96 protein-coding genes and 2 pseudogenes (2 of these 98 cut by a window edge) are annotated in these 115,343 nt (G+C 62.3%); 44 read left to right on the top strand and 54 right to left on the bottom strand.

The features are described 5' to 3' along the window. The 5 genes from OU993_RS16570 to OU993_RS16590 all read right to left on the bottom strand — a co-directional run. On the bottom strand, positions 1 to 4 hold the 5' portion of the coding sequence (locus OU993_RS16570) for an ABC transporter substrate-binding protein (protein WP_268159244.1). The gene continues 1,283 nt to the left of window position 1, outside the view; 4 of the gene's 1,287 nt are visible here — the first part of the coding sequence; it begins with the start codon at positions 2 to 4; the stop codon falls past the left edge of the window. Positions 5 to 84: 80 nt separating this feature from the next. Next, a complete protein-coding gene (locus OU993_RS16575) occupies positions 85 to 1,161 on the bottom strand; it encodes a branched-chain amino acid ABC transporter permease (protein ID WP_268159246.1) in 1,077 nt (358 codons plus the stop codon). Positions 1,162 to 1,165: 4 nt separating this feature from the next. Then, the gene (locus OU993_RS16580; protein ID WP_268159248.1) at positions 1,166 to 2,152 is read right to left on the bottom strand and encodes a branched-chain amino acid ABC transporter permease; all 987 of its coding nucleotides are present in this window, start codon (positions 2,150 to 2,152) and stop codon (positions 1,166 to 1,168) included. A gap of 42 nt (positions 2,153 to 2,194) precedes the next feature. Then, on the bottom strand, positions 2,195 to 2,989 hold the full coding sequence (locus OU993_RS16585; protein ID WP_268159699.1) for an ABC transporter ATP-binding protein: 795 nt from the start codon (positions 2,987 to 2,989) through the stop codon (positions 2,195 to 2,197). Positions 2,990 to 3,018: 29 nt separating this feature from the next. Beyond that, complete coding sequence (locus OU993_RS16590; protein ID WP_268159250.1) at positions 3,019 to 4,986, bottom strand: AMP-binding protein; 1,968 nt, start codon at positions 4,984 to 4,986, stop codon at positions 3,019 to 3,021. 193 nt (positions 4,987 to 5,179) lie between these two features. Between OU993_RS16590 and OU993_RS16595 the strand changes: the two genes are divergently transcribed. The 4 genes from OU993_RS16595 (at position 5,180) to OU993_RS16610 (ending at position 11,153) form a co-directional block, all read left to right on the top strand. Further along, the gene (locus tag OU993_RS16595) at positions 5,180 to 7,102 is read left to right on the top strand and encodes a PAS-domain containing protein (protein ID WP_268159252.1); all 1,923 of its coding nucleotides are present in this window, start codon (positions 5,180 to 5,182) and stop codon (positions 7,100 to 7,102) included. After that, positions 7,099 to 7,803 carry a response regulator transcription factor gene (locus tag OU993_RS16600; protein WP_268159254.1) on the top strand — a complete coding sequence of 235 codons (705 nt, stop codon included), beginning with the start codon at positions 7,099 to 7,101 and terminating at the stop codon, positions 7,801 to 7,803. The genes OU993_RS16595 and OU993_RS16600 overlap by 4 nt, the downstream gene beginning before the upstream one ends. A gap of 163 nt (positions 7,804 to 7,966) precedes the next feature. After that, the gene (locus OU993_RS16605) at positions 7,967 to 8,968 is read left to right on the top strand and encodes a TAXI family TRAP transporter solute-binding subunit (protein ID WP_268159255.1); all 1,002 of its coding nucleotides are present in this window, start codon (positions 7,967 to 7,969) and stop codon (positions 8,966 to 8,968) included. Positions 8,969 to 9,062: 94 nt separating this feature from the next. Beyond that, positions 9,063 to 11,153 carry a TRAP transporter permease gene (locus tag OU993_RS16610; RefSeq protein ID WP_268159257.1) on the top strand — a complete coding sequence of 697 codons (2,091 nt, stop codon included), beginning with the start codon at positions 9,063 to 9,065 and terminating at the stop codon, positions 11,151 to 11,153. 63 nt (positions 11,154 to 11,216) lie between these two features. Here the strand turns inward: OU993_RS16610 and OU993_RS16615 are convergent, their stop codons facing one another. Together OU993_RS16615 and OU993_RS16620 are read right to left on the bottom strand one after the other, a co-directional pair. Then, entirely contained in the window at positions 11,217 to 12,899 is a 1,683-nt protein-coding gene (locus OU993_RS16615; protein WP_268159258.1) for a sensor histidine kinase, read from the bottom strand. A gap of 131 nt (positions 12,900 to 13,030) precedes the next feature. Continuing rightward, on the bottom strand, positions 13,031 to 14,890 hold the full coding sequence (locus OU993_RS16620) for an alpha/beta fold hydrolase (protein ID WP_268159260.1): 1,860 nt from the start codon (positions 14,888 to 14,890) through the stop codon (positions 13,031 to 13,033). 233 nt (positions 14,891 to 15,123) lie between these two features. Here OU993_RS16620 and OU993_RS16625 point away from each other — a divergent pair, with 233 nt between their 5' ends. Then, positions 15,124 to 15,639 carry a cytochrome b gene (locus tag OU993_RS16625; protein ID WP_268159262.1) on the top strand — a complete coding sequence of 172 codons (516 nt, stop codon included), beginning with the start codon at positions 15,124 to 15,126 and terminating at the stop codon, positions 15,637 to 15,639. A 14-nt stretch (positions 15,640 to 15,653) separates the two neighbouring features. Next, complete coding sequence (locus tag OU993_RS16630; protein WP_268159264.1) at positions 15,654 to 16,490, top strand: RibD family protein; 837 nt, start codon at positions 15,654 to 15,656, stop codon at positions 16,488 to 16,490. On the opposite strand, the gene OU993_RS16635 is transcribed toward OU993_RS16630, so the two are convergent. The 4 genes from OU993_RS16635 to OU993_RS16650 are packed head-to-tail and all read right to left on the bottom strand — an operon-like array spanning position 16,422 to position 19,584. Continuing rightward, positions 16,422 to 17,213, bottom strand: coding sequence for a class I SAM-dependent methyltransferase (locus tag OU993_RS16635; protein WP_268159266.1), 792 nt, complete (start codon positions 17,211 to 17,213; stop codon positions 16,422 to 16,424). The two genes, OU993_RS16630 and OU993_RS16635, sit on opposite strands and share 69 nt — an antisense overlap. Further along, entirely contained in the window at positions 17,210 to 18,253 is a 1,044-nt protein-coding gene (locus OU993_RS16640) for a glycosyltransferase family 4 protein (RefSeq protein WP_268159268.1), read from the bottom strand. The genes OU993_RS16635 and OU993_RS16640 overlap by 4 nt, the downstream gene beginning before the upstream one ends. Continuing rightward, positions 18,250 to 18,648 carry a 6-pyruvoyl trahydropterin synthase family protein gene (locus tag OU993_RS16645; RefSeq protein ID WP_268159270.1) on the bottom strand — a complete coding sequence of 133 codons (399 nt, stop codon included), beginning with the start codon at positions 18,646 to 18,648 and terminating at the stop codon, positions 18,250 to 18,252. Before OU993_RS16645 ends, OU993_RS16640 begins: the two co-directional genes overlap by 4 nt. Positions 18,649 to 18,666: 18 nt before the next feature. Beyond that, entirely contained in the window at positions 18,667 to 19,584 is a 918-nt protein-coding gene (locus tag OU993_RS16650; RefSeq protein WP_268159272.1) for a zinc-dependent alcohol dehydrogenase, read from the bottom strand. A gap of 244 nt (positions 19,585 to 19,828) precedes the next feature. On the opposite strand from OU993_RS16650, the gene ribA reads away from it, so the two are divergent. From ribA to OU993_RS16665, 3 genes are read left to right on the top strand one after another with little or no spacing between them, the layout of a single operon-like run. Further along, the gene (ribA, locus tag OU993_RS16655; protein ID WP_268159274.1) at positions 19,829 to 20,935 is read left to right on the top strand and encodes a GTP cyclohydrolase II RibA; all 1,107 of its coding nucleotides are present in this window, start codon (positions 19,829 to 19,831) and stop codon (positions 20,933 to 20,935) included. An 18-nt stretch (positions 20,936 to 20,953) separates the two neighbouring features. Further along, positions 20,954 to 21,745, top strand: a complete 792-nt coding sequence (locus OU993_RS16660) for a CDP-alcohol phosphatidyltransferase family protein (RefSeq protein ID WP_268159276.1) — start codon at positions 20,954 to 20,956, stop codon at positions 21,743 to 21,745. After that, a complete protein-coding gene (locus OU993_RS16665; protein WP_268159278.1) occupies positions 21,742 to 22,488 on the top strand; it encodes an FkbM family methyltransferase in 747 nt (248 codons plus the stop codon). The genes OU993_RS16660 and OU993_RS16665 overlap by 4 nt, the downstream gene beginning before the upstream one ends. On the opposite strand, the gene OU993_RS16670 is transcribed toward OU993_RS16665, so the two are convergent. Beyond that, on the bottom strand, positions 22,467 to 23,387 hold the full coding sequence (locus tag OU993_RS16670) for a lysylphosphatidylglycerol synthase transmembrane domain-containing protein (RefSeq protein WP_268159280.1): 921 nt from the start codon (positions 23,385 to 23,387) through the stop codon (positions 22,467 to 22,469). The genes OU993_RS16665 and OU993_RS16670 overlap by 22 nt on opposite strands. 61 nt (positions 23,388 to 23,448) lie before the next feature. On the opposite strand from OU993_RS16670, the gene OU993_RS16675 reads away from it, so the two are divergent. Then, positions 23,449 to 25,101 (top strand): sulfatase, encoded by a 1,653-nt coding sequence (locus OU993_RS16675; RefSeq protein WP_268159282.1) that lies wholly within the window; start codon positions 23,449 to 23,451, stop codon positions 25,099 to 25,101. 7 nt (positions 25,102 to 25,108) lie between these two features. Here OU993_RS16675 and OU993_RS16680 read toward each other — a convergent pair whose 3' ends face one another. Then, positions 25,109 to 26,005, bottom strand: coding sequence for a TIM barrel protein (locus OU993_RS16680; protein WP_268159284.1), 897 nt, complete (start codon positions 26,003 to 26,005; stop codon positions 25,109 to 25,111). A 235-nt stretch (positions 26,006 to 26,240) separates the two neighbouring features. Between OU993_RS16680 and OU993_RS16685 the strand changes: the two genes are divergently transcribed. The 5 genes and pseudogenes from OU993_RS16685 to OU993_RS16705 all read left to right on the top strand — a co-directional run bounded on the left by OU993_RS16685 (position 26,241) and on the right by OU993_RS16705 (position 33,538). Continuing rightward, the gene (locus OU993_RS16685; RefSeq protein WP_268159286.1) at positions 26,241 to 27,074 is read left to right on the top strand and encodes an MBL fold metallo-hydrolase; all 834 of its coding nucleotides are present in this window, start codon (positions 26,241 to 26,243) and stop codon (positions 27,072 to 27,074) included. A 140-nt stretch (positions 27,075 to 27,214) separates the two neighbouring features. After that, complete coding sequence (locus OU993_RS16690) at positions 27,215 to 28,951, top strand: adenylate/guanylate cyclase domain-containing protein (RefSeq protein WP_268159288.1); 1,737 nt, start codon at positions 27,215 to 27,217, stop codon at positions 28,949 to 28,951. Positions 28,952 to 28,986: 35 nt separating this feature from the next. Next, positions 28,987 to 30,162, top strand: a complete 1,176-nt coding sequence (locus tag OU993_RS16695; RefSeq protein WP_268159290.1) for a DUF3095 domain-containing protein — start codon at positions 28,987 to 28,989, stop codon at positions 30,160 to 30,162. Between the two features lie 162 nt (positions 30,163 to 30,324). Next, positions 30,325 to 33,043, top strand: a pseudogene (locus tag OU993_RS16700) (ABC transporter transmembrane domain-containing protein). Between the two features lie 30 nt (positions 33,044 to 33,073). After that, entirely contained in the window at positions 33,074 to 33,538 is a 465-nt protein-coding gene (locus tag OU993_RS16705; protein ID WP_268159701.1) for a cyclic nucleotide-binding domain-containing protein, read from the top strand. A 121-nt stretch (positions 33,539 to 33,659) separates the two neighbouring features. Here OU993_RS16705 and katG read toward each other — a convergent pair whose 3' ends face one another. Beyond that, positions 33,660 to 35,879, bottom strand: a complete 2,220-nt coding sequence (gene katG / locus OU993_RS16710; RefSeq protein WP_268159292.1) for a catalase/peroxidase HPI — start codon at positions 35,877 to 35,879, stop codon at positions 33,660 to 33,662. Between the two features lie 210 nt (positions 35,880 to 36,089). Here katG and OU993_RS16715 point away from each other — a divergent pair, with 210 nt between their 5' ends. Continuing rightward, a complete protein-coding gene (locus tag OU993_RS16715; RefSeq protein WP_268159703.1) occupies positions 36,090 to 37,061 on the top strand; it encodes a LysR substrate-binding domain-containing protein in 972 nt (323 codons plus the stop codon). Positions 37,062 to 37,071: 10 nt separating this feature from the next. On the opposite strand, the gene OU993_RS16720 is transcribed toward OU993_RS16715, so the two are convergent. The 13 genes from OU993_RS16720 to OU993_RS16780 form a co-directional block, all read right to left on the bottom strand. Next, a complete protein-coding gene (locus tag OU993_RS16720) occupies positions 37,072 to 37,602 on the bottom strand; it encodes a DUF992 domain-containing protein (protein WP_268159294.1) in 531 nt (176 codons plus the stop codon). Positions 37,603 to 37,831: 229 nt separating this feature from the next. Beyond that, positions 37,832 to 39,139, bottom strand: a complete 1,308-nt coding sequence (gene glnT, locus OU993_RS16725) for a type III glutamate--ammonia ligase (RefSeq protein WP_268159296.1) — start codon at positions 39,137 to 39,139, stop codon at positions 37,832 to 37,834. Between the two features lie 84 nt (positions 39,140 to 39,223). Then, on the bottom strand, positions 39,224 to 40,552 hold the full coding sequence (locus OU993_RS16730; protein ID WP_268159297.1) for an FMN-binding glutamate synthase family protein: 1,329 nt from the start codon (positions 40,550 to 40,552) through the stop codon (positions 39,224 to 39,226). Between the two features lie 14 nt (positions 40,553 to 40,566). After that, positions 40,567 to 41,253 (bottom strand): GXGXG domain-containing protein, encoded by a 687-nt coding sequence (locus OU993_RS16735; RefSeq protein WP_268159299.1) that lies wholly within the window; start codon positions 41,251 to 41,253, stop codon positions 40,567 to 40,569. A gap of 1 nt (position 41,254) precedes the next feature. Then, positions 41,255 to 42,160, bottom strand: coding sequence for a class II glutamine amidotransferase (locus tag OU993_RS16740; protein ID WP_268159301.1), 906 nt, complete (start codon positions 42,158 to 42,160; stop codon positions 41,255 to 41,257). A gap of 89 nt (positions 42,161 to 42,249) precedes the next feature. Further along, a complete protein-coding gene (locus OU993_RS16745) occupies positions 42,250 to 42,906 on the bottom strand; it encodes a helix-turn-helix domain-containing protein (RefSeq protein WP_268159302.1) in 657 nt (218 codons plus the stop codon). 90 nt (positions 42,907 to 42,996) lie between these two features. Beyond that, on the bottom strand, positions 42,997 to 43,977 hold the full coding sequence (gene mmsB / locus OU993_RS16750) for a 3-hydroxyisobutyrate dehydrogenase (RefSeq protein WP_268159705.1): 981 nt from the start codon (positions 43,975 to 43,977) through the stop codon (positions 42,997 to 42,999). Next, complete coding sequence (locus OU993_RS16755; RefSeq protein WP_268159303.1) at positions 43,902 to 45,497, bottom strand: GMC family oxidoreductase; 1,596 nt, start codon at positions 45,495 to 45,497, stop codon at positions 43,902 to 43,904. The genes mmsB and OU993_RS16755 overlap by 76 nt, the downstream gene beginning before the upstream one ends. A gap of 116 nt (positions 45,498 to 45,613) precedes the next feature. Beyond that, positions 45,614 to 46,594, bottom strand: coding sequence for a branched-chain amino acid ABC transporter permease (locus OU993_RS16760; protein WP_442792991.1), 981 nt, complete (start codon positions 46,592 to 46,594; stop codon positions 45,614 to 45,616). Between the two features lie 32 nt (positions 46,595 to 46,626). Further along, the gene (locus OU993_RS16765) at positions 46,627 to 47,514 is read right to left on the bottom strand and encodes a branched-chain amino acid ABC transporter permease (RefSeq protein ID WP_268159307.1); all 888 of its coding nucleotides are present in this window, start codon (positions 47,512 to 47,514) and stop codon (positions 46,627 to 46,629) included. Positions 47,515 to 47,518: 4 nt separating this feature from the next. Next, positions 47,519 to 48,217: an ABC transporter ATP-binding protein gene (locus OU993_RS16770; RefSeq protein ID WP_215565669.1), complete on the bottom strand. Its 699-nt coding sequence runs from the start codon at positions 48,215 to 48,217 to the stop codon at positions 47,519 to 47,521. A gap of 1 nt (position 48,218) precedes the next feature. Next, positions 48,219 to 49,001 carry an ABC transporter ATP-binding protein gene (locus OU993_RS16775; protein ID WP_268159312.1) on the bottom strand — a complete coding sequence of 261 codons (783 nt, stop codon included), beginning with the start codon at positions 48,999 to 49,001 and terminating at the stop codon, positions 48,219 to 48,221. A 15-nt stretch (positions 49,002 to 49,016) separates the two neighbouring features. Beyond that, positions 49,017 to 50,219 (bottom strand): ABC transporter substrate-binding protein, encoded by a 1,203-nt coding sequence (locus OU993_RS16780; RefSeq protein WP_268159313.1) that lies wholly within the window; start codon positions 50,217 to 50,219, stop codon positions 49,017 to 49,019. 175 nt (positions 50,220 to 50,394) lie between these two features. On the opposite strand from OU993_RS16780, the pseudogene OU993_RS16785 reads away from it, so the two are divergent. Continuing rightward, a pseudogene (locus OU993_RS16785) lies at positions 50,395 to 51,320 on the top strand (LysR family transcriptional regulator). Here OU993_RS16785 and OU993_RS16790 read toward each other — a convergent pair. The 5 genes from OU993_RS16790 to OU993_RS16810 form a co-directional block, all read right to left on the bottom strand. Continuing rightward, positions 51,293 to 51,658, bottom strand: coding sequence for a DUF779 domain-containing protein (locus tag OU993_RS16790; protein ID WP_268159314.1), 366 nt, complete (start codon positions 51,656 to 51,658; stop codon positions 51,293 to 51,295). The pseudogene OU993_RS16785 and the gene OU993_RS16790 overlap by 28 nt on opposite strands. Positions 51,659 to 51,733: 75 nt before the next feature. Next, positions 51,734 to 53,248, bottom strand: coding sequence for an aldehyde dehydrogenase (gene adh, locus OU993_RS16795; RefSeq protein ID WP_268159316.1), 1,515 nt, complete (start codon positions 53,246 to 53,248; stop codon positions 51,734 to 51,736). Positions 53,249 to 53,383: 135 nt separating this feature from the next. Then, complete coding sequence (locus OU993_RS16800) at positions 53,384 to 54,340, bottom strand: helix-turn-helix domain-containing protein (RefSeq protein ID WP_268159318.1); 957 nt, start codon at positions 54,338 to 54,340, stop codon at positions 53,384 to 53,386. Between the two features lie 129 nt (positions 54,341 to 54,469). Beyond that, the gene (locus OU993_RS16805; RefSeq protein ID WP_268159320.1) at positions 54,470 to 56,887 is read right to left on the bottom strand and encodes a YbcC family protein; all 2,418 of its coding nucleotides are present in this window, start codon (positions 56,885 to 56,887) and stop codon (positions 54,470 to 54,472) included. 4 nt (positions 56,888 to 56,891) lie between these two features. After that, the gene (locus tag OU993_RS16810) at positions 56,892 to 58,460 is read right to left on the bottom strand and encodes a proton-conducting transporter transmembrane domain-containing protein (protein ID WP_268159322.1); all 1,569 of its coding nucleotides are present in this window, start codon (positions 58,458 to 58,460) and stop codon (positions 56,892 to 56,894) included. Positions 58,461 to 58,559: 99 nt separating this feature from the next. On the opposite strand from OU993_RS16810, the gene OU993_RS16815 reads away from it, so the two are divergent. Continuing rightward, a complete protein-coding gene (locus tag OU993_RS16815) occupies positions 58,560 to 59,456 on the top strand; it encodes a LysR family transcriptional regulator (RefSeq protein ID WP_268159323.1) in 897 nt (298 codons plus the stop codon). Between the two features lie 179 nt (positions 59,457 to 59,635). Here the strand turns inward: OU993_RS16815 and OU993_RS16820 are convergent, their stop codons facing one another. The 5 genes from OU993_RS16820 to OU993_RS16840 form a co-directional block, all read right to left on the bottom strand. Beyond that, positions 59,636 to 60,487, bottom strand: coding sequence for a dipeptide ABC transporter ATP-binding protein (locus OU993_RS16820; RefSeq protein ID WP_268159325.1), 852 nt, complete (start codon positions 60,485 to 60,487; stop codon positions 59,636 to 59,638). After that, on the bottom strand, positions 60,484 to 61,335 hold the full coding sequence (locus tag OU993_RS16825) for an ABC transporter ATP-binding protein (RefSeq protein WP_268159327.1): 852 nt from the start codon (positions 61,333 to 61,335) through the stop codon (positions 60,484 to 60,486). Before OU993_RS16825 ends, OU993_RS16820 begins: the two co-directional genes overlap by 4 nt. Before the next feature lie 2 nt (positions 61,336 to 61,337). Next, positions 61,338 to 62,246: an ABC transporter permease subunit gene (locus tag OU993_RS16830; RefSeq protein ID WP_268159329.1), complete on the bottom strand. Its 909-nt coding sequence runs from the start codon at positions 62,244 to 62,246 to the stop codon at positions 61,338 to 61,340. Positions 62,247 to 62,261: 15 nt separating this feature from the next. Then, entirely contained in the window at positions 62,262 to 63,266 is a 1,005-nt protein-coding gene (locus OU993_RS16835) for an ABC transporter permease subunit (protein ID WP_268159331.1), read from the bottom strand. A gap of 159 nt (positions 63,267 to 63,425) precedes the next feature. After that, complete coding sequence (locus OU993_RS16840; protein WP_268159333.1) at positions 63,426 to 65,021, bottom strand: ABC transporter substrate-binding protein; 1,596 nt, start codon at positions 65,019 to 65,021, stop codon at positions 63,426 to 63,428. Positions 65,022 to 65,556: 535 nt separating this feature from the next. Here OU993_RS16840 and OU993_RS16845 point away from each other — a divergent pair. Beyond that, positions 65,557 to 66,063, top strand: coding sequence for a cupin (locus tag OU993_RS16845; RefSeq protein WP_268159335.1), 507 nt, complete (start codon positions 65,557 to 65,559; stop codon positions 66,061 to 66,063). A 263-nt stretch (positions 66,064 to 66,326) separates the two neighbouring features. Here OU993_RS16845 and OU993_RS16850 read toward each other — a convergent pair whose 3' ends face one another. Both OU993_RS16850 and OU993_RS16855 read right to left on the bottom strand, forming a co-directional pair. Continuing rightward, on the bottom strand, positions 66,327 to 66,752 hold the full coding sequence (locus OU993_RS16850; protein ID WP_268159336.1) for an ArsR/SmtB family transcription factor: 426 nt from the start codon (positions 66,750 to 66,752) through the stop codon (positions 66,327 to 66,329). Beyond that, entirely contained in the window at positions 66,749 to 67,396 is a 648-nt protein-coding gene (locus OU993_RS16855) for a peroxiredoxin (protein ID WP_268159338.1), read from the bottom strand. The genes OU993_RS16850 and OU993_RS16855 overlap by 4 nt, the downstream gene beginning before the upstream one ends. A 124-nt stretch (positions 67,397 to 67,520) precedes the next feature. Here OU993_RS16855 and OU993_RS16860 point away from each other — a divergent pair, with 124 nt between their 5' ends. Next, on the top strand, positions 67,521 to 68,447 hold the full coding sequence (locus OU993_RS16860; RefSeq protein WP_268159340.1) for an MBL fold metallo-hydrolase: 927 nt from the start codon (positions 67,521 to 67,523) through the stop codon (positions 68,445 to 68,447). An 18-nt stretch (positions 68,448 to 68,465) separates the two neighbouring features. Beyond that, positions 68,466 to 69,257, top strand: coding sequence for a sulfite exporter TauE/SafE family protein (locus OU993_RS16865; protein WP_268159342.1), 792 nt, complete (start codon positions 68,466 to 68,468; stop codon positions 69,255 to 69,257). A 16-nt stretch (positions 69,258 to 69,273) separates the two neighbouring features. Here OU993_RS16865 and OU993_RS16870 read toward each other — a convergent pair whose 3' ends face one another. Then, a complete protein-coding gene (locus tag OU993_RS16870; protein ID WP_268159344.1) occupies positions 69,274 to 69,747 on the bottom strand; it encodes an RrF2 family transcriptional regulator in 474 nt (157 codons plus the stop codon). Between the two features lie 186 nt (positions 69,748 to 69,933). Here OU993_RS16870 and cydD point away from each other — a divergent pair, with 186 nt between their 5' ends. The 5 genes from cydD to cydX all read left to right on the top strand — a co-directional run bounded on the left by cydD (position 69,934) and on the right by cydX (position 76,251). Further along, positions 69,934 to 71,550 carry a thiol reductant ABC exporter subunit CydD gene (gene cydD, locus OU993_RS16875; protein WP_268159346.1) on the top strand — a complete coding sequence of 539 codons (1,617 nt, stop codon included), beginning with the start codon at positions 69,934 to 69,936 and terminating at the stop codon, positions 71,548 to 71,550. Beyond that, complete coding sequence (gene cydC, locus OU993_RS16880) at positions 71,547 to 73,205, top strand: thiol reductant ABC exporter subunit CydC (RefSeq protein ID WP_268159348.1); 1,659 nt, start codon at positions 71,547 to 71,549, stop codon at positions 73,203 to 73,205. Before cydD ends, cydC begins: the two co-directional genes overlap by 4 nt. Before the next feature lie 125 nt (positions 73,206 to 73,330). Continuing rightward, complete coding sequence (locus tag OU993_RS16885; RefSeq protein WP_268159349.1) at positions 73,331 to 74,944, top strand: cytochrome ubiquinol oxidase subunit I; 1,614 nt, start codon at positions 73,331 to 73,333, stop codon at positions 74,942 to 74,944. A gap of 5 nt (positions 74,945 to 74,949) precedes the next feature. Continuing rightward, a complete protein-coding gene (gene cydB / locus OU993_RS16890; protein WP_268159351.1) occupies positions 74,950 to 76,113 on the top strand; it encodes a cytochrome d ubiquinol oxidase subunit II in 1,164 nt (387 codons plus the stop codon). Between the two features lie 21 nt (positions 76,114 to 76,134). Further along, positions 76,135 to 76,251 carry a cytochrome bd-I oxidase subunit CydX gene (cydX, locus tag OU993_RS16895; RefSeq protein WP_268159353.1) on the top strand — a complete coding sequence of 39 codons (117 nt, stop codon included), beginning with the start codon at positions 76,135 to 76,137 and terminating at the stop codon, positions 76,249 to 76,251. A gap of 82 nt (positions 76,252 to 76,333) precedes the next feature. On the opposite strand, the gene OU993_RS16900 is transcribed toward cydX, so the two are convergent. Continuing rightward, the gene (locus OU993_RS16900) at positions 76,334 to 78,355 is read right to left on the bottom strand and encodes a methyl-accepting chemotaxis protein (protein ID WP_268159355.1); all 2,022 of its coding nucleotides are present in this window, start codon (positions 78,353 to 78,355) and stop codon (positions 76,334 to 76,336) included. A 132-nt stretch (positions 78,356 to 78,487) separates the two neighbouring features. Continuing rightward, complete coding sequence (locus OU993_RS16905; RefSeq protein WP_268159357.1) at positions 78,488 to 79,543, bottom strand: LacI family DNA-binding transcriptional regulator; 1,056 nt, start codon at positions 79,541 to 79,543, stop codon at positions 78,488 to 78,490. A gap of 118 nt (positions 79,544 to 79,661) precedes the next feature. Here OU993_RS16905 and bglB point away from each other — a divergent pair, with 118 nt between their 5' ends. From bglB to OU993_RS16940, 7 genes are all read left to right on the top strand, one after another. Continuing rightward, entirely contained in the window at positions 79,662 to 80,762 is a 1,101-nt protein-coding gene (gene bglB / locus OU993_RS16910; RefSeq protein WP_268159358.1) for a beta-galactosidase BglB, read from the top strand. After that, the gene (gene kduI, locus OU993_RS16915; RefSeq protein WP_268159360.1) at positions 80,759 to 81,595 is read left to right on the top strand and encodes a 5-dehydro-4-deoxy-D-glucuronate isomerase; all 837 of its coding nucleotides are present in this window, start codon (positions 80,759 to 80,761) and stop codon (positions 81,593 to 81,595) included. Before bglB ends, kduI begins: the two co-directional genes overlap by 4 nt. Continuing rightward, a complete protein-coding gene (locus OU993_RS16920) occupies positions 81,592 to 84,066 on the top strand; it encodes a hypothetical protein (RefSeq protein ID WP_268159362.1) in 2,475 nt (824 codons plus the stop codon). The genes kduI and OU993_RS16920 overlap by 4 nt, the downstream gene beginning before the upstream one ends. 48 nt (positions 84,067 to 84,114) lie before the next feature. After that, positions 84,115 to 85,377, top strand: coding sequence for an ABC transporter substrate-binding protein (locus OU993_RS16925; RefSeq protein WP_268159365.1), 1,263 nt, complete (start codon positions 84,115 to 84,117; stop codon positions 85,375 to 85,377). Positions 85,378 to 85,569: 192 nt separating this feature from the next. After that, positions 85,570 to 86,523 carry a carbohydrate ABC transporter permease gene (locus tag OU993_RS16930; RefSeq protein ID WP_268159708.1) on the top strand — a complete coding sequence of 318 codons (954 nt, stop codon included), beginning with the start codon at positions 85,570 to 85,572 and terminating at the stop codon, positions 86,521 to 86,523. Beyond that, a complete protein-coding gene (locus OU993_RS16935) occupies positions 86,523 to 87,575 on the top strand; it encodes a carbohydrate ABC transporter permease (RefSeq protein WP_268159366.1) in 1,053 nt (350 codons plus the stop codon). The genes OU993_RS16930 and OU993_RS16935 overlap by 1 nt, the downstream gene beginning before the upstream one ends. A 9-nt stretch (positions 87,576 to 87,584) precedes the next feature. Continuing rightward, entirely contained in the window at positions 87,585 to 88,682 is a 1,098-nt protein-coding gene (locus OU993_RS16940; protein ID WP_268159368.1) for an ABC transporter ATP-binding protein, read from the top strand. A 28-nt stretch (positions 88,683 to 88,710) separates the two neighbouring features. Here the strand turns inward: OU993_RS16940 and OU993_RS16945 are convergent, their stop codons facing one another. Continuing rightward, positions 88,711 to 89,724, bottom strand: coding sequence for a helix-turn-helix domain-containing protein (locus tag OU993_RS16945; protein WP_268159370.1), 1,014 nt, complete (start codon positions 89,722 to 89,724; stop codon positions 88,711 to 88,713). Between the two features lie 203 nt (positions 89,725 to 89,927). Between OU993_RS16945 and OU993_RS16950 the strand changes: the two genes are divergently transcribed. Both OU993_RS16950 and OU993_RS16955 read left to right on the top strand, forming a co-directional pair. Next, the gene (locus OU993_RS16950; protein ID WP_268159373.1) at positions 89,928 to 91,088 is read left to right on the top strand and encodes a tetratricopeptide repeat protein; all 1,161 of its coding nucleotides are present in this window, start codon (positions 89,928 to 89,930) and stop codon (positions 91,086 to 91,088) included. A gap of 39 nt (positions 91,089 to 91,127) precedes the next feature. Beyond that, entirely contained in the window at positions 91,128 to 91,754 is a 627-nt protein-coding gene (locus OU993_RS16955) for a hypothetical protein (RefSeq protein ID WP_268159375.1), read from the top strand. A gap of 148 nt (positions 91,755 to 91,902) precedes the next feature. Here OU993_RS16955 and OU993_RS16960 read toward each other — a convergent pair whose 3' ends face one another. The 5 genes from OU993_RS16960 to OU993_RS16980 all read right to left on the bottom strand — a co-directional run bounded on the left by OU993_RS16960 (position 91,903) and on the right by OU993_RS16980 (position 97,350). Then, entirely contained in the window at positions 91,903 to 93,057 is a 1,155-nt protein-coding gene (locus OU993_RS16960) for a mandelate racemase/muconate lactonizing enzyme family protein (RefSeq protein ID WP_268159377.1), read from the bottom strand. A gap of 40 nt (positions 93,058 to 93,097) precedes the next feature. After that, on the bottom strand, positions 93,098 to 94,171 hold the full coding sequence (locus OU993_RS16965; RefSeq protein ID WP_268159379.1) for an ABC transporter ATP-binding protein: 1,074 nt from the start codon (positions 94,169 to 94,171) through the stop codon (positions 93,098 to 93,100). A 13-nt stretch (positions 94,172 to 94,184) separates the two neighbouring features. Beyond that, positions 94,185 to 95,033, bottom strand: a complete 849-nt coding sequence (locus OU993_RS16970; RefSeq protein WP_268159381.1) for a carbohydrate ABC transporter permease — start codon at positions 95,031 to 95,033, stop codon at positions 94,185 to 94,187. Then, entirely contained in the window at positions 95,026 to 95,961 is a 936-nt protein-coding gene (locus OU993_RS16975) for a carbohydrate ABC transporter permease (RefSeq protein ID WP_268159383.1), read from the bottom strand. The genes OU993_RS16970 and OU993_RS16975 overlap by 8 nt, the downstream gene beginning before the upstream one ends. Before the next feature lie 84 nt (positions 95,962 to 96,045). Further along, positions 96,046 to 97,350, bottom strand: coding sequence for an ABC transporter substrate-binding protein (locus OU993_RS16980; protein WP_268159385.1), 1,305 nt, complete (start codon positions 97,348 to 97,350; stop codon positions 96,046 to 96,048). Between the two features lie 193 nt (positions 97,351 to 97,543). Between OU993_RS16980 and OU993_RS16985 the strand changes: the two genes are divergently transcribed. The 8 genes from OU993_RS16985 (at position 97,544) to yghX (ending at position 107,905) form a co-directional block, all read left to right on the top strand. Continuing rightward, complete coding sequence (locus OU993_RS16985; protein WP_268159387.1) at positions 97,544 to 98,755, top strand: ROK family transcriptional regulator; 1,212 nt, start codon at positions 97,544 to 97,546, stop codon at positions 98,753 to 98,755. Between the two features lie 36 nt (positions 98,756 to 98,791). Then, positions 98,792 to 99,892 carry a Gfo/Idh/MocA family protein gene (locus OU993_RS16990; RefSeq protein ID WP_268159388.1) on the top strand — a complete coding sequence of 367 codons (1,101 nt, stop codon included), beginning with the start codon at positions 98,792 to 98,794 and terminating at the stop codon, positions 99,890 to 99,892. 26 nt (positions 99,893 to 99,918) lie between these two features. After that, entirely contained in the window at positions 99,919 to 100,560 is a 642-nt protein-coding gene (locus OU993_RS16995) for a ThuA domain-containing protein (protein WP_268159390.1), read from the top strand. Between the two features lie 295 nt (positions 100,561 to 100,855). Continuing rightward, entirely contained in the window at positions 100,856 to 104,290 is a 3,435-nt protein-coding gene (locus OU993_RS17000) for a response regulator (protein ID WP_268159392.1), read from the top strand. Continuing rightward, positions 104,287 to 105,120 carry a CheR family methyltransferase gene (locus OU993_RS17005; RefSeq protein ID WP_268159394.1) on the top strand — a complete coding sequence of 278 codons (834 nt, stop codon included), beginning with the start codon at positions 104,287 to 104,289 and terminating at the stop codon, positions 105,118 to 105,120. Before OU993_RS17000 ends, OU993_RS17005 begins: the two co-directional genes overlap by 4 nt. Next, positions 105,120 to 105,689 (top strand): chemotaxis protein CheB, encoded by a 570-nt coding sequence (locus OU993_RS17010; RefSeq protein ID WP_268159395.1) that lies wholly within the window; start codon positions 105,120 to 105,122, stop codon positions 105,687 to 105,689. The genes OU993_RS17005 and OU993_RS17010 overlap by 1 nt, the downstream gene beginning before the upstream one ends. Then, positions 105,686 to 106,864: a hybrid sensor histidine kinase/response regulator gene (locus OU993_RS17015; protein ID WP_268159396.1), complete on the top strand. Its 1,179-nt coding sequence runs from the start codon at positions 105,686 to 105,688 to the stop codon at positions 106,862 to 106,864. The genes OU993_RS17010 and OU993_RS17015 overlap by 4 nt, the downstream gene beginning before the upstream one ends. A gap of 153 nt (positions 106,865 to 107,017) precedes the next feature. Further along, positions 107,018 to 107,905: a YghX family hydrolase gene (gene yghX, locus OU993_RS17020; RefSeq protein ID WP_268159398.1), complete on the top strand. Its 888-nt coding sequence runs from the start codon at positions 107,018 to 107,020 to the stop codon at positions 107,903 to 107,905. Between the two features lie 86 nt (positions 107,906 to 107,991). Here the strand turns inward: yghX and OU993_RS17025 are convergent, their stop codons facing one another. The 5 genes from OU993_RS17025 to OU993_RS17045 form a co-directional block, all read right to left on the bottom strand. Beyond that, complete coding sequence (locus OU993_RS17025; protein ID WP_268159400.1) at positions 107,992 to 108,777, bottom strand: ABC transporter ATP-binding protein; 786 nt, start codon at positions 108,775 to 108,777, stop codon at positions 107,992 to 107,994. Further along, positions 108,774 to 109,763 (bottom strand): FecCD family ABC transporter permease, encoded by a 990-nt coding sequence (locus OU993_RS17030; RefSeq protein ID WP_268159710.1) that lies wholly within the window; start codon positions 109,761 to 109,763, stop codon positions 108,774 to 108,776. Before OU993_RS17030 ends, OU993_RS17025 begins: the two co-directional genes overlap by 4 nt. Positions 109,764 to 109,810: 47 nt before the next feature. Next, positions 109,811 to 110,800 carry an ABC transporter substrate-binding protein gene (locus OU993_RS17035; RefSeq protein WP_442792992.1) on the bottom strand — a complete coding sequence of 330 codons (990 nt, stop codon included), beginning with the start codon at positions 110,798 to 110,800 and terminating at the stop codon, positions 109,811 to 109,813. Between the two features lie 207 nt (positions 110,801 to 111,007). Beyond that, complete coding sequence (locus OU993_RS17040; protein WP_268159403.1) at positions 111,008 to 113,161, bottom strand: TonB-dependent siderophore receptor; 2,154 nt, start codon at positions 113,159 to 113,161, stop codon at positions 111,008 to 111,010. 195 nt (positions 113,162 to 113,356) lie between these two features. Next, entirely contained in the window at positions 113,357 to 114,238 is an 882-nt protein-coding gene (locus OU993_RS17045; RefSeq protein ID WP_268159404.1) for an AraC family transcriptional regulator, read from the bottom strand. A 161-nt stretch (positions 114,239 to 114,399) separates the two neighbouring features. Here OU993_RS17045 and OU993_RS17050 point away from each other — a divergent pair, with 161 nt between their 5' ends. Further along, positions 114,400 to 115,215 carry an ABC transporter ATP-binding protein gene (locus OU993_RS17050; RefSeq protein ID WP_268159405.1) on the top strand — a complete coding sequence of 272 codons (816 nt, stop codon included), beginning with the start codon at positions 114,400 to 114,402 and terminating at the stop codon, positions 115,213 to 115,215. A gap of 9 nt (positions 115,216 to 115,224) precedes the next feature. Here the strand turns inward: OU993_RS17050 and OU993_RS17055 are convergent, their stop codons facing one another. After that, positions 115,225 to 115,343: the 3' end of a LysR family transcriptional regulator gene (locus OU993_RS17055; RefSeq protein ID WP_326493844.1), read on the bottom strand. Its footprint extends 805 nt past the window's final position; the window shows 119 of its 924 coding nt (coding positions 806-924); the start codon falls outside the window, past its right edge; it ends in the stop codon at positions 115,225 to 115,227.

Raw genomic sequence — 115,343 nt, forward strand, 5'->3', positions numbered from 1 at the left:
TCATCTCATTTCCTCCCAGACAAAGATGAATTCACATTCCGATCCGCGACTGTTCGAGCCGCGGCATTCACTTCCGGCCTCCGCTCAATGCGGGAATGGCCACAGGCGCAGTTTCTCCTTCGCCACCCGCCAGAGCTGGTTCAGCCCATGCGGCTCGACGATCAGGAAAAAGATGATGAGGCCGCCGACGATCATCAGTTCGATATGGGCGGCAAGATCGGTCGCCCAGCCGAACTGGCCGACCAGGATGTTCTTCAGGAGCACCGGCAGGAGAACCAGGAAGGCCGCACCGGCAAAGCTGCCAAAGATCGAGCCGAGACCGCCGATGATGATCATGAACAGCACGAGGAAGCTCTTCTGAATGCCGAAGGCCTCGCCCACTTCCACCGCGCCGAGATAAACCGAGAAGAACAGCGCGCCGGCAATGCCGATATAGAAGGACGAGACGGCGAAGGCCGAGAGTTTCGCCGTGAGCGGATTCACCCCGATGATCTCGGCGGCGATGTCCATGTCGCGGATCGCCATCCAGCGGCGGCCGACGGAACCACGCGTCAGGTTGCGGGCAAGCCAGGCGAGCGCAAAGAGGATGATCAGGCAGAAGAGGTATTTGGCCCAGGCCGGGGTTCCTGCCCCCGTGACCGCGATGCCGAACATCATACGTTCCGGTGCGGTGATCTGGCCCGAGGCCGAGTAGTTGTAGAACCACGGCACCTTGTTGAACAGCCAGACGAGGAAGAACTGTGCGGCGAGCGTCGCAACCGCCAGATAAAAGCCCTTGATCCGGAGGCTCGGCAGGCCGAACAACACGCCGACACCGGCGGTGATGAAACCGGCGAGAGCCACATGGATGACGAAGGGCACGTCCGGCATGGCCGTCATCAGCTTGTAGCAGGCATAGGCACCGACCGCCATAAAACCGCCCGTGCCGAGACTGACCTGGCCGCAGTAACCGGTCAGGATGTTGAGCCCGATCGCCGCGATCGCATAGATGAGGAACGGCACGAAGACCGCGTTTGCCCAGTAATCATTGATCAGGAAGGGCACCACGCCGAAGGCAATCGCCACCACGATGTAATAGCGGATGCGGTCGAACTTGATCGGAAAGGTCTGGCTGTCGGCCACATAGCTTGTCTTGAAATCACCGGCCTCACGGTACAGCATGATCTCACACCCTTTCGATGATGCGTTCGCCGAACAGGCCCTGCGGCCGGAAGACGAGGAAGACGAGCGCCAACACGTAGGCGAACCAGTTTTCGGTGGCGCCGCCGACCAGCGGGCCGATCAGGAATTCGAAGAGCTTTTCGCCCATGCCGATGATCAGGCCGCCAACGATGGCGCCGGGAATCGAGGTGAAACCGCCGAGCATCAGGACCGGAAGGGCTTTCAGCGCGATCAGCGACAGGCTGAACTGCACGCCGGATTTCGAGCCCCACATGATGCCGGCGACCAGCGCCACGATGCCGGCAATCGACCAGACGAGCACCCAGATGAAGCGCAACGAGATGCCGACCGAAAGTGCCGCCTGGTGATCGTCCGCCACGGCGCGCAGCGCGCGGCCCTGCTTGGAATATTGCGAGAAGAGGGTCAGCGCCGCCACCAGCAGGGCAGCGACGATGGCCGCCACGATATCCAGACGGTCGATGAAGAAGCCATAACCGAACCAGTCGCTGGTCAGGCTCTCGATCGTCTCGTCAATGCCCTTGGGAAGCCCGACATCGAGCGATTTCAGGTCGGAACCCCACATCACGTCGCCAAAACCTTCGAGAAAATAGGCAAGCCCGATGGTGGCCATGAACAGGATGATCGGCTCCTGGTTGACGAGGTGCTTCAGGATGTAGCGTTCCACCAGAACTGCGAGCAGCGTCATGATTGCCGCGGTGATCAGGATCGCGACCAGGGCCGGCACCTTGAAGCCGAAGGTGTGGAAGCTGGTCCCGAAGATCGCGTTGATCAGGTGGGCGAAGGGCACCTGGCCTTCCATGATGCCGACCAGCGTCAGCGCGGCAAACAGCGCCAGCACCCCTTGCGCATAGTTGAAGATGCCGCTCGCCTTGAAGATCAGCACAAAGCCGAGCGCGACGAGCGCATACATAATGCCTGCCATCAGGCCGTTCAGCATCACCTCGAGGGCGTAAAAGACAGTCTCCGGCATCAGAAAGCCCTCCCTGTCGTGCTCACATGGCCATACCGATGATCACTCATGCGACACCCCCAGATAGGCATCGATAACCGCCTGGTTGTTGCGCACCTCGTCGGGCGTGCCGTCGCCAATCTTCTTGCCGTAATCCATCACCACCACCCGGTCGGAGAGGTCCATGACGACGCCCATGTCGTGCTCGATGAGCGCGATCGTCGTGCCGAACTCGTCGTTGACGTCGAGGATGAAGCGGCACATGTCCTCCTTCTCCTCGACATTCATGCCGGCCATCGGCTCGTCGAGCAGCAGCAGTTTCGGTTCGGCGGCGAGCGCGCGCGCCAGTTCGACACGTTTCTTCAGACCATAGGGAAGCCGCCCGACCGGTGTCTTGCGGATCGCCTGGATTTCGAGGAAATCGATGATCTTCTCGACCTTTTCGCGATGCGCCGTCTCTTCGCGCTCGGCAGAACCCCACCAGAAAGACTGCGCCAGCAGACCGGTTTTCATCAGTGTCAGGCGGCCGGTCATGATGTTGTCGAGCACGCTCATGCCGTCGAAGAGAGCAATGTTCTGGAAGGTGCGGGCAATGCCCTGGCGCGCCACCTCGTAAGGCTTCATCTGCGGGCGGCGCGCGCCGCGAAACCAGACTTCGCCTTCCTGCGGCACGTAGAAGCCCGAAATCACGTTCAGCATCGAGGACTTGCCGGCGCCGTTCGGGCCGATGATCGAGCGGATTTCGCCCTCGCGGATGTCAAAGCTGATATCGGTGATGGCCTTCACGCCGCCGAAGCGCAGCGTGATGTTCTTCATTTCCATCAGGACGGCGCCGATCTTCCGGCCGTCCGCCGTCATGGTGTAGCTCGAAAGCGGGATCTGCGCGTTCATGCGGCCGCCCTCCGCTCGACGGTGGCGAGGGTTGCGGCATCGGCAATCTTCAGCGTTGCCTTCAGCACGCCCTTGCGGCCATCCTCATAGGTGACTTCCGTCTCGGTGCTGATCACCGTCGAGCCATCGTAGAGGGCGGCGATCAGATCGGCATATTTGTCGGCGATGATGTTGCGGCGAACCTTGCGGGTGCGGGTCAGTTCGCCGTCATCGGCATCCAGCTCCTTGTGCAGGATCAGGAAACGGTGGATCCGGCAGCCGGCGAGCATGCTGTCGGCGGCGACCGAGCGGTTCACCTCCTCCACATGGCCGCGGATCATCTCGTAGACCTGCGGGTGACCGGCGAGTTCCTGGTAGCTTGAATAGGCGATATTGTTGCGTTCCGCCCAGTTGCCGACCGCCGTAAGATCAATGTTGATGAAGGCGCAGCAGCGGTCGCGCCCGGCGCCGAACACCACAGCCTCCAGGATATTGGGATAGAATTTCAGCTTGTTCTCGACATATTTCGGGGCAAACAGGCTGCCATCCGCCATGCGGCCGACATCCTTGGCGCGGTCGATGATGCGCAGATGCCCCGTCTGCGGCTCGAAGAAACCGGCGTCGCCGGTTGCGACCCAGCCTTCCGGATCCTTGGTGGAGGCGGTGCTGTCCGGGTTCTTGAAATATTCGACGAAGGTGCCGGGGCTGCGGTAGAAGACCTCGCCGGTCTCGGCAATCTTCACCTCGACACCCGGCGACGGCACACCGACGGTATCGGAACGCACCTCGCCATCGGGCTGCTGGGTGATGAAGACGCTGGCTTCCGTCTGGCCGTAGAGTTGTTTGAGGTTAATGCCGAGCGCGCGGTAGAAATCGAAAATCTCCGGGCCGATCGCCTCGCCCGCCGTGTAACCGACGCGGATGCGGCTGTAACCGAGCGTGTTCTTCAGCGGTCCGTAGACCATGAGATCGCCCAGCCGGTAAAGCAGACGGTCCGTGAAGGAAACCGGCCTGCCGTCGAGCATTGCCGGGCCCACTTTGCGCGCATGCGCCATGAAGGTGCGAAACAGCCACTGTTTGAAGGGTGCGGCATCCTCCATGCGGATCATCACATTGGTCAGCTGACCTTCGAAAACCCGCGGCGGTGCGAAGAAATAGCTCGGGCCGATTTCCCTGAGGTCCGTCATCATGGTGGCGGCGCTTTCCGGGCAGTTGACGCAGAAACCCGCCCACATCGCCTGGCCCATCGAAAAGATGAAGTCGCCCACCCAGGCCATCGGCAGATAAGCGAGGATTTCCTCCGACGAGGTCAGCCGGTCGAAATCGCAGGTATTGCGCGAGGTTTCGATGATGTTGCGATTGGAGAGGACGACACCCTTCGGTTTGCCGGTCGTGCCCGAGGTATAGAGCATCACGCAAGGATCGTCATAGGTGATGGCGGCGATGCGGGCATCGAGTTCCGCCTCGAAACGATGATGTGCCGCCTTGCCTTCGGTCAGCACGTCGGCCAGCGCATTCATGCGCGAATGGTCGTATTTGCGCATGCCGCGTTTGTCGACATAAACGACCTGGTCGATGCACTGGATGCGTTCCTGCACCTCGATCACCTTGTCGACCTGTTCCTGGTCGCCGCAGACGACAAAGCGGGCGCTGCAATGTTCGAGCACATATTCCGCCTCTTCGGCAACCGCATCCTGGTAGAGCGGCACCGGAACGGCGCCGCACATCTGTGCTGCCACGATCGACCAATAAAGCGAGGGACGGTTGCGGCCGACGACGGCGACGAAATCGCCGCGCTTCAGGCCAAGCGCCAGAAAACCCATGGCAAGCGCCCGCGTCTCGGCATGGGCCTCCTGCCAGCTCCAGACCTGCCAGATCCCGAATTCCTTTTCGCGATAGGCCGCACGATGCGGCAGCGTTCGCGCATTGCGTGCCATCAAGGCCGGAATGGAGACAAGGCCCGCCACGGGCTCTTGATCGGTCATGAATGTCCTCCCCTTGTGCCCTTTGTTCGGGCATGAGCGTGTCCGGTCTTTGCGCCGGTCTTCGTTCATGGGGGAGAACTTCAGCGTGAAGCGTTTCGCCAGTTTTTCCAAAACCTAACGAATTGTAACAACCGTGCATTGGCTCTTTCCCGGCACGATCCCGGATGCTAGCGATGGATCAGGGAGAGTTCGGATGCCAATATCCGGGGAGGAGCATAACGGCCTCATGCGAACGGGGCTGAACCTGATCAACCAGGCGTTGTCGATCTTCGACAGCGAGCTGAAACTTGCGGTCTGCAATCGCCGCTATCAGGTGATGTTCGATCTGCCGGATGCCTATGTCACGCCGGGCGTGAGCTTCGAAAAAACGATCCGCCTTCTCGTGCAGCGGGGCGAATATGGCCCGGTGGACGACGAGGACGAGGCGGTTCGCCAGCGTGTGCGCACAGCCCAGGCTTTTGCGCCGCATTACATGGAACGGCTGCGCTCGAACGGCCGCTGGGTCTCGGTCGAAGGGTTTCCGCTGCCGCAGGGCGGCTGGGTGACGGTTTATACCGACATTACCGAGGTGAGAACCCAGCAACAAATGCTGCGCACACGCTCGGTCGAACTGTCCGAACAGCTGCTGTCGAACACCGAACACCTGTCCGAGACGATCCGCGAGCTGTCAGCTGCCAATACGGCGCTGCAGGCGGCGAAAAACCAGCTGGCCGAGATGGAGGCGCGCACGCGCCTGACCACGGAAATGATGCCGGCCCATATCGCCCATGTCGATTGCAAACTCCGTTACACCTATACCAATCGCCGCCTGTCCTCCGTCATACCCGGCCGCCCCTCCGACATCATCGGGCTGACCGGTTACGAGGCGCTGGGAGCTGCCTCCTTCGCCCGCATCAAACCGCACCTTTTGCGGGCACTTGAGGGCGAATCCTCCGTCTGCGAGTTCACCGACGAGGAATCCGGCCGGCGCATTCGTACCGCGTTCAATCCCGATCGGATCGGCGACGGGCCGATCAACGGCGTCTATATCCTGTCCACGGACATTACCGAAGAAAGCCAGGCGCGCGCTGCCGTGCTGCAGACCCGCAAACGGGAGCTTGCCGCGCAGCTGACCTCCGGCCTCGCGCATGATTTCGCCAACCTGCTGACGGTGATCCTCGGCCTGCAATCGCGGCTGGAGCAGATGGAGCTGCCGCCGGGCGCGGCGGATCTTGTCACCGGCACGCTTGCCGCCGCACGCCGGGGCGGCACGCTCATCGACCGCATCGCCTCGATGTCCGGCCAGAAGGCACAACGCCCCGAACCGGTGGATGTGCCGCGTTTCCTCAAGGATCTCTGCCTGCTGGCAGGTCCCGCCTTGCCGGATCATGTCACGCTCTGCGTGCAAAGCGCCGAATTCGTGAAGCCGCTGGTGCTGGATGCCGGCGCGCTGCAGGATTCGCTGCTGAACCTCATCTTGAACGCCAAGGATGCGATTGGTGCTGCGCCCGGCGCGATCGACATTCGCGCCCGTAGCATTCACGATACCTGGGTGGAGTTTTCGGTCTCCGATACCGGCTCCGGCTTTTCGCCAACGGCGCTGGCGCATGCCTTCGATCCCTTCTTCACCACCAAAGGCGGCGAAGGCTCCGGGCTCGGCTTATCGATGGTCTATGATCAGGCAACGATTGCCGGCGGCACGGTGCGGCTGGAGAACCGGCCGGAGGGCGGCGCGCGGGTGGAGCTGCGGGTTCCTTATCGCGAGGCGGTTCTCGCCGACCGGCAACAGCTGGTTCTTCTCGTCGAAGACAATGACGATATCCGCGAAAGCGTGCGCGACATGCTGCGATCGCTCGGCCATTCCGTCGTCGAAGCGGCGAATGCCGACGAAGCCGAAAACCTGGCCGACCTGCCGGAACTGGACATGGTGCTCACCGATCTCCACCTCAAGGGAACACGCAATGGACTGGAACTCGCCGAAAGCCTCAGCACCCGGCGGAAGCTGCCGGTGGGCGTCATGACCTCGCTTCCCGCTGCCGCATTGCTGCGCAGGGCCGCCGGAGAGCGGTTCCCGCTTCTTCCAAAACCCTTCGATGACCGGGCTCTTGCCCATTTCCTCGCGGGGGTGGCCGGATGACCGAACCGCTCGTCGCAATCCTTGATGACGAACCGCAGATCCGCGCCGTCCTCTCGGATGCCCTTACCGAAGCCGGCTTCCGCACCATGACCTTTGCCCGCGCCGGCGAATTCGAGGCCGCCCTGAAACGCTGTGTGCCGGATGTCTGCCTCGTCGATCTCGGCCTGCCGGATCGCGACGGGCTGCTGCTCGTTCATCGCCTGGCGCTCGATTCTGGTGCGGCGATCATCATCATTTCGGGCCGGGCCCAGGTGCAGGACCGGGTGATGGGGCTGGAGCTTGGTGCCGATGATTACATCATCAAACCCTTCGAGCCGGCCGAAATCGTCGCGCGGGTGCGTGCCCGCCTGCGCAAGGGTCGACAGGCCACAGAGCGGACGACCCAGATTGCCCGCTTCGACGGCTGGACGGCCCTCTTCGACAGCTACACGCTTGTCTCCGAAACCGGCGAGCAGGTCTCGTTCTCCAATGCGGAAGGTCAGGTGCTGCGGCTGTTTCTGGAGCGTCCGCGCCGGCTGATCTCCCGAACGCAAATGCAGGAGGCGCTGGGCGGGGCAGCCGGGGAAAGCTTCGACCGCGCCATGGATGTGCGCATTTCCCGCCTGCGCACAAAGCTCGGCGAGGACCCAAAGAACCCGGCGCTGATCAAGACGATCTACGGCGCCGGTTACATCTTCCTTGGCGATGTTCACTGGGAATGATGGCTCCCGCCAGACGAGATATCGAAAACGACGATAGGCGCGGCAAAAGAGCCTGTGACGCGGCGCGTCAGACTTCGGCAAAATTATGTTCAAAAGGTTGCCGAACCTAGCAAAGCGTTCTACCTTGCCCCGATAACAAACAATCCAAGGAGAAGGAACGGCCATGAAACACGTTAAATTCCTCGCGGGCGTAGCGCTCGCCCTCGGCCTGGCGGTCTCAGCCAGTGCACAGGAGATGTCCTTCTTCAGGATCGGCACCGGTGGCACGGCCGGCACCTATTATCCGATCGGCGGTCTTCTGGCGAATGCGATCTCCAGCCCGCCCGGCTCGCGCAGCTGCGACAAGGGCGGCTCCTGCGGCGTTCCGGGTCTGGTGGCTTCGGCGCTGTCGTCCAATGGCTCCGTCGCCAACATCAACGCCATTGCCGGCGGCTCGCTGGAATCCGGTTTTGCCCAGTCGGATGTGGCGACCTGGGCCTATTCGGGAACCGGTATCTGGCAGGGCAAGCCCGCAGTCGAAAAGCTGCGGACCATCGCCAACCTGTACCCGGAAAGCATTCACCTCGTGGCCAGCGCCGCGTCGGGCATCAAGAGCGTCAAGGACCTCAAGGGAAAACGGGTTTCGCTTGACGAGCCGGGCTCCGGCACGCTGGTCGACGCCCGCATCATCCTGGAAGGTTATGGCCTGAAGGAACAGGATGTGACCGCCGAATTCCTGAAGCCGGACCAGGCTGCCGACCGCATGCGCGACGGCGCCATGGACGCCTTCTTCTTCGTTGGCGGGTTCCCGGCCGGCGCTATTGCCGAACTGGCCAGCCAGCACAAGGTCACGCTGGTGCCGATCACCTGCGAGGAAGCGCCGTCGATCTGCGAAAAATACAGCTTCTTTGCCTCCGATACCGTTCCGGGCGGCACCTATGAAGGCAATCCCGATGCGGTGAAGACGCTGTCGGTCGGCGCACAGTGGATTACCAGCGCAGACCAGCCGGAAGAGCTGATCTACGGCATCACCAAGGCGCTGTGGAACGACAGCACCCGCAAGCAGCTGGATGCCGGCCACGCCAAGGGCAAGTCGATCACCAAGGCAACGGCATTGAACGGCATCGGCGTGCCGCTGCACCCGGGTGCTGAGAGATTCTACAAGGAAGCCGGGCTTCTCAAATAAGCAATGGCAGATGCCGCCACGGCATCCAACCGGATTGGGGTCGCGCAGCAGCTGCGCGGCCCTGTTTGTCTTTGGTTAGCAGGAGATGGGTCTCATGACGAATGATAAAAACAAGGCCGAGACCTCGGATGAGGTCCGCCATCTGTCGGCGGACGAGTTGCAGGCGATCGAAGAAACCTATGATCCCGAATTGCGGTTTCGCATTCTGGCCTGGCCTCTGACGGTCGCGACGGCAACGATCCTGTTCCTGCTGTCCTGCTACCACTTCTATACGGCGGGTTTCGGCATTCCGCAGGCCACGGTCCATCGGGGCCTGCATCTCGGCGTCACCCTGCTCGTGGTTTTCCTGAGCTTTTCCGCTTTCGGCAAAAAGGAAACGCGGCCGGGTGCCTTTGCCCCCTTCGGCCTGCCGTTGATTGACTGGCTGCTTGGGATCGCCGGCCTCGTGACCGCGCTTTACGTTCCGTGGATCTACAGCGAACTGGCCTTCCGTGTCGGCAATCCACTGCCCATCGATATCATCATGGGCACGGTTCTGATTGTGGCGCTGCTCGAAGCCGTGCGCCGATCCATGGGCTGGCCGCTTCCGGTGATCGCCATCCTCTTCATCGCCTATGCCTATTACGGCAAATCGATGCCGGGTATCCTCGTGCATCCGGGCGCAAGCTGGGCAAATATCGTCAACCATCTCTACCTGACCTCGCAGGGCATCTACGGCACGGCACTTGGCGTCATCGCGACTTACGTCTTCCATTTCGTGCTGTTCGGCGTGATGGCGACGCGCATCGGCCTCGGCCAGTTGTTCATCGACATCGCATCGGCGCTTGCCGGGCGTTATGCTGGCGGTCCTGCCAAGGTATCGGTTCTGTCATCAGCCTTGCTCGGCTCGATCTCCGGTTCGTCGATCGCCAATACCGTCACCACCGGGGCGCTGACCATTCCCGCAATGATCCGTATCGGTTACCCGCGCCATTTCGCTGCCGCTGTCGAAGCGGCCGCCTCCACCGGCGGTCAGATCACTCCGCCAGTCATGGGCGCCGTCGCCTTCCTGATGATCGAATATCTCGGCCTACCGCTGACCACCATTCTGACAGCTGCCCTCGTGCCGGCCTTCATGCATTTCTTCGGTGTGCTGGTGCAGGTGCATCTGGAAGCCAAGCGCCTTGGCCTGCGCGGCCTTTCTGCCGCAGAACTGCCCAATGCCTGGAAGGTGCTGAAGGAAGGCTGGCTGACCGTCATTCCGTTGATCATCCTGGTCGCCGTGCTGCTCTCCGGCCGCACGCCCTTTGCCGCCGCCTTCTGGTCCATCACCGCCTGCGTCGGTGTGCTCCTGATCCAGCAGGTGCGCGCGCAAGGCATGCTCGGCGGCCTGGCCGGCACGGCACACGGGGTGTGGGAAGGTTTCATCCTCGGCGCCAAACAATCGCTGTCGGTCACCGCCGCTGCCGCCCTGGTCGGTGTCGTGATCGGCGTCGTGACGCTGACCGGCGTCGGCTTCAAGATCGCCTACATGGTCACGAGCGTCGCGCAGGACTGGGCGGGATCGGTGCACGGCATGCTGAGCATTCTTCCCTTCGAGATCATGGGCGTCCCGACGCTGACCCTGCTCTTCACGTTGATGTTGACGGCAGTCGTCTGCATCCTGATGGGATGCGGCATTCCGACGACGGCGAACTATATCATCATGGTGGCGGTGGCAGCACCGATCCTTGGCATGCTGGGGGTCGAACAACTGGTCGCCCATTTCTTCGTCTTTTATTACGGCGTGCTGGCGGACGTCACACCACCCGTTGCCATGGCAGCCTATGCCGGCGCTGGCATTGCCGGGGCCAATGCCTTCAAGGCCGGCAATACCGCGTTTCGCCTCAGCATGGGCAAGGCGCTTGTGCCCTTCGTTTTCGCCTTCCAGCCTGCGCTTCTGCTGGTGACGGCAGACTTCACCTGGGGGAACTTTTTCCTGGCCTTCGGCGGTACCATCCTCGGCATCATCGCGCTGGCGGCGGCCGTCTCGAACTGGCTGTTTGCGCCCCTTTTCTGGTTCGAACGGATCGCGCTTGTCTTTTCGGCAATCCTGCTCGTCGCCCCGGACCTGACGGCAACCGTGATCGGGCTGCTGCTCGCCGCGCCGATCGTCGTCCGACAGCTTCTGGGCCGGAAAAACCGCAGCGAACCCACGACCGATTGAGCCCCGTCACAGGCACGGCGCCACCCGCCCGCGGCAACGCGGGCGGGCCTTGGTCAGGCGGCTTCAGCCGGCATCTGCAGTTTCGGGGATGGCGGTGTCCGGGTCCGCCGTGACCGGCGTGGTGCGAAAACTGATCGTGAACTCCAGCCCCTCCGGCGCGAAGTTCGACGTGACTTCCGGATCATAGGCGGCCGGGAATGCGAGCCGGATGAGCCTTGAGCCGAAGCCCTCGCGGGCCGGCGCGGTAACGGGCGGCCCTCCCCGCTCGCGCCAGGTCAGGGACAGCCGATCGGCCTCTTCCCTCCAAGACACCGAAAGCCGGCCTTCCTGAACCGAGAGGCTGCCGTATTTGAGGGCATTGGTGCCGAGTTCATGCAAGATCAATGACAGGGCAACCGCGATGTCCGGCGGAAGCAGCAGATGTGGCCCCGACAGGCTGATCGACTGGTCCTCGGCCGGGCGCAGGGGCTGCATCACCCGCTCGGCGACTTCCCGGATGGAGGCGTTGTTCCAGTCTTCCGAGAGCAGAGCGTCATATCCGCCGGCCAGTGCCGCCACGCGGTGCTGAAAAGAGATGATCTGCTGATCCTGTCCGCGAAACGTCTGTCGCACGATGGCCTGGATGACGGAGAGCGTGTTCTTGACCCGGTGGGATAGTTCGCGCGCCATCAGCCTGCGCTTCTCCTCGGCCGCGGCCGAAGCCTTGCGCCGCACCTCGATTTCGTCCAGCAGGCCATCGACGGCGGCGCCGACGAGGCCGAGTTCGCCCAGGCGACCTTCCATCTCCGTGCGGGCGCTCTGGTCTCCCTCGCGCCAGCGGGTGACGACCTCAACGATGTTGTGGATCGGATCGAGAATGAAGCGCCGCCCGACAAGGCTTGCCGCAATGAAGGCCAGGAATGTTCCACCCAACATCAGGAGGATGCCGGTGACGGTTGCCCTGTTGACCGGCGCAAGCGCTTCGGTCTTGGAAATCCCGAAACTGACATAAAGAGGATTGTGCGCCGTGATCGGCTGGTAACCGAGGATGCGCACCGTTCCATCCTGGCTCATGACCTCCAGGCTGCCGGAGGTCCGGGCGGTGACCAGATAGCGATACGGATCGGGAATGGCGGTGCCGACAAAGGCCTCCGGTTTGGGATGGCGAGCAATGATGACGCCATCGCGGTCGGCAACGGTGACGGACCCACCTTGAGGCACGTCGCGCTCGGTGATGCGCTTCTGAAGCCAGTCGAGACGCAGCCCCGTGGCGATCACCCCCACCGTCTCTCCCTCCCGCGTCATGCGAAACGCAATGGGCAACACCGCCTGATTGGAAATGCGGGCGATCGTGTAGCCGCCAATGACCACGTCATCGGATGTGAAGGCGCTGCGAATATAGGGACGATCGGAGAAATCCGTACCGACCTGCCAGTTGAGCGTGTCGCAGATGAGCTTGCCACCGTTGTCGAGCACGAGGATATTGCCGACGAAGGCGCCGAGTTTGCCGGAAACCTCGCTCAGCGCGTCATGACAGTGCCTCATATCCCGGTCGGTCACGGAGGGAATGGCAGCGGTGGCAATCAGCAGACCGCGAACCCCTTCCAGCATGGTCTCGATCTCGAGGGCGACCTGCTGCGAGGCGCGAATGGCCTGCTCATGCACCTCGTCATGGCGCTCCTCGCGCACCTTGAATTCGTTATAGGCCAGCATGCCGATGGCCGGCAAAAGGGCAGTCAGCGTTACCGCAGCGAGACGTCTTCTCATGATCTCACTCCCGGCCCGACAGGCGCTCGGCCTCGTTTGACACCGTGCTTTAAAAGCGATGCCGAAACTAGGCTGGATGGGCCGCCGCCGCAAGCCGGACGTTGCGAACTGTCACAACTTTCGCCGAGCAGTTACAACCTGCCCGATATTAACCGATGAACCATGCCGACGATCGTTTTGGTGTAGATCGCCCGCGCGGCAATGGGAGTGAGGTTATGATCCGTCTCCTCCAGGAAGGTCAGGCTTACCTCCGGATAGCGGCCGAGATCCCGACCCTCTGGTCCGAAATGATACTCGAGATGATCGGTCCCGACATCGCCGCGGCTATAGAGGAGGGAGACCGGTAATTTGCGGGCAGCGAGCGCGTCAAACGCCCTGCGCACGGCCTTGCGCTCCGCAGCACGTAGAAAACTGAGGCCCGTGTGTGCAAAGAGCTGCCCTTCGATCTTGCGTACGAGCGTGGCCGCAACGTTTTTCGCCGAACCGGCCAGATCAATTTCACCACGCAGGACACGCAGGATGGTTGCTGGGTTCAGGAGCTTCCGCCGATAGGTCGCCATGCTTTGCGGCATGGCACGAAGATCCTCCTGCAGGGGATGATCCTCGTCCCAGACGAAACAGTAGGGATTGACCAAAACGAGGCCGTTCAACCGGGCATCCCCAAGCCCGGCGCGGAAAGCGAGATAGGCGCCGCTGCAACGCCCGACAGCGAGGATCGGCGCGTCCGGACGTCTCGCCCGCAGGAAATCGACCGCCGCCAGCGCATCCTTTTCCTGCGCGGGCGCGTAGAGCACCTGCGTCGGTGCCGTCACCTCTGGCGGGCTGTCAGCCACATTGGCGCAATCGAAGCGCAGCGACGGGATGCCCTCGGCAGCCAGCCGGCGTGCCGTCTCGGTCGTCAGCCGACCCCAGCCGGAGTGGCGGTCATAGGCAGAGCCGAAGAACAGCACGGTAGGTTTGCCTGTCGCCTGGATCGGTTGGCAAAGAACGCCGGCAAGGCGCAGGTTGTCTCCAAAGCGAACCCCTGTCTCGGAAAACACATCGGCCTGCAATGTCGCCCCTAAAGGTGGCGCAGCCGCGACCGGCCCGGCAGACGAGCCGGTATCAGGCGCATGATCACCGATCCACGAGATCAGCCGGTCAACGACTTCCCGCGGGATCCGGGCATTGATCGGTCCGGCGATCAGCGCTTCATAACCTTCGAACGGATGGCGTTCGACGGTCAGGCTGCTGGACTCGACCGCCTCGGCAAAGGCATCCGCCCCGATCTGGCCCGGACGCTCCAGCAACAGGCACGGAACGGACACATCGGCAGCAGGCACCGTGAGCTTCAACCGCCCGACCTCGGCGGCGATCTCCGCCGGCATCACGAGGCTGGCAATGGCGGTCACGCCCGGTGGCTGGCGGTCCTCTGCCTTGAGGTTCAGGCTATCGTCGACGACCTTCGACCAGACGGAGAGTTCACGAAGATAGCCGCGACCCGACAGGACCGGCGCCAGAAGCGCCATGCCCGCAAGATCGGCGATCTGCGGCAAGGACTGAAGCGCAAGCGAAGCGCCGAGCCCCTGCCCGACGACGATGACCTTGCGGAAGCCTTGGAGCTTCAGCCAGCCGGCAGCTTCGACGAGACTGTCACGCCAAAGGTTGAGACCAGCAGCGCAGGAGGACGGATCGAGGGAATCGCCTGTTCCCGGAAGGTCGAACCGCAGGCTGGCAATGCCGCGATCAGATAGGCGATCTGCAATAAGACGGAAGAATTTGCGGGTGGAGAGCTCCTCCAGCCCCCAAGGGGCGACAAACAGCACGGCCGTCGTCCGCGCGGATACGGTGCCGCGGGCTGGCATGTAACGACCGGCGCACAGTCCGAACGCGACCGGTTCGGCCGCACTGACCTGTCCTCCGCTCTGACCAGGACGGACGGCGGGGCTGTCTTCGGCCATCGACGCACGAGGGTTCGAAACCAGGGCCGGATGGTCTAGAGAGATCGCCATAACGTAAACGTGTCCGTCTGTCGTCTGCACGCGCTGTGCAGGTCACGGCGCATCATGGCCGTGTCGAAAGAACCTTACGGCCAAAGGGATTACCAATGATTTTCGATGATCGTTAAAATGTGAGTATTCTCTGAATCTGGCACAGCCTATGGTTAAGCCATCGGTCAAGAACAGGCTGTGCGGCAATCCGCAGCAAGCTTGGCGCCGTACGGGAGGCATCGGGGAGGATAACCATGGAAGCACCGGCCTATGCGCCGTCCTTGCGCCTGCTGCACTGGCTAATTGCGCTGCTCGTCCTGTCGGTCTGGCCTCTCGGCTTCATGATCAAGTTCGTCAGGGACGAGGTGAAGCTCGATTTCTACATGCTGCATGAATCGCTCGGCTTCATCGTGCTGTGGCTGATGCTGGTGCGCATCGGCGCACGGCTTTCAAAGGGCGCGCCGCAAGGACTGACCACGGGCATCGAGCACTACGTGGCAACGGCGGTGCACGTGCTTCTCTACCTTTTCCTGATCGTGATGCCCGTCACGGGTTTCCTCGCCACCAATGCACACGGTTTTCCGCTGCAGTGGTTCGGCCTCTTCCGGGTCTGGAGCCCGATCGACAAGGCGCCGGAGATTGCGCCGGTCTTTTCGATGATCCACGAATGGAGTTCCTGGATCCTTTTGGCCCTCTTTGCGTTACACATCGCTGGCGTGATCTTCCACCATGTGATCCGCCGCGATGGCACCCTTTACCGAATCCTCTGACGGATGTGATGCCCATGCGCCGTATCGACATGAATGACACGCTCTGGTCCCGCCTGCTGGCCATCCGGAACCGACAGCAGGGCTTGCCGGCCCGGACGCCAGAACCGGCGCTGTCGCTCTACGGCCCGATTGCCGCAGCGCGCGGCCGTTTCGTGCTGGCGCAGGTCGGCCAGTCTCTCGACGGACGTGTGGCAACCCCCTTCGGCGACGCACGCGACATTTCCGGCCCGGACGGCATTGCCCACCTGCATCGCTGCCGCGCGCTGGTCGATGCGGTCATCGTCGGGATCGGCACGGTAAAGGCAGACAATCCACGCCTTTCCGTGCGCGCCGTGCCAGGCCCGGATCCCGTCCGTGTGGTGATAGACTGCCATGCGGAACTGACCGGCGAGGAAGGCCTGTTTCACGACGGCGGCGCTCCCCTCATCCTCATCCAGTCGGACGAGGCATCGCCGCGGGACTATCCGGCCGATGTCATCCGCCTGCCGCGTGGCGAAAACGGCCTTTGTCCGAACGACATCCTCGAAGCGCTTGAAGACCGGAATCTGGAGCGGATCCTGGTGGAAGGTGGCGCGCGCACCATCGCACGTTTCGTCGACCAGGGGCTGGTCGACCACCTGCATGTCTCGATCGCACCGTTGATCATCGGATCGGGGCCGCAGGGCATATCTCTGCCGCCGATCCGCACCCTGTCGGAGGCGCACCGCCCTTCGGCCAATATCTTCAGTCTGGGCAGCGACGTGCTGTTCGACTGTAGACTGCGCGAAGAGCGGAACGTCTCATCAGCCCGGCAGCGCCAGAAGGTCCAGGTGACCGACAAGACAGCTGCCGCCCTGGTCGATATCGGCTAGGCGCTGATCGCGCCAGGACTGCACGGAAGCGCGGTCCAGATCCCCCATCTCCAGAACGGGCGCGACCATGCCTTCGACGAAGGCGTGGTGCAGGGCCTCTTCACCGGGCCCGATGCGCCAGGGACTGTCCGCCGTCAGCACCTCGTAACCGAGGTCTTGCAGCACAGTCTTCAGATGGGGCGTCGCCATTGGTCCCAGCGCCTCGCCAAATCCCTTGTCGGTTGTCTGGTGCCGGTTGAAACTGCGCACGATCTGGATGTCGAGAACATGCCGATTGGTCCAGATGATGCGGCCGTCGTAATTCAGCGCGGCATACAGCGCGACCGAATGTTTGGCCGCCCGCGCGGCAAGGTTTTCGCAAAACGACAGTGAACTGAGGTCGAAGAACGCGGAGGCGGTCAGAAGATCGACGCCCTCCAGCGGCAGGGTCTCAAGGTCCGTCAGGTCCTGCTGCAGGGTCTTGACCTCCGGTCGGGCAATCAGCCGCGATGCTTCCGCAAGAAGGGCGGAATCGTAATCCACCAGAAGCCAGTCGGCTGCCTCTGGCAGGCGGGCGCTCAAACTGCGATAGGTCGAACCCGTTCCGCAACCGATATCGACGATCCTGGGCACGCGCTGCCGTCCAGCAAACAGGCCGTCGATCTTGCGCAGCAGCGCGGGGTTGCGGGCAGCCCTGTCCGCCGGCTCGCGCAGGCTGAGCCAGGATGTGTCAAAGCCGCTCATTGAATGTCCTCCAGCCTGTTTGAAACGGTCACGGCGGTTTCCCGCCAGGTCGGCAGGGCGAGACCCGCCCGCCGGGCAGCCGCGGCCATCGTTTCGCGCAGTGGCCCGTCAGCCACCAGTCTTCCGATGGCATCGGCAAGGGCATCGATGTCGTCGACCTCGACCAGAAATCCGGCATCCTGCGGCACCACATCCGGCACGGCGCCGGCGCGGCAGCCGACGACGGGAAGCCCGTGCGCGAGCGCTTCGGCGAACACCATGCCGTAACCTTCGTATCGGCTGGCAAGCACGAAGATATCGGCCCTCGCCATCTCGGCGCGCACATCCGGCTGCTCCCCGGCAAGCGTCACACGATCAGTGAGAGACAGGTCCTCACACAGGGCGGCAAGTTCTTTCGCCGTGACCGGATCGAGATCCGGGCTGCCGATGATGGTGGCACGCCAGGCGAGATGCCGCAGAAGCGCCAGCGCCCGAAGCAGCACGTCATGCCCCTTTCGCCGCGTCAGAGAGCCGACCGAGAGGATATGCGGCTCGACCATTCCTGACGACGCAATCTCTCCGGGTTCCGTGCCAGGAAGGGCGGCGGTGATCTTCGGGTACGGAACATCCAGAAGCGATGCAACCTGCCGTGCCGTAGCATGCGACGTCACGAAAACGTGGCGCACTGCGGACAGAGCCCGCGTCTCGCTCGCGAGAAGCCGCTGTTTTTGCTCGGCAGACACACCGGTTTCAAGAGCAAGCGGGTGGTGGACCAGCGCGACAAGCCGAAGACGTTTCGCCTCGCGCACCGCCCAATCGGGCATCACGCCGAAAGCAAGCCCGTCGACAAGCACGAGGTCCCCGTCGGGAAGCTCCGACAGTTGCCGCTCCGCCTGCGCAAGAACGACCGGTGACGGATCGGGAAAACCCTCGCCAAGGCTGACCGGTTCGACCGACCAGCCGAGGTCACTCAGTTCACGGATCAGATGCCGGTCATAGGCGTAACCGCCGGTCTTGGTATCGAGCCTGCCCGGAAAGGCGAAAACCAGGCGGCGGTTCAAAGATCCGCCTCGTACCAGCCGCGCGCTGCGTGGCTTTCATGCAGGAGAACGCGCAGGCGGCAGATGCGGTCACTGCCAGGACCGAGCTTCTTTTCCGAAACCGCCTCCGCCAGCCGGTCGAAGATATGCTTGGAGAGGACCTCGGTGGTCGTGACCCGCCCCTTGAAGATCTCCAACTCGTCGAGGTTCTGGTAGTTGAGCGGTTTCAGCACCTCGGACAACGTCTGGGTCGCAAGGCCGATATCGACGGCCAGCCCATCCTCATCCAGGTCCTTCGTGAAAAACGCCGCATCGACGACAAAGGTGGCGCCGTGCATGCCCTGCGCCGGGCCGAAGACCGGGCGCGGCAGGCTGTGGGCAATCATGATGTGGTCCCGGACTTCGACAGCAAACATTCGATGCATATTCCTTTTTCAGTATCGGATACGGTGGAGAAGTGTCGCGGACGACTGGAGGATACGCGGGTAATCCTCGGCCAGATCAGCAAAGGCGCTTTCGCCCGAGATCAGGGCCTCCAGGCGCTCGTCGCGCAGAAGTTCCATGACCTTGGAAAGACGGCGGGCATGGCTCCAGCGGGGCCGCATGGAGGGGGCAACATGGCCGACCTGCGAGGAAATGATCCTCAGCCGCCTGGAATGGAAGGCGCCACCGAGCGACAGGCTGGCGGGGCGCTCGCCATACCAGCTCGCCTCGACAATCCGCGCTTCAAGGCCGGCAAGGTCGATCGCCTGCGAAAGAGCCGCGGACGCACCGGAGGCGTTGATGAGCACATCATATTCCCCCTCCAGACTGTTTGGCACGGCGAATGCAACACCGAGCGCCTCGGCCAGACTGGCGCGTTCGAGATTGGGATCGACAATCACGACCTCCGTGCCGGCGATGCGGGTTGCAAGATAGGCGACAAGGCTGCCGACGACACCTGCACCGAAGACGGCGATGCGCTCACCCGGCATGATGCCTGCGTCCCAGATGATGTTGAGAGCCGTTTCCATATTGGCCGCCAGCACGGCACGCCCGGACGGCAGATCCTTGGGCAGCGGCGCGACGGCCGCACTGGGCACAACGAAGACTTCCTGGTGCGGATGCAAACAGAAGACCGCCCGGCCGATCAGCTGCGGGTCGCCGGCCTCCACCGTGCCGATGGCGCAGTAGCCATATTTCAACGGAAAACCGAAATCGCCCTCCATAAAGGGCACACGCATGCGCTCCCGCTCGCTCTCCGGCACCAGCCCCTGGAAAACCGTCGCTTCGGTGCCGCGGCTGATCCCGGAAAAATCGGTGCGAACGAGGACCTGACCATCGGCAGGTGGGGAAATCGGACCATCGCGCAACAAAGCTTTTCCCGGCGCCTCGAACCATAAGGCCCGTGACGACGTTATGGACCCTATGGGTTCATGGCGAAAATGGGAGAGCGTCATACGAGCATCCTGCGACTGGGTAAGCCTTGACTGGCATCAAATAGGGCGCTGCCCGCGAAATGACCGCCCGTCGCCCATCAAAATTCTTTTACCCGGATCCAACAATCCGCCGAGGACGCGCAAGCGTAACGCCATCTAACGACATCAGGAGGCTAGCATGACAGCACCAAGCCCATTTTCCACCACTCTATTTGATCCCGCCATCGAGGTGGAACGGGCCGTGTCCGAACTTCGCTACGGGCGCCCGGTCCTGCTGAGGGATCAGGACAAGACGCTTGCGGTGCTGGCGCTCGATGCCGTGCAGCCGAAGATCTACGACGCGTTTGCCGGGGTGACCGGGGAGGATCATCATCTCATGCTGACAGCGCGCCGGGCAGCACGCCTTGGACTGAAAGCGAAGTCGGATGTGCTTGTACCATTGGCCGGCATCGATTTCGACCAGGCTTCCAGGCTTTCCTATGCGCTTGACGTCGAGGCGCCGAAGCGCTGGACACCGGCTTCGACGCTTGCGTCGGAAAGCGTCGAACTTGCGCATGTCTCGCTGCTTTTGCCGGCAATGGTGGTGGCCGACGTGACTGGCCGGCAGAGCGCGTTTTCCGCATGCTGCAGCCTTCATGCGGCAGCGCTTACGGATTACCGGCCGGCGCGCGGCAACTTCCAGAAGGTCGTCCGCACCCGGGTGCCGCTTGAGGATTATGGCAACGCCGATTTCGTCGTCTTTCGCGGCGGCGTGGCGCAGAAGGACCAGGTGGCGATCATTGTCGGCAAGCCGGACGTGTCCAAGCCGGTGCCGATCCGGATCCACTCCTCCTGTATCACGGGCGATCTCTGCGGCTCGCTGAAATGCGACTGTGGGGACCAGTTGCGCAATGGTCTCGATCTCCTGCAGCAGGCAGGCGGCGGCGTTCTGCTGTACCTCGACCAGGAGGGCCGCGGCACCGGCATCGGCGCCAAGATGCGCGCCTATGGTTATCAGCATCTTGGCCTGGACACGATCGATGCGGACGCGGAACTGGGCTTTGCGGAGGACCATCGGCGTTACGAGGCAGCGATTGCCATGCTGAAGCTGCTCGATATTGCGGAAGTGATTGTGTTCACCAACAATCCGACCAAGATTGAAAGCCTGCGCCAGGCGGGAATCAAGGTGCATCAGAGAACACCCGTGCTCGGTCGCGTGACGCGCGAGAACGAGAACTACCTGCGGACAAAGACACTGCGGGCGGGTCACATGATGGACCTCGAGACGCTGATTGCTGCAGAGTAATTGGCAGGAGCACACGCAATGGCAGTCTTACCGGAGATGAGCAACGGCGATCCGCGGTCACCGAACCTGCGGCCCGACGCGGGCAATCTGCTCGCCAGCACGCTGAAGGCACTGTGCTGCGCCTATCTTCTGTCGCTGTCGGTCTGGGCGCTTGCGGCGCTGCATCTGCCAATCGAACTGCATGTGCCGCTGCTGGCGGCGCTCATCCTGGCGGTGATGTTCGGCTTCGTGCTCTACGGGTTGCCGAACCACCACCACCCGCGTTTCGGTTACGCAAACCTCGTGACGGCAATCCGGGCGGGCATTGTCAGCCTGATCGCGGCCACCATCCTGTCTTCCTCCAGCTTTGCCGAGCATCAGGTGAACCTGCTCGTCTGGTCGGTGATCGGTGCAACGGTGCTGGCTCTGTCGCTGGATGGCGTCGATGGTTACCTGGCCCGCCGCTTCCGCCAGCAATCCAGCCTCGGCGCCCGCTTCGACATGGAGGTCGACGCCTTCCTGATCCTGATGTTGTCGGTCGGCTGTGCGGTGCTTGGCAAGGCCGGGCCTTGGGTCGTTCTCATCGGCCTGATGCGATATGTGTTCATCCTGGCACAATGGGTTCTGCCGGCCCTGCGGCAGGAGCTTTTCCCGTCCGTCCGCCGCAAAGCCATCTGTGTCGTACAGGTGGCCGTGTTGTGCCTGGTAATCCTGCCAGGAATTGAACAGCCAACGTCGGGTGTGCTCTCCGCCTCCTGTCTGGCGCTTCTCGTCTATTCCTTTGCCGTCGATACCGTCTGGCTTCTCACCCGCAAGGACAGCGCCCCGTGACAGCAAATCTCGCCGCTACGTTTGGCCTCGCCCGTTCGATTGCGATCTATTACGGCATGCCCTGGCGGCGCAGCAGCTTGAAGCGGTTTTACTCCAGCCTGGTGAAACCTGGCGATCTCGTCTTCGATATCGGCGCGCATGTGGGCAGCCGCAGTCGCACGCTCTCGCAGCTCGGCGCACGGGTCGTCGCCGTCGAACCGCAACCACTTTTTGCCGATTTTCTCAGTCGGCATCTTGCGAAGGACCTCATCGCGCTCGAACGTGTGGCGGTCGGCCGGGAAAATGGGGAAATCGATCTCCACATTTCGAGCCGGCACCCGACAGTCACCAGCATTTCGACCGCGTTCGTGGAAACGGCCGGGCGGACGGCGGGATTTTCCTCCGTCGAATGGGACCGGACGGTCAGGGTGCCGATGGTGACGCTCGCAGACCTGGTTCAGCGCCACGGCCTGCCCGACTTCTGCAAGATTGATGTCGAGGGAGCCGAAGCCGACATCCTGACCGGCGTGGGCGAGCCCCTGCCGCTGGTCGCCTTCGAATATATACCGGCCATGCCGGAGCTCACCGATGCGGCCCTTGCAGCGCTGGAAGCCCGGGGACGCTATCGCTTCAACCGCGTGGTGGGCGAAACCCACCGGTTTGTCGAACCGGACTGGATCGGACTTGACGAGTTGAGGACGCAGATCCGGCGCCTGCCGCGCGATGCATCCTCCGGCGATATCTATGCCCGGCTTTCACCGTGAGCATCCCTGACCGCCTCGCGATTGCGGACAAACAACAGCAGAAGCCCCGGAAGCGAGCCGAGCAGCGCAAGGGCGCCATAGACCACGCTGGCGGCGACACCTTGCGCACTGGCAAGCCCGACCAGCGGCCAGAGCGCCGCGGCCGCGGCCTCGCGCGTTCCCCAGCCGCCAAAACCGGTAGGGATCAGCATCGAGAGAAGGCAGAGCGGCACGATGGTGACGAGTGCGGAGACCGGCAAGGTGCCGCCGGTGGCAAAGGCGGCAAAATAGAAAAGCAGGATATAGGATGCGACCGCCGAGAGGCTGAGACCGGCCTGTATTCTCCAGGCGCCGTTGCGCACGAAGACCTGATTGAGATCGGCCCGAAGCGGCGCAAGCCTGTTCCAGGCGAGCCCGAGGGCGAGACAGGCCGCGACCAGTACGATCAACGCAAACGGCAGGACGCCGGTCGAAAAGACACTTGCCAGCAACATCGGCCAAAAGAACAGGCCGGCGGCGCACACGGCAAAAAACGCCATCTGACCCGAGAGCCGCTCAATGATGACACTTTTGGCGGCGAGCCTGAGGCCCGACGGGGCCGAGGCCCGGCTGCGATAAGCGCGCAGGACATCGCCGGCAACGCCACCCGGCAGGACCTGGTTGAGCGCGGTTGCGATGTAGTATTCCCGGATCGCCCACCTCGTTGGCATGTCCTGACCGAGCCGCCTGGCGGTGAAACGCCAACGAAGCGCCGACACGACAATCTGAATCTGGACGATCAGGAGGCCAATACCGATGTCAACCAGCGACACCTCGGACAGGGCCTGCGATAACGCATCCCGATCCAGATGGGCGATCAGCACAGGAATGAGGGCAAGAGCGGCAAGACTTCCCGCCAGATGCAGATATCGCAAGCGCATGACTTTCTTTATTTGCCACACACACAACGATGCGGCCTCTGGTTTCTAAGGAGAGATTACGGTGAATGACAAGGAGCGGACCAGCCCACAAGGAGCACCGAACGGCGAGCACCACGCCCGGCGCCGGTCTGCCGGCGCGCTCCTGGCCTGGATCTTCTTTCTAACGGTCACGGTTCTGGTCCTCAATCTGCCAGACCACCCGGATGCCGTCACCGTTGCATCCTTCCTCCGTCTGCCGGTCGAACTGCCGTTGATCGCGCTGCTTCTCGTCACGCTTCAGGGGCGCGTGGCTGTCGTCTTCCGATGGATCGTCACGCTGCTTCTCGGTATGATCCTGTTCCTGAAACTCGCCGACATCGGCACCCAGAGCGCGTTCCAGCGTCCGTTTAATCCCTATCTTGACGGCAAGATGCTTCTGGACGGCTGGAACCTTCTTTCGGGCGCCATCGGGACCGGCGTCGCGGCCGTGAGCGTCGTGATCGTCCTGTTCTCGTGCCTTGCCTTCCTGGCGCTCTCGTCACGCAGCCTGCGGATGGTCGCGAGCACGCCCTCACCGCAGCGGGAACGGCTGCGTGCGGCATTCGTCGCCGTTGCGGTTGCGGGGGTAGCGGCAGCGACGCTGCCGTTGCGCTTGCCGTTTGTCGTCGAGGCCGACGCCCTTGCCTACCTCAAGGCTCGCACCACGCTGATCGCCACCTCGATCTCGGATATGGCAGCTTTTGAACTGACGCTCTCCGACCCGGCGCAAGCGGCTTTGCCAACCCCCGACTTTGCCAACGTCGCTGGACGCGATGTGATCCTGATTTTTGTCGAATCCTACGGGCGAAGCGCTGTCGAGGACCCTCGGTACGCGCCGATCATCGGCCCGCGGCTCGCGGAACTGGAACAGCAGCTTTCTGACAAGGGTTTTGCCTCCGTGAGCCGCTGGATCACCTCGCCGACCGTCGCGGGTCTCAGCTGGCTGGCGCATGGCACCTTTCTCTCCGGCCTCTGGGTCGACAACCAGGCGCGTTACGACCGGCTGATGATGAGCAACCGGCCGACGCTGAACAGGCTATTTTCAAAGGCTGGCTGGCAGAGTGTCGGCGTGATGCCGGCGATCACCATGGATTGGCCGGAGGCGGCCTATTACGGTTACGACCAGGTGCTGGCCGCCAAGGATCTCGATTATCGCGGAAAGCCCTTCAACTGGGTGACGATGCCGGATCAATATACGCTGTCTGCGTTGCAACGGCTGGTGCGTGACCGGTCGGCGCGCAAGCCGGTGATGGCGGAAGTGGCGCTGATCTCCAGCCACGCGCCTTGGACGCCGGTGGCCTCCCTCGTCGATTGGGATGCCGTCGGCGATGGGGCAATCTTTGACACGCAGGCGACAGGCGGGCCGACGCCGCAGGAGGTCTGGGCCGACCCGGATCGGATACGCCAGCATTACATCCGGACGGTGGACTATTCGCTTGAAACGATCGGCAGCTATATCGCGACCTATGGCGGAGACGCGCTGTTCCTCGTGGTCGGCGACCATCAGCCGGCATCCGTCGTCACCGGCCCTGCCGCGTCCAGGGCCGTGCCGATGCACGTGATCAGCCGCGATCAGGCTCTGCTGGCACGGTTCAAGGCGCAGGGTTTCGCGGACGGGCTTCACCCTCGTCCGGAGGGGGAGATCCCAATGAGCGCGGTGAAGGACCTGCTGATCGAGGTCCTGTCGCGGCGCTGAGCGCTGGTCAAGACGTCGCGTTGAGAGACATCAACTGACGGGCGCGGGCAAGGCTTGCAGCCTGCTCCTGGCGGTAGCGCTCGCCGATCTCCATCATCAGCACCGTGCCGGGCAGGAAGCGAAGGTCGGAGAAGATGGTCTCCCAGGCGATATCACCCCAGCCGAGCGGCAGGTGGAGATCGCCGATGCCGAGTGCCACGGCTTCCTGCGGGAAAAAGGCCTCGTAGAAACCCTGGGGCCGGCCAAAACTGTCATGCACATGCAGATGCCCGGTGACCGGGGCCATGGCGGCGATCTCTGCCATGAAATCGAGCCCGCGATAACGGGCTTCCAGATAAGCGTGGCTGAAATCGATCAGCGCGACAAGCGCCGGATGATTGACCGCCTTGACCGTCCTGGCGATCTCGGCCGGCGTCTGGCGATACTGGCCTGGCGCCGTGCTGAAGATGTTTTCGAGCGCAATGCGCACGCCGTAGCACGAGGCATAGTCGGCCAGTTCATGAAGAGCTTCGCGCTCGCGCTGGTCGGCGCCGGCCCGTTCGTGGATCTGCTCGGCCCGCAAGAAACCGCCGTGCTGGACCAGCACCCGCGCACCGATCCGATCGCACAGGTTCACCAGCGCCTTCGCCGCCTGCATCTGGAAGGGCAGCGTGTCGGGATCCATGAAATTGGACGAGACGAGACCGTGGACGGTGTAGGTGACGTTATGCTGCCGGGTCAGGTCGACGAGCGGCGCTGCCCGTTCCTCGATGATGCGGCCTCCGGCGACGAGGTCGAGACTGGAGAGGGAGAGCTCGACCGCATCGGCGCCGAGATCGACCACTGCGCGCAGGTCTTCAGACAGGGAGGAAAGCCGGCCATCGGCGGCTTCGACGGCAAATCCGGCGGCGATCAGGGAGCTCATGTCGTACTCGTGATTGGAGTTGAAGGGGGCCGCACGGATGCGGCATTTGGCGAGGAATTAGGCGCTTCCGATGACAGCCATATGATCCGAGCCGCATCGCCTGCGTGGCTAGCACAGGGTCTCGATAGCCGGATATCGGCAGAGGGGCTTGCCTTTCGCGCCAAAACACTCTTGGCTGCGTGAAACGGTAAGGTTTGCACACTATCTTTGCATCACGAGTGTGCGTGTTGGGCAGATGACGGATCAGCGGTTCTACGTAAAATTCTGGGGTACGCGCGGCAGCATACCGGTGTCGGGCGATGACTTCGTGCGGTACGGGGGCAATACACCCTGTCTCGAGGTCCGTTGTGGCGAGCATATCCTGATCTTTGACGCGGGATCCGGCATCATGGGCGCCGGCCAGTCGCTGCTCGGGCAAAGCGTGAGCGACATCAATGTCTTCTTCACCCACTGTCACTACGACCACATCATTGGCCTGCCGTTCTTCAAGCCGATCTACAATCCGGCGATCACCGTGACCTTCTGGTCCGGCCATCTGGATGGCGCCATGACGACCGGCGAGATGATCAGGAAATTCATCAGCCCGCCATTTTTCCCGATCAATGTCGAAATCTGCAATGCGACGCTGAAGTTTTCCGATTTTCATGCCGGGCAGATCCTGACGCCGAAACCCGGCATTGAGATCAAGACCTTTGCCTTGAACCATCCGGGCGGCTGCATCGGCTATCGTGTGGAATGGCAAGGAAAGGTACTGGCGCTGGTCTTCGATATCGAACACGAACCGGGAAAACTGGATCCGACCGCCCTTGCCCTCATGCAGGACGCCGACATCGTGGTTTACGATTCCGCCTTTACCGAAGCGGAGATGCAGCGTTATCGCGGGTTCGGTCACTCCACCTGGGAACAGGGGGTGCAACTGATGCAGGCTGCAAGCGCGAAGAAGCTGGTTCTCTTCCACCACTCCCCGACCCGAACCGACGGCGAAATGGCGCTTCTGGAGAGGCTGGCGCAGGAAGCCTTCCCGAACACGGTCGCTGCTTTCGACGGAATGGTGCTGGACATCCGTTGAAAGATGGAAATCATCATCCGACGCCGGGTTGGCGTCACAGTGTCCAGAACAGGCAAGGGGCCCTCGGACATGGATAGCGTTCGACAACTGCCGCGTGAATGGCAGGGGCACGACTACCTCGCACCCAAGAGCGGTGGAAGATGACGGTGGACACGTTCAAGGATCTCTTTTCCGAGCGGCAGTTGCGTCGATTGCGGCTCGTGAGCGGCCTGATCATCTTTCTATTCGTGCTGATGCATATCCTCAACCACAGCATCGGCCTCATCTCGGTTCATGCAGCCCAAGATGCCAGCCCGTTGTTTCTGGCGATCTGGAACAATCCGGTCGGCCTCATACTGCTGTACGGCTCGCTTTTTTTGCACATCGGCCTCGTGTTGCGCACGCTCTTCGTCCGTCGCAGCCTGGCCATGCCGATGACCGAGATCGCCCAGCTTGTGCTCGGACTGCTGATCCCCCTCCTGATCATTGAGCACGTATTGGCAACCCGCATCGCCTTCTCGGTCTTCCATATGCGGGTCACTTACGAAACGATCGTTCACGGTCTCTGGAGCATATCGCCCATCGAGGGCCTGAAGCAATGTATTGCGCTGATCGTCATCTGGGCGCACGGCTGCATCGGCGTTCATTTCTGGCTGCGTTATCGTCCGTGGTATCCGAAGTTATGGCCCTGGGCACTCACGCTTGCGATCATGCTTCCGCTCCTTGCGCTACTCGGCTTCGTGCAGATGGGGCGAGTGATTGCCAATCCGACCTTTCCGCTCAGTGATTTTCCAGGCGGCGCGCAGGATCCTGCCATCCTGCCGGCCGGAGCGGCGGAACAACTGCGGGATCTGCGGGTGATCCTCTATGGCGGCTTCGGAGCGATTGTGATTTTCGTCTTCGCTGCACGCAGCATCCGCTGGCTGCGCGAACGCGCCCATCTCGTGGCGATCCGCTATGTCACCGGCGAGGTGATCAGCGTGCCACGCGGTTTCACGGTGCTGGAGGCCAGCCGGATTGCGGGCAAGCCGCATTATGCCGTCTGCGGTGGAAAGGGCCGGTGTTCCACCTGTCGCGTCCAGATCATCACTGGCGAAGACCATATCCCGCCCGCGGACCCTGCCGAACAAAGGACTCTGGACAGGATCGGAGCGGGACCTGGCGTGCGCCTGGCCTGCCAGCTTCGACCGACGGGCAGCGTGACGTTATCGCCGCTGCTTGTCGCATTTCCTGATCCACAAGGCGTGTCTGAAGCCTACGAGGCGGTACCGGGGCGCGAACGGGAGATCGCCGTTCTCTTCTGCGATATCCGCAACTTCACGACGATCTCGGAAACACGATTACCCTTCGATATCGTTTTCCTGTTGAACCGCTACTTCGCGGTGGTTGGCGCGGCTGTGGAAGCCGCCGGCGGACGTGTCGACAAGTTCATCGGTGATGGCGCGATGGCACTGTTCGGCATCAACGGAAACCTGGAGGATGGCTGTCGCCAGGCCGTGCGCGCCGCTGCCGGGATTATCGACGGGATCGATGAACTGAACCGGCAACTGTCGCAGGATCTGACAATCCCGTTGCGGATCGCGATCGGCATTCATGCGGGTCCTGCCGTCGTCGGAACCCTGGGTTACGGCAATGCCCGCAACCTCACCGCGATTGGCGATACCGTGAACGTCGCAAGCCGCCTGGAAACGACCGCCAAGGAGCTCGACATGCCTCTCGTGATGTCGGAGCCCGTCGCTACATTGTCCAACCTGGATGTGACCATGGCGGAGAGCCGCGAAATCGTGGTGCGCGGCCGCACCATTCCGCTCCGTATCTTCGTCTTCGGCAAATCCATGACCGGCATGCTGCTGCAGACGACGGCGGACGGAAGAGCCCTCAAGACGCAAACGGCCTGATGCGCGGTCCCGCGAACCGTGTTAGCGTCGCCGCCATGGACGCACGAGACACCGCAGACAGTTTCTTCCAGCAGCTTCCGCTGCTCACCCGCTTCGAAGGCGTTGCGGAGACCGCAAGTTATACACCTCTGCCGGACGGCTGGGTGCTGGCCGTCGCCGATATTGTCGGCTCCACCAAGGCGATCGCCGAAGGCCGCTACAAGACCGTGAACATGGCGGGAGCAAGCGTCATCTCCGCGCTGCTGAACGGCATGGACATGAAGGACTATCCATTCGTGTTCGGCGGTGACGGGGCGGTGGTCGCGCTGCCCGGCGGCCTGACGGAAAAGGCGGCGGAGATCCTCGCCTCCGTACGGGACTGGGTGTTTGCCGAACTGCACCTGCAGCTGCGGGTGGCGCTGGTGCCGGTCACCGATATCCGCAAGGCCGGCTTCGATGTGCGGGTGGCGCGGTTCGGCGCCAGCGAACATGTCGCCTACGCGATGTTCAGCGGCGGCGGCGCGAGCTGGGCCGAACAGCAGATGAAGGCCGGCCGCTACTCGATCGACCGTTCATCCGATGCACTTCCCGATCTGACCGGCCTGTCCTGTCGATGGGACCCGATCTCGGCGCATAACGGCGAAGTCGTTTCCATCATCGCCAAACCGGCCTCCGAGGCGACGATGCCGGAGTTCCGTGCGTTGGTGGCGGCCATCATTGCGGTGACCGCCGAACAGACACGCGATGGCCACCCGGTGCCGACGGAGGGGCCCGGACTGTCCTTCTCGATCGAGAGCATCGAGGCAGAGGTGCTCTCGCTTCCGCGACACAGGCGGTTTCGCGCGCGGTTATCAGCACTTCTCCAGGTGATCCTGACGCTTGTGCTGCACAAGACGAACCTGTCCTTCGGAAAATTCAATGCGCGCGACTACGCGCGGGACGTCGCCGCCAATTCGGACTTCCGCAAATTCGACGACGGCCTGAAAATGACCGTCGACGTGGATGATGCCCATCGCCGACGCCTGGAAGCGCTGCTTGCCGAGGCCGAGGCGAAGGGGATCTGTCATTACGGCATGCACCGCCAGGACAGCGCGCTGATGACCTGTTTCGTTCTGACGCCGATGTCGAAGGACCACGTCCATTTCATCGACGGCGGCAATGGCGGTTATGCGCTCGCGGCCCGCGACCTTGCGATGAAGCTGAAGACCGCAGAGACAGCGCGTGCCGGCTGACGTTTTCCGTCATTCTGCGCAGGCCAGCGTCGTCCCCACTTCGCGGGCTGATTGCCATCTGGAACTTCCCCCGTAATATTTACATCAGGTCATTTGAGGCAGAGGGGACGGACGCCACCGACAGGTTCACGGAATCGCTGGTGGCCGTATACGAAGAGCACGATGGAAAAAAGCCTCACTCGTTACATCTGGGTCAACACCTACAAGCAGCAACTGTGGATCCTGCTCGTCGTTGCGGCCTCGATGATTCCGTACTTCCTGTCTTTCGATCTGCCGAAACGCATCGTCAACGGCCCCATCCAGGGCGATGGTTTTGGCGATCCGGACGCCACGCAGCTGTTCATGCGGATCGCCTTTGACCTTCCGCTGCTAGGTCATGTCGAGCTTTTCGAAGGGCTGGAACTCCGACCGTGTCCAGATGCTGATGGCACTCAGCGGCGTGTTCCTGGCGCTTGTGGTGCTGAACGGTCTCTTCAAGTTCTACATCAACACCTACAAGGGCCGACTTGGCGAGCGCATGCTGCGGCGTATCCGTTTCGAACTCGTCGACCGCGTGCTGCGCTTTCCGCCGGCGCATTTCAAACGTGTCCGTGCGGCCGAAATCGCCACCATGGTGAAGGACGAGGTGGAGCCGCTCGGCGGCTTCACCGGCGATGCCTTCGTACAGCCGGCGCTTCTGGGCGGCCAGGCGCTGACGGCGCTTGCCTTCATCCTGATGCAGAATTTCTGGCTCGGCATGATCGCCTTTGCCATCGTTGTGGTGCAGGCAGTTGTCATCCCCAAAATGCGCAAACGCCTGCTGATCCTCGGACGCCAACGCCAGCTGACCGCGCGCGAGCTTTCCGGGCGCCTCAGCGAAATCGTCGACGGCATCCACACCATTCGCGGCCACGACACCTCCAACCTCGAGCGCGCCGATATCGCCGACCGGCTGGGGCGGATCTTCGCGATCCGTTACGACCTTTACCAGTGGAAGTTCATGGTGAAGTTCATCAACAACTTCCTCGCACAGGTGACACCGTTTCTGTTCTACGCGATCGGCGGATATCTGGCGCTCCAGGGCCGCATCGACATCGGCCAGCTCGTGGCGGTGATCGGCGCCTACAAGGACCTGCCCGGCCCCCTGAAAGAACTGATCGACTGGGACCAGGCGCGGCAGGACGTGCAGATCAAATATGCGCAGGTCAGCGAGCAGTTCGACGTGGACGGTCTCTCGGACAGAAAGATCCAGGAGGTATTTCGCGAGCCGGTGCCCAGGCTTGCATCGCCGCTCGTGATCACCAGCCTCGTTCTGACCGACGACAGCAATGCGCCGCTGCTCAATCATGTCTCGCTGGAAATCGCGCCGGACGAGACGGTGGCGATCCTCGGTGATACCGGGTCCGGCGGCGATGCGCTGGCGGAGGCGCTCGGACGGGTTCTCTGGCCGGCCTCCGGGCGCATTACAATCGACGGAAACGACATCCGCGAGGTGCCGGAAGCCATCACCGGGCGCCGCATCTCCTATGTCTCCTCCGACACCTATTTTTTCCACGGTAGCCTGCGCGACAACCTTCTCTACGTGCTAAAACACGCGCCGCTGACGGACGTGACCTATGAAGGGGCCGACGCCCGGACGTTCAGAAAGAAGGTCGGCGAAACGATCAGTGCCGGCAATCCGGTTCTCGACCTCAACAGCGACTGGATCGATTACCGCGCAGCCGGCGCGAGTGGTCCGGACGATCTTCTGAAGGTCATCCGCCCGGTTCTGGACGCGGTGACGATCTCGCAGGATCTGTTCGAACTCGCGCTGCGCTCAATGGTGGATGTCGACACCCACAGCGTGATGACCGAGCAGATCGTCAAGGTGCGCGCCGCCCTGCGCGACCGGCTGGAAGCGGAAGGGCTGCAGGATGTTGTCGAGAGCTTCGAGGACGGCAGCTACAACAGTCTCGCAAGCGTCGGCGAGAACATCCTCTTCGGCGTCATGAAGTCGGAGCTGATGACGAGCCAGCGGCTTGCCGAACATCCCTATTTCCGCCAGGTGCTGCGGCAGACGGGGCTTGTCGACACGCTCTACAATATGGGGCTCGAAATTGCGGAAAACATGGTCGAACTGTTCCGCGACCTGCCGCCCGACCACCCGTTCTTCCAGCAACTGACCTTCATGAAGGCGGAGGACATTCCCGCCTACGAGGCGCTTCTGCCGAAGCTGAAGGGGCATTCGGCCGACAAGGCAAGCCAGGAGGAACGGGCCAACATCATTCGCCTCAGCTTCGCCTATATCGAGCCGAGGCACCGTTTCGGCCTGCTGACGGCGGAATTGATGGAGATGATCGTCGCGGCCCGCGCGACGTTCTACGCCGACATCCCGCCGGAGCTCAACGAAGCGATCGAACGGTACGACCCGAACCATTTCATGGCCTCCGCCTCGCTGATGGACAATGTCCTCTTCGGGCGCATCAGCCTGCAGGATGCCGAGACGAGCGACCAGATCCGCACCATCATTCAGAGCGTCTTCCGGGACCTGGAGCTGGAAGATCATGTCCTGTCCATCGGGCTGGATTTCCAGGTCGGCGCGCAAGGCAGGCGCCTGACCAATGTGCAGCGCCAAAAGCTCAACCTGGCGCGCGCGCTGCTGAAACGGTCCGACTATTTCATCTTCAACCGTCCGCTTCCGGCGCTCGATCAGCGGGCCCAGGAGACGATCATCCACAACATCATGACCGACCTGCACGAGGAGGGACACAAGCCGGCAATCATCTGGGTTCTGCCAAATGCGCGCATGAGCGAACTTTTTGACCGGATCATGGTTTTCCAGAATGGCAATCTTGTCGAAAATACGACTTTTGCCGAGTTCGCTGATCAAAAGAGTATGTTCAAGCAACTCGTCTCGTATTAGTCTTTTGACAGGTCATGAAAGGTCTTGCTGATGCTGCTGAAGGACGAGGTGGAAATGTTGCGGCGTGTGCCGCTCTTTGCCAAGATCGCGCCGGCCAAACTCAAACTTCTGGCCTTTGCCTCCGAGCGGCTGACCTGCCGGGAGGGGCAGAACCTTTTCCGCCAGGGCGATGCCGGCGACGCGGCCTATGTGGTGCTGTCGGGCACGGCTGATGTGCTGGTCGATTCGGGTGACAGCGAGATCAAGGTGGCCGAGGTCGAGCAGAATTCGATCGTCGGCGAGATCGCAATCCTGTGTGATGTCTCGAGGACTGCCACCGTACGCGCCACGACGCGGCTGGAAGTGCTGAAGATCAGCAAGGACAATTTCCTTGACCTGATGAACGATTTTCCCGACATGGCCGTCGAAATCATGCGCGTGCTGGCCGACCGCCTGAACCACACAACGATGGAACTGTCGCTGGCGCGCAGCCGCGAGCACGCCCCTGCAAATTGAAAGCCATTTATCGTAGATGGATAAACAAAGGCCGCCGGGCGAACCGGCGGCCTTTGTCGTTGGATCGCGTGACGGATCGGTGGCCGGGCAAACCGGCCACCTTCCGGGATCGATTCGGGGTTCAGGCCTTGGCGAGATCGAAACGATCCGCATTCATGACCTTGACCCAGGCGGCGACGAAGTCATTGACGAACTTCGTCTGGTTGTCGGCCTGCGCATAAACTTCAGCGAGCGCCCGCAGCTGCGAGTTGGAACCGAAGACGAGATCGACGCGGGTTCCGGTCCACTTGACCTCACCGGTCTTGCGGTCACGCGCCTCGAACACGTTTTCTGCCGGGGTGACAGCCTTCCAGGCAACACTCATGTCCATCAGGTTGACGAAGAAGTCGTTCGTCAACAGACCCGGACGACGGGTCAGCACACCGTGCATGGAGCCGCCAACATTGTTGCCGAGAACCCTGAGGCCACCAACGAGCACGGTCATTTCCGGAGCCGTCAGCGTCAGGAGCTGTGCCTTGTCGATCAGCATCTCTTCCGACGAGATGGTGAACTCGGTCTTCTGGTAGTTACGGAAACCATCGGCTTCCGGCTCCAGAGCCTCGAAGGAGGCGGCGTCCGTCTGTTCCTGCGTCGCATCGGTGCGGCCCGGCGCGAAGGGAACCTCGACAGCATGGCCGGCAGCGCGTGCAGCCTGTTCCACGGCAGCCGAACCACCGAGCACGATGAGGTCGGCGAGCGAGATCTTCTTGCCGCCGGTGGCGGAGGCATCGAACTCAGCCTTGATGCCTTCCAGGACACCGAGCACCTTGGCCAGCTGCTCCGGCTGGTTGGCCGCCCAGTCCTTCTGAGGCGCAAGACGGATGCGAGCACCGTTGGCGCCGCCGCGCTTGTCGGACCCACGGAAGGTGGAGGCGGAAGCCCAGGCGGTCCGGACCAGCTCTTCCGGTGTCAGGCCACAATTCAGGAGCTTCGTCTTGAGGCTTGCAATGTCGGCGGCATCGACCAGCGGATGGTCGACAGCCGGAACCGGATCCTGCCAGATCAGGTCTTCTGCGGGCACTTCCGGACCGAGGTAAAGAACCTTCGGCCCCATGTCGCGGTGGGTCAGCTTGAACCAGGCGCGACCAAAGGCGTCGGCAAACTCCTCCGGGTTCTGGTGGAAACGGCGGGCGATCTTTTCATAGGCCGGGTCCATGCGCATCGCCATGTCGGCGGTGTTCATGACGATCGGAACCTTCTTTTCCGGGTGTTCGGCATCCGGAGCGTGGTCCTTTTCGGCCAGATCCTTCGCATGCCACTGCCAGGCACCGGCCGGGCTTTTCACCAGTTCCCATTCATAACCGAAGAGAACGTCGAAATAGCCCATGTCCCACTGGGTCGGGTTCGGCGTCCAGGCGCCTTCGAGACCGCTGGTGATGGTGTCGGAACCCTTGCCGCTCTTATGGGTGCTGATCCAGCCGAGACCCATTTCGGCAATGCCGGCTGCTTCCGGTTCCGGACCGACATGGGCAGCGTCGCCCGCACCATGCATCTTGCCGAAGGTGTGGCCGCCGGCCACGAGAGCGACGGTTTCCTCGTCGTTCATTGCCATGCGGGCAAAGGTTTCGCGCACGTCACGGCCGGAGGCGAGCGGGTCCGGCTTGCCGTCCGGGCCTTCCGGATTGACGTAGATCAGACCCATCTGCACGGCGGCGAGCGGGTTTTCCAGCACGCGGTCACCCGTGTAGCGGCTGCCTTCCTTGTCGCTGGTGGCGAGCCACTCGCTTTCCGAACCCCAATAGATGTCTTCTTCCGGTTCCCAGACATCGGCGCGACCGCCGCCGAAACCGAAGGTCTTGAAGCCCATCGACTCCATGGCGCAGTTGCCGGCAAGGATCATAAGGTCGGCCCAGGAGAGCGCATTGCCGTATTTCTGTTTGATCGGCCACAGCAGGCGGCGGGCCTTATCAAGGTTGCCGTTGTCCGGCCAGCTGTTCAGCGGCGCGAAACGCTGGGTGCCGGAGCAGGCACCGCCGCGGCCATCGGCCGTGCGATAGGTGCCGGCGCTGTGCCAGGCCATACGAATGAAGAACGGGCCGTAATGGCCATAATCAGCCGGCCACCAATCCTGGCTGTCGGTCATCAGGGCATAAAGGTCCTGCTTGACGGCCTTGAGATCCAGCGTCTTGAAGGCTTCGGCATAATTGAACGTCGGATCCATCGGGTTCGACAGAGCCGTGTTCTGGTGCAGGATCTTCAGGTTCAACTGGTTCGGCCACCAATCGCGGTTGCCGCGCATGCTCATGCTCGTCGCGCCATGCGCCACCGGACATTTTCCGGCTGCCTGCTTCGTCACGTCCATTTTATCCTCCAAGAAACTTTGCCTGGGTTCAGCTTCATCATCATCAACCGGGTTTGCGACGTCCTTGCGACGTGGCTCCCGCTGAATATCCGGCATCCGTCCTGCGAAATCTTGTCCGATCCCTGCGACAGCTGCTGTCTAGAACTGCTCTAGCAAATAAGTTCCATTAATGTAATTATTATAAACTGATGGTATCGATAAGGTAAGGTTATCATGAACCTGACGCTGCGGCAGCTCCGCTATTTCGACGCGCTGGCCCGGCACGGCCATTTTGGACGTGCCGCGGAAGCCTGTTCCATCTCGCAGCCGGCACTTTCGGTGCAGGTGAAGGAACTGGAGGAAACGCTGGGCGTGGAACTGCTGGAGCGCGGCGCGCGCCAGGTGCGCCTCAGCGCGTTTGGCGAGGACTTCGTGCTCCGGGTGCGCGACATTCTCCGCTCAATCGACGAACTCGGCGACCTTGCCCGCGCCTCCCGCGAAAAGCTGACCGGCCGCCTGCGGATCGGCGTGATCCCGACGGTCGCGCCTTATCTGCTGCCGGCGATGATCGGCCGGCTGACCCGCGACAACCCCGCCCTCGACATCCATGTGCGCGAGACGGTGACGCCAAAACTTCTGGACGAACTTGCGGAGGGACGGCTGGATACGGCGATCGTGGCGTTACCCGTCTCCGAGGCGTCGCTCGAAGAGGTTTCGCTGTTCGACGAACATTTTCTGCTGGTGCGATCCTGGGAAGACGAAGAAAAACCGGTTCCGGAGCGGGAGCAGCTTCAGGAAATGCGTTTGCTTCTGCTGGAAGAGGGCCATTGTTTTCGCGAGCAGGCGCTGTCCTTCTGCCAGATCGGCAGCGGAAGCCAGAGACCGCGCGAACTGCTGGACGGCAGTTCGCTGTCGACGCTCGTCCAGATGGTCGGCGCGGGGATTGGCGTGACGCTCATCCCGGAGATCGCCGTTCCGGTCGAGACGCGTTCCGCCCGCGTCTGTGTCGCACGCTTCAAGGATCCGCAGCCATCCCGCCGCATCGGCATGGTGTGGCGCCGCTCGAGCCCGATTGCCCGGCAGTTGCATGCAATTGCCGATATCGTGCGGACCTCCGCCGAAAACCTGCGCACCGCGGATGGGCCGCCGGCCCGCCCGGTCAACCACCCCGCCACATCCGGCGGGGCAGATGATCGCAGCTGATCCCGGAGAATCAGGCGGGGGTAAGTGTCATCGAGGTGCCGGTCGCGGCCAGATTCAGACCAAGCTGGCCGGTGACGCTGACGGTCTGCAGATGGATCGATCCGGCGGTACCGCCGATCAAAACATTGACACCAGCACCGGCGGCAACCGTCACTTCGGCGCTCGCACCCTGGTAGAGACCGGCGAGCGAACCGTGATGGTAACCGGCGGTCGGCGCCAGTACGGCCCAGATCATGCGGCTGCGCGTGGTAAAGCCGATATCCACACCCATCTTGCGCACGACGCCCGTGTAACGATCGAGCGGCTCGGACCCGATTGTGGAGGTGAAGACGCAATCCGCCTCCTTGGCAGAACCGAGGACGTAACCAACGCCGCCGCCGATGCTGCAATCGAGATAGCCGATCCGCACGCCGCCGCGCTGATCGCTCTCGGTATAGGTCGGAACGGGATCGCGTCTGGAGATGACGTCAGCGGCAGAGGCCGTGCCGACGCTGGAGAGCACGGGAAGCGTGGCAACCGCTACGGCAAGAATCTTCTTCATCGAAATACTCCTTTGATGCTGTCGCTGCCGGACTGGCGACTCTGACGACAGCCTGCAGAAACTTCATCGTTAACGCGCGTGGCAAAAAAATGATCCTGACGGAATACTGCAAGAACTTTGTTGTTCCCAAAAATTTCGTGATCGATGCCGGACACCTCCACGGCTGCCGGCGGAAGCGGTGGCGCAGATCACCTTCGCGAAACTTTGACCGCTTCAAGATCCTGTTCGTTCAAACGTCGAGGGTGGTCTGCCGCTCCCAACGGGAGAAATGGGCACAATAGGAATCCCATTCGCCGTGTTTCAGCTTCAGATAGGCTTTCGAGAAGTCGCGACCCATCGCGTCCTGAAGCACCGCATCCGCCTCGTAGGCCCGCAGGGCGTCGAGGAGGTTCAGGGGCAGACGCGGCGCATCCTTCACCAGATGGCCTTCCGCATACATGTCGATATCGTGGTGCGGCCCCGGATCGGCACCCCTCTCCATGCCGCCAAGACCGGCGGCGATGATGACGGACTGCAGCAGGTAGGGGTTCACCGCACCATCCGGCAGGCGCAGCTCGAAACGGCCGGGTCCCGGCACGCGCACCATGTGCGTGCGGTTGTTGCCGGTCCAGGTGACGGTATTGGGCGACCAGGTGGCACCGGAGAGCGTGCGCGGCGCGTTGATGCGCTTGTAGGAATTGACCGTTGGATTGGTGATGGCGGCGAGCGCCGTCGCATGGGCCATGATGCCGCCGAGGAAGGTCTTGCCCTTGGCCGACAGACCGAAGGGCATGGCGGGATCGGCAAAGGCGTTCGTCTTGCCGTCCAGATCCCAGACGGAAATGTGGCAATGGCAGCCATTGCCGGTCAGGCCCTGGAACGGTTTCGGCATAAAGGTGGCGCGAAGACCATGTTTTTCCGCCACCGACTTGACCATGAACTTGAAGAAGGAATGTTTGTCGGCGGTCGCCAGCGCATCGTCGAACTCCCAGTTCATCTCGAACTGGCCATTCGCATCCTCATGATCGTTCTGGTAGGGCTTCCAGCCGAGTTCCAGCATGTAGTCGCAGATTTCGGCGATCACGTCGTAACGCCGCATCAGCGCCTGCTGGTCGTAGCACGGTTTTTCCGCGATATCGGCCTCGTCCGAGATGCGTTCGCCATCGGCATTGATCAGGAAGAATTCCGCCTCGACGCCTGTCTTCACCCGCAGGCCGGCGGCAGCGGCCTTGGCCACCTGCCGTTTCAAGACGACACGCGGCGCCTGTTCGACCGGCTCTCCGTCCATCGCGCAATCGGCGGCCACCCAGGCAACATCCCGTTTCCAGGGAAGCTGCATCACCGAAGACGCATCCGGCATGGCAAACAGATCCGGATGCGCCGGCGTCATGTCGAGCCAGGTCGCAAATCCGGCAAACCCGGCTCCGTCCTTCTGCATGTCGGTGATCGCCTGTGCCGGAACCAGCTTGGCACGCTGAGCGCCAAACAGGTCGGTATAGCTGATCATGAAATAACGAATGCCCCGCTCGTGAGCGAAGCCTGCAAGATCCTGTGTCACGCCGTTCCCCTGTTTTTATGGATTTGAGACACAATCAGCGATGTTTCAGAATGCCGCCCCGGTGACGGAGCGACGTCCCGGCCGTCAAAATCCTCCCTTGCCCGGATACCAGCTGGTGCCGGCCAGCGGCACCTGCGCCATGGCGGCGGCCTCCATCGTCAGGGCGCAGAGGTCCTCCGGTTCCAGGTTGTGCAGTCTGTTCTTGCCGCAGGCGCGTGCGATTGTCTGCGCCTCCAGGGTCATCACCTTGAGATAATTGGCAAGCCGTCTGCCGGCCAGTACCGGATCGAGCCGGGCGGCAAGCTCCGGATCCTGCGTGGTGATGCCTGCCGGATCCTTGCCCTCGTGCCAGTCGTCATAGGCACCGGCGGTGGTGCCAAGTTGTCTGTATTCCTCCTCCCATTTCGGATCATTGTCGCCGATTGCCACCAGTGCCGCCGTGCCGATCGACACCGCATCGGCGCCAAGCGCGAGCGCCTTTGCCACATCCGCGCCGGAACGGATGCCGCCGGAAATGACCAGTTGCACCTTGCGATGCAGGCCAAGATCCTGCAGCGCCTGGACGGCAGGGCGGATACAGGCCAGCGTCGGCATGCCGACATGTTCGATGAAGACATCCTGGGTGGCCGCCGTGCCGCCTTGCATGCCGTCGAGCACCACAACGTCAGCCCCGGCCTTGACCGCAAGCGCGGTGTCGTAATAGGGGCGCGCACCGCCGACCTTTACATAGATCGGCTTTTCCCAATCGGTGATCTCACGCAGTTCGAGGATCTTGATTTCGAGATCGTCGGGGCCCGTCCAGTCCGGATGGCGGCAAGCGGACCGCTGGTCGATGCCCTTCGGCAGAGTGCGCATCTCCGCAACGCGATCGGAAATCTTCTGGCCGAGCAGCATGCCACCGCCGCCGGGCTTCGCACCCTGACCGACGACGATCTCGATCGCGTCGGCCCGGCACAGATCCTTCGGGTTCATGCCGTAGCGCGAGGGCAGATACTGGTAGACGAGCTTTTCCGAATGACCGCGCTCCTCGTCCGTCATGCCGCCGTCGCCCGTCGTCGTGGAGGTGCCGGCGAGTGTCGCACCCCGGCCAAGCGCCTCCTTGGCATTGCCGGAGAGCGCGCCGAAACTCATGCCGGCGATGGTGATGGGGATTTTGAGTTCGATTGGTTTCTTCGCAAAACGCGTGCCGAGCACAACCGACGTCTCGCATTTTTCGCGATACCCTTCCAGCGGATAACGGGAAATCGACGCTCCGAGAAACAGCAGGTCATCGAAATGCGGCACCTTGCGTTTGGTGCCGCCGCCTCGGATATCATAGATGCCGGTCGCCGCCGCACGACGGATCTCGGCGAGCGTATGGTCGTCAAATGTGGCGGACTTGCGCGGCGGGGTCTGAGGGTTGTGGTAGCTCATGAGAAATCCTCGCCTCAGTATGCGTCTGCATTGTCGATGTGGAAATTGTAGAGCTTGCGGGCGGAGCCGTAACGGCGGAACTCCTCCGGCTTCGCATCCGTGACGCCCGCTTTTTCCAGAAGCTCTGCCAGCTTCTTCAGGTGTTTCGGGCGCATCTGCTTTTCCACGCAGTCGGTGCCGAGGCTTTTGACCGAGCCACGCACGAAAAGCTTTGCCTCGTAGAGACTGTCGCCGAGCGCTTCGCCGGCATCACCGCAGACGACGAGGTGGCCGGACTGGCCCATGAAGGCCGACATGTGACCGATGGAGCCATGCACGACGATATCGATGCCCTTCATCGAAATGCCGCAGCGCGAAGCGGCATTACCCTTGATCACGAGCAGCCCGCCGCGCCCGGTGGCACCCGCATATTGCGAGGCATCACCTTCGATGATGACGGTGCCGGACATCATGTTTTCCGCAACGCCCGGCCCGGCGGAGCCATGAATGGTAACGGTGCCGCCATCATTCATGCCGGCGCAATAATAACCGACCGATCCCCGCACCTCGACGGTGACAGGACTGTCGATGCCGACGGCCACCGCATGATGGCCGCGCGGATTGATCACTTCGAAAGCTGTGTCGTTGGTGCCGGGCCCAAGCCCATGCAGGGCGCCGTTCAATTCGCGCAGCGGCGTTATGGACAGGTCGAACACAGGCATGTCAGGCGGCTTTCTCGTGATCCCAGAAATAGACGGTGGCGGGCTCCGGCTCCCAGATCCGGGCTTCCTCGATGCCCGGCAGGTTGACCAATGCACGGTACTCCGAACCGAAAGCGACGTAGCGTTCGGTTTCGGCCATCACGGCCGGTTTGCAGGCAATCGGATCACGCAGCACACCGAAGCCTGTCTTGGTGCCCACGACGAAGGTGAAGAATCCGTCGAGATCGCTGAGCGCGCTGCCGAGCGCCTCGCCCAGATCCTTGCCCTTTTCCATCTCCGCCGTGAGATAGGCCGCGGCGACCTCGGAATCGTTTTCCGTCTCGAAACGCATGCCAGCGCGGATGAGTGAGCGGCGCAGATTATTGTGATTCGACAGCGAGCCATTGTGGACGAGGCACTGATCGGCACCGGTGGAAAACGGGTGGGCGCCGAGTGTGGTGACGGCACTTTCGGTCGCCATGCGCGTGTGGCCGATGCCGTGCGTGCCTGCCATGGCGCGGATGCCGAAGCGTGTCACCACATCCTTCGGCAGTCCGACCTCCTTGAAGATCTCGACCCGTTCGCCGGCGCCCATGACGCGCAGGTTCGGGCGGATCACCGCGAGGGCGGCGCGGGCACCCTCCAGGACACGCGCATCGAGTTCGATGACAGCATGCGTGCTCTTGCGCGAGACGGACGCCTCAACGCCTTCTTCGGAAAGCGCGTCCGCAAGGCCTTCAAAATCCTCCTCCGGCTGTGCGGACTGGACCGTGATCTTCGCTCGTCCCGCAGGCGCGCCGCCGTAAATGGCAAGACCGGCGGAATCCGGTCCGCGGTCGGTCATGGTGATCAGCATGTCCGACAGCAGATCCCCGAGCCTCGGCTCCAGGCTCCTGTCCTTCAGGAACAAACCGACGATGCCACACATGGTTCATCTCCCCGTTCGCGTCTGGAACAGGGGTAGCAGCGGGCAAACCGAAAATCAATCTGAGGGAATAAAAGTTTCTTGAAGAGCAATCATCGCGCTTGCGGATACGAGATGATCGAGAGATAGCGGGCGGGCAGTTTTACCAGTTTCTCCGGCCCGTGCGGTGCATCGGCATCAAAGAACAGGCTGTCGCCCTTCTGCATCGGGTAGAGGCTGTCGCCATGCCGATAGACCACCTCGCCCTCCAGCATGTAGAGAAACTCCATGCCTTCATGCTGAAAGGTCGGGAAGACATCCGATTCATGCGTCAGCGTGATGAGGTAGGGCTCCACCGTGACGCCGGATGTGTTGTTCTCGATATGGCCGAGCAGGCTGTAATGGTGACCGGCCCTTGTGCCGCGCCGCTCCATATCCACGCCTTCTCCGGCGCGCACGAAGCTTGCCGATTTCGGCTCCTCGAAACCCTTGAAAAAGGCCGTGATCGGCACGCCGAGCGCCCTCGACAGCGCTTGCAGCGTCGTCAGCGATGGCGAGATATTGCCGTTCTCGATCTTCGACAGCATGCCGATCGACATGCCGGTGGCGGTCGCCAGATCGGCGACCGTGATACCGAGCTTCTTGCGGAATAGACGTACCTCGTGACCGATCGCCATTTCGAGATTGTTGGCACGCGGCTCGCGCACGGCGTGAGGGTTCTGACCCAGCACGTTTTTTGCCCCGGTCTTGCTGCCTGCCCGTTTTGCCATGGTGTCCCTCGTCCTCATCCGTCATCTGGCTCTAGCCGATTTGCGACGCGGGGAAAACGGCACTTGTGCGCGCTTTGGTACCCGCACCGGTCAGGATTTGCCGCGCAGGAACTCGATCACTGCGGAGAAATCGCGCCCGCCCTGCCCCAGCTTCTCGAACAGGCCGTAGATCTGCGCGGCTTCGGCACCAAGCGGCGTCGAGGCACCGGCGGCAAGGGCGGCTTCCTGTGCCAGCTTAAGGTCCTTCAACATCAGGCTAGCGGCAAAACCCGGCACGTAATCGCGATTGGCCGGCGAGGTGGGCACCGGGCCCGGTACCGGGCAATAGGTGGTGAGCGACCAGCACTGGCCGGACGAGGTGGAGGCGACATCAAACAGCGCCTGATGCGAAAGGCCGAGCTTTTCACCCAGAGCAAAGGCCTCACAGACGCCGATCATCGAAATGCCGAGGATCATGTTGTTGCAGATCTTCGCCGCCTGGCCGGCGCCGGCGGTACCGCAATGGACGATCTTTTTGCCCATGGCCTGCAGCAGCGGCTCGCCACGACCGAAGGCATCGTCGCTGCCACCGACCATGAAGGTGAGCGTGGCAGCGCTCGCCCCGCCAGTGCCGCCTGATACAGGCGCATCGAGGGCGGCAAGGCCCGCGCTTTCGGCAATCTCATGCGCCTTGCGGGCGCTGGCCACATCGATGGTCGAACAATCGATCAGCAGGCTGCCGGGTTTTGCCTGAGGCGCAATCTCAGACCAGACGGAGATGACATGCGCGCCCGCCGGCAGCATGGTGATGATGACATCGGCCGTCGCAATCGCCTCCTTGAGGCTGCCGGCAAAGGACAATCCCGCCGCCTCTGCCGCCTGTTTCGCGGCGGGAGACAGATCGAAACCGGTGACGGCATGGCCCGCCTTGGCGAGGTTGCCGGCCATCGGCAGGCCCATGTTGCCGAGACCGATGAATGCGATGGTTGCCATGGACTGTTCCTCCCTTTCCTGTTTTATCGGTTGTCCGCCAGGATCATCTGGGCTGCTTTTTCGGCAATCATGATCGTCGGCGAATTGGTGTTGCCGGATGTGATGGTCGGCATGATCGAGGCATCGGCAATGCGCAGCCGGTTGAGGCCCCGCATCTTCAGCCGCGGATCGACGACGCTGTCCGGATCCGCGCCCATGCGGCAGGTACCGACCGGGTGGAAGATCGTCGTGCCGATTTTGCCGGCGGCCTCCATCAACTGCTCCTCGCTCTCATAGGCGGGGCCGGGTTTGTACTCCTCCGGATGAAATCTTGCGAAGGACGGTTGCTGTGCGATGGTGCGGGCAAGCCGGATAGCCTTGACCGCCACCTGCCGGTCGCTTTCGGCGGAGAGATAATGCGGGGCGATCGCCGGCTGGTGGGCGAAATCCGGCGAGCGGGCATGCACCGAACCGCGGCTCTCCGGCCTCAGATTACAAACGCTGGCGGTAACCGCCGGAAACCGGTGCACGGGATCGCCGAACTTGTCGAGCGAGACGGGCTGGACGTGGAACTGCAGATCCGGCGTCTCCTTTTCCGGTCCGGAGCGGGTGAAAATGCCGAGCTGGCTCGGCGCCATCGACATCGGCCCGGAACGGCGCAGCAGATATTCAAGGCCGATCGCAGCCTTGCCGAAGAGGGCGGAGGCCTTTTCGTTCAGCGTCGGGACACCGGTCACCTTGAAGACGACACGAAGCTGCAGATGGTCCTGCAGATTGTTGCCGACCGCCGGCACCGCCCGCACCACCTCAATGCCGGCCTTCTTCAAGGCGACCGGATCACCGATGCCGGAGAGTTCGAGGATATGCGGTGAGCCGATGGCACCGGCTGAGAGCACCGTTTCCCGGCGCGCCAAAAACCGCTTGGTCACGCCATCATGGCGGACCTCGACGCCGGTGACGGCATCGCCCTCAATAATCAAGCGCTCGGCATGGGCCTTGGTGAGGACGGTCAGATTGCCCTGGGCCAGTGCCGGCTTCAGGAAGGCCTTCGAAGTGTTCCAGCGGATGCCGGAGCGCTGGTTCACGTCGAAATAACCGCTGCCCTCATTTGTGCCGCGGTTGAAATCGGCTGTTTCCGGAATGCCGGCTTCTTTCGCAGCCTGCTGGAAGGCTTCCAGCACCGCCCAGCGCACGCGGGCGCGCTCCACGCGCCATTCGCCGCCTGCGCCATGCATCTCGTCGGCGCCCTTGTAGAAATCCTCCGAGCGGCGGAAGATCGGCAGGACGTCGTCCCAGCCCCAGCCCTCGCAGCCCATCTGGCGCCATTGGTCATAGTCTCTCGCCTGGCCGCGCATGTAGATCATGCCGTTGATCGACGAGCAGCCGCCCAAAACCTTGCCGCGCGGATAGTTGAGCGAGCGGCCGTTCAGCCCCTCTTCCTTTTCCGTGGTAAAACACCAGTCCGTGCGCGGGTTGTTGATGCAGTAGAGATAACCGACGGGGATGTGGATCCAGTGGTAATTGTCGTTGCCGCCGGCTTCCAGAAGCAGGACGCGGGTGTTGCGGTCTGCCGCCAGCCGGTTGGCGAGCACGCAGCCCGCCGATCCGGCACCGATGACGATATAGTCGTAAGTCTGCATGGCCCCCACTCCACAGGGAACCGTTTCGACGGGCGTTTTTTGCCCGCAAAGCGGCAGTCATTTCCAAGGTTTTCAAAGGTCCGGGACAGGCGGCCCCGGACAAGAAGGCTATCCGGTCAGTGACGGTGATCGAGCCCGAGCCGTCGGCCAAGCCGCGAGGCATAAAATTCACCAACGATGCCGCGGCGGAACACGAGCACGCAGACCATGAACACGACGCCGGTGATGATGGTGACCGGGAAACCGGTCGTGGCGAGATAGTTGCCAAGCGCGACGATGAAGCCCGCCCCGACGATCGGCCCGAACATGGTGCCGATACCGCCAAGAAGCGTCATCAGGATCACCTCGCCGGACATCTGCCAGGCGACATCCGTCAGCGTCGCGAACTGGAAGACCAGCGCCTTCATGGCGCCCGCAAGCCCGGCGATCGCGGCGGAGAAGACGAAGGCACCCAGCTTGTAGCGCTGCACGGAATAACCGAGCGAGATGGCACGTGCCTCGTTTTCACGGATCGATTTCAGGATCATGCCGAAGGGCGAATTGACGAAGCGCCAGATGAGGAACAGGCCGATCAGAAAGGTGCCAGCAACCGTGTAATACATGGCGAGCGGCTGGTTGAGATCGATCAGCCCGAGAAGATGGCCACGCGGCACGGACTGGATGCCGTCCTCGCCCTTGGTGAATTCCGCCTGCAGGCAGAAAAAGAAGAACATCTGCGACAGCGCCAGCGTGATCATGGCAAAATAGATGCCCTGCCGGCGGATGGCGAGCGCGCCCATGACGAAACCGAGGGCGGCGGCACCGACGACACCCGTCAGTATCCCGAGTTCCGGCGGAAAACCCCACTCCTTCACCACATGGGCGGTGAAATAGGCCGCACCGCCAAAGAAGGCGGCATGGCCGAAGGAGAGGAGGCCCGTATAGCCCAGCAACACGTTGAAGGCGCAGGCAAACAGCGCAAAACACAGGACCTTCATCAGGAAGATCGGGTAGACGAAGAAAGGGACCGCGAGCAGCACGCCGAGCGCGACAACGCCGAGGACGAGCTTGAAGCCGGAGGCGGCGGCCGGATCGGCCTTGTCGGTTCCGGCAAGCACTGCGGGTGCGGTGGAAGAACTGCGGGCCATGGTCAAGCCTCCCGTCCGAAGAGGCCAGCCGGCCGGATGAGCAGAACGATCGCCATGATGACAAAGATCACGATATTGGATGCCTCCGGATAAAAGACCTTGGTGAGCCCCTCGGCGATGCCGAGCATATAGCCCGTGACAATCGAGCCCATGATGGAGCCCATGCCGCCGACGACGACCACGGCAAAAACGACGATGATGATGTTGGAGCCCATCAGCGGCGAGACCTGATAGACGGGTGCGGCGAGCACCCCTGCAAAGGCGGCAAGCGCGACGCCGAGGCCATAAGTGAAGGTGAGAAGCACCGGCACGTTGACGCCGAAAGCCTGGACGAGCGTCGCATTCTCCGTCGCTGCCCGAAGGTAAGCGCCGAGTTTGGTCTTTTCGATCAAGAACCAGGTGGCGATGCAGACGACGAGCGACACCACAACGACCCAGCCACGATAGATCGGCAGGAACATGAAACCGAGGTTCGTCCCACCGGCAAGCGCCGAGGGCGTCGCATAGGGCTGGCCGGAGGCGCCGTAGACATACCGGAACGCGCCTTCCAGAGTCAGCGCCAGGCCGAAGGTGAAGAGCAGGCCGTAAAGCGGATCGAGATCATAAAGCCTGCGCAGAAACAGGCGCTCGACCACGGCCCCCAGCACGCCGACGATGACGGGAGCGAGGATCAGCGCCACCCAATACCCGATGCCGGCGAAGGTGAGCAGAAGATAAGCGGTGAAGGCCCCCAGCATATATTGCGCGCCATGCGCAAAATTGATCATGCGCAGGAGGCCGAAGATGATCGCAAGGCCGAGCGACAAAAGCGCGTAAAAGGAGCCGTTGATCAGGCCGATCAGCAACTGGCCGAGCAGTGCCTGCAGGGGAATGCCGAAAATCATCGTCATGGCATCACACTCCCAGAACCTTGTGCAGCATGTCCATGCGCTCCGGCAGTTCCCCGACCGGGAATTCGGAAACCATCTGGCCATGATCCATCAGATAAAACCGGTCGGCGACACGGGCGGCAAAGCGGAAATTCTGTTCGACCAGCACAACGGTCATGCCGCGCTCCTTGAGTTTCTTCAGCACCTCGCCAATGCGCTGCACGATGACCGGGGCGAGCCCTTCTGTCGGTTCGTCGAGCAAAAGAACCTTGACGCCGGTGCGCAGGATGCGGGCAATCGCCAGCATCTGCTGTTCGCCGCCGGAGAGACGCGTGCCGGGGCTGTTGCGCCGTTCGTAGAGGTTCGGGAAGAGTTCGAAGATTTCTTCAACTTTCATGCCTTCGCCGACCGAGGGTGGCAGCATGAGGTTTTCGAGGACGTTGAGCGAGGCGAAGATGCCACGTTCTTCCGGTACATAACCAAGCCCATGATGCGCCGTGCGGTGCAGCGGCACCTGCATCAGGTCGCGGCCGGCGAGCCGGATCTCGCCCTGGCGTTTGCGCAGGATGCCGACAATGCTGCGCAACGTCGTCGTCTTGCCCATGCCGTTGCGGCCGAGAATGGTGACCATCTCGCCCTCGCCCACCTGCATATCGACACCATGCAGGATGTGGCTTTCGCCATACCAGGCGTTCAGGCCGCGGATTTCGAGAAGTGCGGTCATCTCACGCCTCCTCCGTGCCCATATAGGCGGTGCGTACGCGCGGATCGCGGCTGACCGTCTCGTAATCGCCTTCGGCGAGAATCTCGCCCCGCTGCAGCACCGTCACATGATGGCAGAGATCGGCCACCACGGAGAGATTGTGCTCCACCATCAGCACCGCACGGGTTTTTGCCACCTCGCGGATGAGGTTGGCAATCGTGCCGATATCCTCCTGGCCCATGCCGGCCATCGGTTCATCGAGCAGAAGCACCTTCGGATCGAGCGCGAGCGTCGTGGCGATTTCCAACACGCGCTTGCGACCGTAAGAAAGATCGGCGGCCAGCTGATCGCGCTCGCGGGACAGGCCGACCGAGGAGAGGAGATCCTCCGCACGGCCGTTCAGACTGTCGAGCGCCGAGAGCGGCCGCCAGAACTGGTGGGCGAGATTGTGGTTGCGCTGCAGAGCGACGCGCACATTGTCCAGCACCGAAAGATGCGGGAAGACGGCGGAGATCTGAAAGGACCGGACAAGCCCCATCCGCGCCACCTTGTCGGGTGCAGTCCGGGTGATGTCCTGGCCCATCAGGGTGATCCTGCCGGCCGTCGGCTGCAGGAACTTGGTCAGAAGATTAAAGACCGTCGTCTTGCCGGCCCCGTTCGGACCGATCAGGGCATGCACTTCCGCATGGCGGACATCGAGATTGACATCCTTGACCGCCGTGAAGGCTCCGAAATCCCGGCGCAGACCGCGGGCGGTCAAGACCACCCGCGGCTCCGGCCGCTGTTCAGCGAATGCGTTCGTCATCAGCGCTTTGAGGCCTCACTTCACGAGATCGCAGCCGCTCTTGGCCGGATCGATATAGGCTTCCTTGCCGGGAATGGTGGCGAGCACGTTGTAGTAGTCCCACGCAGCCTTGCTGTCGGCCGGCTTCTTGACTTCCAGCAGATACATGTCGTGGATCATGCGGCCGTTCTTGCCCACCGTACCACCGCGGCCGAAAACGTCATCGACCGGCAGTTCATGCAGCACCTTGGCGACGGCTTCCGTCTCATCGGTCCCGGCCTTCTGCACAGCTTTCAGATACTGCAGCACGGCGGAATAGGTGCCGGCATGCACCATGTTCGGCATCTTGCCAGTGCGCTTCATGAAGCGCTCGCCGAACTTGCGGCTTTCATCGTCGCGGTTCCAGTAGAAACCTTCCGTCAGCGTCAGGCCCTGTGCCGCCTCAAGGCCAAGGCCATGCACTTCGGCGAGCGTGAAGAGAAGGGCCGCGAGGCGCTGGCCGCTCTGGGTGATGCCGAATTCCGCCGCCTGCTTGATGGCGTTCTGCGTATCGGCGCCGGCGTTCGCAAGGCCGACGACCTTGGCGCCGGACGACTGCGCCTGCAGCAGGAAGGACGAATAATCGGTGCTGGCGAGCGGATGGCGCACGGAGCCGACGACCTTGCCGCCATTCGCCTTGACGAAATCGCTCGTCTGCTGCTCCAGCGAATAACCGAAGGCGTAGTCGGCGGTCAGGAAGAACCAGCTGTCGCCGCCCTGTTTGACGAGCGCGCCGCCGGTACCGACGGCCAGAGCATGCGTGTCATAGGCCCAGTGGAATCCATAGGGACTGCACTGCTTGCCGGTGAGTTCCGTTGTCGCGGCCCCGGTGACGATGTCGATCTTCTTCTTTTCCTTGGCAATCGCCTGTACGGCGAGCGCCACCGACGAGGTGGTCAGCTCCATGATCGCATCGACCTGGTTCGTGTCGAACCACTGACGGGCGATGTTGGAAGCGATGTCCGGTTTGTTCTGGTGGTCGGCATCCACGATTTCAACCGGCACACCCAGCACCTTGCCACCGAAATCCTCGACCGCCATCTTGGCGGCCTCAACAGATGATTTACCACCAAAATCCGCATAGACGCCCGACTGGTCGTTCAGGATGCCGATCTTCACTTTTCCATCGGATGGGGCGGCCACGGCAGAGGCCGCGCCGGCCACGATGAACGCGGCGGACGCCAGAAGCATTTTGCGCATAATCGATCTCCTCCCAGAGATGCTCAAACAGACAATGACTGTTCAGAATTGACGAGTGTTCTCCTCAAAACACCGCCGACACTGGATCATCCGGTATCAACCGAATTGACGCAACCCAAATCCCGGACTAATTGCAAACAGGTTCTGTTCATTTTTGAACAGATGGAGGGGCTTGATGCGAACGCCGTTCACCTGGGATGACCTGCAGTTCTTTCTCGCCGTTGCCCGCTCCGGCCAGTTGTCCACAGCAGCCCGCCAGTTGCGCACCAGCCATGCCACCGTTTCCCGCCGCATCGACCGGTTGGAGTTTTCGCTGAAGGTAAAGCTCTTCGAGCGCAATCCGCGCGGCTATGTGCTGACCCCGATTGGCCATCGATTCGTCGAAACAGCGGAAAAGGTGGAGCAGGAGGCGGAACGGCTGCAGGAGGAAATCTCCGGCAGTGCGACGCTGCAGCGTGGCGTGGTGCGCCTTTCGGCACCGGAAGGTTTTTCCAACTTCTTTCTGGCGCCGCGGCTGCAGGACCTGACGACGCGCTATCCCAACATCTCGCTCGAACTCGTCACCATCCAGCAGATCATGTCGCTGTCACGCAAGGAGGCGGATCTGGCGGTCGTGCTTGATCCGCCAAAAGCCGGGCCGTACTATTTCGAGCAGCTGACGGACTACCATCTCAGGATCTTTGCCAGCGAGACCTATCTGGAAAAGCACGGCACGCCGCAATGCCCGGAAGACCTGCTGAACCACGCTTTCATCGGCTACATCCAGGACATGATCTTTGCGCCGGGCCTCGACTATCTCGGCGACATCCACCCGCGCATCAAGCCCGGCTTCCAGAGCTCCAGCATCTTCTCGCGCTGACGGCGACCCGCAACGGGCTGGGGCTCTGCGTGCTGCCGATGTTCATCACCAACCAGTATCCGGACCTGAGGGCCGTGCTGCCGCAGGTGGTGCTGCACCGGCAATACTGGCTGGTCTGCCACCATGACCTGCTGCAGGTGGCGCGCATCCGTTCGGTGATGGATTTTCTCCGCACGAGCGCCCGCACCCAAGCAAAGGATTTCGTGCCGCCCGTTCAGGACGTCGTTGGGCTCGGCGCCTGACAGACACTGGAGCGGACGAGAAAGCGACGCTCGCGGCCATTGTCGAGCGAGAACATGCCGCCGCGCCCGGGCACCACGTCGATCAGCAGGTCGGTGTTTTTCCAGGTCTCGTATTGCAGGCCGCCGATATAGAAGGGCACGCCGCCAATGTGGCCGAGCAGCACGTCCTGATCGGACAGCAGGAACTCAGCCGCCGGATAACACATGGGCGAGGACCCGTCGCAGCAGCCGCCCGACTGGTGAAACAGGATATCCGGATGATCCCTGCGGATCTCGGCAATCAGATCGAGCGCGGCCTCCGTGGCCGAGACCATGATGCGTTCTACGGTGACGGGCATGGCGGATGTCCTCCCATGATGCAGGAAGGCTCCCGATCCGGGCCGATCGGGAGCCTTTGAGGTGCAGCTTCCCAATCAGAAGAAGCCGAGTGCCTTGGGAGAATAGCTGACCAGCATGTTCTTGGTCTGCTGGTAGTGGTCGAGCATCATCTTGTGCGTTTCACGGCCGATGCCGGACTGCTTGTAACCGCCGAAGGCGGCATGCGCCGGATAGGCGTGGTAGTTGTTGATCCAGACGCGGCCGGCCTGGATGTGACGCCCGAAACGGTAGCAGGTATTGGCGTCACGGCTCCAGACACCGGCGCCGAGGCCATAGAGCGTATCGTTGGCGAGTGCGAGCGCCTCGTCTTCATCCTTGAAGGTGGTGACGGACACGACGGGGCCGAAGATCTCCTCCTGGAAGACACGCATCTTGTTGTGGCCGCGGAAGACGGTGGGCTTGACGTAATAGCCGCCGGCAAGTTCGCCGCCGAGTTCGTTGCGATAGCCGCCGGTCAGCACTTCGGCGCCCTCCTGCTTGCCGATGTCGATATAGGAGAGGATCTTTTCCAACTGCTCGCTGGAAGCCTGCGCGCCGATCATGGTCGCCATGTCGAGAGGATGCCCCTGGCGCACGGCTTCGACGCGCTTGACCGCCTTTTCCATGAAGCGATCGTAGATCTTCTCATGCACCAGAGCGCGGCTCGGGCACGTGCAGACCTCACCCTGGTTAAGGGCGAACATCGCAAACCCTTCGAGCGCCTTGTCGAGATAGTCGTCGTCTTCGCTCATCACGTCAGCAAAGAAGATGTTCGGCGACTTGCCGCCGAGTTCCAACGTGACCGGAATAAGGTTCTGGCTGGCGTACTGCATGATCAGCCGGCCGGTGGAGGTTTCGCCGGTAAAGGCGATCTTGGCGATGCGCGGGCTGCTGGCGAGCGGCTTGCCGGCTTCGAGACCAAAGCCGTTGACGATGTTGAGGACACCCGACGGCAGCAGATCGGCGATCAATTCGGCGAGAACGAGGATGGAGGCGGGCGTCTGTTCGGCGGGTTTCAGCACCACGCAATTGCCAGCCGCAAGCGCCGGTGCCACCTTCCAGGCGGCCATCAGGATCGGGAAATTCCACGGAATGATCTGGCCGACGACGCCGAGCGGTTCGTGGAAATGATAGGCGACCGTATCATTGTCGATCTCGCCAATAGACCCTTCCTGCGAACGCACGCAGGCGGAAAAATAACGGAAGTGGTCGATGGCCAGCGGAATGTCGGCCATCATGGTTTCGCGCAGCGGCTTGCCGTTGTCCCAGGTTTCGGCACGGGCCAGAAGCTCAAGATTCGCCTCCATGCGGTCGGCAATGCGGTTGAGCATATTGGCGCGCTCGGCAACCGAGGTGCGGCCCCAGGCATCCTTGGCGGCATGGGCTGCGTCGAGAGCGAGGTTGACATCGTGTTCGTCGGAGCGGGCGACCTCGCAGAGCACGCCGCCGGTGACCGGCGTGGTGTTCTGGAAATAGCGGCCATTGACCGGCTCGCGGAATTCGCCGTTGATGAAGTTGCCGTATCTGAGCTTGAAGGGCGAAGCGGCAATCGTCTGGACCTGAACGTTCATGTGATGTCCTCCCGGTTGGAGGGCCCCTCCTCGGGCCCTGATGGAGGAATGATTGCGCTTCAGCCTCTCGTTTCGAAAGGTGGCAATGCCGGTGTTGCGCCGCACAGTGTCGCAGGACTGCGACACCAACCGAGTCTATTGCAGGTTAAACCGCTTCAGCTTGCGATGCAGTGTGGCACGGCTGAGACCCAACACGTCCGCCGCCTTCGAGACATTGCCCTGCGTGCGCGACAGCGCTCGGCGAAGGGCAGCCCGCTCCGCCTCATCGAGATCATTGACGGCATCGCCGCGTTCCTCGCGCAATGCATCGGCGGCGGGCAGGCCCTGGGCGATCAACTGGTCATCGAGTTTCAGCACCAGCCGGGCAAGACGCGTCGCGCCGATCACCAGATCGTCGTGATCCACCGCGAGCAAGGCCGTCAGCGAATTCGCCTGCGGCACGAGCACGATGCGGGCACCGGAAAAGGCCTGCCGGAAGAGGTTCGCCTCCACCCGCATGGCCGCCTCTCGCACCGCCTGCGAGAGCATCGAGAGCGTCATGTCGGTCACGTCGTTGCGGCAGGTGGAGATATCGAGCGCCGCCGTCACCCGTCCCAGATGGTCGCGGATCGGTGCGGTGGCGCAGGAGAGCCCGATATTCGCGCTGAGGAAATGCTGGTCGCGATGGATGATCACCGGCCGCTCGTCGGCAAGCGCCGTGCCGATGCCGTTGGTGCCGACGCAGGCTTCCGTCCAGACATGCTGCTGCCAGAGGCCGAGCGCGCGAAAATCCGCATCGTCGCCAGCGGCACCGCGTCGGTCGACGACGATGCCCTGTGCGTCTGACAGGATGATGCAGCAACCGGACCGGCCAACCGTCTGGTAAAGCCGGTCGACTTCTTCGGCGGAACTTCCGATCAGTCGCTCCATGCGCTCGCGCGCTTCGCGGAACGCGGTATCCTCAATCCGTTGCGGCCGTGCAGCCTTCTCCGGCGCCAGATGATAGACATCCAGGCAGCGGCGCCAGGACGCCGCGACCGGAGAGGCGACGACCGCCGAGGATCGCGCTGCGGTTTCATAAACGAGATCGGAATGACTGAGTTCACGCCGCATCCGCTCCTCCCAAAGCATCCACAGAGTTTGGGATGGTAGCATAGAGGGCCGCCCTTCACTCTGACAAATGCAAAGAAGGATGCGATGTCGAAGTGGCGCAAAACTGCGACACTTCGACCAAAGAATCGTTCAACCGACGGCCTTTAGGGCAGGTTTCCCTGTGTTTCCTTCGTCAAAGGCACCCCAGCTCAGGTCTCCCAAATACCGTTCAGCCATCAGGCCTGCCTCGTTCAGGGTAAAGAGGGACAGCCAGCCATTGTCGAACAGTGCCTTTACCTGCGGATGGCGGGCAAGGATCTCGTTGATAGCGGTTTGCGGCGCCTCCACCACGACAGAAAGCCTGAGGGGATCATGGACAAAATTTTCGCCGTCATGCACGGACTGCCAGGCAAGCCCGGCCCGTAACGGGCCGCCATTGCCTTCGAGCACGCCGATGCCGCCGACCACGTTGTGCAGCAGCTTGTTGCCGGAACCGAACAGTCTCGGCGCGGCAGCCGAGCCGAAATACTGCAGGCTGATCCAGCTGGCGACGACGACCGGCGCCGTCAGGATCAGTTCCAGCACCTTGAACCCCTCGTCCTTGCGCCAGACATAATCATGCAGGAAGGCGCGGCCTTCGAGCGAGAGGCCCGCCGTGCGGGTTCTTGGCGCGACGATAAAGGCGGAGCAGCCGGCAAGTCCCCATTCCGGCCGCACCTCCGCCCAGTCCCGGCTGCGGGCAGCAAGCGACCGTTCAGAGGCATGCGGGAGACGCTTGACCCGTTCGGCACGCGCCAACCGGCCGGCAGCGGCAAGCCAGAGCTTCAGACGTGGGAGGTCCTCGGCATGACCGGAGGTGTTGAGATCCGCATCGTAAAGCGTGACGGCATCCGTTGTCGTGTCGTGCAGGCCGGCGAGGAACAGCGTGTCCTTCGGCACCACGATACCCCGCTCGACAAGCCCCTGGCGCACCGGCATCTCGTTGAGCAGATCCGCCAGCAGGCGCGCGTTCACATCACCGGCATGCCCACCGCAGGCGCCGCATTGCAGGGCGCTGGCGAGCGGGTTGTTGCTAACCGTCGCGCCATGGCCGCAGAGCAGCACAAGAGGCGCAAAATTTTCGGTCAGTGACATGGCCTTCAGCACCGTTGCAGCAATGCCGATCTTCTGGTCCAGCGACAGCGCCTCGACCAGCCGCGGTTTCGCGGCGGTTTTTTTGTGACAGCCGATCTTCAGCGCGCCAGCGAGCAGTTTCGCCGCATAGACCGGACCCATGGCCTCGACGAAGGCGAAGGAGGAGACCGCCGCCTGCTTGAACCGGCCGAAGGCGCGCACGGCACGCGCCTCGATGCGTGCCGTGCGATCGGTCTCCTCGCTCACCTCCGTGCAGCTGAAAAGACCGGGCTTCAGCAGGGCCGGCAACCGGTGTTCCGTGAGATCTGAAGCCTGGTCGCGATGTTCGGCACCCAGCCCGAAAAAGCCGGCAAAACCGAGCGTCGTGACACCGGCATCGGTGCTTTCGAACGCGCGGCGGAAGACTTCGGAGCGCACGTCGATGCAGAAGGCCGCCTGAATGGCCGGCCGGAGTGCGGACGTTGCAACCGTCGGCTTGAACGGCCCCGGCTGCGACAGCAAGACTGCAAGCCGACGCTGCTCGGCCCGCTCGGCAGCCGCCTGCAGCACGGTATCGATCTCGCGATCCTGGCTCGGCACGATCGGCGCGCGGTGGGCGGCCAAGGCCTTCTGCCAGTCCTTGGCGATGGCCTCTCCATACTGCCGGTAAAGCGCCTCTTCGAAGGCCAGCCGGATCGCCAGCAGATCCACCGCCGTCTCGTCCGACCTACCGTCGCGTTCCGCCGTGAAATCGAGGTGGCGGGCATATTGCGCCCAGCCGCCGAGACCCAGGAGCAGCTGATGGAAATACGATCCGGGGACAGTGCCCAATCCGAGCGTCTCGGCACTGGCCGCGATCGCCCGGCTCGAGATGCGCGGCAGGTCTGCGACGGTCTGGGCAAAGCCTTTCAGGCCGGCGATTTCGGGTGTCAGGTCGTGACGCGCATATATGCGCCAGGCGGCATAGAGCCCCTGCCCCTTCGGCGCCGTCCACAGAGCCTGCCCTTCATCGAAATGGCCCGCAGCAAAGGCGCCGATCCGCTCGGCGACCAGCCGCGGCCAATCGATGCCGGAGACGGTGCAGGCGAGATCGGCAATCGTCGGGATGGCGGCGACCGAGGCCGGCTCTCGCCGCGCAGCCGCCTTCAGGGCGTCGAGCGTCATTGCACCTCCCAGCGGGCTGTTCGCCAGAGCTTCGGCCAGATCCGCGTCGGTGATCATTCCCTCGATGATCTTTCCGGCATACCAGGCGCGCGGCATGGCGATGCTGACACCGCTCAGACGGATGATCTGCTCGGCGGTCTCGGCAAAACCGCGATCGGTCTGTCCCAGGAAAGGATTGACGGCGACAGTCGCGGCAAGCGGCCAGGCGGGCGGGATCGCATTGACCGCAGCGCGAACGGCCTTGGACAGATCGGCGGGCTGCGACGGGGCGACAGGTGAGACGTGATCCATGATCTTAGTCCTTGGCAAGTGTTGCAGCCTGAGCCCGGAAATTGCCGAGCAGGCGGTCAAAGAGAGCGTTCACATAAAGGCCGTTGGCGAGATGCACCCTGAGGCCTGCCAGCGCCGGGTGATGCGCCCAGAGCGGAAAGAGCGACTGGGTGACGGCGATGACGCCAAACGAGGTGACCGAGAGAAGCATCAGGCTCCATTCCAGGCGACCGGGCTGCGGTGCCAGCGGCAGGGTGCCGGCCATCAGATGGTAGGCCGCCCATTGCAGGGCAAAATAACCGGTGGCGGCAGCGACCGAATAGAGCGAGGTCCGCCAGGTGAGCGCGCGAGGGGCGGCATCGGCAAAACCCTGCGCGACGAGATATGCGACCCCGAAGATGAGGATGGCACCCAGCGCAAGCGCCTGCGGCGGCTTGTCCCAGAAGCCGAAGAGGAAGCCGATTACGCCGTAGATGACGAGCGCCAGAAGGAAGGCGCGGGCAACCGCAAAACCATCCGGAACGGCAACCGGGCCCGGTCTGCGCGTCGCGGAAACCGCCTCGATCGCACCACCCGAGGAGAGGAAGGCATGCGCCTTGTAGAGCGAGTGGGCGACGATGTGCAGGAGCGCGATCGGGAACAGCGCCAGGCCGCATTGCAGGATCATGAAGCCCATCTGCGCAATCGTCGACCAGCCAAGCGAGGTTTTCACCGCGCTCTGGGTCAGCATCACCAAACCGCCGAAGAGCGCCGTGAAGCCGCCGATCATGACCAGCACCGCCAGCACGATCGGCGCATTCAGCATCACGTCGGCAAAGCGGATGAGCAGGAAACCGCCGGCATTCACCACGCCGGCATGCAACAGCGCCGAGACGGGCGTTGGCGCTTCCATGACCTCGGTCAGCCAGCCATGGGCCGGGAACTGTGCCGACTTCAGCACGGCGGCCAGCGCCAGGAAGCCGGCGGCCATGAGCGCCATCGCGGGCGCCGCACCCTCGCGGGCCGCAGCCAGGATCGTCGCGATGTCGCCCGTGGCGTAAGCCGTCGCCAGCAGCAGGGTCGCGATCACAAGCGATGCATCGCCTGCCCGCGAGACAAGAAACTTCTTGCGAGCGGCACGCCGGGCCGCCTCCCGCTCCGGGTAGAAGACCAGCAACCGGTGCAGGAAGAGGCCGGAGGCGATCCAGGCCGCCACGAACTGTGCGAGCGTGCCGGAAACGACGAGCAGAGAGACAGCGGCAAGTGTTGCGCTCATCCAGCCGATGAATGGGCCCTGCCGCGCTTCACCGTCGAGATAGGTGGCGCTGTATCTGACCACCACCCAGCCGATGAAGGTCACGAGCAGCAGCATGACCACGCTGACGAGATCGAGCCGCCCGGCAAAGCCTGCAAGCGAAATGCCGATCAGCGGGCTGGTGCCAGCCCCCTGCAGCGCTAGCACGATCGCCGCGGCCACCGCCGCGCCGAATGCGAGCAGAGACAGCAGGCTGACGAGTTTGAGCACCAGATACGGGCGCTGCTGCGGGCCGAGGAAGGCGATACCGGCGGCGACGCCAAACAGGGCCGCGGGCACAAGGGCGAGCATGTAGGTCATCACAACTCCTGCCGTTCATTCAAACGACTGTGAGTTAGCACCCGCACAAACCGAAGAAAAATTCATTGTTCTTCGGTTTTCGTTCTATAAAATAGAATTATGAGCGAGCTGAACTATCACCACCTGCGTTATTTTCGGGCCGTGGCGCATGACGGAAACCTGACCCGGGCCGCCGAGCGGCTGAATCTCTCGCAATCGGCGCTCTCCATCCAGATCAAGCAGCTGGAGGAGCGGCTCGGCCACCCCTTGTTCGAACGGCGGGGGCGGCAGCTCTATCTCACGGAAGCCGGACGGATTGCACTCGACCACGCCGACACGATCTTTGCGACCGGCGACGAGTTGCTTCAGACGCTGCGCCAGACCGGCACGGCGCGCCGGGCCATCCGCATCGGCGCGCTGGCAACCTTGTCTCGGAACTTCCAGCTGGAATTCATCCGCCCTCTGCTTGACCGCACCGATGTGGAGCTGATCCTGCGCTCCGGCAGCACCGCAGAGCTATTGAACGCGCTGGAAACGCTGAATCTCGACATCGTTCTGCTGACACAGCCGCCATCCGCGGATGCGGTGACACCCTTCGTCTCGGAGCAGCTCTACCAGCAGCGCGTCAGCCTGATCGGCAAACCGGCGCTCGCCTCCGGTCGGCAGTCGCTTGGCCAGATGCTGACGCAACATCCGATGATCCTGCCGACGCTCGAAAGCGGCGTGCGCCTGCAATTCGAAGCGCTGGCCGCCCGGCTTGGCGTGACGCCGCAGATCGCAGCCGAAGTGGAGGACATGGCGATGATGCGTCTCCTCGCCCGCTCCGGCGTCGGCCTTGCCGTCATGCCGCCAATCGTCGTGCAGCAGGAGCTGGAGACCGGCATGCTGAGCGAACTCGATACGCTGCCGGGCATCGTCGAGACTTTTTATGCTGTGCAGATCAAACGGCGTTTCCCCAACCCGCTGATCCGCGTGTTGCTGGATGCCGCGCAGTGGCGCGGCGGGAAAAACGGATAACGAACCCTCTGACCCGGTCGACACGGTGCTGCATCTGCCTTCGCCCCGTCCGGACGGGGAGAAGATGGCGGCAGCCGGATGAGGGGCATGTCAAACTATTGTGCAAGCCCATTGCCTCTCACCCCAGCCCCCTCCCCGCTCACGGGGAGAAGGAGTAGAAGCTACCGCTCGTCGAACGATCAGGCGACAGCCTGCTTGCGGGCAAGGCGCGCGCGGATGGATTCCACGTCTGCCCGCGGCGTGGCGGCAAACAGCGTGCGCGTGTACTCGTGCTTCGGATCGGCGAAAACCTCTTCGCGCGAACCGTATTCGACGGCCTCCCCGTAATACATCACCATCACCTCGTCGGCGATGTACTTCACCACAGACAGGTCGTGGCTGATGAACACATAGGTCAGGCCGAACTCTTCCTGCAGGTCAGCGAGCAGGTTCAGCACCTGGGCCTGTACGGAGAGATCGAGCGCCGAGACCGGCTCGTCCAGCACCAGAAGTTTTGGGTTCAGCATGAGTGCCCGGGCAATCGCGATGCGCTGGCGCTGGCCGCCGGAGAACATGTGCGGATAACGATTGTAATGCTCCGGACCGAGACCGACCTTAACCAGCATGTCGGTCGCCCGCTCGCGCCGTTCCGCTGCCGACATCTTGGTGTTGATGGCGAGCGGCTCACCCAGAACGTCGCCGATCTTCTGGCGGGGGTTCAGCGAGCCATAGGGGTTCTGGAAGACGATCTGCACCTTACGGCGCATCTCGGCCGTCAGATGGCCGGGCCGTGTGTCGACGGTCTTGCCCTCGATCAGCAACTCGCCCGCCGTCGGTTCATCGATGAAGGTGAGGATGCGGGCCAGGGTGGACTTGCCGCAGCCGCTCTCGCCGACAATCGCCAGCGTCTTGCCGGCATCGAGCTTGAAGGACACGCCCTTGACCGCATGGACCACCTTCTCAGGTTTAAAAAGGCCCTGGGAGACGTGGTAATCCTGTTTGATGTTGCGGATTTCCAGCATGGGAACCGCGTTGTTCGTCGTCGCCGTCATCGTGCGCCTCCGGCCAGTTCATCCGCCGTCATGAAATCCGAGACCGTGCTCAGCCGGTCACCCGTGGCGTTCTCCGGCAGGGCCGAAAGCAGTGCCCGCGTGTAGGCGTTCTTCGGCGCCTCGAAGAGCGAGAGCACGTCGGCCTCTTCCATCTTGCGGCCCTTGTATTGCACGATCACGCGGTCGGCGGTTTCCGCCACCACGCCCATGTCGTGGGTGATCATGATCAGGCCCATGCCGTGTTCGGCCTGCAGCGACATCAAAAGATCGAGGATCTGCTTCTGGATCGTCACGTCGAGCGCCGTTGTCGGCTCGTCGGCAATCAGGAGCTTCGGATTGCAGGCAATCGCAATCGCGATCATCACGCGCTGGCACTGGCCGCCCGACATCTGGTGCGGAAAGTGGTTGAGGCGCTCTGCAGGATTCGGCAGGCCGACTTGGGTGAAGAGTTCGATCGCGCGGGCACGCCGTTCCCTTTTGCCCATCCCCATGTGGATGCGCAGCACTTCTTCAATCTGGAAACCGACGGTGAAGCAGGGATTGAGGCTGGCGATCGGTTCCTGGAAGATCATCGCCATGTCCTTGCCGATCAGCTTGCGCCGTTCGCCATCCGACAGCGCGCGGATATCGCGGCCCTGGAAGAGCATCTTGTCGGCGGTGATCTTCGCAGTCCAGGGCAGAAGCCCCATCACGGCCAGCATCGACACGGATTTGCCCGAGCCGCTTTCGCCGACGATTGCCAGCACTTCCCGCTCATCGACCGAGAGGGACACGCCATCGACCGCCTTGAACCAGCCGCTGGCGGTTTCGAACTGGACGGTCAGGTTTTCAATCTCAAGAAGCGCCATGATCAGGACCTCTTCATTTTCGGGTCGAGCGCATCGCGCAGGCCGTCACCCATCAGGTTGATCGCCAGCACGGTGATGAGGATGGCAAGACCGGGGAAGGTTACCACCCACCAGGCGCGCAGGATGAATTCACGGGCCTCCGCCAGCATCGTGCCCCATTCGGGCGCCGGCGGCTGGGCGCCCATGCCGAGGAAGCCAAGCGCTGCGGCGTCGAGGATCGCGTTGGAGAAAGAGAGCGTCGCCTGGACAATCAGCGGCGCCGTGCAGTTCGGCAGGATGGTGCGGAACATCAGGCGGAACGGACCGGCGCCGGAAATGCGGGCGGCGGTCACGTAGTCACGCGTCTTTTCCGCCATCACCGCCGCACGGGTCAGGCGCACGAAATGCGGCTGCAGGGTCAACGCGATGGCGATCATGCCGTTCGTCAGGCTGGGACCGAGGATCGCAACAAGCACGAGGGCCAAGAGCAGCGACGGGAAGGCCAGGATGATGTCCATCAGGCGCATGATCACGGTATCGACCCAACCGCGGTAATAACCGGCGATCAGGCCGACCAGGATTCCGCCGGTGAGCGACAGCGTGGTGACGAAGAGGCCGATGAACAGCGAATATTGCGCGCCATAGATCAGGCGCGAGAGGATATCGCGGCCGACCGCATCGGTGCCGAGCAGATAGGCGGAGCGACCGCCCTCCAGCCAGGCCGGCGGCACGAGAACGGCGTCGCGGTACTGTTCGAACGGCGAATGCGGCGCGATCACGGAGGCGAAGACCGCCACGATGACAAGCGCGACGAAAACAAAAAGGCCGATGACGGCGCCGCGGTTTTCGGAAAAGTAGAACCAGAATTCCGCCAGCATCTGGCGGCGAAGCGCCGCGCTGCTGACCACCTGGGTCTTGGCTGTGTCTGCCATGGGATTTTCTCCTTCTTAGTGGCGGATACGCGGGTTGACGAGACCATAGAGCAGGTCGACGATCAGGTTCACCACCATGATGATGCCGGCAATCAAGAGCAGGCCGCCCTGGATGACCGGGTAGTCGCGGCGGAAGACGCTATCCACCATCCACTTGCCGATACCCGGCCAGGAGAAGATGGTCTCCGTCAGGATCGCGCCGGCAAGCATCACGCCGATCTGCAGGCCGATCGTGGTGATGACCGGGATCATGGCATTGCGCAGCGCATGCAGGCTGACAACGCGGAAGGGCGACAGCCCCTTGGCGCGCGCCGTGCGGATGTAATCCTCCGACAGGACTTCCAGCATGGCGGAGCGCGTCTGGCGGGCAATCACCGCCAGCGGAATGGTGGCAAGCACGATGGAGGGCAGGATCAGGTGACTGACGGCCGAGGCGAATGCGCCCTTCTGGCCGGAGATCAGCGAATCGATCAGCATGAAGCCGGTGACCGGCTTGAAGAAGTACATCAGCGAAATGCGTCCCGACACCGGAGTCCACTGCAGGATGCCGGAGAATAGGATGATGAGAAGCAGGCCCCACCAGAAGATCGGCATCGAATAGCCGACAAGCGCCACACCCATCATCGACTGGTCGATGGCGGAGCCGCGCTTGATGGCGGCGATCACGCCGGCTGGGATGCCGATGACGACGGCGATCACGATGGCGCACAAGGAGAGTTCGACCGTCGCCGGAAACAGCGCCAGGAACTGTTTGAGGATCGGCGTCTTGGAGACGATCGAGGAGCCGAAATCGCCGGTGAGCACGCCGCCGAGATAATCGAAATACTGGATCACCATCGGCCGGTCGAGGCCGAGCTGCGCGCTGATCTGTGCGTGCCGCTCCGGCGACATGACGCGCTCGCCGGATAACAGCGCGACCGGATCTCCCGGAAGAAGCCGGATGAAGGCAAACGCGATGATGGAGACCCCGATGAAGGTCGGGATCAGCACGGCAAGTCGCCGCAAGAGGAAGCCAAACATGGTGGACCTGTTGTTTTGTCTGAAAGCTGGGTCTGGCCGGCCGACGCTTCGCCGACTCCTGGCCCAACCCCGGATCGCGCCTTTCCCTGGGCGCCAATCCTTGAGGAAAAGCCGCGAAATGTCACCATTTCGCGGCCTGCCATGGGTCGTGACGCCAGATTATTCGGCGATATCGACGTTTTCGAAGGTGAAGTCACCGAGCGGGCTCTGGACGAAGCCGGAGACTTCCTTGCGCATCGGCACGATGGACAGCGAATGATCGAGCGTTGCCCACGGCGCTTCGCGCTTGAAGATGACCTGCGCCTCTTCGTAAAGCTTGGTGCGCTCTGCCTGATCGGAGGTGATCTTGGCCTTTTTCACGAGCGCGTCGAACTCCTTGTTGCACCACTGCGCACGGTTGTTGCCGCCCACGGCTTCGCAGCCGAGCAGGGTGTCGAGGAAGTTGTCCGGATCGCCATTGTCGCCGGTCCAGCCGAGCATGGCGGCACCGTCGCGATCCTTGGCCTTCGAACGGTCAAGATACTCGGCCCATTCGTAGGAGACGATCTCGACCTTGACGCCGATCTTGGAGAAATCGTCCTGGATGATTTCTGCGGCGCGACGGGCGTTCAGCATGTAGGGACGCGACACCGGCATCGCCCAGACCTTCATCGACAGGTCCTTGACGCCGGCATCGGCCAGCATCTTCTTGGCCGCGTCGAGATCGTAGGTGTCGTCCTTGATGTCCTTGTTATAGGACCACATGGTCGGCGGGATCGGGTTGGTTGCCGGCGTTGCCATGCCCTGGAACACGGCGTCGACGATCGCCTTCTTGTTGATCGCCTTGTTGAGCGCCTTGCGCACTTCCGGCTTGTCGAACGGAGCCTGGGTGGTGTTGTAGGCGAGGTAGGCGATGTTGAGGCCTTCCTGCTCCATGACCTTGAGGTTCGAATCCGACTTCATCGACTGGACGTCAGCGGCGTTCGGGAAGGGCATCAGGTGGCACTCGCCGGCCTTCAGCTTCTGGTAACGCACGGAGGCATCCGTGGTGATGGCGAAGACGAGATCATCGATCTTCGGTGCACCGCCCCAGTAATCGGCATTCTTGGCGTAGCGGATGACCGCATCCTGCTGGTAACCCACGAAGGAGAACGGACCCGTGCCGAGCGGCATCTGGTTCAGCTGTTCCATCTTGCCGTCGGCCTGCAGCTTGTCGGCATATTCCTTCGACATGATCGACGCGAACGGCATGGCGAGGTTGGCGAGGAACGGCGCTTCCGGACGATTCAGGACGAACTTGACCGTCAGGTCATCGACCTTTTCGACCGACTTGATGAGTTCCGGGAAACCCATGCCTGCGGCATATTCCCAGGACGTGCCGGCAACATACTGGTGCCACGGGTTCTTCGTGTTGATCTGGCGATCAATCGAGAACACCACGTCATCGGCGGTCAGCGTGCGGGTCGGCGTGAAAAATTCGGTGGTGTGAAATTTGACGCCCGGGCGCAGCTTGAACGTATATTCTTTGCCGTCGGGCGAAACGGTCCAGCTCTCGGCGAGACCTGCAACCGGCTTCGTCGTGCCGGGTTCGAATTCCAGGAGGCGGCTGTAGACCGGATGGGCCGACGCATCAAAGGTGGTGCCGGCGGTGTAGAGGCCCGGATCGAAACCTTCCGGGGAACCTTCGGAGCAGAACACGAACGTCTTTGCGCTCGCGGCGGTGGAAAGGAAGGACGCGGCGAGCAGCGCCGCAGCAAAGCCAAATTTGTATTTCATTGATATCTCCCATAGGCGCGACTGGAGTGTTTCCGACGTCGCTCCGTGTTCGGATTCCAGATAGCGGATGCTGGGGAGATAAGATTGTTCTTTTCTCTCATTTTTCCCCTGCACAACGTCCAGCCACCACCGCCGTCGCGCCTCAAACCGGTCACAAAACGCAGGAATGTGCGCGTAGCAGCGCCTCCGTCTTATCCTTTAGGCGCAACTTGTAAAGGCGGGCACTTACGCGTTGCGCGTGAAATCGTGAGAAAAATTTGCAGACTTTCCGATCTGCAAAAATATGACAGAAAAACAGAAATAATATTTCATGCAATCCCGCACCGCAGCACAAACTGACTACAGCCTGCACTGGCAGACATAAAAAATTTTCGACACTGGGTAGGAGCAACAGATTCTGCCGTAGCACGATTTGCCCAATCCCTGGACCGTCGCCGGCGCGAAACGTGGTTGTGGGAACCTTCTGCCTCATCACACGATTTCTCGAGCTGATCCGTGGGTTGCAAAGCCACAGGCACGCAATGAGGAGACTGCAATGACGCAACCGGTTCCGATAATGTTCGAGACAAGCGAATGGGTGCCCAATCATCCGTCCTTCCCGGTGCTCGTCTACGACGCTGTCCTTTCGGGCGAAGACCGTGGACGGGCAAAAGCGTTCGAAGACCGGTTTGCGGCGAACGCATGGCAAGACATCTGGCAGGACGGGATCTTTCCCTACCAGCATTACCACAGCCGGGCACACGAGGTTCTCGGGATCGCCCGCGGCCACGCGCGGCTTCTGATCGGTGGATCAACGGGCAAGATCATCGAAGCGAAGGCCGGTGACTGCCTGGTTCTGCCGGCCGGGACCGGGCATATGCGGCTGGAGGCAACGGCCGACTTCCTGGTGGTCGGCGCCTATCCGCCCGATCAGGAGGCAGATATCCTGACCGAAGCGCCATCGCAGCTGCAGAAGAGCAGCATCGCGTCGCTCCCGCCACCCCAGAGGGACCCGCTTTTCGGCGCCGATGGCCCCCTCAAACATCTCTGGCAGGTGACCTGATGTCTGTATTTGGAGCAGGTCGGCGCCGGGCGATCGATTTGGCATTTGCTAATTTGCTTGCCAATTCACCTGCAGCGTGTACCACTGGTATGAGCCGCGTTGAGGAGCGCGGCTTTTTTCAGCGGTTTGGGAGGACTGCCAATGCTTCTTACAGGTGTCGCACTTGCTTTCTGTCTTGGGATCGGCGGCATCGCCTTCTTTCGCTGGCGCGACGGAACGTAAAACGCCAGGGCGCGGCTGAAGGCCGCGCATCCCTCGCCTTATCAGACCGGATCGAGTCTCGCCCATTGGGCGCTTTCGTCAGCCTGCGCTGATGCGCGTTCCGGGACGACCGCCATGTCCTTGGTCTGGATCGAACGGGGTGAGGCATGGGGTTGAGGTTCTGTCGGACAGAACAGCGAAAACAGTGTCTGCATGACCGCGCTCACCCGATCATCGGCGATTGAATAAAAAATCTGGCGGGATTCCCGGCGGGTTTTCACCACGCCTGCCGTGCGCAGTTCCGCCAGTTGCTGGGACAGTGCCGGCTGTTTGAAGCCGAGCTCATCCTGGATCTCGCCGACGGAGCGCTCGCCACCGGCGATGAAACAGAGCAGCATCAACCGACTTGGCGTGCTGAACAGGCGCATGAATTCCGCCGCTTCCGCAGAACGTTCCTGCATCATCTCAAGGGGAAGGTGCTGGCTCATGAGCGTCGCTCCCGATAATACCAGGCTCGGCCGGGTTCGGCCTCCCGCGCATGATCCAGCGTCTGCGCCGCCGGTTCGACCAGCGGACGACCGGGCTGCCAACCCTCGGGCGCCAACGCCCCTTCGCGCTCGGACACCTGCAGCGCTTCGACAAGCCGCAACAGTTCGTCCACGGAACGCCCGACCGTCATCGGATACCAGACGATGGCACGGATCACCCCTTGTGGATCGATGACATAGGTTGCGCGGACCGTGGCACTGCTCGCCGAGGCGCTATCCAGCATGCCGTAGGCCCTGGCGATCACCATCGAACTGTCCTCGATCAGCGGAAAGCCGACGCTCACGCCGAAATTGCGCTCAATGTCCTGCAGCCAGGCAACGTGCGCGTAGAGGCTGTCGACTGACAGTCCGAGCAGGTCGCAGTTCAGGCGACGAAATTTTTCCTCAGCCTTTGCAAAGGCGATGAACTCGCTGGTGCAGACGGCGGTGAAATCGGCCGGGTGGGAAAAGAACAGCACCCAGCGACCGCGATAGGACGAAAGCGAGATGTCGCCAGCCGTCGAGCGGGCGGTAAAGCCCGGTGCGCGGTCGTTCAGCCGAAGCCCGCCGCGCCTCAGTTCATCCGCATCATCCAGACCCTGCATGAACCAGACCCCTCCATTGCTCCGGCGCGACCTATAGCGGAACGCTTCGCCGCGCCCAACCATAATTCCATACTTGCATATTTAACGCAAATATGTATTTATTACTCCAGAGATGGAGGAAGCCATGTCCGACACCGCCCTTCAACACGCAACAGATGTCATTCTTGCCGCCCGCGCCGACGTGCAGCGACAACCGCTCGTCCGGTCGTTTTTCGATCCGGCGACCTATACGATCAGTCATGTGGTGCGCGATCCGGGCTCGCGAGCCTGCGCCATCGTCGACAGCGTGCTCGACTACGACCCCGCCTCGGGCCGCACGATGAACGAATCCGCCCGCGCCTTGATTGATTACATCAAGGATGAGAATCTCGAGGTTCAGTGGCTGCTGGAAACCCATGCCCATGCCGACCACCTGTCGGCAGCCCCTTTGCTGCAGGCAGAACTCGGCGGGCAGCTCGCCATCGGCCACGAGATCATCCGGGTGCAGGAAGTGTTCGGCAAGATCTTTAATGCCGGCACCGAATTCCAACGGGATGGGAGCCAGTTCGACCACCTTTTCAAGGATGGCGACCGTTTCCGCATCGGCACACTGGAGGCGACCGTTCTGCATGTGCCGGGCCACACGCCGGCCTGCCTTGCCTATGTGATCGGCGACGCGATCTTTCCGGGCGATACGCTGTTCATGCCCGACTACGGTACGGCGCGCTGCGATTTTCCGGGCGGTGACGCCCGCACGCTCTACCGCTCGATCCAGCGCCTGATGCAGTTGCCGGGCGAAGCGCGAATGTTCCTCTGCCATGATTACAAAGCGCCCGGTCGTGACGTCTACGCCTGGGAAACCACGGTGGAAGCCGAACGCACCGGCAATATCCATGTCCGCCAGGGGATCTCCGAAGACGAATTCGTGACGATGCGCACCGAACGCGACAAGACGCTCTCCATGCCCAAGCTGATCCTGCCCTCCGTGCAGGTGAACATGCGGGCGGGCAAGCTGCCGCCGGCGGAGGAAAACGGGGTGCAATACCTGAAGATCCCGGTCAACGCGCTGTGACGCGACAGGTGCCGCCCGATGTTGCTTGACCCCCTGCAATACGCGCTCGGCGCGCTTTCCGGCGGCGTCGTCGGCTTCACGCTCGGCCTGTTTGGCGGCGGCGGCTCGATTCTCGCCGTGCCGCTGATGGTCTATGTGGTCGGGGTTCCGAGCCCGCATCTCGCCATCGGCACCAGCGCCTTTGCGGTTGCCGCCAATGCCTTCACCAACATGTTGAGCCATGCGCGGGCCGGCCATGTGAAGTGGCGCTGCGCTGGCATCTACAGCGTTGCCGGCATTCTCGGCGCCTATGTCGGCTCTTCGCTGGGAAAAATGATCGACGGCCAGAAGCTGCTCATTTTGTTTTCGCTGCTGATGCTCGTCGTCGGTGCGCTGATGTTCAAGGGACGCGGCGCGGAAGGCAATCCGGGCGCACAATGTTCCCGTGAGAATGCGCCGAAAGTTGTCGGTTTCGGCGGGCTGACCGGCATATTTTCCGGCTTTTTCGGCATTGGCGGCGGTTTTCTCATCGTCCCCGGCCTGATCGCCTCCACCGGCATGCCGATCCTGTTTGCCATCGGATCGTCGCTGGTCGCCGTCACTGCTTTCGGGCTGACGACGGCGCTGAACTATGCCTTGTCCGGTTACGTCGACTGGCTGCTCGCCATCGTTTTTGTCGGCGGCGGGGTGCTCGGCGGGTTGTTGGGCGGTCTGCTTGCCGCGCACCTGTCCACGCGCAAGGGCATGTTGAACAGCCTGTTTGCCGGCCTGATCTTCGTGGTGGCCGCCTATATGCTCTACCGCAGCAGTGGGACGCTGCTCGCGAGCTGACTGCTGAAACCCAGGTTCACGAACCGATCGCCGCCGCGCAGGCTTCGGACGGTTGCGGACGCAGGCGCAGCAGCGCCTCCAGGCCACAATTGCCGAGCACCAGATCGTCGAGACAGACCTGGTCCAGCTCGCGATAGAAGGCTTCGGTCGCTGCCGCAATGTATGTCTTTAGCCGGCAGGCACCAGCGAGCGGACAGGTATTCGTCTCGGGGTCAAAACACTCCGCCACCGGCACACCGGCTTCGAACAGGCGAAAGACCGCCCCGATCGAGATCAAATGGCCGGGCACCGCCAGACGCAGTCCGCCGCCCCGACCGCGGATGGTTTCCAGAAAACCTTGCATCTGCAAGGCGGATACGACGTGCAGCAGATGGTTGAGCGAGGCGTTGCAACTGCGGGCGATATCGACCGTCCGCACAGTCCGGGCCTCGTTGACCGCGCACATCATGAGAATCCGCACCGCCAGGTTCGTTCTGGTCGTCAGTCGCATCGCCCCTCCCCGGATGGTTGCAAGATCCTCCTATGAACGCAAGTTTTCGAAGCGTATGTGATCTAGATCAGTTTCCCGGCGGTTTTTGCCCGTTATCTGGCATGACAAATGCCAGTTTTGAGGTTGCAGGTGGCCAAAGACGTGAATGCAGAACGACGGAGACGGGCCTCTCCGCTCACTGACTTGATGAAGCCGGGACAAAAAAACCTTCGGCGCGCAGGCCTTTTATCGGCCGTCGCCGCGATGTTGTGGCCGCTCCAGGCCTGGCTTGTGGCGGAGGCGCTCGGATCCCTCCTGACCGGAAAACCGATCTCCGCAGCCGGTGTGGCGCTGGGATTTGCAGCGATCGGGCTTCTGCGTGGCCTGCTCCACTGGCAGGCGGAAGCGCTGGCACAGAGATCCGCGGACACGGTGGTGGCCGACGTGCGGGCAAACATCGTCCGCCGGGAGGCACGCCGTTCCGCGGAAAGCGCGATCGGCGGCGCCGGCGCCATCGCAGCACTCGCGACCGAAAAACTGCAGATGCTGGTGCCCTATGCCACACGTTACCTGCCGGCCCAGATCCGTGTATCCACCGTGCCGCTGCTCATCCTGATGCTCGCCTTCTGGCACTCCTGGGCCGCCGGCCTCATTCTTTTGATCAGCGGCCCGCTGATCCCCGTCTTCATGGCGCTTGTCGGCATGGCAGCGAAGGAGGCGAGCGCACGGCAGATGGTCGAGATCGGCTCGATCAACGATGCGCTGGTGGAACGGCTGTCGGCCCTCCTCGATATCCGCCTTCTCGGCGCCGGGCAGACGGTGGAAGCAGGCTTTGCGGCAAGCGCCGGCGACCTGCGCCGCCGCACCATGGCCGTCCTTTCGATCGCCTTTCTCTCCTCGACCGTGCTGGAACTGTTTGCCGCGATCGGTGTCGCCATGATGGCGGTCTATGTCGGTTTCACGCTGCTCGGCACCATCAGCTTCGGCACCTGGGGGATGGGGCTGTCGCCGGCTGCCGGCATCTTCCTGCTGCTTCTGGCCCCGGACTTTTATCAGCCGCTGCGTGACCTTGCCTCCGCCTGGCACGACCGGGCAAGCGCTGCAGCCGTTGCCGACGAGATCGCCGCCTGGGAGGCGGACGAGACTACCGTGATGCCCGGCCAGGGGCGGCGCACGGCACCGTTGGCCGGACCGGCATCGATCCGCCTCAGTGGCTGCGTCTCCGCCTCGGGCGCCCGCCTTCCGGAGGTTTCGATTGCGCCGGGGGAAAGCGTCGCCCTCGTCGGGCCCAGCGGCGCCGGCAAGACATCGGCATTGCGGCTGATGGCGGGTCTTGCCGTTCCGGCGCAAGGCGCGGTCATCGTCGGCGATCATTGTTTGACCGACGAGACCGCCGATGCCTGGCGCTCGCGCCTTGGCTGGATGCCGCAGGCGCCGCATTTCCTCAATGCAAGCATTCGGCACAACCTGACGCTCGGCCGGCAGGGGGATCTTTCTGCCGCGCTGACGCAGGCAGGGGTCGATGCCGTCGTGGCCGGCCTGCCGCAAGGGCTTTCGACGCGACTGGGCGAACGGGGCGCCGGACTGTCCGGGGGCGAAGCCCGTCGGCTGACGCTGGCGCGCGCCATTTTTTCCAAACCTGACGTCGTGCTGGCCGACGAGCCGACGGCGGATCTGGACGCGGAAACCGCCCGCATCGTGGCCGATGGGTTGATCGCCGTGGCAAAACGCGGGGCAACGCTGGTGATCGCCACCCACGACATGACGCTTGCCCGGCGTATGGACCGCATCATCCGCATCGGCGACTTTGGAGGCATCGCATGAGCGCGCTCTGGCAGATTTTCCGGATCATCATACGCGACCAGCGGGTGGCCCTGCTGCGCGGCGCAGCACTTGGCATCGTTGTCCTCATCATGGGGGTCACCCTGCTCGGCCTCTCCGGCTGGTTCATCACAGCGGCTTCCGCGGCGGGCCTTGCCGGGCTCGGGACCGTCTTCGACGTGTTTCGCCCCTCCGCCATGGTGCGGTTCCTGGCGCTTGGCCGCACGGCCGCGCGATACGGCGAACGGCTGCTCACCCATGACGCAACGCTTCGGGCGCTGGAAACGCTGCGGCTTCGCCTGCTGCGCAGTTATCTCACCGCACCGCTCCAGCGGATGCAGAGGATCCGCGGGCCGCAGGCGCTCAATCGGCTGATGGCCGATATTGACGCGCTGGACGGCGTGCCGCTCCGCCTCGTTTTGCCGTTCTGTTCGGCACTTGTGGTGCAACTCATGGCCGCCATGGCGTTGTGGTTCCTGGTCTCGCCGGTCATTGCCCTGTGGATCACCATCGGATGGACGGCCGGCGCGGTGCTGGTATTCTGGCCGAGCCTGGTGATGGCGACGCCTTTGTCGCGCCAGCGGGAGGCGGCGGCGCAGGCGTTTCGCACCCGACTGATCGACCTGATTGGCAGCCGACGGGATCTTGCCGTTTACGGCCGCCTGGCGGACCAGGTGCAAGCCGTCACGGCAGCAGAAAGCCGGCGGCTTGCGATCCCGCTCGACCGCGTCGATCGGGCGACCGGCCTTGCCCTCTCGTGTCTCGCCACCCTCGTCGGCGCGGGCACGCTGTGGCTTGGCCTTCAGGCCGCACAGGACGGGTTATTGCCGCCGGCCTTTGCGGCGCTCGCCTTTTTTGCCGCGCTTGCACTCTTTGAGACCATCGCGCCGCTGCGCCGCGCCGCCAGCGATCTCGGACGGATGGCGGAAGCCGCCCGCCGGGTGCGGCGTGACCTTGCCCGACCGGATGGCAAGCCGGTTGAGCAGCCGGCAACCGCCCGCGATACATCGGCTGCGGCGGGTCCGGCACTTGCAATCCACGATCTCCGGCTGATGCGGCAGGACGGCGACGCGCTGCTGATCGACGGCCTGGGACTGGATGTCGCAGCCGGCGAGACCGTGGCGCTCACAGGCACCAGCGGCTGCGGCAAATCGACGATCCTGCTGTCCATTGCCGGCCTCTCTCCCGTGGCAGGCGGCGAGATCCGAGTTCTCGGTCGCGACCTTTCTGCCTGGCCCGAGGCGGCACTTCGCGAAGTGCTGACGCTTCTGCCGCAACGCAGTGCGATCATGGCCGGCACACTGCGCGAGACGCTGCAGCTCGCCGATCCCGGCCAGAGCGACGACATGTTGTGGTCGGTGCTAAAATGCGTACATCTGGAAAGACTTGCGCAGGAACGCGGTGGGCTCGATACGCGCCTCGGACACTTCGGCGAAGGTCTTTCCGGCGGGGAAGCACGTCGGCTGGCACTCGCCCGCGCCCTCCTGCGGCGGCCGCATGTGCTTCTCCTCGACGAACCGACGGAAGGGTTGGATGACGAGACCGCCCGTGCGGTTCTTGCCGGCATCCGCGCCTTCCTGCCGGATGCCGCCATCCTGATGGCGTCCCACAGACCCGTCGAGAAAGCTCAGGCGGACCGCCTGATCCTGCTCGATTAAGTCGTATCTGAAATGTGACTTATTGATCAGGATCAAGGTTCCCGAACCCGGTTCTGCTTACCCTGATGTCAGTCTTGACCAGAACGGACGGGCCCGCCCGCCCTCCGTCTAGGGAGTAAGCGAAAATGGATATCGGCATCGTTGAGCTGTCACGTCTGCAATTTGCGCTGACGGCTATGTATCACTTCCTCTTCGTGCCGCTGACGCTTGGTCTGTCGATCATCGTCGCGATCATGGAGACGGTCTATGTCATGACCAACCGCCCGATCTGGCGCCAGATGACGAAATTCTGGGGTACGCTGTTCGGCATCAACTTCGTCCTTGGTGTTGCCACCGGCATCACCATGGAATTCCAGTTCGGCATGAACTGGAGCTATTACAGCCATTATGTCGGCGACATTTTTGGCGCGCCGTTGGCCATCGAAGGTCTGATGGCCTTCTTCCTTGAGGCGACCTTCGTCGGCCTGTTCTTCTTCGGCTGGGACAAGCTCTCCAAGGTGCAGCACCTGGTGGTTGCCTGGCTCGTTGCGATCGGCTCGAACCTCTCGGCGCTCTGGATCCTGATTGCCAATGGCTGGATGCAGAACCCGGTCGGGGCTCAGTTCAACCCGATGACCATGCGCATGGAGATGACAGACTTTTACGAGGTCCTGTTCAACGAAGTGGCGCAGGCGAAATTCGTGCATACGGTAAGCGCCGGTTATGTCACCGCCGCCGTCTTCGTCATCGGCGTCTCGGCCTGGTATCTGCTGAAGGATCGCCATCATGCGCTGGCGCGCCGCTCGATCACCGTGGCAGCGGCCTTTGGCCTCGCTTCGGCCTTCTCGGTTGTGCTTCTCGGTGACGAGTCCGGCTATTCGGCCACCCACAGCCAGAAGATGAAGCTGGCTGCGATCGAAGCCATGTGGGAGACGGAACCGGCGCCGGCGCCCTTCACCGCCTTCGGCTTTCCGGACCAGCAGGCACGCGAAACGCATTTCGCCGTCCACATTCCCTATGCCATGGGCCTGATCGGCACCCGTTCGCTGACCACGGAAATCCCCGGCATCAAGGAACTGGTGGAACAGGCGGAAAACCGCATCCGTTCGGGTCTTGTCGCCTATGACGCGCTGATGACCGTTCGCCAGCAGCGGGACGCCACACCGCCGGAGATCATGAAGACCTTCGAGGATCATTCGCACGATCTGGGTTTTGCCTTCCTGTTGAAGAAATATGTCGATGATCCGCGCACCGCGACAGAGGCGCAGATCAAGATGGCGGCCAATGATACGGTTCCGCACGTCTGGCCGCTGTTCTGGGCCTTCCGCATCATGGTGGCGCTCGGTTTCGGTTTCATCGCAACCATGGCCTATTTCTTCTATCGCGCCTCGTTCCGCGGCATGCGTTACCCGCGCTGGGCTCTGACGGTTGCCGTCTTCATGATCCCCGCACCCTGGATCGCGGCTGAAATGGGCTGGTTTGTCGCGGAGTTCGGCCGGCAACCCTGGACGGTGGACGGCGTGCTTCCCACCGCCCTCTCTGCCAGCGCGCTCTCGGTGACGGAGCTTCTGATCACCATTCTCGGCTTCGTCGCCTTCTACACGGTGCTCTTCATCATCGAGATGGGCCTGATGCTGAAATACATCCGCAAGGGTCCGTACATGGATGTTGCCGAGACCGACGACTGGATCAAGGCACGCCAGGAAGCCCTGAACCCGTCCGGCCTGCGCCCGGCCCCCACTGCCATTCCTGCGGAGTAAGGACCATGATCCTGCACGAACTTCTGAGCTATGAATTCCTGCGCGTCGTCTGGTGGTTGCTGCTCGGCGTCCTGCTGATCGGCTTTGCCGTGACCGATGGGTTCGACATGGGTGTCGGCGCGCTCATCCCCTTTGTCGGCAAGACCGATGTGGAGCGCCGGGTGGCCATCAATACGGTCGGCCCGGTCTGGGAAGGCAACCAGGTCTGGTTCATCCTCGGCGGCGGCGCGATCTTTGCCGCCTGGCCGCCACTTTATGCGGTCAGCTTCTCAGGCTTCTATCTGGCGATGTTCGTCGTTCTTGCCGCCTTCATCGTCCGGCCGGTCGCCTTCAAGTACCGTTCCAAGCGGGACGATGCCAGCTGGCGCAATGCCTGGGACTGGGCGCTGTTTGCCAGCGGCGCCGTGCCGGCTCTGCTCTTCGGGGTCGCCGTCGGCAACGTGATCCAGGGCGTTCCCTTCCATTTCACCGATGACCTGCACAGCATCTATGAAGGCGCCTGGTACACCAAGTTCATCGGCCTGCTGGATCCGTTCTCGCTGCTTGCCGGCGTCGTGTCGTTGACCATGCTGCTGATGCATGGCGCGGTCTGGCTCACCGTCAAGGCAGAGGGCACCGTGCAGGCCCGCGCCCGTGCCATCGGCTCGGTGGCCGCCCTTGCCGCCGTGTTCGCCTATGCGGCGGCCGGCCTGTGGCTCGCCTACGGCATCGAGGGTTTCCGCATCGTCGGCGAATACGCAACCAACGGTCCGTCGAATCCGCTACATTTCGAGGTGGAGCGTACGGCAAGCTGGCTCACCGCCTACCAGGACCGCCCGTGGATCGCGGTTGCCCCGGCGCTTGGGCTTGGCTGCGGTCTACTGACCTTCCTGGGTCTCAGGGCCGGTCGCGAAGTCTCGACGCTGATCTTCTCGAAGCTGTCGATCCTCGGCGTGATCGCCTCGGTAGGGCTGACGATGTTCCCCTTCATCATGCCATCGTCAAGCGACCCGAAATCGTCGCTGACCGTCTGGAACAGTTCGTCTTCGCATCTGACGCTGTTCATCATGCTCGTCTGCACGGTCATCTTCATGCCGATCATCCTCGCCTACACGACCTGGGTCTACAAAGTGCTCTGGGGCAAGGTGACGGAGAATGACGTGACCGAACACAGCCACTCCGTCTACTGAAACGACAAGGAGGTCATCAAAATGTGGTACTTTGCCTGGATCCTCGGCCTTCCGCTTGCCGCCATCTTCGCCGTGATGAACGCGATGTGGCTGGAAATGAAGGAAGACGAACAGACCATCGCCAGCAACGAACGCTGAGCCAGTCTGCTCCACCAAGCCCATAAAAAAGGCTCCTGCTTTGACGGCAGGAGCCTTTTTCGGGTTCGGTAACAGGGAGGGCTCAGAACTCTTCCCAGTTGTCCTGCTTGGAGGCCGTAGCGGCCGCGGCAGCACCACCGCCGAAGGCCTTGCGCACGCTGCCCATCAGGCCGCGGGCGGGTGACGAAGCCGGAGCCGTCGAAGCCGATGCGGCCATGGGCGTCGTGCGGGCACGCGGCATGGCAGCCGGGGCCTGAGCACGAGCGGCAGCCGGCGCGGCGACACCCTGGCCGGCAATGTTGAACTGGCCGATGAGGGAAACCAGCGTACCAGCACTTTCGGTCAACCGGTAGGAAACCGCCGTCGTCTCTTCGACCATCGCGGCGTTCTTCTGGGTGAACTGGTCCATCTCGCCAACCGAGGTGTTGACCTCGGCAAGCGCCGAACTCTGCTCCCGTGCAGCCGAGGCGATCGAGGCGATCTTGTCGCTGATGGTCGCAACATGTGCGGAAATATCCGTCAGCGCCTTGCCGGTCTGCTCGACCAGAGACACGCCACCCGCCACCGCTTCACCGGATTTCAGGATCAGCGCCTTGATGTCCTTCGCCGCATTGGCGGAACGCTGGGCAAGCTCGCGCACTTCCTGGGCAACGACGGCAAACCCCTTGCCAGCCTCGCCCGCACGCGCGGCCTCGACGCCGGCATTCAGTGCCAGCAGATTGGTCTGGAAGGCAATTTCGTCGATCACGTTGATGATCTTCGAGATTTCGTTCGAGGCTTCCTCGATATTGCCCATGGCGGCAATCGCATCCGAGACGACCTTGGACGACTGGTCGGTGCTCTTGCGGGCCGTCAGAGCCACGTTCGAGGCTTCATCGGCCTTGGCGGAGGAGGCCCGCACGGTGACCGTGATCTCTTCAAGCGCCGCAGAAGTCTCCTCCAGCGAGGCCGCCTGCTGTTCCGTGCGACGGGACAGGTCGTCTGCTGCCGAGCGCATCTCGTTCGAGCTTGCCTGGATGCCGGAAATCTCTTCGCGCAACTGCTGCATCGTCGCGCCGAGCTTTTCAACGGAAGCGTTGAAATCCGCACGCAGGGTGTCGAGGCTGCCTTCGAAGACGGTGTCGATGTGCACCGTCAGGTCGCCGGCGCTCAACCGCTTCAGGCCGTTGCCAAGCGTCGCAACCGCCTGGTCCTGAGCCTTTGCGGCAGCTTCCTTGGCGGCCTCGCGTTCGGCGCGATCGCGTTCCCCAAGCGCCGATGCTTCGGCTGCACTTTGCTCAACTGCGATCTTCTGCAGGGCCCCTTCGCGGAAGACCTCCAGCGCCCGAGCAAGATCACCGATTTCGTTGCGATAGGTCTGGTGCGGGACGGCGGTCGTCAGATCACCGGCAGCAAGGCTCTTGGCGGCAGCCGTGACACGCGGGAGTGAACCCACCACCGCACGGGTCAAGACCGCCACCAGACAGGCTGCAAGACAGAGGATGATGGCAGCAGAAATGCCGATCGCGCGGGTCAGCTCGCTTGCCATGCTGTTGATATCGGCGGCGCGGACGCCGGCATAGAGGATACCGATGACCTCTCCCGCGGGCGAGAAGATCGGCTGGTAGATCGTGTAATAGGGCACGTCGAGGATCGTCGCTTCACCGCGATAGACCTGCCCCTTGACCAGGAAGGGATAAACCGCGCCCGTCTTGCCAAGCGCCGTGCCAACGGCACGGTTGCCATCCGGCTTGATGATGTTCGTCGTGCGGCGCCAGAAATCCTGGTTCTGCGGATCCCATGCGAAAATCGTCGCCGTCTGTCCGGTCATGCGGCCGATGCTGTCGATCATCGAATGATCGGGAAAGCTCGCCGGGATGGCGGGCGCCACGATCCGGTCCACGTTGCCGCCCTTCCACGTCACCTGCGCACCGGGGAGTTCTTTCTCCACAATGGTCGCTGCCACACGCAGACTGGTGTTCTGGCTGTCGACAGCCTGTTGCTGGATACGTCCGGCAATCGTGGATGAAATGACCCAGGAGACAGTCGCCAGCGAGACGACCAGGATCATGATGGTCGTCACGGTGACGGTCTTTGCCATTCCAAAACGAGAAAAGATGAGCATGTGGCGCCCCCGCGCTTTGATTTTAATCAATTCAAGATGCAGGAGCTTTGTTAAACTAACGTTTAAGACCTGTTTTGCGGCAAAACCGGGGGGCTTGGACACCAGATCCCAGCCGCCAGACGCTCCGGAGCGTCAGCCTGTCGCTTTCAGGCGTCCGGTCGATGACCGTTCCACGAGATGGCAGGCAAGTTCGATCCGTCTTGCCAGACTGATGCGCCCGGCCATCGCCTCACTGAGCAGATCAAGCGCAGCCGCGCCGATTTCGCGCATCGGCAGATGCATGGTGGTAAGCGGCGGGTTGACAAAGGCCGCCTGGGGCAGGTCATCCATGCCGACGACCGAGACGTCTTCTGGAACGGAAAGCCCCGCCTTCTGCACGCCCATGATCGCGCCGACGGCAAGGCTGTCGCCGGCCGTGACGACGGCGGTAAAATCCTGTCCGTTCTCCACAAGCCGCTGGCCGATCGCCTGCGCCGCCAGTTCCGGCAACCAGTCATCCACCGTAACCACCATGCGCTCCGAATGATCGAGCCCTTTCAGCCGCAGGGCATCCTGCCAGCCTTCCTTGCGGTGTTCGATCGTGCGTCGTCCCGGCCGCATCAGGAAGAGGATACGCCTGTGGCCGAGCTGGATCAGGTGGTCCGTTGCAAGCCGTGCGGCGGAGCGATTGCAGGGGGTGACGCTGGACAGCCGCATCAGCGGATCGTGGCCATTGAGCAGGACGACGGGTTTCGGGAAATCGCGGGTTGCCGCAAGCATGGCCTCGTCATCAACGGTGAGGAACAACAGGCCGGCGGTCTCCGGATCCTCGCGCGCCTCCTGCAGGAGCTGCTTCTCGTCCGCCCGGTCGGTCACCGCGCGCGTGACGATCTCAAGACCGAGCGCGGAGGCACGCTCATTCAGCCCCTCCAGCACATAAAGCGTGAACTGGTTGCGGACGTAATCGATCATTGCGGCACTGGAGGCCGCCAGAATGACCTTTCGACCAGCCAATGCGGCGGGCACGGCGTAATTCACCTGCTTGGCGGCCGCGAGCACCTTTTCCCGGATATCCGGCCGAACGCCCTTTTCGCCCGCCAGTGCCCGGGATGCAGTGCTGAGCGATACGCCACAGGCCGCGGCCACGTCTTCCAGCGTGATCCGTCGGTTCTTTCTGGCCCGTTTTCCCGGCAGCGGTTTGATGTCCATCGGCAATCTCCTTCGCGCAAACTGCAAAAAATTTTCAGCTTGCGCAATGTTTTTCTCAGTGTTTTGTTAAGCCTCAAGGAATGACCGCCTTGGGAGAGGCGGAAGACGGGAGGATTTCATGGCCCTGAATGGCACCACCATTCTTGCCAATCTTGATCGGCTGGTGGCCGGCATGACCGGCTTGAAACACGATGGCCGTTTTCACGAACCGAATCTGGACGGCACCGCCGGCGATTATATTTCCTTCGACAGTTGGGAATGGCCGCAGGGCGTTGGTCTCTATGGCCTCATCCGGCTGTGGCAGTTCACCGGCCGGGACGATCTCAAGGCTTTGATCGAAGGCTGGTACGAAAAGCGGCTGGCGGCCGGCCTGCCGTCGCTTAATGTGAACACGACTGCGCCGATGCTCGGCCTCTCGGTTCTCTGGCGCGAAACGCAGGACGATCGCTGGAAGGCACCGCTCGATGCCTGGGCCGATCGCGTGATCGCCGACATGGGCCGCACGGAGGAAGGCGCCTTCGAGCACCACGTCTCCGACAAGGTGAACGACAACGAACTCTGGGACGATACCCTCTACATGGTAGCGCTGTTCCTGGCCTCCTACGGTCAGGCGAGCGGCCGGCAGGAACTGGTGGACGAGGCGGCGCGCCAATTCCTCGTCCACGCCCGCTACCTGTCCGACGTGGAAACCGGTCTCTGGTTTCACGGCTGGACCTTCGAGGGCCGCCACAACTTTGCCCGCGCCCGCTGGGCCCGCGGCAATGCGTGGATCACCGCCGGGATTCTCGACCTGTTCGATCTTGCCGAACTGCCGAAGCCGATCAAGGATTTCCTGCTCGGCGTGCTGACGGCACAGGTGAATGCGCTTCTGCCGCTGCAGGCAAAAAGCGGTGCCTGGCGCACGCTTCTCGACGATCCGACCTCCTACGAGGAGACATCGGCGACCGCCGGCATCGGCTACGGCCTGCTGAAGGGCTACCGCCTCGGTCTCGGCACGCCGGCCTGGCGCGAGGCGGGCCTGAAGGCGGTGGATTTCGTCATGCGCAATATCGATGAGACGGGCACTGTGCTGAACGTGTCCTACGGCACGCGCATGGGCCACGACCTGCAGTTCTACAAGGACATCCCCATCCAGCCGACCGGCTACGGCCAGGCACTGTCGATCCTCTGCCTGTCGGAGGCGCTCAGCCATGTGGACAGCGCGGAGAAAGCGGCATGAGCATGCGCGTTCTCTACGGGACCTCCCCCGACGACATCAAGACCTACGATACGGAGCGCCTGCGCAAGGAGTTCCTGATCGAGGACCTGTTTGCCGACGGTCAGGCGACCTTCATCTATACCCATGTGGACCGGCTGATCCTCGGCGGCGCCGTGCCGACCAGCTCACCGCTCACTTTCGGTTCTGGCGAGGAAATCGGTACGCCCTACCTCCTGTCGGCGCGGGAGATGGGCATTGCCAACCTAGGCGGTGCAGGCTCGATCATCGTCGACGGTCAGAACTTCGATCTCGACAATCGCGACGTTCTGTATGTCGGGCGCGGAGCGCAGGCGATCGAGGTGCGCTCCAAAGATCCCAGCAGGCCGGCGCGCTTCTACATGAATTCCGTTCCGGCGGGCGCCGATTTTCCCCATCGCCTGATCACCCGGTCGGAATCGAAGCTGCTGGAACTCGGAGAAGAGAAACGATCCAACAAGCGCCGGCTGCGGATGTATATCCACCCGCAGGTGGCACCCTCCTGCCTGCTTCTGATGGGCATCACCGATCTTGCCGAAGGCAGTGTGTGGAACACCATGCCGCCACATCTGCACGAGCGGCGCATGGAGGCCTACTGCTATTTCGACATGAGCGCGGAAGACCGCGTCATCCATCTGATGGGGCGCCCCGACCAGACGCGCAACCTGATCGTTGCCGACGGCAATGCAGTGCTTTCGCCCGCCTGGTCGATCCATATGGGCGCGGGCACCGGCCCTTACGCCTTCGTCTGGGGCATGACCGGCGAAAACCAGGAATATAATGATGTGGCCCCGGTGGCCGTGGCGGATCTGAAATGACGACTGAACAGAGCTATATGCGAAAGCCCCTGAGCGCCGGTGAGCCGGTGCGTTATTGGCAACTCGGGCCGGTGATGGAAGAGCGTTTCGACACGCCCGACCAGCCGATGAAGGGCGAGATGGATCCCTTCTTCTTCCTCACCAAACATAAGAACTTCATTCCGCACGAATATCCCTGCCGGACGATTTTTGCTGAAACCTATCGCGGCAAGCGCCCGGATGTGCGCGGCCAGTTCGAGCCCACCCGCTGGTGGCTGCCCTTCGGCTCGCCACGCGTCGATCTCTCCGGTTTCTGGTTCCGTCCGACCCGGCTTGCCACCTGGGCCCGCACGCATATCGAGGCGACCGATGCGGGCACGGCGAAAATCCGGCTCGGCACCTGCGGCGGCGCCGTTCTCTTCCTCAACGGCGCGGAAATCGGCTGGATGGCGCCCTATGGCCGCAATCTGGAAACCAAACAGGAGTTCGACCTGCCGTTGAAGGCGGGCCTCAACGAAATCACGCTCTTCTTTGACGATCTGGCGGAGCGCGACGCCCGCTATTTCTACCAGTTCGACTATCTGTCAGGACCGGTGGCCAAGATCGCCATCCCCGTGCCGGTCGAAGGTTCGGTGGCAGACAGCATCGAGGCGGCGCTTGAAGGCATGCATCTCGACCGCCCAGCCTATTTCTCCGGCGACATCACGCTTCTGTTTGCCAAGCCGCTGCCGGTTGCCGTCGAGGTCAATGTGGCGGTCGAGGGCGATTTCATGTCGCGTGAGCGCTTCGACCATGATTTCAAGCTGGAGGCCGGCGCCACCCGCCTCAATCTTGGTGCGGCTGAACAGGCGCCTGCCGATTTTCGCCATTTCCGCATCACGCTGAATGCTGGCGGTTTCGTTGCCGCCCGTCCGCTCGGTGTCGAGATCTGCCATGCGGAGCGCCAGGGGTCGGCACCCGCCACCCTCGCCGACCGTATCCGCGAAACGCTGGACGAAGTCTCTGAGCATTCCGAACGCGACACCGTGCGCGCCTTCGCCCGCCTTGCAAGCGGCCGCGCCGGCGCCGATACGGATGCAATGATCGAGGAAATCCTGCCCTCGATCGAAGATTGCCACGACTGCGCCGATTTTTCACTGGTGCCGCTCATCTGGTCACGCACCGTCTGGGGCAACGATATCAACGAAAAGACCCGCGCTCGCATCGATGGCGCCATCCTCAACTATCGCTACTGGATGGACGAGCCGGGCAATGACGTGCAGTGGTATTTCTCCGAGAACCACGCGCTGCTGTTCCATACCGCCTGCTACCTCGCCGGCCATCTGCTGCCCGACGCGACCTTCGTCCGCTCCGGCCGCAAGGGCACCGAGCAGTCTAAGATCGGTGCCGAGCGGGTGCGCGCCTGGCTCGATCACTTCGAACACTGGGAGATGGCGGAGTTCAACTCCGCCCCCTATTTCCCGATCGACCTGAAGGGCCTGACGGCACTGGCCGCTCTTTCGCCGGACAAGGACATTGCCGAGCGAGCCAAGGCCGGCATCGTCCGGCTGTGCGAGATCATCGCCCGTTCCGCCCATCACGGCATGGTGACGGCGGCGCAGGGTCGCTCCTACGAACACACTCTGTGTGCCGGCCGTTCGCTGGAACTGTCCGCCGTTGCCCGCCTGCTCTGGGGCAAGGGCTGGTATGGTCGGCGCGTGCATGCCCTGCCGCAGCTTGCCGTCTGCCTGCGCGATCACGGGCTCGAAGTCCCCGCCGAACTGCTGACGATTGCCGATCATCGCGGGTCTCAGCACCAGGAATGGCGTTTTGCCCAGGGCCAGGACAGGTTTGCCGCACTCTACCACTACAAGGGCGAGCATTATGCCATGGGCTCCGCCGTCCACTACCGGTGGAAGGACTGGGGTTATCAGGAAACCGTCCTGCATCTGCGCATCGGCGAAAAGCCGGAGGCGGCGATCTGGATCAACCATCCGGGCGAAGTGATCCAGCTCGGTTACGGCCGCCCCTCCTATTGGGGCGGTTGCGGCACGGTGCCGAGAGTGCAACAGTATCGCGGACTGGCCATTGCCGACTTCGACGTGCACGAGGACCAGCCGGAATTTTCGCATGCCTGGTTCCCGCAGGCAGAGTTTGAGGAGATCCGCGTGTCCGGCAACACGGCTCTTGCCCGCAGCGGCAAAGGTGTTGCGCTGCTCATCGGCAGCGGCGAACTTCTGCCGGTTACGGAAGGGCCGTCCGCCGGCGCGGAGTTGAGGCTTGCGGGCCGCAAGACCCGCTGGATCGTGCGGCTTGCGGAAACAGGTGATCTCGCCGCGACCGAGACGCGCTACGGCGCCCTGAAGGCCGAAACGTTGGATGACGGAACAGTTGTCATCAACGACCCGGACTATGGCATCGTGCGCTTCCTGGCCGACGGATCGGTGAATGCGGAAGGCCGCACCATCCGCCGTGACGATTATACCGTGAAGGGTGACGCCATCACGCTTTGAACAACCGGGGCGGATGGAGGATCTGCCCCACAAGGAGGAGGAAAGACCATGGCATTGAAATCGCTTCTGGCTGCATCGGCACTGGCGCTGATGGCCACCACCGCGCAGGCCGGTGATGTGCGCATCATGTGGTATTCGGACGGCATCGAAGGAGAAGTCTTCCAGGATCTGATCAACCGGTTCATGAAGGAAAATCCGGGCATCAACGTCATCGTGGACAATGTCGCCTATAGCGTCATCAAGGAACAGCTGCCGGTGCAGCTGGAAGCCGGCAACGGCCCGGACATTGCTCGCGTCACCGCGATCAAGGATCTTGCCAAACACTGGCTCGACCTTCGCCCGCTGGTGGCCGACGCCAAGTACTGGGATGACAATTTCGGCGCCAATGCCGACTGGATGCGCCCGGACGGCTCCAACCAGATCTCCGGTTTCATGACGCAGCTGACGCTGACCGGCGGTTTTGCCAACAAGACGCTGTTCGAACAGGCAGGCATTCCGCTGCCGGGCCCGAAGGCCACCTGGGATGAGTGGGCCGCTGCCGCCAAGAAGGTCGCCGCCAGCCAGCAGATCCCCTACCCGATGGCGATGGACCGTTCCGGCCACCGCATCACCGGTCCGAACATTTCCTTCGGCGCAAACTATATCGGCAAGGATGGAAAACCCGCACCTCTGGATGCCGGCGCAAAAGCCTTCCTCGGCAAGTTCATCGACTGGGCCAAGGATGGCAGCATGTCGAAGGATGTCTGGGTCTCGGCTGCCGGCCAGTCCTACCGCGCCGCGGCGGACGACTTCATCAACGGTCAGGTGGCTTATTATTATGCCGGCTCGTGGCAGGTTCCGAACTTCGCCAAGAAGATCGGCACGAACTTCGACTGGGTGGCGACCGGCAGCCCGTGCGGCCCGACCGCCTGCACCGGGCTTCCCGGCGGCGCCGGCCTGGTCGCGGTGAAATACACCAAGAATCCGAAGGAAGTCGCCAAGGTGATGGATTACCTCGCCCGCAAGGACATCGTGAAGGAGTTTTCCGAACGCACGCTGTTCCTGCCGGCCCACAAGGGTGTGATTGCCGAGGGTGTCAACTTCAAGTCCGACAGCCCGCTGGTCAAGGAGGCGTTGAACAACTTCGTCAACGCCACCAAGACCACCTCCGACCTGGCGCTGAAAATGCCGGGCTGGCGCTGGTCCGACACGATGTATGGCGCAATCGTCACCCGTGTTGGTCAGGCAATCGCCGGCGAAATGTCGACGACTGACGCCTTTGCCCGCATCGACAGCGATGTGGCCGAGAAGGTGAAGGCCTCAGGCCTCTGAGACTAGCCCGACCCTGAACCACCCGCCCTCCCCTGTCACCAAGGGGCGGGCGGTCCCTGCCCGCGCGTGACCGCGGGGCCTGTTGCATGAGGAAATGCCGCCATGGCGCAGCCAAAACCCCCATCCGAGCGGCCGGCCGCGCCGCAAAGACATGACTGGCTTTCGGTGCTGCTTCAGCCCGTGCATCTTGTGATGGGGCTCGCCGATTATCCGCTCCGATACCTGCAGAAGAAAACCGGTATCGGCGGCATGGCGGCCTTTTTCCTCGCGCCGAACATGCTGATCTTCGCGATTTTCGTGCTCCTGCCGCTCGTCATCAACCTCATCTATTCGGTGACCGGCGGATCGGCGCTGTTCCTCGACGAGCGCAGCTTTGTCGGCGCCGACCAATATCGGCAGATCTTCGACTGCACGAACTACCTCGATCCCATGTCCTGCCAGGAGGATGCCTTCTGGACGGCAGTGGGCAACACCTTCTGGTTCGTCGTGCTGCAGGTCAGCCTGATGATCCTCGTATCGCTGATCACGGCGCTGATCCTCAACCGGGAACTGATCGGCCGCTCCTTCTGGCGCGCGGTCTTCTTCTTTCCCGTGCTGCTGTCGCCCGTTGTCGTCGGCCTGATCTGGCGGTGGATCCTGCAACGCCAGGGGCTGCTGAACTCCATGCTCTACCCGCTCGGTTTTGAGCCTTATACCTGGCTTTCCGACCGGACCTTTGCTTTCGCCGCCGTCGTTGGCGTGTCCATCTGGGCACATATGGGTTTCTACACACTGATCCTGCTGGCCGGCCTGCAGGCGATCCCGAAGGATCTCTACGAGGCCGCCGAGATGGACGGCACCAAACCCGCGCGCATCTTCTGGCGCATCACGCTCCCGCTTCTGATGCCGAACCTCCTGGTCGTCATCGTGCTCGCCCTCATCAAGGCCGTGCAGGTGTTCGACGAGGTCTTCGTTCTGACCGGTGGCGGACCCGGCACCAGCACGCTGTTTCTCACGCAATATATCTATGAGACCGGCTTCGTCTCCTTGCCCCGCAATGCCGGCCTTGCCGCAGCCGCCTCGATCCTGATGGGCCTCGTGCTGGTGGTGCTGACGCTCCTGCAGCTTGGCATTGCACGTAAGAACGAGAACAAGGGGAAACGCTGATGAGCACCGCAATCGCCTTCCTCACGCGCCGCAAGGGCGGCAAGTTCTGGCACTGGACGGACATCGTCACCTGGGTCTGGCTGATCGGCGGCCTGATCGTGATGTTCGGCCCGGCCGTCTGGCTGACCTTCTCGTCCTTCAAGACACCGGCGGGGCTCGCCGAGTTTCCACCGAGCCTCCTGCCCTACGTGACACAGCAGGTGCGGGTCGAGGGCTACGAGAAGCCGCTGCCACTGTTCAACGCCAAGCTTGCCGATGGCTCGACGCGAGTTCTGGCCGAAGTCCGGCGCATCGGTATCGTCAGCCAGATGGTCGATCCGAAGGCGCCGGGCGAGATCATCAAGGTCAGGATCGGAGACCGCGAACCGGTGCGGGAAATCTCCTTTGCGACGGAGAACTACACGCAGCCCTTCATGCAGTTCGATTTCTTCCGTTATCTGTGGAATTCGGTCTTCGTGACGGTGACGGCAACGCTGATCACCCTGATCGTCAACTCCATGGCGGCCTTCGCTTTGTCGAAATACGAGTTCAAGGGCCGCAATGCCGCCATGCTGGTGATCCTCGCGACATTGATGGTGCCGCTGTCGGTCATTCTCGTGCCGCTCTATTCGATTATCTCGTCGGTCGGCCTGTTCAACAGCCTCTGGGGCGTGATCCTGCCGACGGTGGCGACCCCGACCGGGGTCTTCATTCTGCGCCAGTACATGCTCACCATCCCGGACGAGTTGATCGACGCCGCACGCATGGACAAGGCGTCGGAATGGCAGATCTACTGGCGCATCATCGTGCCGCTGACGGCGCCGGCGCTTGCGGTTCTGGCCATCTTCTCGGTCGTCTGGCGCTGGAACGATTTTCTCTGGCCGCTCATCGTGCTCTCGCGGCGCGAGCTTTATACACTGCAGGTCGGCCTTTCCATCTATTCGGGCGAACTGAACGTTCAGTGGCACTACATCCTGGCGATGACGGTCGTCACCATGATCCCGGTCGTGCTGGTCTTCATCTTCCTCCAGCGCTTCATCACCACCGGCATTGCCGGCTCCGGGCTGAAATAGGATATCCCAATGGGTAGCATCACACTTTCCAACATCCAGAAATCCTACGGCGCGGTGCATGTCCTGCACGACATCAACCTCGCGATCGAAGAGGGCGAGTTCGTCGTGTTCGTCGGCCCCTCCGGCTGCGGCAAGTCCACCCTGCTGCGCGTCATCGCGGGGCTGGAAAAGGTCACCGGCGGCGATCTGAAGATCAACGGCACACGGGTCAACGACGTCTCCGCCGCCGATCGCGGGCTTGCGATGGTCTTCCAATCCTACGCGCTTTATCCGCACATGACGGTGCGCCAGAACCTCGCCTTCGGGCTGGAAAATTCCGGCATGCCGAAACCGGAGATCGCCACCCGCATTGCCGAAGCCGCACGCATGCTTGAAATCGACAGCTACATGGACAGGCGTCCCGGCCAGTTGTCAGGCGGCCAGCGCCAGCGTGTTGCGATCGGCCGGGCGATCGTGCGCCGTCCGACCGCCTTCCTGCTCGACGAGCCCTTGTCGAACCTCGATGCGGAGCTGCGCGTTTCGACCCGTGCGGAAATCGCCGCCCTGCACGCCCGGCTGAAGTCCACGATGATCTACGTGACGCATGACCAGGTGGAAGCGATGACGCTGGCAAACCGTATCGTCGTGATGCGGGCCGGCCGCATCGAACAAGTTGGCACGCCGCTCGATCTCTATAACGAACCGGCCAACCGCTTCGTTGCGGGTTTCATCGGTGCGCCACACATGAACTTCATCGAGGCCGAAGTGGCCGGCAGTTCGCCGGACGGCCTGACGCTGCGGGCCGGCGACGGGACGCTGATCCCTGTAGCCCTGGAGGGGACCGCTCTCAAGACGGGAGAGGCCGTGTCGCTCGGCGTGCGCCCGCAACATATCGACCTTGCAAACGGCGACCTATCCTCGGGCCTTGCGGCGAGCGTTCGCATGGTCGAGGCACTCGGCTCGGAAACCGTCATCCATGCCGAGACGCTGGGCCAGAAACTGCTGGCGATCGTCCCCGGCCAACGGCGCCTCGTGGCTGGCGAAACCATCACGCTGTCCTGGAAAAACGCGCCGCTGCACCTTTTTGGCGCGGACGGTTTGCGGATCGGCACCGCACAGCCACGCTGAGCCAAGCGTCCTCGCGCAAAGCGTCCGCTCACAGGGCGGCGAGCCAGGTGGGAAAGACGAGGCGGATGGCATCCGGCTCGCCCCTGCCCGTTTCGCTCTCGGTGAGCGCCGTTCTGAATTCGCGGGGTGTACACCCGAATTGCGCCTTGAAGGCGCGACTGAAATGCGCGTCACTGGCAAAGCAGAAGGCATGCGCAATGTCGCCGATCCGCATCTCGGCGCTGGTGCGGGTCAGGCTGCGCGCCGCCGCCTTGATACGCGCCTCGCGGATCACCCGCGCCACCCCGCCTGCCGGATCGAACAGACGATAAAGAGTTGCGCGAGACACCCCGATCTCGCGGGCGACCAGGTCTGGTGTGAGCGACGGAGACGACAGGTTGTGCTGGATGAACTCGCGCGCCCGCACCAGCATCATCGTCTCGATATCGTTGCGGGCCCGGCGAATGCTGATCTGGTCGGGATCGAGGCAGGCGGCCACCAGAGACGGGGTCAGCGACAGAAGTTCCTGCGGAACGGTGTTTGCCTCGACGTTGCGGCCCATGCGGAAGAGCGACAGGATGTGATCGGCGAGGAATAGAGCCGTCGGAAACGCAAGGCTTCCGCCGTGCAGCCGCGAGATCTGTTCGGCGGCAGGGCCAAGCGATGCCCTTGAAAAGATGACCGATACATTGTGGGCCGGTGTCATTCCACCGTCCGACACACGTCCCAGGTCGATCACCGTCAGGGCCTCCGGCCGACCGCCTTGGTCAAGCGACGCAGACAGATCGACCCGCAACAGCATATGGTCCAGGAAATCACGTACCAGTCTCTGCCGGGATCGTTGGAAACGAAAGGTCTGGGTGCGCATGCCGGAAATGAGCATGGACCCCATGTTGACGCTCTCGATCCCACCCCCGAAGCTCAGACGTTCGTCCGCATCGAAATCCTGCATTTCGAACATAGTGTTGATGCGGCTGCGAAACGCCTCGAAGCGATGCTCGGCCGCCACCATGTCCGTGGAAAACCGGTGCACGATCACAGGTGACTTTTTCAAAGATGCCAAGCCTGGTCCTCCCGCTCCAGATCCTATGGGGTGTGCCACATTCTGATACGTAGAAGCAAGGCGAGCAGACCTGCTTGAGACGTCCAGAATAACACCCGGAGATCGGTTTCCTGTAGATCCACCCGCAGGAAACGAGGGATGGGAACGCAATCATGATGGCTCGACGCACATCTTATCTTGGAAGAAGTCTCCCGATCGCTTTGGTGACGGCCTCCGCATTGTGGGTGGTCGTTTCAGCGCCAGCATTCTCGGATGATCTTCTTGCGGAATGCGACCGACTGGCCGGCAGCCCCTTCGATCCGGAACTCGATGTGCCGGGCGTTCCCGTCAACGATGTCGATGGCCCGCGCGCCAAGGAAGCCTGCGAGGCCGCACTGCGCGAGCATCCGGAGGTGCCACGCCTCGCCTTCCAGCTTGGCCGTACCGAATTGAAGCTCGGCAATCCGCAGCGGGCGATGGACCTCTATCGCACGGCAGTCTCACAGGGTTACGTCCTGGCCGAAACAGGCATCGGCTTTCTCTATGACAACGGCCTGGGCGTACCGCAGGATTACAAGCTCGCCTACGAGCATTACAGCAAGGCCGCCGATGCCGGGATCGGTCTCGGTTACAACAATGTCGCCGGGCTGATCAAGGCAGGGCTCGGCGTAACACGAGATGACGCCAAGGCGCTGGAACTCTACGAAAAGGCGATTGCCGCAGGATATGAGGCCGCGCGTTATCCAGCGGCACGCCTGAAGATGATGGCCTTCAAGCCGGGCGATGACCCGCGCCCCATCATCACCGCCTATTACGAAGCCGCATCGCAGGATTCGGCGGCGCAGACGGATCTTGGCCAGTTTTTCCGCGACGGAAGCTTTGGCATGCCGAAGGACGAGGTTGCCGCCCGCGCTCATTATGCCGCCGGCGTGGACAAGGGCGACATCTGGGGCAAGCTGTTCATCGCGCAGATGGACGCCTTCGGTCCGAAGGCGGATGCAGCCACGAAGGCACGGGCGCGGGAAGCGCTTGACGCCCTGACCCACGCCGATGACCGGTCGCTGAAGGCCAGCGTGCAGGCACTCCTTGCCTCGCTGCTCATCGATACACACGTGGACGAGGCAAGCTCCCTCGTCAATGCGGCGGTCGCGACGGAACCGGACAACCCGGTGGTGATGGCCGCCCAGGCCGCACTTCTCGCCAAGCACGGCGATTACGTCGCAGCGGATGCGCTGCTTGAAAAGGCAAGCGAAGCCGATCCGTCGTGGGCGCCTTATTTCCAGCAGCGGGCCGAGGTGCAGACGAAGCTGGGGAATACGGCGCTGGCCGAACAGCTCGATGCAAAGGCCCGGTCCGCCCTGATGGGCAGCTATTTTCTTCGATAACCGCGCCAGCCCGGCGCGGCCTGCAGTGAGACCATTGAAATGCGCAAGTTGATATCGGGTGCGGCGCTGATTGTCAGTGCTGGCCTTTCGTCCTGCACCACCACCGAACAGGCCAGCAGCGCGATGCAAAGCCGCTGGCTGGGACAATCGGCGGATACGTTCTTTACCCAGAACGGCCCGCCGGCCTCCAGTTATACGCTGGCGAATGGCAATGTGATCCACACATGGCGCGGCGGCGAGACCACCCGCCACGTACCGGCCCGATATGCCGCGCCACAGATGCAGGCGGCCTCCCCGCCCCCGCTTCCATCCTTCGGCTCGAACAGCGCCTTCGGCAAACCGGCTTTCGGCACACCTGCGAGCACTCAGCCGGTCTGGGGACGGCAGGTGGTCCGGACCGAAACGAAGGTGGAGACCCCACAACCCGGCGTGACCCGCACGACGACCGTGACGAAATCGAGCGGCGCCAGCATCGGCTGGACCCCGCCCGCCTCAGCCGGCAGCCAGGGACAGTTGCTATCGCCGGCACGCACCGAACAGCTTTATTGCGAGCTTCAGCTGACGGCGGACCAGGAGAACATCATCCGGTCCATCCGGATTTCGAAAGATACGGCGGGGGCAGGTTTCAGCCTGTCACGCTGCGCCGAGGTCATGGGCGTGGCGTGACGGACGCAAGGACGACACCAAGGAGCCTGGTCCCCTTTGTCTCCCTGGCCCTCGTTCACAGCGGGTCCGGTCCGGTTCATCACGTCCATCATGCGACCGGGAGCATCCCTGCGCTCCCGGTCGCAGTCGGTTTGCCAATCGCTTTTTGTTACCAGTTGGTAAAGGAGCCGTCGTTGCGCCTCAGGTGCGGCGGTTCCGAATACTCGAACGGCATTGTCTGAAGCTCCGCCTCGTTGACCTCGATGCCGAGGCCGGGAGCATCCGGGACGACATAAAAGGCGCCGTCCATCTCGATCTGTCCCGGAAACAGCGTGGCATTGTCGAACCCCCAGTGTTGCTCAGCCGGGCTCTGCCGGCATTCCAACCATGCGAAGTTCGCGACCGCCGCGGCCAGATGCACGGAGGCGGCGGTGCAAATCGGCCCGAGCGGATTGTGCGGCATCAGATCGATATAATGGGCCTCGCACCAGCCCGCGACCTTCATCGCCTCGGTAAAACCGCCGACATTGCAAATGTCCATCCGGCAGAATTGCAGGATGTCGCGTTCGATATAGGGGAGAAACTGCCATTTGGAGGAAAACTCCTCGCCGATGGCAAAAGGGATGTCCGTCATGCGCCGCAGGGATTCGTAAGCCCCCGGCGTTTCGTCGCGGATCGCCTCCTCAATGAAATCCAACGTGCCCGCCGGCATCTTCTGGCAGAAGGAGGCCGCTTCGGCGACGCTGAGGCGATGATGATATTCGACGCCGAGCGTGATTGCATGGCCGAGTTCTGCGCGGGCGCGCACCATCCATTCAGCCGTCACCGCAATCGACTCGCGCGGCTCGAACGGCGCCGGATTCTCCTGGCCGGCGGCGATGAAACGCACGCAGGTCCAGCCGGCCTCCTTCAGGAGAACCGCCTGTTCGATCATCTCGTCGCCGGGCTCGGCGGAGGTGGTGGCAAAGGCCGGAACGCGGTCCCGCTGCCTTCCGCCCAGCAATTGATGCACCGGCACGCCAAGCACCTTGCCGCGGATATCGTGAAAAGCGATATCGAGGGAGGCGATCGCCGCCGACAACACCCGGCCGCCCTCAAAATACTGGCTGCGATACATTTCCTGCCAGAGGGCTGCGCACTGCATGGGGTCGCGCCCGATCAGGAACTGCGCAAAATGGTCGATCGCGCCGGCCACCGCCTTTTCCCGGTAGGAGAGACCGGATTCGCCCCAGCCGTGGATGCCGCTATCGGTTTCCACCTTCACGACGAGCTGGTTACGGGCACCGACCCTGGCAATATAGGGTTTGATGGCGGTGATCTTCATGGCCTTGTCCGGAAGGCTGGGGGACGGGTCATTGCCGACATCACAGGGATTGGCCGCTCGCCTGGTCAAAGACATAGACCTGGCCCGCGGCAACCGAGGCTTCGAAGGGGGCACCGTGGCGCGCCGGAAACGCTCCGTCGACGACCGCCGTGACCGGTTCGCCGGAAAGCGTGAACACCACGTGCGTTTGCGCACCCGTCGGTTCCACCACCAGCGTCTGGCCGCTCAGGACCGTATCCCCGGCCGTGCCGACATTGATGTGTTCGGGCCGGATGCCGAGCTTCACCGCCTGGCCGGGCTTCACCTTCCGGGCGCTGTCCAGCTGTACCACCGTTCCATCTTTCAGGCGGGCGGCCGGCCGTTCGCTTCCGCCTTCGACCTCAGCTTCGAGAAAATTCATCGCCGGCGAGCCAATGAAGCCCGCCACAAACAGGTTCGACGGCGTGCGGTAAAGGTCGAGCGGCGTGCCGACCTGCTCGATCCGGCCGCCGTTCAGCACGACGATACGATCGGCGAGCGTCATCGCCTCGATCTGGTCATGCGTGACGTAGACCGAGGTGGTACCGACATTCTGGTGCAGCGTCTTGATTTCGGTGCGCATCTGCACGCGCAGCTTGGCGTCGAGATTCGACAAGGGTTCATCGAACAGGAAGACGGCCGGATCGCGCACGACGGCGCGGCCCATCGCCACGCGCTGGCGCTGGCCGCCCGACAGCTGGCTGGGCTTCCGGCCGAGCAGATCCCCGAGCGCCAGCATGCGCGCGGCTTCCGCGACCCGTTTTTCGATCTCCGGCTTCGGAACGCCGGAGAGTTTCAAGTTGAACCCCATGTTCTCCGCCACGGTCATGTGCGGATAAAGCGCGTAGGACTGGAAGACCATAGCGATGTTGCGCTCGCGCGGTGTCATGGAATTGACCACCGACCCGGCAATCAGGACCTCGCCAGCGCTGATGTCCTCAAGACCCGCGATCATCCGGAGAAGTGTGGACTTCCCGCAGCCGGACGGGCCGACCAGTGCGATGAACTCGCCATCCTCGATCGCCAGCGACACGCCGTGGATCACCTCCAGCGACCCGTAGGCCTTGCGGACGTCCCTCAACTCGACAGATGCCATGCTATTCTCCGGTTCACGACTTGACTGCGCCGGCGGTCAGGCCTGCGATGATGTGTTTCTGGGCAAGGAAAAAGACGATGATCGTCGGCAGGATCGTCAGCGTGATGAAGGCCAGCACCAGCTGCCATTCTGTGCCGAATTCGCCGCGATAGACCATGATGCCGAGCGGCCACGGGTATTTCGTCTCCGTGTTCAGCATGATCAAAGGCAGGATGTAGCTGTTCCAGCTGTTGACGAAACAGACGATGCTGACGGTCGCCACGATCGGCCGCGACAGGGGCAAGGAGACGTACCAGAAGAAGCGGATATAACCGCAGCCATCGACGAAGGCGGCCTGGAACAATTCCTCCGGGAGGTTTCTAAAATAGTTCCTGAACAAGAGGATACTCATACCGAGGCCGAACGCCACCTGCGGCAGGATCACCCCCCAGTAGGAATCGAGAAGCCCGAGATCCCGGATCCGAATGAAGAGCGGCAGGATGGCGGTCGCGACCGGAAACATCAAGCCGATCAGGAAATAGTTCATCAGCTGCCCGGAGCCGAAAAACTTCACATGCGCGAAGGTGAAGGCCGCCATGGCGGAGACGACGACGGTCAAGAACACCGTGACGACGGCAATCAGCAGAGAATTGCCCATCTGCCGCCAGTATCGGTCGCCGAACAGGATGTCGGTATAGTTCGACCAAACCCAGGCCTTTGGCAGGCCGAACGGGTTGACCCTGAGATCTCCCAGCGACTTGAACCCGCCGAGCGCCGTCGTCAGAAGCGGTACGAGGACGAGGGCTGCGACGAGCGACAGCGAGACATAAAGATAGAGCTTGGTGGCAGGCGTCATGCGGACGCCGGAGGTCGTGTCAGTCATGGCGCATGAAGATCCGTTTGTAACCGAAGGCGAGCGTGACGCAGATGACGAAGAGCACGACGCCGACGGCGCTGCCCAGTCCGACCTGCATGCGCGTGACGCCATAGGTATAGAGGAAGGTGACCATGGTCTGGGTGGAGTTCGACGGCCCGCCGCCGGTCAGCGGCATCACCAGATCGAAAAGCTGCAGCGAACCGATGATCGCGAAAAAGACGGACAGCCTGACCGTGGAGGACAGAAGCGGCAGCGTGACGTAACGAAACTTCTGCCAGCCGGTCGCGCCATCGATTTCCGCAGCCTCCAGAACGCTGCGATCGACCGCCTGAAGACCGGCGATGTAGAGCATCATGTGAAAGCCGAAATATTTCCAGACGATGACCGCAAGAACCGCGTAGATCGCAAGGTCCCGGTCGGCCAGAACATAAGGTGTCGCCACGCCGAAAAAGCCGGCAATCGCAGCAAACAGGCCGTAATCGCCATCATAAACGAAGCGCCAGATCAGACCGGCCGCGACATCCGCCAGCACATAGGGGAGAAAGAAGATCAGGCGGAAGGCGACGACACCGGTGATCTTGTTCGCCAGCATCATGGCGAGCCAGATGGCAAGCGGGATCTGCAAAAGCAGCGAGATGACGATGATCAACCCGTTGTTGATCAGCGCCTGTGAAAAGGCCCCATTGTTGAAGAGCACGGTGAAATTGCGGATGCCGACGAATTCGGTCGGTGTCCCATAACCGTTCCAGCGATACAGGCTGTACCAGGCGGCCTCCCCCATTGGCAGGATCACGAACAGGGTGAAGAGCAGCAGGGCCGGCGGCAGAAACAGGATCAGGACCGGTAGCCGCCCCCGCGATGTCGGGCTCTTGTAAGTCACGGTTCTGCTGGCCGTCACCGATCCTGCCACACCCGTGGCGGTCAGGTCTGTCATCTTTTGTTTTCCTCCCTGCGGCTGTCGACGACCGATAGCAGGGCCGCCGGCGTGTCCGCCGACGGCACACTGCCATGGGGCATGTTATTCCAGCGCGCGTGCATCCTGGATCATCTGTGCGCCCTCCTCAGGCGACATCTGACCGGAGAGGATTTCCACCGAAACATCGTTCACGACACGGCCGACAGAGGGGCCAAGATCCTGATCGAAGAAGTTCTGGTGCCAGGTGGACGCGGCAAGCTGATCGGCCGCCTGACGCATCAGCGGGTTCTTCAAGGCATCTTCAGCGCCTGCGGCAGCCGGAATGATCATGCCCGCGGCCGCCATCCGGCGTTCCTGCTCGGGGCTCGTCAGGAATTTCAGGAAATCGACGGCAGCCGGGGAGGCATTTTTCGTCACGGCCCAACCGTTCAGTCCGCCCAGGGTATCGGTGACCTTGCCGACACCGCCTTCGACCACCGGGAATGGGAAACGTCCGATATTCTCCGCCCCAATGCCTTTTCCATCGCCTGAATTCTTGGCCTGGTTTGCTTCGGTGTTCTCAAAGCCGAGCAGGATTGCGGCTTTGCCATCACCAAACACGCCAAGTGTCTGCGGCCATGTTGCTCCGAGATAACCGGCCTGGAACGGCTGCAGTTTGCCGAGTTCCGCCAATTGTGCACCGGCCTTGATGATGGCCGGATCCATGAAGCCATCACCCTGGTTGTTCTTGGCCTTGTCGAAGACGGGCTGGCCGCCGTTGCGCATCACCAGATAACTCCAGTAGAAATGCAGCGGCCATTTTTCGCCGCCGCCGCCGGCAATCGGCGTGATGCTGGCAGCCTTCAGCGTCTTCACCGCCTGCAGGAAGTCATTCCAGGTCTTGATATCCTCGGCCTTCACACCGGCCTTCTGGAAAAGCTGCTTGTTGTAGAAAAACGCCACCGTGCCCATCCGGTAGGGTACGGCATAGGTTTTTCCGTCGAACGTCAGGCCGTTCAGAGCTGCCGGCTTGTAGGTCTTGGCCCAGGCACCTCCGTCGGCGTTCATCGCACCGCTCAGGTCCATCAGTGCGCCGGTCTTGGACTGCTGACGCAGTACGCCGCCGCCCCAGCTATAGAAGAAGTCAGGCGCGGCATCCGATTGCAGCAGGGTCGGCAACTTGGCCTTGAAGGCCTCGTTTTCGAGGAACTGCAACTGGACATCGACATCCGGATGTTTGGCCTCGTAGTCCGCGGCAACCTCCTCCCACACCTTGAGATTGGCCGGCACCGTTTCGACGTGCATCCATTTCACGACAGTCTTCGCTGCTGCAAATCCGGCACCGCCTCCCAAGACAATGGCCGTTGCGGCTGCGACAAGTATGGCATGGCTGGCGCGTGCACGCGCCGATCCTCGATGATGCGTCATCCTTTTCTCCTCCCAGGCTGCGCATTTATTCCTCGACCCGTACAAAATCTGTCGAACCGTGTCCTGATGTCAACTGACAAAGCGAAGAAAATTAGGGGTTCTTGGAAAAGCGCATTGACAGCAGCGCAAACCTGCCGCTTATTTTTGTCCGGATAACGAATATAATCATCACGATGCGAGCGCTCAGCCTTCCATGAAAACTGCCGACCCGGAACTGATGCGCGCCATCAATCGCTTCACGGTGCTGGATACGATCCGGCGTCACGGCCCAATCTCGCGGGTCGAGATCAGCGAACGCTCGCAACTGTCGACCACAACGGTTTCCGCCATCACCGCCTCGCTGCTGGACGACGGCCTGATCCTGACCCGCCACGAGGGAGATCTTCGCAACGCCGCAGCCAGGGGCCGGCCACGCGTCATGCTGGAACTCAATCCGGATGCCGCGCGCGTCGTCGGCGCCAAGATAGCGGCGCATCAGATGGTCTTCGTCGTCACCAATTTCTGCGGCGAGGTCATCTCGCACCTGTCGCTGCCGATCCGCGTCAACCGCCAGCCGGTCGGCGTGATCAGCGATCTGATCGAGGACGGGGTACGCCGCTGCGTGGTGGATGCGGGCTTGAGCCTCGAAGATATCGACAGCGTCTGCATCGGCTTTCCGGGCGTCGTGGAGCATCGCACCGGCCTCGTTCGATCAAGCCCGATCCTCAGCGAACCGGATGTCAACTTTGCCCGCGAGATGACGGAGCGACTGAGTGTGGCGACCATCGTCGAAAGCGATTCTCACGCCATCACGCTGGCGCATCACTGGTTCGGCAAGGGCCGCGACCTCGACGACATGGTGCTGGTCTCGCTCGAACATACCCTCGGGCTCGGCGTCCTGCACGGGGGGCAGTTGTTCCGCGGGGCCGGCGGGCTCAGCCACAATCTCGGCGACCTGATGATGGGTGCGGGCCTCTCCGAAATGGTGCGGCTCACCGCGCTGGCCGGCGAGCCGGCCATTCTCGGCGAACAATCGCAGCAGGGGCGCTTTGCCGAAGCCGTGCGGCTTGGCCGTGGCATGGCGCATGCGCAGACGCTCGTCGCCGCCGAAGACAATGTACTGACGGTGGCCGCTACGCGCGCCGGCGAAGCGATCGGCATCGCCGTGGCCAATATCGTGACGCTGTTCGGCCCACCGCGTGTCGTCATCGTCGGCTCGACCCTGCTTCTCGGTGGCGTATTCCTCGAAACTTTGGCGGATTCCTATCGCCAGGCCATTCCGTCCTCGATCCGCGAGATTGCCGAACTGGTCTTCGACGGCTCGCCCGACGAGATGTGGGCGCAGGGTGCTGCGGTTGTCGCGCTCTGCGAACTCTATGAATCGCCCTGGGGCACCACCGGTCCGGCGCCTGCCCCACAGCACTAGAAAAATACGACATCTTTTGGAATTCTGGGAGGATCCATGGACAAGGTTGGTATCGGTATCATTGGTTGCGGCAATATTTCGTCTGCCTACCTCAAGGCCATGGCCGCGTTTCCCATTCTCGATATTCGCGGCGTGGCGGATCTGAATGCAGCGCTGGCCGAGCAACGCGCCGCCGAATTCGGCCTGCAGGCCCGCTCGGTCGAGGACCTGATGCAGGATCCCGCGATCGAGATCATCGTAAACCTCACGGTGCCGAAGGCGCATGTGGCGGTCGCCCTGCAGGCGCTTGCCGCCGGCAAGCACACCTATTCGGAAAAACCGCTCGGCATCAACTTCGCCGAAGGGCAGAAGCTCGCGGAAGCCGCCAAGGCAAAAGGCCTGCGGATCGGTGCGGCTCCCGACACGTTCCTCGGCGGCTCGCACCAGACGGCCCGCGAGATGATCGATGCCGGTGTGCTCGGCACGCCCGTCGGCGGCACGGCCACCTTCATGTGCCCGGGCCATGAACGCTGGCATCCCAATCCGGACTTCTATTACGAGATCGGCGGCGGGCCGATGCTCGACATGGGGCCGTACTACATCACCGATCTCGTCAACCTGCTCGGCCCCGTCTCCCGCGTCGCCGGTTTTTCCATTGCGCCGCGCAAGGAGCGGCTGATCACCAGCCAGCCCCGTAACGGCGAGAAGATCCCGGTGCATGTGGCGACCCATGTGGCGGGCGTGATGGCCTTCGATTGCGGCGCCGTCGTGCAGATCGGCATGAGTTTCGACGTGGCCGGCCACAAGCATGTGCCGCTCGAGATCTACGGCACGGAGGGCACGCTGATCGTGCCGGATCCCAACCATTTCGGCGGGCAGATCGACTATCTGAAAAAGGGCGGCAGCTTCGAACCCCAGGAGACCACCCGTCCCTATACGGACGGTAATTACCGCTCGATCGGCGTCGCCGACATGGCGCATGCACTCAGAAGCAACCGCCCGCACCGCGCCAATGGCGATCTGGCGCTGCACGTGCTGGAGGTGATGGAGGCGTTCCAGCGCGCCGCAGACAGCGGCACGACCATCGACATCGCGACCAAGACCGAACGACCGGCGCCCCTGTCGGTTTCGCTCATTGATGGCCGGCTGGCTCGATAACAGTTCAAGGATCAGGAGGAATGACCATGCGCGAGGCTCTTATCGTCTGGGGTGGCTGGAGCGGCCACGAACCGGAACAATGTGCCGAGATCATCCGCGATCTGCTGCAGGAGGATGGGTTCAAGGTCTATGTCGAACGGAGCACGGAGGCGTTCGCGGATCCGTCGATCCATGACCTGTCGCTGATCGTACCGATCATGACGATGTCGAAAATCGAGAAGGAGGAGGCGAAGAACCTGGCCGCCGCCATCGAAAGCGGTGTCGGTTTTGCCGGTTATCATGGCGGAGCGGGCGACGCATTCCGCGAATGCGTCGAATACCAGTTCATCGTTGGCGGCCAATGGGTGGCCCATCCCGGCAACATCATCGATTACACCGTCAACATCACCCGCCCGGATGACCCGCTGATGGAGGGGATCAGCGATTTCCCCTATCATTCCGAACAGTATTACATGCATGTCGACCCCTCCAACGAAGTGCTCGCAACGACCACGTTCACGGGTGAGCATGCCTGGTGGATCGACGGGGTGGTGATGCCCGTCGTCTGGAAACGGCGCTACGGCAAAGGCCGCGTCTTCTATTCCTCGCTCGGCCACGTGGCGAAGGAATTCGACGTCCCGCAGATGCGCGAGATCTTTCGTCGCGGCGCCAACTGGGCGGCGCGTTGATCGTCGTTTCGGGTTGTCACGACCCCTGACCGGACGGGCGTGCCCTTCGCACGCCCGTCCGTTTTGCATGGGGAATTCGCAAGAGAACACGAGGTTGATGATCCGGCGAAAAGTTGACATTTCCGGTTGACGCATCCGTTGACTATACACGTTCGGACACTAGCTATGGGACGTCGATCCGATCCCCTTCGTCTTTCCAGCTGACGTTTCGCTCGTACGCACGCTCCTTTGCCAGACGCAGAGCACGTCCACGAGCCGGCACGAGGCTGACATTCTCGAAAGTGCTGACAAGCCCATGCATAGAAAAGGCGCTGCCGCAAATACCAAGGGCACTCTGGGCCTTGAGCCTTTTGTCGCCATCAGCCTCGCGGTGGCACTGTTGTTTTTCATCCTCAGCACAGCGGTCGCCGTCTACACCACGCAGTTGCTGAGGGAGAGCAACGAAAGGGTCATCCAGACACACCGCGTCATCGTGGGGATCGACCTGCTTCTCTCCGACGTGCAGGATGCGGAAACGGGGCAGCGCGGATATCTGCTGACCGGTAACGAGCGTTATCTCGAACCTTACCACCGGTCCGGCGCCCAACTGCAGAGCCGGATCTCGGCCGTCGAGCAGTTGATCGCCGAGAATGGTTCGCAGATGCAGCGTTTCAGCGAGCTGAAGAGCTACATCGCCTCAAAATTTGCAGAGCTGCAGGAGACGATCGATGTCTACCGCAGTCAGGGCGCCGAGGCCGCCCTGACACGGGTGAATTCCGACCGTGGCAAGGCCGACATGGACGCCATCCGGTCACTGATCTCCGACATCCGTGCCGAGGAAACCGAAGAACGTGCGGTTCGCGTTGCCGGCATGAACAATGCCTATACGGTTGCCTTCGCGACGAGCCTGATGTCCGGCGCGCTCGGCATCATCCTGACCCTGATCGTCGGCACATTGATGCGCCGTGCGACCATCGAGAGACGCCGCGACCAGTGGATGCAAAATGCGCAGGTGGGGCTCGGCAATGCCGTTATCGGCGACCAGACGACGAGCGAGGTGGGCGAGAATATCCTCCGTTTCCTCGCCGACTATGTTGGTGCCGTTGCCGGCGCCATCTATGTCGAGGACAATGCACGTTACCGGCTCTCGGCGACCTTCGGCGTTCCTCCCGGCACGACCCTGCCCGACACTATTCGGCGCGATGACGGGCTTTTCGGGCATGTGGCGGCAGACCACCGGCCGATTGCCGTCGGCGAGGTGCCGGATGGCTATATCACCTTCGGCTCCACGCTTGGCCAGCAGAAACCGCGTTTTCTGGCACTCGCCCCGGCGATCGTCGATGGCGACATCAAGGCAGTTTTCGAACTTGGTTTCCTGCAGCCGGTCGGCGACCATGTGCTGGCGCTTCTGGAGCAATCTTCCGGCACGATCGCAACGGCCATCCGTTCGGCGGAATTCCGCACGGAATTGCAGAAGCTGCTGCACGAAACCCAGCGCCAGGCCGAGGAGTTGCAGGTTCAGGGTGAGGAGCTGCGCGTTTCCAACGAAGAACTGGAAGAACAGGGCCGGGCGTTGAAGGAATCGCAGGCCCGGCTCGAACAGCAGCAGGTGGAACTCGAACAGACGAATTCGCAGCTGGAAGAACAGGCGCAGGAGTTGGAGCGCCAGCGCGACGACCTGGAAAAGGCGAATGTCGCCATGAACCTGAAAGCCCAGGAACTGGAACAGGCGAGCCGCTACAAGTCCGACTTCCTCGCCAACATGTCGCACGAACTTCGCACACCGCTCAACTCGTCGCTGATCCTCGCCAAGCTTTTGGCCGACAATACCGACGAGAACCTGACGCCGGAGCAGGTGAAATACGCACAGACGATCCAGTCTTCCGGCAACGACCTTCTCAACCTGATCAACGACATCCTCGACCTGTCGAAGATCGAAGCGGGCCACGTCGAAATCCGGCCGGAGCCCGTGTCGATCGAACGCATGGTCAACACGCTGCGCCAGCTCTTTGATCCACTGGCCGGCACCAAGGGGCTCGATTTCAAGGTCAGCATCGCCGAAAACGTTGTGCCCGTCATCGAGACCGACCCGCAGCGCCTGGAACAGGTTTTGAAGAACCTGATCGCCAATGCGATCAAGTTCACCGAAAAAGGCAGTGTGACACTTTCTGTCCAGCCGCTCAGCGACAACCAGATCGCGATTTCCGTGACCGATACGGGCATCGGCATTGCGGAGGATCAGCAGCGGCGGATCTTCGAGGCTTTCCATCAGGCCGACAGCACCATCAGCCGGCGGTTCGGCGGCACGGGGCTTGGCCTCTCCATTTCGCGCGAACTCGTGCGCCTGCTGGGTGGCACGATCCATCTGAAGAGTGTGTCCGGCACCGGCAGCACCTTCACGATCATCGTTCCGCAGATCTTCAACAGCGCGTTGGTGCAGGTCCGCGCCCCGGATATCGAACTTGCTTCGGAAAAACCGGCTGAACGGACACCCGCTGCCATTCCCGCCCGTCGCGAGGTGGTACAGATCATCGAGGACGACCGGCAACAGGTCTCGGACAATGCGCGCAAACTGCTGATCATCGAGGACGATCAGAGTTTCGCGCTGATCCTGCGCGATCTTGCCCGCGAGATGAAGTTCCACGCGCTGGTTGCGGGCACCGCCCAGGACGCGCTCGAACTGGCGCGGCAATTCATGCCGAGCGCCATCGTGCTCGATGTGGGCCTGCCGGACCAGTCAGGCCTCTCCGTCCTTGATCGCTTGAAACGCGACGTGCGCACACGCCATATCCCGATCCACATCGTCTCCGCGGACGATTATTCCGAACGGGCACTGTCGCTGGGTGCGATCGGCTACGCGTTGAAGCCTGTTCAGCGGGAACAACTGGTCGAGGTATTGAAGTCGCTCGATGCCAAGATCTCGCAGAACGTGCGGCGCGTCCTGATCGTGGAAGACAACGAGGTTCAACGCGAGGCCGTCGCCAAACTCATCGGTTCGCATGACGTGGAAACCGTGGGCGCCGGAACGGCTGCGGAATGCCTGGAACTTCTGAAGGAACAGACCTTCGACTGCATGGTACTCGACCTGTCGCTGCCGGATGCCTCCGGTTATCAGTTGCTGGAAACCATCAGCCAGGACGGACAGCATTCCTTCCCGCCGGTCATCGTCTACACGGGCCGCGTCCTCTCCACCGAAGAAGAACAGAAGCTTCGCCGTTATTCGAAATCGATCATCATAAAGGGCGCAAAATCGCCGGAACGGCTGCTGGACGAGGTGACCCTTTTCCTCCACCAAGTCGTTTCGGAACTGCCGGACGAGCAGCAGAAGATGATCCGCAAGGCGAGACATCGCGACGCGCTGCTGGAGGGTCGCCGGATACTTGTCGTGGAGGATGACGTGCGCAATGTCTACGCGCTGACGAACATCCTCGAACCGCGCGGCGCGATCGTGGAAATCGCCCGCAACGGCGAGGAAGCACTTCAGAAGCTGGAGCAGTCGCTGTCGAAACCGGATGCGCGGATCGACCTCGTTCTGATGGACGTCATGATGCCGGTGATGGACGGGCTGACCGCCACACGGCATATCCGCAACAACCCGACCTGGAAGAAGCTTCCGGTGATCACGCTGACGGCCAAGGCCATGCCCGACGATCAGCAGCGCTGCATCGAAGCCGGCGCCAATGACTACATGGCCAAACCGCTCGACGTGGAGAAGCTCCTGTCCCTCGTTCGTGTGTGGATGCCGCAATGACCGAGACATTCGAAAAGGTCGAGGACATCGAGATCCGGCTTCTGCTGGATGCGCTCTATCACCGTTACCACTACGATTTCCGCAATTACGCCATGGCATCCATCCGCCGGCGGCTGCGGCAGGCGCGCGAACAGCTGGGGTATCCGACCATCTCCGCCCTGCAGGAGAGTGCGCTGCATGATCCGGACATCCTGCCGATCCTCCTGCGGTACCTGACCGTGCAGGTCAGCGAGATGTTCCGCGATCCGAGCTATTTCCAGGCCATCCGGGAAAAGGTCATCCCGCACCTGCGCACCTATCCCTCGCTGAAGATCTGGATCGCCGGCTGCAGCAGCGGCGAGGAACTTTATTCCTTCGTCATCCTGTTTCGCGAGGAAGGGCTGGAGGAGCGGACGATCTTCTACGCGACCGACATCAACCCCGAGGCGCTCGCCCAGGCCGAATCCGGCATTTATGATCTTGAACGGATACGGCTCTTCACGGAAAACCATCGGCGCGCCGGCGGCAAGACCTCGCTGTCCGACTATTATCACAGCGGTTACAACCGCTGCGTCTTCGACAAGAGCCTGCGTCGCCAGGTGGTCTTTTCCGACCACAGCCTGGTAACCGACCAGGTGTTCGGCGAGATGCAGTTCGTTTCCTGCCGCAATGTCATGATCTATTTCGACCGGGACCTACAGGATCGCGCGATCGGGCTGTTCAAGGATGCCCTGCCGCGCAACGGTTTCCTGGGTCTGGGCGCAAAGGAGACGCTGCGGTTTTCTGCGCATGCCAATGCCTTCCGTGATTTCGTCCGGGAGGAAAAGATCTATCAGAGGGCGGGAGCATGATGGACGCAGCTGGCGGGGCTGTCATTATCGGAGCATCAGCAGGCGCGCTTGAAGCGCTGTCTCTGATACTACCAGAGCTTGCTTCTGACTTCCCCCGTCCCATATTGGTCATTGTGCACGTGCCACCGGATAAACGCAGCGTTCTGGCAGCCATATTCGGCGCAAAATGCCAATTGCGCGCCGTGGAAGCGGAAGACAAGGAACCGATCGAGCCCGGCGTGATCTATTTTGCCCCGCCGGACTATCACCTGTTGATAGAGGATGAAAAGACGATAGCCCTTTCCGACGAGGATCAGGTTCTATTTTCCCGCCCATCGATCGACGTGGCCTTTGAAAGCGCTGCCGAGGTCTGGGGGAAGTCCCTGACCGGCATCATCCTGACCGGCGCCAACCACGATGGCGCACAGGGTCTGAGGGCGGTGGCAGACGCCGGTGGCACCGCGCTTGTCCAGGATCCCGAGGGAGCTTACGCGCCGACGATGCCCGAGGCGGCGATTGCCGCCTGTCCGCAGGCGCGTGTTCTTTCGCTCGAAAGCATAGCATCTTACCTCCAGGGGATTGCCTCATGAGTGGCCCCGTCAAATTTCTGCTCGTCGACGACCTGCCCGAGAACCTTCTGTCTCTCGAAGCACTTCTGCGGCGCAACGATCTCCAATTGCTGAAGGCCAAATCCGGCGACGAGGCACTTGAACTGCTTCTTCACCACGATGTGGCGCTCGCGCTCATCGACGTGCAGATGCCGGGGCTGAACGGCTTCGAGCTGGCCGAACTGATGCGCGGCAACGAGAGAACACGGCGCATCCCGATCATCTTCGTGACCGCCGGCAGCCACAGTCCGGAACGGCGTTTCCAAGGTTATGAGGCCGGCGCGGTCGATTTCATCCAGAAACCGATCGAACCGGACATCCTGCGCAGCAAGACGGAAGTCTTCTTCGAACTCTACCGGCAGCGCCAGAAGATTGCCGAGCAGCGCGACACCCTGCATGAACAGGCCGAGGCACTGCGGCTTGCGGACAAGCGCAAGGACGAATTCCTGGCGGTTCTGGCCCATGAACTTCGCAACCCGCTGGCAGCACTGCATGGCGGCCTGAAGCTTTTGTTGCGCAAGCCGGACGGCCCGCAGGCCCAGAAGATCAGCGGGCTGATGGAAGGCCAGATGTCGCATCTCGTCCGCCTGATCGACGATCTTCTGGATATCTCTCGCATCACCAAGGGCAAGATCGAGTTGCGCAAAAGCGGCTTCGACCTGAAAACCGCCGTGCTGGCCGCCCTTGAAATGGCGCAGCCGGCCATCGAGGCAAAACATCACTCGCTGACGGCGAATATTCCGTCGCATGCGGTGGATGTGTGTGCCGATCAGGTGCGCATCACCCAATGTATCGCAAACCTTCTGACGAACGCCGCAAAATACACCCCCGATGGCGGTCAGATCGAGATCACACTCCAGGAACGGTCCGACGTGGTCTCGGTCACGGTCAGTGATAACGGACTAGGCCTCACCCCGGAATCGACGGCCTCGATCTTCCGGCTATTCGAACAGGTCGACGACCACCTCGAACATGCCCACGGCGGCTTGGGGATCGGCCTTGCGCTCGTCAAGCAACTCGTCGAACTGCATGGCGGAACGGTTACGGCGGCGAGCGACGGTCCCGGCAAGGGGAGCCGCTTCACCTTGACCATACCGAACCGCGCGGTGGACCTCGAGATGTCGGACCTGGAGAGCCGTGCCCGACTGACGGTCTGACATGGGCATGGCCGGCCAGCTCCTGCATACCACGCAGATATGCGCTACCTGACGCAAACGTGAATGTCCCCCGCCTCGCGGCAGCGATCTGATTTGAGCGTTGATCCGAAGAATGTGGTCATATGCACGCAGCGCGAGAAAGGGAGAAACGCGATGGAACGGCTGACAGCGAAGGATTTTCCGCAGGAGCTGCTGGAGCTCTACGACTTCTATGCCCATGGCAGGATCACCAAGCGCGAGTTCCTCGACCGCGCTGCAAAGTTTGCGGTTGGAGGCGTAACGGCCGCGGCTCTGGTGGCGTCCTTGTCGCCGGATTATGCGCTGGCGCAGCAGGTGGAGTTCACCGATCCGGACATCCTGCCCCAGTACATCACCTATCCTTCGGAGAAAGGCCACGGCGAGGTTCGTGGTTATCTCGTCAAACCCGCAAAGCTTGAGGGCAAGGTGCCTGCCGTCGTCGTGGTGCACGAAAACCGGGGCCTTAACCCCTATATCGAGGATGTCGCCCGGCGCGTGGCCAAAGCCGGTTTCATCGCGCTTGCCCCGGATGGACTGACGTCTGTTGGCGGTTATCCGGGCAATGATGAGAAGGGCCGTGAGTTGCAGGCCTCGGTCGATCCGCAGAAGCTGATGAACGACTTCTTCGCCGCGGTCGAATTCCTGATGAAACACGAGCAGTCGACCGGCAAGGTCGGCATTACCGGCTTCTGTTACGGCGGTGGCGTGGCGAATGCCGCGGCCGTTGCCTATCCCGAACTCGGCGCCGCCGTGCCGTTCTACGGCCGTCAGGCGCGCGCGGAAGACGTGCCGCACATCAAGGCTCCGCTTCTCATTCATTATGCCGAGCTGGATACGCGCATCAACGAAGGCTGGCCGGCTTACGAGGCGGCGCTGAAGGCCAACAACAAGACCTACGAGGCCTATATCTATCCGGGCGTCAATCACGGTTTCCACAACGATTCGACACCGCGATACGATGAAGCGGCGGCAAAACTCGCCTGGGACAGGACCATCGACTGGTTCAAGCGGTATCTTGCCTGATCATCCGGACAGACCTCTTTGAAGCCTCTTGCAATGCCCCGGCCATGCCAGCGCGCATGGCCGGGGCTTTTTCCAGGCATTACTGCTCAGCGCGCGGCATTTTCCGGCGTGTGGCGGAGGAAGTGGATATGCGGGCCGCCGTGGTAAGCGGATGTCTCGACCCGCGCTTCCGTACAGAAGACCTCGCGCAGCAGATCCTCGCTCAGCACCACCTTCGGCGTGCCCTCGGCAACGATCCGGCCTTCCTTCAGGACGATCAGCCGGTCGCAGAACATGGCCGCATGATTGATGTCATGCAGAGCAATGATGCTAGTGATCGGCAGATCCGCGACAAGACTCAAAAGTGCGATCTGGTGCTGGATGTCCAGATGATTGGTCGGTTCATCCAGGATCAGTTCCTTCGGCCCCTGCGCCAGCGCCCGCGCAATATGCGCGCGCTGCTTCTCCCCGCCGGAAAGGTTCATCCAGCGGTCATTGCGCTTGTCCGCCATGCCGGAGCGCTGCAGCGCGCCTTCGACGGCCTCGTCATCTTCCCGCGTCCAGCCGGAAAACATCGAGCGGTGCGGAAAACGCCCGAGCTTCACCACGTCCACGACCTTCAGATTGGCGTTGGTTGTGGCATGTTGTTCAACGAAGGCGAGCCGTTGGGCAACCTTGCGGCGCGGAATGCCGCGGATATCCTGCTCATCCAGCACCACCCGGCCGCCATGCGGCTGCTTCAGACCGGCCAGAAGCCGCAGAAGCGAGGTCTTGCCGGAACCGTTCGGCCCCAGAAGACCTAGCATTTCGCCAGGACGCGCCGCAAAGGAGACGTCGTCCAGAATGGTCTTTGCGCCGATCTTCCAGCGGATGTTTTCAGCAACGATACTCATGAGGCACGCTGGAAACGATAAAGAATGACGGAGAAGAACGGAACACCGACAAGCGCCGTCACGACCCCGATCGGCAGCACCTGTTGTGGAACGAGAATGCGCGATGCGATGTCGGCGAGCACCATAAAGGCCGCCCCGCCGATCGCGCAGGCCGGCAGCAGGCGGATGTGCAGCGGGCCGACGAGGAAGCGGGCTGCATGCGGCATCACGAGACCGACAAAACCGATGGAGCCGACCATGCTGACGATGGTCGCCGTCAGAAGTGCGGTCAGACAGAAGAGCGCGATGCGCGCGCGGGCGACATTCACGCCAAGTGCGGCGGCCGCCTCGTCGCCGAAGGCGAAGGCATCGAGCACGCGCGAATAGGCAAGACAGGCGATCAGGCCGAAGCCCACCACCACCGACACCAGCATGAATTCCGGCCAGCGGACGCCACCGAAACTGCCGAGCAGCCAGAACATCACGTCACGTGCCTGCTGGGCATTACCCGCGGTGGTGACCACGTAGGAGGTGGCCGCGTTGAAGAGCTGCGATGCGGCAACCCCGGCCAGAATGGTTCTGTCGGCACCGCCGCGGGTGCCGTTCGAGAGAAGCGCCACAAAGAGGAAGGCCGCAAAGGCACCCGCAAAGGCACCGGCCGAAAGCGACACGACACCGGAGCCGAGCCCGAGGATGACGATGGCCACCGCGCCGGTGGACGCGCCGGCGGAGATGCCGAGCACATAGGGTTCGGCCAGCGGGTTGCGCAGCAGCGATTGCATGATGGCACCGGACAGCGCAAGGCCCGCGCCGCAGAAGGCAGCCACCAGCGCCCGGCTCATCCGGTAGTCCCAGATGACCGTCTCATGAATGCGATTAAGCTCGGCCGTGGTCCAGCCGAGCTTGTTCGTGACCGCAAGAAAGGTCGTGGCGATGGGGATCGGCAGATCGCCGATCCCCACGCTGATGGCCACGACAAGCAGCACCGCCGCCAGCGACAGCACCACAAGGCTGCCGAAAACGAGGAACTGCCGGATCGGTCGAACCCTTCCGGTCACTTCAGGAGACCGCGCGCCTTCAGCTGCGCGGCAACCTGCTCGGCGCCGTAGATGGTGCGGATGGTGGGGTTCATCGCCTGACCGTCCATAACGACGATCGCATTGTTCTTGACGGCCGGCATCTGGCTGGTGGCGGAATCGGTGGTCAGGAACTTGATCTTGGCTTCCGGCTTGTCGAGTTCCCAGCGGTTGCGATCGAGGCTGGCAACGACGATGACATCCGGGTTGGCCGCAATGATGCCTTCCCAGCCAACGGTCGGCCATTCGGCTTCGGCGGTGATGGCATTGACGCCGCCCAGCGTGTCGGCGATGAAGCCGGACGCACTGTTCTTGCCGCCGAGATAGGCATCGGCGGACGGCGACTGGCTGGAGAACCAGAAGACATAGGACAGCTTCTTGCCGCTCGGCGATACGGACGAACGGAGTGCCGCCTCGCGCGCCTTGAAGTCAGCGATCAGCGCCTGGCCACGATCCGCCACGTCGAAGATCTGCGAAAGCTCGTCGATTTCCTTGTAGAGCAGGTCCATGTTCCACAGCTTGTCACGGCTGCCGTAAACATCCTTGCTGCCATCGGTCTTCAGGCAGGTGCTGGGCGAGAGGTAGGTCGGAACGCCGACCTTCTCGAAATCACCGCGCTTGGCAACCTTGCTGTCCGGGCCGAGCAGGCTCGGCAGGGCGGCAGCAACGAAATCCGGGTTTTCGGCGAGAATCGACTCGAAGGTCGGGAACTCGACCGTCAGCAGCTTCACCTTGGCATTGGCTTCAGCAAGCTGAGGCAGAACCTTGCTCGGCCAGAAGGCGGTGCCGGCCATTTTGCTCTCGAGGCCGAGGAGCAGCATGATTTCGGCGCTGTTCTGGCCAAGACCGATTGCACGCTTCGGCGCTTCCTTGAAGGTCACCTGTGCCCCGCAATTTTCCAGCGTCAGCGGGTATTGCGTCGGTGCTGCCAGGGCGGCCTGGGCCGAGAAGACAGCGGAAAGCAGCATTCCGGAAGCGGTGATCAGGTTTCTAAATCGTGTCATGTGTGGAGCATCCTGCGGCTGACCAAAAAATCGGATGCTTAAGATCACACAACCGTCCCTAAAACAAGACAGCCCAGTTCATATTTTAAGGTTTACTCGCCCTTCCACAGGGTCCGAAGATGTGACCGGCAATCCTCGCAAGGATTGCCGGTCACCACGCTCAACGATGCTTCACCAGGTCTTGCTAATCTTTACGGTGACGGTGCGCGATTCGCCGTAACCGCAGGTAAACTCGCCTCCGCAACCCCGCACATATTCCTTGTCGAAGACATTGGCGACGTTCAGGGCAGCCTCCCAGCCGTTCTTCTTGTAGCGGATCGCCGCATCGAAGACGGTCGCATCCGGAACCTTCAGCGTGTTCAGCCGGTCGGCCCAGCTTTCGCCCTGGTAGCGGACACCGGCACCAAGGCTGAGCCCCTCCAGCACCCCGGTCGTGACAGCATAATCGAGCCAAAGCGACGCCTGCGACTGCGGAACCAGGTAAGGCGACTTGCCGACATAGGCGGCCACGATGTCCTTCTTTACCTCGAGATCGGTGTAGCTGTAGGCGGCGAGCAATTTCCAGTTGTCGTTCAGGTTGACCTTGCCCTCGAGTTCGATGCCACGGGACTGGACCTCACCGATCTGCTCGGCGAGGAAGGTCGCGGGGTCGGTCACAACGACATTGTTGCGGTTGAGATGGAACAATGAAGCCGTGAAGCTGCCATCGAAACCGGTCGGCTCGTATTTCAGGCCGACTTCATACTGCTCGCCCTTTTCCGGCTCGTTGTTCGGCGTGACGCTGGGGGCGATGGTCGGGTTGAAGAAGGTGCCGACGCTCGCATAGGGTGTCAGGCCGTTGTCGAATTCATAGGCAAGGCCGGCGCGGCCGCTGAGCGCGGTCTTGTCGTAATCATAGCTGGAATAGAGGCTGCTATAGGCGGTCGGCTGGTTGTCGGTATTGGTGTGGACGTAATCGGCGCGCCCGTTGAGGGTGACGAGCCAGCCGCTGCCGAACCGGATCTGATCCTGAAGATAGGCGCCCACCTGCTGCTGGGTGATGACCTGGTTGAGATAGACGGCAGTAGCCCCCTGCGGGACGCCATAGACCGGATTGACGGCACTGATCGAGGTCGCCCCGCCTGCGGCCTGGATATGATCCAGGCGGTAATATTTGTAATCGAGACCCATCATGAACCGGTGTTCGGTACCGCCCAGATCGAACTCGGTTTCGGCGCGGTTGTCGATCGTGACGGTGTCGGCCTTCGACGTGGCCTCGAAACCGATGCGGTTCAACTGATAATCGGGCGCCGTCGGTGTGCCCCCGACATAACCGTAGAGATAAGGACCGATTTCGTGCCGGTAGACATGCCCGTAACGGGCATTGGAAGAAACCGTCCAGCCATTGTCGAACTCATGGCGAAGTTCGTAACCCAGCATTTCCTGGTTGTAGGAGCCCTCGTCGATCGACGGTTCACCGTAGAAGGAATCGCGCGAGAGCTTGCCGAACGGCGCATCCACCACCGTTCCGACATAGGGGAAAAAGCCGTTGCCGGTATGCACCTGATCAAGCCCGGAGACATAGGCCCAGAGGGTGAGTTCGGTCGCCTCGTCCGGTTTCAGCGTCACCTGCGGCATGATGAAGCCACGCAGATCCTCGCTGTAATCGGAATAACCATCGCCGCCGGCGACCTTGGCCGTCAGGCGATAGCTGGCAGCGCCCGTCTCGCCGAGCGGACCGGAGAAGTCGAGGCCGGAAAAGGCGTTGCCGTCCGAGTTGATGCCGATTTCCGTGTAATAATAGGGTTCGTCGGTCGGGCGTTTGCGCACGAGATTGACGATGCCGCCCGCATTGCCGCCCCCATAGAGCACCGAGGCCGGCCCCTTCAGCACGTCGACCCTTTCCAGCGCGAAGGGATCGATCTGGAAGCCGCCAAAGCCGTAGGAATAGAGGTTGAGACCATCGAAGAAGCTGCCGGTCTGCGAGGCGTCGAAACCGCGGATATAGACCCAGTCCGTGTCCGGGTCCGTGCCGAAGGGTTCCACCGACACGCCCGGCGTATAACGCAGGGCTTCATCCACCTTGTTGACCACGCCGCGGTCGTCGAGTTCTTCGCGGCCGACCACCGAAACCGACTGGGGAATGTCCCGGATCGCCGTGTCGGATTTGGAACCCGCCGTCGAACGTTTCGCCACATAACCCTTGACCGGGCCATCAGCCTCGGCGGCTGCCCCTTCGACTGCAACGCGCGGCAGGACGACGGTTCCCTCCTGCGCCAATGCACCTTCCGCTCCCATCACAGTGGCAACCATCACCAAGCCACGCGCGACGCCAGACCTTTTCATCCCTATCGTCCCATCCACATTTACGGCCGCAGCCGTAGTCCCGAAGAAAGCTGAGTTGATAACTCCTCTATTCCTCCCTTGCTTGTCATGATCTGCAGGTTTTGAACCTTTTTGGGCAGCATCGGTGCAAAACCTGCTGCGCCCGCGCAGCTATCTGCAAAAGGAGGACCGAAGATCAAGCTTAAGGACGGGAGGTCAGCGCCTCGAACTCTTCCATCGGGCCGGCGTGGTGCCGACCACCTTGCGGAAGGAGCGGGTAAAATGCGCCTGGTCGGCAAAACCCGTTTCGCTGGCAATCGCCGCAAGCGGGACCTGATCCTGCTCCAGCAATTGTTTGGCGTTGTCGATGCGGACGATCATCTGCCAGCTGTGCGGCGCAACGCCGGTGGAGGCCTTGAAGGCATGGCTGAACTGCGACAGCGAGAGCCCCACAAGATCGGCCAGTTCCTGAAGCCGGATGGCACGGCTGGCATGTGCACGGATAAAATCCTGGACGCGCCGCAGCTGCCAGGACGCCAGCCCGCCCCGTGCACGGGGTGGTGATTTGACCACGTTCAACAGATCGATCAGCACCGATAGCGCCAACCCGTCGCCATATAGGTCATGCAGGGGCACATCCGAGCTCATCTCCTGGGCGAGCAGGGTGGCAAGCGCCATTGCCCTGTCGCTCTGGAAGAGCAGACGCGGTGTCCGCACCTGCTGCGGATCAAGCTCTTCGCCCAGCCGCCCCGCGATCAGGTCCGGGTCGAAATGGATATCGAGGTGGCGAAGGCCCCGCACACCGGAGATATCGACCCAGAGATCCATCCCGGCCGGCACGTAGGAGATCGGGCTTTTCTGTCTATCCTGCGCGAGCCCATGCCCGGACTGCGACAGCCTGACCTGCGGCCGGCCCGTGCCCGAATGATCCAGCAGAATGAAAAGTCGGGGATCGCGCGCGATGTAGTGGCCACCCGCATAGGCCGCACATTCGACATCCCAGAGATCAGCGACAATGCCGTTCCACACCCGGCGGCGCATGCCACCGATGACGGAAAATCCTTGGATGCTGTTTTGCATCTGCGGCTGAAACGTCATGATGGAGACCCCTTAAACATGTTTGCATTTATCAAGTTTATGCTGGTCATGCAATCGCAAAGGCTGCAATCCGGACAGCACACACGGTGCAACATTCCGAGGATGGCAATCGGGACAAAGCTGAGTTAAGTGGTCTGGATATCTCAAAAACGGATTGCGACATGCTGAAGGACACGCAAGGACCGATCGATGACCGCCAGAGTGACGCCGTGTTTTCGCTGACAGCCGTCAATTACCGGCTGGGCGATCGGCTGCTGGTCGAACCTACCACCGTCGAATTTGCCGCCGGCGCCTCGATTGCGCTGGTCGGTCATAACGGCTCCGGCAAGTCCACGCTTCTGAAAATGCTTGGACGTCACCTGATGCCGAGCGGTGGGCAGATCCTGTTTGCCGGGCGACCGCTCCACCAGTGGCCGGCTCGTGATTTCGCCCGACGTCTCGCCTATCTTCCGCAAAACACGCCCTCCACGCCCGGAATGACGGTCCGCGAACTCGTGGCGCTCGGGCGTTATCCCTGGCACGGCGCACTCGGTCGCTTCAGCAGCGCGGATGCCAGCCAGGTGGACGACGCGATGGAAAAGACCGGTATCGCGGCCTTTCAGGATCGGCTGGTGGATACGTTGTCCGGGGGCGAGCGGCAACGGGTCTGGCTTGCCATGCTGATCGCACAGAACGCCGATTGCCTGCTTCTGGACGAACCGATTTCCGCACTCGATATTCGCCACCAGTTGGAGGTGCTCTCGCTCGTGCGCCGGCTGACGGAGGAGCGCAAGATGACGGTCATCACCGTGCTGCACGACATCAACATCGCGGCGCGCTTCTGCGACCGCATCGTCGCGATGCATTCGGGACGCCTGATTGCCAATGGTGCGCCGCACGAGATCATGACCTCGGCAACGCTGGCCGACATCTACAATGTGGACATGCAGATTATTCGCAACGCCGACAGCGGCCGGCTGACGGCGATTGCCGGGTAAGCCCCTCGTTTATCGGGGAGTTGGCTTTTCCGTGCCGGCTTCGGCGCGAAGATGGGCGAGAAAGGCCCTGACCACCGGTGAGGTTTCCGCGCGCCGGTGGGCAACCGCAAGATCGGATGTCGTTGTGG

It is taken from the genome of Rhizobium sp. SL86 (genome assembly GCF_026672545.1).
Classification (GTDB): domain Bacteria; phylum Pseudomonadota; class Alphaproteobacteria; order Rhizobiales; family Rhizobiaceae; genus Neorhizobium.

What these genes read in the sequence shown, in the direction of transcription:
- OU993_RS16575 (WP_268159246.1), bottom strand. Translation starts at nt 1,161, where the DNA reads ATGCTGTACCGTGAGGCCGGTGATTTCAAGACAAGCTATGTGGCCGAC.
- OU993_RS16580 (WP_268159248.1), bottom strand. Translation starts at nt 2,152, where the DNA reads ATGCCGGAGACTGTCTTTTACGCCCTCGAGGTGATGCTGAACGGCCTG.
- OU993_RS16585 (WP_268159699.1), bottom strand. Translation starts at nt 2,989, where the DNA reads ATGACGGCGGACGGCCGGAAGATCGGCGCCGTCCTGATGGAAATGAAG.
- OU993_RS16590 (WP_268159250.1), bottom strand. Translation starts at nt 4,986, where the DNA reads ATGACCGATCAAGAGCCCGTGGCGGGCCTTGTCTCCATTCCGGCCTTG.
- OU993_RS16595 (WP_268159252.1), top strand. Translation starts at nt 5,180, where the DNA reads ATGCCAATATCCGGGGAGGAGCATAACGGCCTCATGCGAACGGGGCTG.
- OU993_RS16600 (WP_268159254.1), top strand. Translation starts at nt 7,099, where the DNA reads ATGACCGAACCGCTCGTCGCAATCCTTGATGACGAACCGCAGATCCGC.
- OU993_RS16605 (WP_268159255.1), top strand. Translation starts at nt 7,967, where the DNA reads ATGAAACACGTTAAATTCCTCGCGGGCGTAGCGCTCGCCCTCGGCCTG.
- OU993_RS16610 (WP_268159257.1), top strand. Translation starts at nt 9,063, where the DNA reads ATGACGAATGATAAAAACAAGGCCGAGACCTCGGATGAGGTCCGCCAT.
- OU993_RS16615 (WP_268159258.1), bottom strand. Translation starts at nt 12,899, where the DNA reads ATGAGAAGACGTCTCGCTGCGGTAACGCTGACTGCCCTTTTGCCGGCC.
- OU993_RS16620 (WP_268159260.1), bottom strand. Translation starts at nt 14,890, where the DNA reads ATGGCGATCTCTCTAGACCATCCGGCCCTGGTTTCGAACCCTCGTGCG.
- OU993_RS16625 (WP_268159262.1), top strand. Translation starts at nt 15,124, where the DNA reads ATGGAAGCACCGGCCTATGCGCCGTCCTTGCGCCTGCTGCACTGGCTA.
- OU993_RS16630 (WP_268159264.1), top strand. Translation starts at nt 15,654, where the DNA reads ATGCGCCGTATCGACATGAATGACACGCTCTGGTCCCGCCTGCTGGCC.
- OU993_RS16635 (WP_268159266.1), bottom strand. Translation starts at nt 17,213, where the DNA reads ATGAGCGGCTTTGACACATCCTGGCTCAGCCTGCGCGAGCCGGCGGAC.
- OU993_RS16645 (WP_268159270.1), bottom strand. Translation starts at nt 18,648, where the DNA reads ATGTTTGCTGTCGAAGTCCGGGACCACATCATGATTGCCCACAGCCTG.
- ribA (WP_268159274.1), top strand. Translation starts at nt 19,829, where the DNA reads ATGACAGCACCAAGCCCATTTTCCACCACTCTATTTGATCCCGCCATC.
- OU993_RS16660 (WP_268159276.1), top strand. Translation starts at nt 20,954, where the DNA reads ATGGCAGTCTTACCGGAGATGAGCAACGGCGATCCGCGGTCACCGAAC.
- OU993_RS16670 (WP_268159280.1), bottom strand. Translation starts at nt 23,387, where the DNA reads ATGCGCTTGCGATATCTGCATCTGGCGGGAAGTCTTGCCGCTCTTGCC.
- OU993_RS16680 (WP_268159284.1), bottom strand. Translation starts at nt 26,005, where the DNA reads ATGAGCTCCCTGATCGCCGCCGGATTTGCCGTCGAAGCCGCCGATGGC.
- OU993_RS16685 (WP_268159286.1), top strand. Translation starts at nt 26,241, where the DNA reads ATGACGGATCAGCGGTTCTACGTAAAATTCTGGGGTACGCGCGGCAGC.
- OU993_RS16690 (WP_268159288.1), top strand. Translation starts at nt 27,215, where the DNA reads ATGACGGTGGACACGTTCAAGGATCTCTTTTCCGAGCGGCAGTTGCGT.
- OU993_RS16695 (WP_268159290.1), top strand. Translation starts at nt 28,987, where the DNA reads ATGGACGCACGAGACACCGCAGACAGTTTCTTCCAGCAGCTTCCGCTG.
- OU993_RS16705 (WP_268159701.1), top strand. Translation starts at nt 33,074, where the DNA reads ATGCTGCTGAAGGACGAGGTGGAAATGTTGCGGCGTGTGCCGCTCTTT.
- katG (WP_268159292.1), bottom strand. Translation starts at nt 35,879, where the DNA reads ATGGACGTGACGAAGCAGGCAGCCGGAAAATGTCCGGTGGCGCATGGC.
- OU993_RS16720 (WP_268159294.1), bottom strand. Translation starts at nt 37,602, where the DNA reads ATGAAGAAGATTCTTGCCGTAGCGGTTGCCACGCTTCCCGTGCTCTCC.
- OU993_RS16730 (WP_268159297.1), bottom strand. Translation starts at nt 40,552, where the DNA reads ATGAGCTACCACAACCCTCAGACCCCGCCGCGCAAGTCCGCCACATTT.
- OU993_RS16735 (WP_268159299.1), bottom strand. Translation starts at nt 41,253, where the DNA reads ATGCCTGTGTTCGACCTGTCCATAACGCCGCTGCGCGAATTGAACGGC.
- OU993_RS16740 (WP_268159301.1), bottom strand. Translation starts at nt 42,160, where the DNA reads ATGTGTGGCATCGTCGGTTTGTTCCTGAAGGACAGGAGCCTGGAGCCG.
- OU993_RS16745 (WP_268159302.1), bottom strand. Translation starts at nt 42,906, where the DNA reads ATGGCAAAACGGGCAGGCAGCAAGACCGGGGCAAAAAACGTGCTGGGT.
- OU993_RS16755 (WP_268159303.1), bottom strand. Translation starts at nt 45,497, where the DNA reads ATGCAGACTTACGACTATATCGTCATCGGTGCCGGATCGGCGGGCTGC.
- OU993_RS16765 (WP_268159307.1), bottom strand. Translation starts at nt 47,514, where the DNA reads ATGACGATGATTTTCGGCATTCCCCTGCAGGCACTGCTCGGCCAGTTG.
- OU993_RS16770 (WP_215565669.1), bottom strand. Translation starts at nt 48,217, where the DNA reads ATGACCGCACTTCTCGAAATCCGCGGCCTGAACGCCTGGTATGGCGAA.
- OU993_RS16775 (WP_268159312.1), bottom strand. Translation starts at nt 49,001, where the DNA reads ATGACGAACGCATTCGCTGAACAGCGGCCGGAGCCGCGGGTGGTCTTG.
- OU993_RS16780 (WP_268159313.1), bottom strand. Translation starts at nt 50,219, where the DNA reads ATGCGCAAAATGCTTCTGGCGTCCGCCGCGTTCATCGTGGCCGGCGCG.
- OU993_RS16790 (WP_268159314.1), bottom strand. Translation starts at nt 51,658, where the DNA reads ATGCCCGTCACCGTAGAACGCATCATGGTCTCGGCCACGGAGGCCGCG.
- adh (WP_268159316.1), bottom strand. Translation starts at nt 53,248, where the DNA reads ATGAACGTTCAGGTCCAGACGATTGCCGCTTCGCCCTTCAAGCTCAGA.
- OU993_RS16800 (WP_268159318.1), bottom strand. Translation starts at nt 54,340, where the DNA reads ATGCGGCGTGAACTCAGTCATTCCGATCTCGTTTATGAAACCGCAGCG.
- OU993_RS16805 (WP_268159320.1), bottom strand. Translation starts at nt 56,887, where the DNA reads ATGGATCACGTCTCACCTGTCGCCCCGTCGCAGCCCGCCGATCTGTCC.
- OU993_RS16810 (WP_268159322.1), bottom strand. Translation starts at nt 58,460, where the DNA reads ATGACCTACATGCTCGCCCTTGTGCCCGCGGCCCTGTTTGGCGTCGCC.
- OU993_RS16815 (WP_268159323.1), top strand. Translation starts at nt 58,560, where the DNA reads ATGAGCGAGCTGAACTATCACCACCTGCGTTATTTTCGGGCCGTGGCG.
- OU993_RS16820 (WP_268159325.1), bottom strand. Translation starts at nt 60,487, where the DNA reads ATGACGGCGACGACGAACAACGCGGTTCCCATGCTGGAAATCCGCAAC.
- OU993_RS16825 (WP_268159327.1), bottom strand. Translation starts at nt 61,335, where the DNA reads ATGGCGCTTCTTGAGATTGAAAACCTGACCGTCCAGTTCGAAACCGCC.
- OU993_RS16830 (WP_268159329.1), bottom strand. Translation starts at nt 62,246, where the DNA reads ATGGCAGACACAGCCAAGACCCAGGTGGTCAGCAGCGCGGCGCTTCGC.
- OU993_RS16835 (WP_268159331.1), bottom strand. Translation starts at nt 63,266, where the DNA reads ATGTTTGGCTTCCTCTTGCGGCGACTTGCCGTGCTGATCCCGACCTTC.
- OU993_RS16840 (WP_268159333.1), bottom strand. Translation starts at nt 65,021, where the DNA reads ATGAAATACAAATTTGGCTTTGCTGCGGCGCTGCTCGCCGCGTCCTTC.
- OU993_RS16845 (WP_268159335.1), top strand. Translation starts at nt 65,557, where the DNA reads ATGACGCAACCGGTTCCGATAATGTTCGAGACAAGCGAATGGGTGCCC.
- OU993_RS16850 (WP_268159336.1), bottom strand. Translation starts at nt 66,752, where the DNA reads ATGAGCCAGCACCTTCCCCTTGAGATGATGCAGGAACGTTCTGCGGAA.
- OU993_RS16855 (WP_268159338.1), bottom strand. Translation starts at nt 67,396, where the DNA reads ATGCAGGGTCTGGATGATGCGGATGAACTGAGGCGCGGCGGGCTTCGG.
- OU993_RS16860 (WP_268159340.1), top strand. Translation starts at nt 67,521, where the DNA reads ATGTCCGACACCGCCCTTCAACACGCAACAGATGTCATTCTTGCCGCC.
- OU993_RS16865 (WP_268159342.1), top strand. Translation starts at nt 68,466, where the DNA reads ATGTTGCTTGACCCCCTGCAATACGCGCTCGGCGCGCTTTCCGGCGGC.
- OU993_RS16870 (WP_268159344.1), bottom strand. Translation starts at nt 69,747, where the DNA reads ATGCGACTGACGACCAGAACGAACCTGGCGGTGCGGATTCTCATGATG.
- cydD (WP_268159346.1), top strand. Translation starts at nt 69,934, where the DNA reads ATGAAGCCGGGACAAAAAAACCTTCGGCGCGCAGGCCTTTTATCGGCC.
- cydC (WP_268159348.1), top strand. Translation starts at nt 71,547, where the DNA reads ATGAGCGCGCTCTGGCAGATTTTCCGGATCATCATACGCGACCAGCGG.
- OU993_RS16885 (WP_268159349.1), top strand. Translation starts at nt 73,331, where the DNA reads ATGGATATCGGCATCGTTGAGCTGTCACGTCTGCAATTTGCGCTGACG.
- cydB (WP_268159351.1), top strand. Translation starts at nt 74,950, where the DNA reads ATGATCCTGCACGAACTTCTGAGCTATGAATTCCTGCGCGTCGTCTGG.
- cydX (WP_268159353.1), top strand. Translation starts at nt 76,135, where the DNA reads ATGTGGTACTTTGCCTGGATCCTCGGCCTTCCGCTTGCCGCCATCTTC.
- OU993_RS16900 (WP_268159355.1), bottom strand. Translation starts at nt 78,355, where the DNA reads ATGCTCATCTTTTCTCGTTTTGGAATGGCAAAGACCGTCACCGTGACG.
- OU993_RS16905 (WP_268159357.1), bottom strand. Translation starts at nt 79,543, where the DNA reads ATGGACATCAAACCGCTGCCGGGAAAACGGGCCAGAAAGAACCGACGG.
- bglB (WP_268159358.1), top strand. Translation starts at nt 79,662, where the DNA reads ATGGCCCTGAATGGCACCACCATTCTTGCCAATCTTGATCGGCTGGTG.
- kduI (WP_268159360.1), top strand. Translation starts at nt 80,759, where the DNA reads ATGAGCATGCGCGTTCTCTACGGGACCTCCCCCGACGACATCAAGACC.
- OU993_RS16920 (WP_268159362.1), top strand. Translation starts at nt 81,592, where the DNA reads ATGACGACTGAACAGAGCTATATGCGAAAGCCCCTGAGCGCCGGTGAG.
- OU993_RS16925 (WP_268159365.1), top strand. Translation starts at nt 84,115, where the DNA reads ATGGCATTGAAATCGCTTCTGGCTGCATCGGCACTGGCGCTGATGGCC.
- OU993_RS16930 (WP_268159708.1), top strand. Translation starts at nt 85,570, where the DNA reads ATGGGGCTCGCCGATTATCCGCTCCGATACCTGCAGAAGAAAACCGGT.
- OU993_RS16935 (WP_268159366.1), top strand. Translation starts at nt 86,523, where the DNA reads ATGAGCACCGCAATCGCCTTCCTCACGCGCCGCAAGGGCGGCAAGTTC.
- OU993_RS16940 (WP_268159368.1), top strand. Translation starts at nt 87,585, where the DNA reads ATGGGTAGCATCACACTTTCCAACATCCAGAAATCCTACGGCGCGGTG.
- OU993_RS16955 (WP_268159375.1), top strand. Translation starts at nt 91,128, where the DNA reads ATGCGCAAGTTGATATCGGGTGCGGCGCTGATTGTCAGTGCTGGCCTT.
- OU993_RS16960 (WP_268159377.1), bottom strand. Translation starts at nt 93,057, where the DNA reads ATGAAGATCACCGCCATCAAACCCTATATTGCCAGGGTCGGTGCCCGT.
- OU993_RS16965 (WP_268159379.1), bottom strand. Translation starts at nt 94,171, where the DNA reads ATGGCATCTGTCGAGTTGAGGGACGTCCGCAAGGCCTACGGGTCGCTG.
- OU993_RS16970 (WP_268159381.1), bottom strand. Translation starts at nt 95,033, where the DNA reads ATGACTGACACGACCTCCGGCGTCCGCATGACGCCTGCCACCAAGCTC.
- OU993_RS16975 (WP_268159383.1), bottom strand. Translation starts at nt 95,961, where the DNA reads ATGACAGACCTGACCGCCACGGGTGTGGCAGGATCGGTGACGGCCAGC.
- OU993_RS16980 (WP_268159385.1), bottom strand. Translation starts at nt 97,350, where the DNA reads ATGACGCATCATCGAGGATCGGCGCGTGCACGCGCCAGCCATGCCATA.
- OU993_RS16985 (WP_268159387.1), top strand. Translation starts at nt 97,544, where the DNA reads ATGAAAACTGCCGACCCGGAACTGATGCGCGCCATCAATCGCTTCACG.
- OU993_RS16990 (WP_268159388.1), top strand. Translation starts at nt 98,792, where the DNA reads ATGGACAAGGTTGGTATCGGTATCATTGGTTGCGGCAATATTTCGTCT.
- OU993_RS16995 (WP_268159390.1), top strand. Translation starts at nt 99,919, where the DNA reads ATGCGCGAGGCTCTTATCGTCTGGGGTGGCTGGAGCGGCCACGAACCG.
- OU993_RS17000 (WP_268159392.1), top strand. Translation starts at nt 100,856, where the DNA reads ATGCATAGAAAAGGCGCTGCCGCAAATACCAAGGGCACTCTGGGCCTT.
- OU993_RS17005 (WP_268159394.1), top strand. Translation starts at nt 104,287, where the DNA reads ATGACCGAGACATTCGAAAAGGTCGAGGACATCGAGATCCGGCTTCTG.
- OU993_RS17010 (WP_268159395.1), top strand. Translation starts at nt 105,120, where the DNA reads ATGGACGCAGCTGGCGGGGCTGTCATTATCGGAGCATCAGCAGGCGCG.
- OU993_RS17015 (WP_268159396.1), top strand. Translation starts at nt 105,686, where the DNA reads ATGAGTGGCCCCGTCAAATTTCTGCTCGTCGACGACCTGCCCGAGAAC.
- yghX (WP_268159398.1), top strand. Translation starts at nt 107,018, where the DNA reads ATGGAACGGCTGACAGCGAAGGATTTTCCGCAGGAGCTGCTGGAGCTC.
- OU993_RS17025 (WP_268159400.1), bottom strand. Translation starts at nt 108,777, where the DNA reads ATGAGTATCGTTGCTGAAAACATCCGCTGGAAGATCGGCGCAAAGACC.
- OU993_RS17035 (WP_442792992.1), bottom strand. Translation starts at nt 110,800, where the DNA reads ATGCTGCTTTCCGCTGTCTTCTCGGCCCAGGCCGCCCTGGCAGCACCG.
- OU993_RS17040 (WP_268159403.1), bottom strand. Translation starts at nt 113,161, where the DNA reads ATGAAAAGGTCTGGCGTCGCGCGTGGCTTGGTGATGGTTGCCACTGTG.
- OU993_RS17045 (WP_268159404.1), bottom strand. Translation starts at nt 114,238, where the DNA reads ATGACGTTTCAGCCGCAGATGCAAAACAGCATCCAAGGATTTTCCGTC.
- OU993_RS17050 (WP_268159405.1), top strand. Translation starts at nt 114,400, where the DNA reads ATGCTGAAGGACACGCAAGGACCGATCGATGACCGCCAGAGTGACGCC.